Genomic DNA, 114603 nt, shown 5'->3' on the forward strand with positions numbered 1-114603 from the left:
TTCTTAACGTTGCCTAGACTTTTTTAAAAGTGTCCTTTACAAAGGGGACAGTTTACAATCGGATGGTCTTTTTGTAAAAAAGCAAGGTGGTTTTTGATAGCAGAAACAACTGTTTCATCATCGATACTTTTGTTGTTTTTCAACGCCTCTGCCATAGACGTCATGAAAGCAGTCGCTTCGGCAGCTTTTTCATTCATGGAAGCCACGTCCAGATTCTCTGTATCTAATCGAAAATCGTAGGCTTTCTGCAAATGCTCATTTTGTTGAGAGAATACCTGCTTCCATTCTTCTTCGTTCAATCCATTAAACATGTTCTCAGTGGACATATTTCCTTCCTTCCTTTCGTGTCGAATCGTTTCTTCTAAAGTAAGCAAGATACGCTCCAATCGAAGCTGGCGTGCCTTTAACATCGCTTGTTGCTCACATAAACAACGAAGTCTGTCTGGTTCGTGATCAAGTGCAGCTTTAATGCTGTCCAACGAAAAATCCAGCTCACGATAAAACAAGATTTGTTGTAACCGCTTGAGTTCATTTTCACCATAATATCTGTAACCATTTTCTGTAACGATTTCGGGCATGAGCAAGCCAATCTTTTGATAATGGTACAGTGTCTTGATTGTGGTACCAGACAGTTTGGCTACCTCATTAACGGTATACAACATGGCGATTCACCTCCTGAAATTGAGTTTGCAGTCTGACCTTAGGTTGGAGTCAAGCGAAAAGAAAGAAAAGAGGAGTATGGCGGAAATCAAACGAATGTAAGCATGTGATCCATATATTGGATGGGGGGATTCGCATGACGAGGTTATTTCAGTTGGATTCTGAAGATGACATCGAGAAGGTAGTGGCCCAGTTACAGGAAATCGCACAAAAGGCGATGCACGAATACGACTTGGATGGGGAACAGATTCGTTTCAACCAACTGTCCGACACTTGCACGTTTGTGATAGAAACAGAGAAGGATGGTACCTATTTACTCCGTATTCACGGAAACAAGAACAGAAATGAAATTGATTCCGAGCTTGCGTGGCTCAGCTATTTGCATGAAAAAATAGAGGTAGCGATTCCAACGGGAATAGCGTGCCGCAATGGTTCCAAGACAGTGGGCATTGAACTTGCGAATGGTGACTGTGTCTTCGTATCCGTCATGCGTTGGGTCGAAGGGGAGCATGTAGATGATGAACTAACGGAAGACCAAGTTTACAAAGAAGGCGTCCTGTTAGCAAAGCTTCATACAGTATCCCAGGATTTCCAATTGACCCCTGTATTTGCGCGTCCGACCTGGGGAGAGGATAGCTTCAAAGAGTCCATGACTCGTTTGACGGAGCATTACCAACGGTTTCTGACAGAAGAAGAATTCGAGCTATATCAATTGGCGGCGGATAAAATACTCACTTGTCTTGACAAATTGGACAAGAGTAGCAGCCACTATGGAATCATTCACGGTGATCTGCACCAAGGTAACATCGTTTTTTACAATGGAGATCCTCGTCCGATTGACTTTGGAAGATGTGGGTTTGGTTACTATCTTTATGATATCGCCCATACCATATTGGGTTTATATCCTGCTCAAAGAGAGCTAGTCCTAAAAGGCTACGAGAGTTTGCGAAAACTAGAAGGGGACTGGCTATCCAAACTAGAGAGCTTCACGGTGATGGTCATGATTGAAAATTATAGTCATCATGCTCCTGACCCCAGGGAAACTGAAGGGCTAAAAGACGAACAGCCCTATGCAATACCTATGATCAAAAACTACTTGAACGGCAATCCATTTCTTTTTCATTCGAAGGCAGAGAAATAGTGGCAAAATGGTTGAGCTCAGCAAAAAGCCGCCGATTAAACGGCGGCCGGTTCCATTATCTAACGGATTCAGCAAGAATACGAGTGATCTGATCGCTGTCCTGCTCTCTGTACACAAAATCATGATAATGCGGGTGGTGAATGCTTATCCAGCCATGTTCGATAGCCTTTTTGTAGTAATGCTTTGCACGGTCCTCTTCACCATTCAGATAGAACAAGCAAGCAGCATTCCAATACAAGGCCGGATCCCCACCCCAATCCCAGCCTTGATCAAGTGCTTGGGCATAACTCCATGCGGCGCGGACGTAGTCTTTTTCCACGCCATATTTCAGGTCGCCACGCATATAGTGGTTGCCGTTGACAAGGAAATTGTTTAAAGGAAGGTTCCAACCGAACAGAACCGGGAAATCCGCGAGCAGCTCGAAACCGAGAGACAAGGCTGTTCGCTGCGAACCTATATTATTTGACCAGGACTGCCATCCCACTCTTTTGATTCCGCGTTGTTTAGCGAGTGAGAGAGCACCCAATGCTGTCTTTCGAGCCCATCCGTTCCCCCGATAGTCTTCATCGGTTTCTATACCCAATTCACATTCGTCTTCTACTACCCAATCCGTCATACACCAACTAATAATGGTAGGCCCCTCATCGGTATCTTGAATCGCGGCACAACCGAAGCCTTTGTTTTCATAGGCTGCTATGGATGGCCAGTTCTCTGCTATTTCATCGATAACAGCTTCAAGACCTACCAATTCTTTACGCTTCAAAAAGCTGCTGTCTATCGGGACAATCTGGTCGTCAGCAGGAGGGGAAAGATCCTGTAAATGGTGAGTAAAGATCATTCGTCCGCTTCTCATGGGAAATATATCTTTCATCACGTTATCGAGAATGTCATTCCACTTCTCATCCGTAGGATAAAACAGGACATAGTCAAGCTGTTCATCAGCAGCAAGCTGCGGTAAAATCTCCTCTTTGAGCAATGCATTCACTTCTTCAAAAAAGAAGGGATTATTAACACTGCCTCCTAGAAAAATACCTTGGGGGCTTGTCAACAAGGCTGATCTCGCGTCATTTGACAGGAATACTCTACCAGGAATAACACCCGTAATGACCCCTTTGATAGATACATGATGCTTCAACGCTTCGAACAGAGTGGTTGCGCTATGGAAGCAATCGGTTGTGAGTTCCGTTCCTTGAACCATCTTTTGAGCAAACATTTCGTTCATTTCCTCCCATAGCATATGAGAGAAGGGATGAAATTATCGTTTGGAACCTCTCATATGCGTTTCCATTTGTTTTTGCGAATCCAAAACATCATCACTCCTTTACCTGTAGTAGGGCGCGAATCTCTGGGGTGTTTGGTGCCTGATGCCCCCGATGTTCATTATGGGTGATTATCCAAATATTACAAGAGGAAAATTCACATCTGTTTTTTACGATTTACATAGAGAATTAATTTACATAACTTTATTATGGTAAACAAAATGGTAAACACTTTCGATTATCCTTCCTGACGCAAATGACAAGCGAGCTGTAATTTCAGCAAGTCCTCCGGATTTCGCAAATCGATGTGAAGGAGTTCCTCGACTTTACGCAAGCGCTGATACAACGTATTGACGTGAATGTGCAGCTCTTTGGCGGTCAATTGAGGAGATTGGCTACATTTCATATAGGCGATGATCGTCTGTTCCCATTCCTGATATTTTTCCGGGTCTTGCCAGAAAGGGGCAAAGACATCTTGGATGAACGCATCAATATCGGCCTGACTTTGGTTCAGCATGAGGCGATTGACACCAAGGTCTTTGTAATGCAACACACCGTAACGGCTGCGGTTTGTCAAGTAGTGAGCAGCTTTCTTGGCTTCTTCGTAGCTTTTGCTGATTTGTTCAATCCCGCTTGCCATACTTCCCACGCCAATCGATAACGATGCTTCTTTTCCAAGTCCCCACTCATAAGACGCCTGCTGCAGCCTCTCCCGGATGTCCTTGCCATCTCGGGAGATGAGGAGGGTGACATGGTTATGGAATCCGTAGACAAACATCTGCGTTTTACTGAACTCCCATTTCCAGCGGGTAATGAGCCGGTGAATGTTTGCTTCTAGCAAAGCCAGATCATGGCACTGCGTCAGATGGGCATAAACCACGTAGTATGTTGCTTGCGGCTGTAACCCCATCGAACGGGCGCGATCAAACAGTTCATTGCCTTTGCTTGCGATCAGCTCTTGAAAAAGATCGTGTGCTCGCTTGTACAGCACGGAGCTGATCGATTGTTTTTTCACCAAATCCAGTATGAGCACAGCATTCCCTTGCTCGACCGTCATACGTGCGAGATCAGATAGGCCACGTTCGTCTAAGGGAATCATGAGACATCCGAGAAAGATGCTCCCATTGATTAGTGGATACAAACAGAACAGTTGATCGGCACCAGAAGAGGGAGAGAACAGGTTGACAGAAACAGGCTGTCTTCTTTTGTTCACTAATGTATACAGTTCATCCCAGCTAAAAAATAAAGCACTCTTTTCAGGATACATTTTTTGCTCAAGCCAATCGGCGAAATAGATGGAATAGCCTGTCATTTTGCTGAGGGCTTTTACAATTGTTTCTGCCCCTTTATTTTGCAAGGACAACTGCTTGATGGATTCATGGATATGGTTGCGCTGTATCAAATCATCGTGCTTGGCTTGCAGTTCGGCGCTAATGGCAGCCATATGCTCATACGCTTGCTTGACTTCTGCATAGAGCTCAGCATTTTGCAGGGCGATGGAAGTTTGGTCTGCGAAGCCTTGGAGGAGGTCGAGGTCATACTCCGTAAACACATTTTCTTGATGAAACTGGTGCAGGACGAGTACGCCGATACGCTTTTCTTCACGTGATATCGGAACGCATAGCAACCCATTCAAGTCTCGCAATGTTTTTGCGTGGTTCAGGGAGTGAAAGTTGTCAGCGGAGATGTCCTTCATCGCGTGGGTTGTTTCTTGGCTAGTTTTGTACAAGCGTGGGATTCCCTCCTCAAACACTTTGCCAGCGATGGATTCGCCAACACACATTTTGAGATCCTTGAACACTGTATCATGAAAACCGACAGTCGCTTTCGGAATCAAACGGTCGATAGAGGGATCATACAAGTGCAAGAGACCTGCGTCAGCAGCCGGGATAACAGCCAGTGCATTACCTATGATGCCACGGACAATTTGGTGAACGTCGAGGGTAGCAGATATCGAACGAATCCCTTCAAAAAGCTTCTTACTTTCCTCGGCTTTTGCAGTCATTTTTTCTTCTGCCAACAACAGGCGAATCCCGAACCACAATAGTTCCCATTGGTCAGAGGTAAGGATGACTGGTTGCTTTGTTTTATGCACGAGGCAAATAACGGCTTGTCCTTCCTTTTCGTAGAAAAAACGGTATATCTGTTGTGTAGGAAGGGACTCATATGTATAACGTAGGTGGCTAGTATCGTTGTCGCAGAGTGGTACTGTCATAGGGGGAATATTCGTGGCAGCGTTTCATGAAAGAAGAGAAAATAAGCCGAAAATGTCGATCACGAGAAAATTGGAACCAGATTGAAAAGGGATGATCGCCAAGCCATTTGTGCAGCTTTTCAAGTAGGAGCGAAAATGAATTCATCTACGTGTCCTCCATGTAGAGAAATACACATTAGTAGTTGGAAATAAGTGTCTGTATATACATTGTATTCATAATTTTTGCTATATACAATACTTCTATAAGATGCGGAAGGTGGGAGACGATTTGACAGCAACCTACAATAACTACATCGCGGGAGCTTGGGTGACGAGCCATACTGGACAGGTTTTCCCCAGCACGAACCCTGCCAATACGAATGAGGTTCTCGGTTATTTTCAAAAATCGGACGGGCTGGATGCGCGTTCTGCCATTGAAGCTGCTGCCAATGCTTTTGGTGAATGGTCGCAAAAATCGGCTCCCATACGTGGAGAATTCTTGTTCTCCCTCATTCACTTATTGGAAAAACACAAAGAAGATCTCGCAGAAACGATCACTCGTGAAGTAGGAAAAACATTGCGGGAAGCGAGAGGCGAGGTCGCCAAGACAATCACCTCTATGAAGCAGTTGACTGGGGAAGCCACTCGCTTGACAGGTCAAACCGTGCCTTCCTTTGATGAACGGGTAATTGGTTACACAGTGCGAGAGCCAATCGGGGTCTTCGCGATTATTGCCCCATGGAATTTCCCGTTGGGGATTGGCTTGTGGAAGATCGTCCCAGCCATCCTAGCAGGCAATACAGTTGTGTTCAAGCCAGCGAGCAACACCTCCTTGATTAGCGTAAAGCTGGTAGAACTCCTGATCGAGAGCGGCGTTCCGAGTGGTGTCGTGAATTTGGTAACAGGACCGGGTGCGGTTATCGGTGATGAATTGGCAAATCATCCACTGGTCAAAGGGATTTCATTTACGGGTTCTTCTGAAGTTGGACTTGCCTTGGGGAGAGCAGTTGGAGCCCGAGGAGGCAAGATTCAGGCGGAGATGGGTGGGAAAAATCCGGCGATCATTCTCGCGGACGCCGATATTGACCTCGCTATCGATTCCATCGTACTGAGTGGATTCTTCGATAATGGGCAACGTTGTACGGGGACCAGTCGCGTATTGGTTGTTCCCGAAGTAGCTGAAAAAGTAAAAGCAAAATTGATCGAGCGAGCGAAGAGCTTGAAAATCGGGAATGGTTTCGATCCAGACAATCATAACGGTCCAGTAGTGGACGAGCATCAGCTCAATTTGTATCTTCATTATGTACAAAAGGGGATTGAAAAAGGTGGCGTACTGGAATGTGGGGGTAAGCGCCTTGTAGAAGGTGATCTCGCCCAGGGCTACTTCGTCGCGCCGACGGTATTTACCGGCATTACGCAGGAGATGACGATTGCCAACGAAGAAATTTTTGGCCCTGTGATCGCTGTGATCGATGTGGATTCATTCGAACATGCCATGCAAGTGGCTAACCAGGTGGAATTTGGGTTGTCCTCCACAATTTTTACGAACGATTTGCAAAAAGCTTTCCAATTTGTCAAAGGCATTCAGTCAGGTGTCACACATGTCAATATGCCGTCGACTCATTTTGAATCTCAGTTTCCGTTTGGTGGCAAAAAGATATCTGGATTGGGTCCGAGAGAGCAAGGGGAGTCAGCACTCGATTTTTATGTCGAGACCAAAACGGTATATATTCGACCATAAGTATAGGGAAAGCAGGAGGAGCGAAGATGGAAGCGATTGGTGTGATCGGCATTGGTGCAATGGGTAAAGGGATGGTCTGCAATCTATTGCAAAAAGGCTACCACGTGTATGCCTATGATCCAAGTCCAGCAGCAAAAGCCTGGGCGAAGGAAAAAGGAGCAATAGTCGTCGAGTCTCCACAGGCAGTGGGTAGCGTAGCACGTGTCGTTTTCACTTCGCTTCCAGGTCCTGCGATTGTTGAGGAAGTCATGCTGGGTGCGGACGGACTTTTCTTATCATTAGGGGCGGGCAGTTTCGTATTTGATACGAGTACGATCGATCCTGCTACAGCAAAACGTCTGAATCAGCACGGCGTAGAAAAAGGGATCTACTACTACGATTGTCCGGTGAGTGGAGGACCTGCGGGTTCTGCGGCCGGAACGTTGACCATTATGGTCGGCGGTGATGAGGCTAAGCTTCCAGATATCATGGACTATCTCAGAGCAATTGGAAAGGAAATCTTTTATCTGGGGGAGTCCGGCTCTGCACAAGTGGCGAAGCTTTGTCACAACTCTGTCGTTGCCGTCATCACAGCAGCGTTGGGCGAGGCGTTCAGTGTCGGGGCAAAAGCAGGTATCGATCCACACAAGTTGGCAGCCGTCATGGACAAAGGCTCTGCCCACAATCGTGTGCTCTCCGTTTTTGGGCCTAACATCTTGTACGGCACGTATGAAAATACGGTCTTTTCTTTGAATCATATGCACAAAGATTTGCAGCTCTATGCGCAAACCGCACGTGAACAGCAAGTGCCTGTTCTCGTTGGGGGAACGGTTGCGCAAATGTATGAGGCAGCGAAAGCACAAGGCAAGGGTAGCTGGGATTCGAGTGCGGTTTGTACCGTGACGGAGGAGCTGGCTCATACAACAATTGCGAGATAAGCGTAAGTTTGAAAGAGAAAGTAGACTACAGCCACTATTGCTTGTAGTCTACTTTTTTCGTAGGCGGGTACCATCAGCTATATCTCCTAGGAAAAAGTGATTCTGCGTATACAAACAAAAAAGATGGTGTAATAGAATTGTTACGTTTATTTTTAATTCCTAAGGAAAATCATATTTTATTTTCGGGACAGTTTTGTTATCGTTTATCTGATGACTTTCAAACAGGGAGTTCTGGTATTATACTAGCTTTAGAGGGGATATTGAAAGATAACCCATTATATTGGCTTCCATTAATAAATATCGATGATTTTTATAAAAATACAAAATATAGCCACGATGTAGGATGTGTAAATGCCGCCCCAACTACAATAAAGCAATGAGGCGTAGAGTAGTGGTGGGCTTTGTTCCATAATTGTATAAGGGTACCAAATGGACAGTGCTACCTTATGGTTGGTTGCTGTCGTTTTTTATTTGCGGAGAGAAAAAGGTTGTTTAGATCCTGCATCATGTCCAATGTGCAGAAAGGAGAGATACGACTTGCAAGAACTAACCTCAACAGAACTGATCCAATACCTGCAAGAAAAGGAGTGGCTCGCACTTTTTGTCTATACACCGATGTGTGGGACCTGCAAGCTCGCAGCACGTATGCTCGGCATCATGCAAGAAACATTACCTACCGTTCAGCTGTACCAGATCAACATTAATACGGCGCCTGCATTGGCAGAACAATGGCAAGTGACCAGCGTTCCCGCCTTACTTATTTTTCACAGAAATGAATTGTTGGAACGCCATTATGCCATCCAGTCCGTTGGATTTTTATACGATGTACTGAAACCCTTGGCCTAGACATACACCTATTTCCTTCGCCATGAATATGACAGAGAGAGAAGAAATGCGAAGGAGGAGGCGTATGCAAATCCACGTGGTGGAAGAAGGACAAACCTTAGCAAGCATCGCCGAGACGTACGGAACGACGCCGGAAGCGATCAACAAGGCGAATGAATTGCCAGATCCCAATAAACTGGCAACCGGACAGGCGATGGTGATCCCGATTGTAGGAAGCTATTATTGGGTTAGACAAGGAGATACGTTGTATACCATCGGTCAGCGTCACCAGATCAGCGCGGCAGAGCTTGCTCGCGTCAATGGGATTTCTCCCTATAAACCGTTACAAATCGGGCAAAAGCTATATATCCCGCCTCGCCCCAGACGAGCGGCAGATTTCAATGCATATGTGGAACCGCGCAGGACTGTCCCACCAGCGCTGGAAGCAGATGTTCGGACGGCTGCCCCTCATCTTACGTATTTGGCACCGTTCAGCTTTCGTATCAAACGGGATGGAACCCTCGAACGACCTACACTGAACAATTTTCCGGCGATCGCAAAAGAAAACCAGGTCCTACTTATGATGGTCGTTACCAATCTGGAAAAAGGTCAGTTCAGTACAGAACTGGGCGCACTCATCCTGAATGATCAAGAGCTCCAGAACAAATTGTTGGATAATATTCTCGCGACCGCCCGTGAGCTGGGAATGGGGGATATCCATTTTGATCTGGAAGCATTGCCCACAACAGGTGCAGAAGCGTACGCGAACTTCTTGCGAAAAGCAAGGGACCGTATACATGCAGCGGGGTTGATGATGTCTGTAGCGCTCGCACCGAAGACGAGTGCCGAGCAAGCGGGCAAATGGTATTCCGCCCATGATTACAAGGCGATAGGAGCGCTTGCCGATTTTGTCGTGATCATGACATATGAATGGGGTTATAGTGGTGGACCTCCCATGGCGGTTTCTCCGATTGGACCGGTGCGGCGTGTCTTGCAGTACGCCATTACCGAAATACCCGCCGAGAAAATTTTGATGGGCCAAAATCTGTACGGATACGACTGGACCTTACCGTACGAGCGAGGAACGACAGCGAAAGCTCTGAGTCCACAAGCGGCCATTGCTTTGGCTGCTCAGCATAATGCAGTGATCCGGTATGACTATCGCGCGCAGGCTCCGTTTTTTACGTACACGGATGATCAAGGTAAGCAACATCAGGTGTGGTTTGAAGATGCGCGGTCGATCCAAGCCAAGTTCAATTTGGTTAAACAGCTTGGTTTGAGAGGCGTCAGCTACTGGAAACTCGGTTTGCCATTTCCGCAAAATTGGCTGTTGATCGAGGAGAACTTTCGCGTCCGCAAGCGTGCATAGTCATCTGGCGTACATTCCATCACGGGTTGTACGCCTTTTTTTTGAATGAAAAATCATGGTATGATGAAGATGACACAGTAAGGAAAAGGGGAGAAATCATGGGAGAGTGCAAATTGGATCACAGCCATGAGGACGTACTCAAAAAACTGGCAGAACAAGCTCCACATCTGTCGGCGTTGCGTGTGAGTCAATTCAAAAATCAGTTGAATGGCGAACTCAGCCAAGAGCGTCTAAATGAGCTGTTTCATTTATTGAAAAAGTATGACTTGGCAAGCCCAGAGGAGCGCCGAGAGCGCGAAAAACAAATGGATCACTTGTTTGGCTAAGCTTTCTACATACGTTTTTTGTTTTGCCCCCACGTGGGAGAATCAGGCTGGAACCATGGTTCCATGCAGCGAGGAGTAACGATGGACGACAGACTCTATTATCAGGATGCCTATACGAGAACGTTTTCTGCCCAAGTGACGAAGGCTGGTCTCGAGCAAGACGGGACACCTTACGTGGTACTAAACCAAACGGCTTTTTACCCTACTGGAGGTGGACAGCCTTCCGATCTGGGCGTATTGGAAGGGATTCGTGTGGTAGATGTGGAAGAGGTAGAAGGCGAAATTCGCCATAGACTGGAAGCTCCCTTGTCCGAAATCATAGGGGAAGTAACGGGTCACATCGATTGGGACCGCCGCTTCGATCACATGCAACAGCATGCTGGCCAGCACATTTTATCTGCGTCCTTCCTGGAAGTCGTGCAAGCCGAGACCGTTGCCTTTCACTTGGGCAAAGAGCGTGTCACCATTGATGTACGACTGGATGAGTTGACAACAGATGTATGGGAGAACGTAGAGAAGCGAGCGAACCAGATTGTTCTGGAAAACCACCCCATCATTGCGCGGTTCGTTGATGACGAGGAATTGGCAACGCTTCCTTTGAAAAAACAGCCGACCGTTACTGAAAATATTCGTGTCGTGATGATACCTGAGTTTGATTACAACCCATGCGGAGGAACACATCCAGCGCGTACGGGCGAAGTCGGGATGATCAAGATCTTGGGCTGGGAGCGACATCGCGGAAACATTCGTCTGGAATTCATCTGTGGCTGGCGAGCTTTGCGGGACTACAACCAAAAGCAAGCTGTCGTTCGTGATACGGCGAAGCTGCTCGCTACCAATGAAGGTGAACTGATCGCACAGACGGAACGCCTCCTTGCAGAACGTGACATCTTGAAGGCAAAATTGGCAGAAGTGGATAAGCAGCTGTTAGAAGTGGAAGTCAATCAACAACTATCTGCTGCTAGCCAACTCGGTCATTCTCGCCTCATTATGCATACCTTCACGGACAAAACCATTCAACAGCTTCAGCAGTTCGCACAGCTGGCTACTGCTCTGGCGCCAGATTCGATTTGCCTTTTAGCTGCTACTACCGAAGACAAAATGCAAATCGTGTTTGCTCGTGGGCAAGAAGTCAACGTAGCCATCAATCAAGTGTTGAAAGAAACCTTGCCGATCATTGAAGGAAAAGGCGGAGGAAATCCTGCTATGGCACAAGGTGGCGGTCAGTCAGTAGTGGATGCGGAAGAAGTATTGCTGCATGCTCGCAAACTGCTGGAAGCCTCACTCATGTAAATACATTTGATTGAATAAAAGGAGGAATCCGCGATGAGCTGGAATCCGGGAGATATCGTTCGCGTTGCGCAGCGAACTGGTGAATATATTGCAGAAATATTGGAAATCCACGATTCGAAGCTGCTGGTAAAAGTGTTGGCCGTTACCAAATATCCGACGCAAGGCGATTTGCATTCTTCCTACGAAGTAGATGTGCCGCTGTTTCACCAGCGTCCAGCACTCTCTTACTTGGAAAAATTCATGACACCTGCCCAAGGGGTCATTCGCTATAATGGTGCGATTCCAGACTACAAGGAATCTGTGCGTCAGGCGATGGAGAGAGAAATGGAAAAGCTTGCGAAAATGGCAGCTTGGGCAGAGCGCTGTCTCGTTGAGCTGGAAAAGATGCACAAGGAAGCCTTTACAAACACAAAATAGAGTGGTACTGTAGTACTCGAATGTACGACAATTGCATAGCTTTACTACCAAACGGGAGCCAAGCAACGTTGGCTGAGATTGTAACGAGTGTGTTACTGACCGTTGAACCTGACCTGGGTCATGCCAGCGGAGGAAGAGGTATTTGGAATCGGTATCACGTGTCGCATCCGAGCGGAACTATGCTTGTTTGCGTGCATGCATGATAAGATCTCACTCAACCATCCGAGGCGGATGGTTTTTTTATGCCATCCGTCCGGGGAGATGGGATGGGTATACGGCTTCTTCTGTTTGTCTGAATCGACTCAGGCAGGCGGGAGAAGCCGTTTTTTTCCAGTAGAAGGAGGTAATCAATGATTGTTCAGCTGAATGGGAAAAAAGTAGAGTTGGCGGAAGAGATCACGACAGTGCGAGCCTTGCTTGCTTCTTATTCCCTGCAAGAGAAGATTGTCGTCGTAGAGAGCAATGGTGAAATTATTGATCGCTCAGCGTACGAACAAACACCGATTGCAGACGGAGATCGGATAGAAATCGTTCATTTTGTCGGAGGAGGATGATCATGATGGATACATTGAAAATTGGATCTTACGAGTTTCGCTCCCGCTTGCTTCTCGGGACAGGTAAATTCGCTGATTTGGATACACAAGGGAAAGCAGTAGAGGTGTCGGAAGCAGAAATTTTGACATTTGCGATTCGTCGCTTGAATTTGGAAAATCCGCAAGAACCGAACTTTTTGGAACAGCTCGATTTGAAAAAATTCACCCTGCTACCTAATACAGCAGGTGCCTTTACAGCAGAAGAAGCAGTGCGCATTGCCCGTTTGGCTAAAGCATCTGGACTGTGTGACATGATCAAGGTCGAAGTCATTGGAGACCCGAAAACCCTTCTCCCTGACCCGATTGGTACGCTCGAGGCTTCGAAAATCTTGGTGGAAGAAGGCTTTATCGTACTGACCTACACCAATGACGACCCGATTCTTGCTAGACGTTTGCAAGAAGTTGGCGTACATGCGGTCATGCCAGGTGCGTCACCAATTGGTTCCGGACAAGGGATTGTCAACGAAAATAACCTCCGCTTTATCATAGAGGATGCGAAAGTTCCGATTATCGTGGATGCAGGAATTGGCTCGCCAGCAGACTGCGCGAAAGCGATGGAGCTGGGTGCTGACGGTGTCTTGTTGAATACAGCAGTCGCCCTCGCTGACAATCCTGTCCTGATGGCAGAAGCGATGAAGCTCGGTGTGGAAGCAGGTCGCAAAGGCTTCCTGGCAGGTCGTATCGCGAAAAAGCGTTACGCGTCCGCAAGCAGCCCGACTGAAGGGATGATTGAGTAGCGTGGATCGACTGACAGAAGCGGTAGAATCGATTGCCAGCCGCAAAGAAGAGCTGTTTGCATTACTGGCAGAGCTCGTTTCTCATCCAACTGTGAGTCCTCCCGCGCGAAACAGCGATGCCGCACAAGGAGTAATCGCCAACAGACTGCAAGCGATGGGATTCGAGGTCGATCGTTGGCCGGTATATCCAGGAGACGATAATATCGTCGGTCGATTATCAGGGAGTGTCTCTAGCGAGGCAAACAGCTTGATTGTCAACGGGCATATCGATGTGGCTGAAGTCGGAGATGATGCGGGGTGGACCTATCCGCCGTTTGCTTTGACACATGGCAAGGATGGGCGCCTGTACGGCCGTGGTGTTGCGGATATGAAAGGTGGGCTGGCAGCGAGCTTGTTTGCGATCCAAATGCTGCGCGAACACGGAATAGAGCTCCAAGGCGATCTGCTCTTTCAATCCGTCATCGGAGAAGAAGCGGGTGAAGCAGGGACATTGGTCGCTATCGAGCGTGGCCATCAGGCTGACTACGCTGTTGTAGTGGATACGAGCAATCTCCAAATGCAAGGACAGGGCGGGGTCATCACAGGTTGGATCACGATTGAGAGTCCGACGACGCTGCATGACGGAATGCGCGCCCAGACCATTCATGCAGGCGGACGCGTTCGAGGAGCTTCTGCCATTGAAAAAATGACGAAGGTGATCACCGCACTACAGGAGCTGGAGCGGGATTGGGCTGTCATGAAGTCCTATCCCGGCTTTCCGGCAGGCAGCAATACGATCAATCCCGCAGTCATCGAGGGTGGTCGTCACGCAGCGTTCATCGCAGACCGTTGCGCACTATGGATTACCGTTCATTTTTATCCGAATGAATCCTACGAAGAGATCATCCGAGAGATCGAGGATCACGTCGGACGTGCTGCAGCAGCTGATCTTTGGCTGAGAGATAATCCTCCAACATTCCGGTGGGGCGGACGTTCGATGATTGAGGAGCGCGGTGAGATCTTCCCTTCACTGGAGTTGGATACGAAACATCCGGGTTTGTCAACGCTGCAATCCGCATATGAAAGTCACATGCATCAAGCACCTATCGTTAATATGTCGCCTACGGTGACGGATGCAGGCTGGTTTGCACATGCAGGCATTCCGGCTGTACTTTTCGGTCCTGGTGAGCTCACGTATGCCCATGCCGTAGATGAATTCATTGATCCTGACCAGCTCGTTCATTTTGCCCAGATCATGGCCCGTTTCATTGCCACCTGGTGCAATACCCCAAAGGAAGCGAAGGAGTGAGTAGCGCATGACAACCTTTACTGATCGTTTGAGAAAAAGTGTAGCCCCGATCTGGGAGCGTGTTCATCAACATCCTTTCGTCACTGGACTTGGAGATGGCAGTCTGCCCGTTGGTGCATTCAAATATTACATGAAACAAGACTACATCTATCTGATTGATTACGCGAAAATGTTCGCGATTGCGAGTGTGAAGGCGTACGATCTGGAAACAAGCTCTCGCTTCGCGGCTTTGCAAGAATCGACGCTGAACACAGAGATGGAGCTGCATCGTCAGTATGCCGAGCGCTTTGGCATCTCTCGCGCGGAGCTGGAAGCGACAGAGCCTTCGTTTGTTATGCTGGGATACACCAGCTACATGCTTCGTGTCGCTCATCAAGGGTCACTGGCAGAATTGGTGAGTGCACTACTGCCGTGCACGTGGAGCTACTGGGAAATCGGCAAGCGCTTGGCACAAGTAGAAGGCGCGCTGGATCACGAGCTGTACGGTGAATGGGTACGCATGTACAGCTCCGATGAGTTTGGGCAGCTGGCGATCTGGCTGATGGATATCATGAACCAATTGGCAGAAGGAAAGAGCGAGAAAGAACTGGCCAAGCTGGAAGAGTATTTTGTCAATACCTCCAAAATGGAGTACATGTTCTGGGACATGTCCTACAGAGAGGAAATGTGGCCGTGGGAGAACAACTAGCTTTCGCCGACGTCAGCTTTTCGTATGGCGACAAGCAGATTCTCGATCATTTTGATCTGCGTGTGGAAAAAGGGGAGTTCGTCAGCTTGATCGGTCCGAGCGGGATCGGGAAAAGCACCCTGTTTCAGCTCATCGCAGGTCTTCTTGAGCCAGGGCAAGGTGAAATCAGACTAGGCAGTGAAGCAGTTGCAAATCGTTTGGGGCAGGTCGGCTATATGCCCCAACGCGATCTGCTCATGCCATGGCGTACGATTGCCGAAAATGCAGCTTTGCCGCTGGAAATCAAAGGTATGACGAAAAAAGAAGCGCATGAGCGCGTCAGACAGCAATTGCCAAGGTATGGGCTTCAGGATTGGGCTGACAGCTATCCAGCTCAGCTTTCCGGTGGGATGCGTCAGCGGGTTTCCTTTTTGCGCGCGTTGTTTTCTGGGGCTGACATGATGCTGTTGGATGAGCCGTTTAGTGCATTGGATGGAATTACGAAAATGGACATGCAAGAGTGGCTGATGGAAAAGTGGCAGGAAACAGGCAGTACGATGCTGATGATTACACATGATATCGACGAAGCCATTTTACTTGCAGATCGTATTATCGTGCTTTCAGGTAGTCCGATCACCAAGCCGATCGAATTAACCGTTCCGGTGAGCAGACCGCGAACGGCGAGCAGTCGCAACCAAGCCGGATTTTTGGCATTGCGTGAACAAATTTGGGAACTGCTTCGACAGGAGCGCCAAGCAGCAATGAAGCAGTTGAGGAGAGAAGCATGATGGGGAGAGGCATCTGGTTTGGCATCTCCATCGCCATTTTTCTCCTGGTGTGGGAAGCTGGCTGTCGCTTCCTCGGAGTACCGCCATTTATTTTACCGCCGCCTAGCGCTGTGGTCGTATCGTTATGGGATTTACGTGCCTCTCTAGTAGGTGTCCATCTTTGGGCGACGTTACAGGAAGTGTTACTGGGGCTATCGATCTCGATTGTGTTTGGAATCTCTCTTGCATTTGTGATGATTCGCAGTCGGATTGTGGAGCGCTTGGTCTATCCGTATATCGTCATCTCCCAAACGATCCCAATTATTGCATTATCACCCGTATTTATTTTGTGGTTCGGGTATGATTTATCTGGAAAAATCGCGGTTACGATTCTGTTTACTTTCTTTCCGATCGTCGTCAACACGTATGATGGACTTCGCTCGACGGACAAGGAAATGCTCCAGCTGTTAAAAACGATGGGGGCAACAAACGGACAAATTTTCACCAAGCTGCAACTCCCGTCGAGTTTACCCCATTTCTTCAGTGGTCTCAAAGTGGCAGCTACCTACAGTGTGGCTGGGGCGACGATTGGGGAATGGCTGGGAGCGAGCGAGGGTCTCGGGTACTTTGGCAGACGGGCATCAGGGAATTTTCAGGCTCCTGCGTTGTTTGCCTCGGTCCTGTTGCTCTCGATTCTCGGTATGCTGCTGTTTTGGCTGGCTGGACGAGTCGAACGTCATTTTTCCCCGCATATGAAAATCAAAGGAGAACAACAATGAAACCTTTCAACAAATGGACGAAAGCATTCATGGCACTCACATTAGCAACAGGTCTTGCTGCTTGCGGCAATCAGGCGAGCACTGATGCTGGCCAGACACCAGCCCCTGCTGATAAAGGAGCGGAGCCGACTGAGCTTACGATTGCGCTCGATTGGTATCCGAATGCTGTCCATTCCTTCTTATATGTCGCAGAGGAGCAAGGCTATTTCAAAGACGAGAACCTCAAGGTGACCATGCAAATGCCTTCAGATAGCAATGATCCATTGAAGATGGCGGCTGCGGGTAAAGTAGATTTGGCAATCAGCTATCAACATCAGCTAATTCAGGCTCGTTCCGAAGGTGTTCCGGTTGTATCAGTAGGCGCTCTCGTCCGTCATCCGCTGAACGTGATCATGACACGTCAAGATAGCGGACTCGATACTCCGCAAAAGCTGGCTAGCAAAAATATTGGTTATCCTTCGATTCCGATTAACGAGTCGATCGTCCGCCAAGTCATCAAGCATGCAGGTGCAGACGATTCAGGCTTGGTCTTTACCGATATCGGATTCGATATTGTTCCAGCGTTGACTGCCAAAAAGGTTGATGCAGTAGTTGGCGGCTACATCAATCACGAGCTGCCGATTTTGGAGAAGCACGGTGTTTCTGTGAATGTTTTCAAGCCTTCTGAATTTGGTGTACCGGACTACTATGAGCTCGTATTGGCGACCAGCGACGATACATTAGGCAAAAAACAGCAAGCGATGGAAGGCTTCCTTCGTGCGATTGGCAAGGGACAAGACTATGTGAAGAACAACAAAGAAAAAGCACTTGACCTGTTGTTGAGCAAACAAGCGAGCGAATTCCCGCTGGAAGAAGACATTGAGACCAAGAGCTTGGATATTCTGATTCCGTTGATGGATGCGGGAGAAAAGCCTTTTGGATACCAGACGACCGAATCTTGGGAAACACTGATTGATTGGATGAAAAAAGAGAAGTTGATTACGACTGACGTCAAAGCAGAAGAGATCATGCGCGATCTCGTGAAGTAATTGACGCAGAAGTAGTCAAAAAGCACCTCCTTTGCACGCTCTTGAGAGTTTACTCTCCATTAGCGAGACAGAGGAGGTGCTTTTCCGATTAGGAGGAAAGGGGAAAACAAAGTTCTGCTGTCATCCCTTTTCCTGTATCGCTTGTTAACAACAGGCGTCCATGATGAGCGGCAGCAATACGTGTAACCATGGGCAAACCGAGACCATGACCATTGTGTGAGGGAGATTTTCTTTTGGATGAATAAGGCAATTCCACCAAGTCAGGCAGCATGCTTTGCTCGATGCCTTTTCCATTGTCAGTGATAATCAGGAGAGCATCGCGCTGGTTGGGTGACAGGGTCGTTTGCACGTGGATGTGACAGCCTGATGGGTTATGCACGATACTGTTTTGAACCAGATTCGTGATGGCGCGGACCAGAAGTTTTTCATCGCCCATCACAAAGCAATGCTCAGTCGTGACATCTAGCTCGATGGTAAAGGTCTCTGCCAAATCGTTGTTCAAAAAGTCAGTGACAATTTGCCGAGCAAGTGTCGATAGCCGAATCGGTTTGGTATGAATGGGCTGCATTTCGTATTCCAGCATGGAAACGAGATTCAAGTCGCTGACCAGAGACCGGAGCTTTTCCCCTTGCTTTCGAATAATGCTTGCTTTTTGCTGCTGTTCGTATGGCACCGCGTCGCTCTCTTCCCATTCACTGGCGTACCCGAGCACCATCGATAATGGCGTGCGTATGTCGTGGGAGATTCCAGCGATCCAGTTCGAGCGTGCTTCGTCTCTTGCTTTTAGCAAAGCGTTCTTTTCTTGTAGGAGCGACGATGCATGGTTGATGCTTCTGGCAATCCCGCTGAACATTCCTTTTGCCTCGACATGTGTATGCTGATCTTCTGACAGAGCGTGAATCCCGCTAATCAGAGGGCGAATTGCTCGAATGAGTCGAGAGCCGATGAATAGCGAGAGAAGAGCGGCGAGTAGAATATTTCCGAAAAGCAAAGCCAGTAATCGATACGGCAAATCGCTTATCCAACTGATTGGGAAATGAAACTGGTACTTGGCGAGACTGTCCTTCGGGTAGCCCACGACGACCAGCCCCATCTCATGCCCCCAAACAAAAACAGGATAGTCCTGTAAGTAATTTCGCGAGAACTGCGCCACTTCTGCCAGAGAATAGGCGCGGGGCAATTGGTCCGGTATGGCGTAGTCCCATATGACCTTCCCATCGTTCGTAATCAGCATGGCCCAAGCCTGACTCTTTTGTAACCATTCCTGTGCATTTGGTTCCAATGTATACCTGTTGGAATCGTTCTTGTGGATACCTTCTGCGACAGTTTGTGTGACGTGAACGGGAGAAGATCTTTCGTTCATGCCTTTGAAAACAAATGTACCAAGAATGATGTAATTGACGATGAGCAAAAAGACGGCGATCAGGATAGAAGCACCTGTATAACGACGTAAAATTCGTGCGGCTCCATCCATCTACAACTCTTCCTTTACGAGTAATTTGTATCCGAGTCCTCTTACTGTCAGTAAATATTCAGGAGTGGACGGACAAGGCTCGATTTTTTCGCGAATGCGCCGCATATGAACCATCAGCGTGTTTTCATACCCGTAGTAATCATCACCCCATACGGATTGGCAAAGGGCATCGCTCGTGACGATTCGTCCCCGATTTTCATAGAGTTTTCGCAAGAGCGCGTGTTCCTTGGCGGTCAAAGCGTATTCGTGGTGATCTCTCATCACGATTGCCGCCTCCAAATCATCGTACTGTCACCAAGCTGGAAAACGGACAGACGATCGATTTGGGGAGGAGCGTAAACGCGTCGTAAAATGACCAGGAGACGAAGAACCAGCTCGCGCGGTAAAAATGGCTTCACAATATAGTCGTCAGCCCCCAGGCCAAGTCCGAGCAACCGATCTTCATCTTCCCCTCTCGCTGAAAGAAAAATGACAGGGATTTGCGAGAAACGACGGATCGAAGTCAACAGTCCAAATCCATCTCCATCAGGCAGCATGACATCCAGGATCGCGACATCAGGCTTGTCCGAAGCGCAAATCACTAACGCCTCTTTACAACTACCCGCATGAAAAATACGAGAGAATCCTTCCTTACGCAAAAATCCATCGATCATATTTCTGATTTCAAGCTCATCTTCCACGATGAGCACTTTTTTCTGTTTCCATTCTTCCATATTGAATCACCCGTATTCATTATACTCGCTCGAATTGTGTGTTCTACCCACTCAGAGTCAATTTAAGGTTGTCGTAAGGTTCCTGTCAGCTTATCGACGGGTTGGGACTCTATGATTTCGTAGGAGAGACCAACAGATAGGAGCGAGAAAAGATGAATACAGTGATTCAAACGGAACACCTTTCAAAACGCTATGGAGGGGTCTATTCTGTCCATCGGGTGAATCTTGCGGTAGGAGAAGGGGAGGTCTATGGCTTCCTCGGTCCAAATGGTGCAGGAAAATCGACGACACTTAAAATGCTGCTAGGATTAGTCAAGCCGAGTGAAGGGAGTGTATCCGTATTCGGGAAGGATTTTAGCAGGAACCGAATTGAGATTTTGAGTCAGACGGGTTCCTTGATCGAGGCTCCTTCCTATTACGGTCATCTTACCGGCCTGGAAAATATGCGCGTCATGCAGCGCCTGCGAGATGTCCCGGACAAACATGTAGAGAAAGCCTTGCAAATCGTCCGTTTGGAAAAACAAAAGAACAAAAAGGTGGATCAGTATTCTCTCGGGATGAAGCAGCGATTGGGAATTGCCATGGCGTTGCTGCATTTTCCAAAGCTCGTCATCCTCGATGAACCGACAAACGGTCTGGACCCTGCGGGAATCGGTGAAATTAGAGAATTGATTCAATCGTTGCCACAGCAGTATGGAATGACCGTCTTGCTCTCCAGCCATCTGCTTTCGGAAATCGAACAAGTGGCCTCGTCCATCGGCATTATTCACGGGGGGAAACTGCTGTTTCAAGGGAGTATGGAGCAGTTGCAACGGAATAGTCAGCCTAGTGTGTGGATGAAAACGCAGGACAATGAAAAAGCGAGAAGAGTTCTTATAGATATGGAGCTTTCTCCAAGCCTCCAAGATGGCTTCCTTGTCATGGAAGGCATGGGGGATAGAGAGGTAGCGCAGACAAACCGGGCGCTGATTATGGCGGGCATTGATGTTTATCGCATTGAGGAGCATAAAAAAAGCTTGGAGAGTATTTTCCTCTCCCTTACAGGCAAGGAGGGGAGCTTGTAATGAGGACGCTTTGGCTAGAGTTTTATAAAATTCGACATAAGCATTTGTTTCTTATGCTCGCCATTCTTTTGAGTATCGAAATGGCATGGGGGTTTATGGCTGTCAGTATCTCCATGACTAAAAATCCAGATGCCGCGTCGTGGAGCGCTATACTGGTCACGATTACAGCCATGAACGGATTGTTTTTGCCGATCGGTTCGGCTGTCATTGTTTCACGGATTTGTGATATGGAACACAAAGGGCGTACATGGAAGCTGCTGATGGCTACCTCCGTCAGTCGAAAAGCGGTTTATGCGGCAAAATTCGTCTCTGCGGCTGTTTTGATGGGGGGTGCCGTTATTCTACAGGCATTGTCGATCGTGGCATTTGGCATTGGCTTTGGTTTAGCAGAGCCAGTTCCGATTGGCCTATTACTCTGCTTTGTAGCAGGGACAATGCTGACGAATCTCGTGGTGATTGCTCTGCAACAATGGATCTCTCTCGCCATCAAAAATCAGGCATTTAGCCTATGTCTCGGGATGATCGGGGGGTTCATTGGGATGACAGCGAGCTTGTTTCCGCCACAAGTCGGACGCCTTTTCATCTGGTCGTACTATGTAGATTTTTCGCCCGTTACGTATCAGTACGTGAACGAAACCATGCTGTTTACTACACGTGAAATCGGCGCTCATTTGCCGATCATCGTCGTACTCATGGGCATCTCATTCTACCTTGCTGGGAGCATTCACGTATCCCGGCAAGACGTATAGGGAGGACTTTTTATGCTACTCAGATGTTTGGGAGCAGAGTGGGTAAAACTGCGTTGTTCTCGTATATGGCTCGTTTTGCTTGTGCTTCCTGTTTTCAGTACGCTGATCGGCTTCGGCAACTACTGGATGAACCAAGCGATCCTGCAAAATGGCTGGTATAGCCTGTGGACGCAGGTGAGCTTGTTCTACGGAGAATTTTTCTTGCCCATTCTCATCGCGATCTGCTGTTCGTTTGTGTGCAGACTGGAGCATGTAAACCGTAACTGGAACGTGATACTGACAGCACCGGTAGCTATCCCAACGATTTTTTTCGCGAAGTTGGTGGTGGTTGGCGTTCTCCTTTTTGTTGTGCAGCTTTTCTTCCTCGTGCTGTATATTTGCGCGGGTTTCATCGCCGGACTACACGCACATTTTTCGTTTCCTCCGGAAGTGTTCGGATGGATCATGCGAGGCTGGTTGGCCTCGTTCACCATCATCGCCTTCCAACTATGGCTTTCCACGCGGATACAGAGCTTTGCTGTACCTGTCGGCATTAGTGTTTGCTCTGTTTTTGTAGGACTGGGCTTGTATGTGTCTGGGCTCGGGATGTTTTTTCCTCTGTCGATTTTAACGATTGGCATGGGCGTGCTCAGTCAAGAGAGTTTATCGCTAGGAGAGCTGGGAACGTTTGCAGTCATGTGTATACTGTTTGTGACGAGTGGCTGTGCGCTGGGGATTCGCCATCTTACGAGAACAGGTCTTTAACAGTTTTCGCCACATTAACGGTTTCCCTTTCCTGTCAAACAACCTTATAATAGGAGGTGAATGCTTGAATGAGGAGAAGTTTCCATGGACGACAAACAAATAAACAAGACGAATAGCAAATGGGTGATCTGGGGTTTTATTCTCAGCGTACTCGCTTGTGCTGTGTCTATGGTGATTTTCATCTACGTGATGCGCAACTAACAGCACATAATGGGAACCTCAAAAAACCGCTCGTTTACAAGAGCGGTTTTTTGCTGTGGCGTTAGCGAGCTATCGCTGTTATTTTTCGGACGACTTCTTCTTGTGACAGCTGATTCAACTCCGTAAAGCCAAGATTGGACAGGGCAATCGTTTTTCCTTGATAGATCGGATAAACGCCTTGCCAGAGGCCAGCTATACTGTACAGCTGCGGTCCGCTCACTTTTCGCAAAAACAATAAATAATTCCCTTCCGCCAGCGGCCCAGGATATTGCAGGTTGAGCGGACTAGAGGCATCAGGGAGCGGCTCTACGCCAGTGCTAATTACAGTCAATAGTCTGGATGCCGAGCCTTTTATGGCCCTATTTACCTGTACTTTTTGTGTGTAGTTCACGATCTTGCCTTGGGGAATGGTGCGTCCTGTTGGATACGCTCGATGGGCACTGTCTACCCTCACGATGACGATCAAGTCTGATCTTTTTACAAGCTCCGTCAGAGAAGGATACGGTGAGGGATCTACTTGTACACGTCCAATATCGATTTGGGCATGGACGGGGAATGAAAAGACGCAGAGAAGTGACAGACAGAACAGCAATCGATAGAACATGAAACCATTTCCTCCAAACAAAAGAAGTCTTGAAGGTAGTATAAACAGAATGGGGATCGTTCATGCCTGTAGACTTTTAGTATAATGGTAATATTCCGAATAGATAGAATACGTGTTATCATGATGGCGTACTGTGATTTGTTGGCTGAAATCGCCCAGACTATGACAAGGAGGTTATCATGAATCATTTGTTTGCTTTTCGACGTGTCGGTACGTGGTTTTTCGTGTTGGCTCTCTTGTTGCAGGTAGCAGCTTCGCCTGCACTAGCCAAGGAAGAGGTCGCTTCTTCTAGTCCTCTGGCACTCAGCATAGAAAAATTCCTCGCCGATTTGAAAAACGATGAGAATAGCAAGGGGATGTACGCTGGAATCGCGGTCTACGATCTAACCGACAAAAAGTACGTATATAAACACAATGCCGAACGTAATTTTATCCCGGCTTCCAACATGAAGCTGTTTACGACCATTGCGGGTCTGGATAAACTGGGGCCGGATTATCAATGGAAGACCGAGGTGTTTGTTTCGGGAGAGGTAAATAACGGAGGCGTTTTGCAAGGAGATTTGATTTTAAAAGGCTATGGGGACCCTAGCCTGACCCCAGACGATTTGCAACAAATGGCAAAAGCTATCAAGGATTTGGGGATGAAACGAATCAATGGAAACCTGCTTCTCGATGACAGCTATTTCGATGAGACCAGATTGGGCACGAGCTGGATGTGGGATGACGAACCGTATGGGTACAGCGCTCAGGTCAGTGGATTAGCCGTAAACAAAAACTTTACGACCTTAACCGCAACCCCTGGTAAAACGGTGAACGATGCCCCCATCCTGACCATGAATCCGGCTACGACATACATAACAGTCACAAACCAGTTGAAGACGACAGAGGGCAAGGAGAGCAACGTGCTCGTCGAGCGTCCGCGCGGAAAAAATGAAATCATCGTATCCGGTACGATTGGGATGCAAGCAGCTCCCTATGAGGAAGATGTTACGATGGAAGACCCGGCTTTTTATGTGGGCGATCTGTGGAAGGATCAGTTGCTGAAACAAGGGATTGCCTTACATCCGAAGATAGAAGTGAAAAAAACCGTGCTGCAACGCGGAGTGCCGCTCTATACCCACTTGTCTAAACCGTTGGATGAGATCACGGTGGAGCTCAACAAGGATAGTGACAACTTCTATGCGGAAATGCTTGTAAAGACGCTGGGGGTTACCCAGAAAAGCGAGGGTAGCTTTGACGCAGGCAGTGAAGCGGTAGCGGACGTGATGAAGCGCGCTGGCATTGAGTCAGGATTTCGCCAGGTAGATGGCTCGGGGTTATCGAGATTTAATATGATCACTCCTGAACAAATGATCGAAGCCCTCATCTTTTTACAGGAGCAAGAATATCGAACGGAGCTAGAAAAATCACTCCCAATCGCAGGAGTGGACGGCACCTTGAAAAACCGCATGAAAGGAACCAGTGCGGAAAAGAATTTGTTTGCGAAGACAGGTTCGTTAAGTGGAGTTAACACGATGTCTGGCTATGTCACGGCAAAAAATGGTCATAAGCTGGCCTTTTCGATTCTGATCAACGGCATCTATAAATCGAAGTATGCGAGGGACCTACAGGATCAAATCGGCATTTTGTTAACAACCTATCCGGATATCGCAGCACCGGAAGGATTCCGCCCTCCAGAGAAAAAGACGTACGAACTTTCTGCTTTGATCGATCCTATCCTCGATACGCCGGAAGCAGCAGGTGTAACGGCAGGCATCATGATCAAATCATTGGATGCAACAGGTGATCCCGTCTTATACGAGAGGGATGCGGACACACTGCTTACCCCTGCTTCGAATCTGAAGTTGTTGACAACTGCCACAGCGTTGAATCAGCTTGGTTCGGATTACGTATTCAAAACAGAGCTGTATGGAGACGCACCGATCCCCTCTCCGGGAGTACAAAAAGGCAATCTGTATGTGAAAGGATACGGTGACCCTACTTTGCACACAGAGAATGCGTTGCAGGTACAGGAAGGTGTGTCGATTGAAAAAATAGCAGGGTGGCTCAAGCAACAAGGAATCACGCGTATCAACGGGAATCTCGTGATGGATGAAAGCTACTTTGACCAACAACGGCTTGGCCTCGGCTGGGCATGGGATGACGAGAGCTATTATTACAACCCGACCATTGGGGCTCTAGCATTGAACCGTGGGACGGTTATGATCGAATTCAAGCCTGCTAACGATGCTGGTGAACCAGTGGATATCAACGTGCTCCCCAAAACAGCGTATGTGCAAGTGATCAATGAAGCCAAGACCGTACAAAAAGGGGAAGAAAATACGTTTGCTATTCTGCGTGGCCGTGGCACAAATACCATCAGGCTGTCAGGGAACCTCCCACTAGATCACGAAGGCGATTACGAGCGCGTACCTGTAGAAGAGCCAGCCAAGTACGTGGGGACCGTGCTGAAGGAAACGTTGGAACAGCATGGAATTACGTTTGCTCCGAAAAGCGAAGTGTTGATCCAGCCAGTTCCTTCAGCAGCGGTGAAATGGACACAATTTGAGTCGCTGCCGTTGAAGGATATCGTTCAGTACCTCAACAAGCGCAGTGACAATTACTACGCCGAAATGCTCCTCAAGACACTCGGAGCTGTAAAGAAAGGGAAAGGGAGCGCAGTGGCTGGGGCAGAGGTCGTCATGGAAACCGTATCTTCGCTCGGCGGGAGTACCACCTTCGACATGATGGATGGATCAGGATTAACGCGCTACAATCTTATTTCTGCTCGGCAGATCGCATCTGTACTTGAGGGAATGAACAAGGAATCATCATTTACCACTTATGATGAATCTTTACCCATAGCTGGAATGGATGGAACGCTGAAAAACCGCTTGAAGGACACACCCGCGGCTAATAATCTTCATGCGAAAACAGGTTCGATGACGGGTGTAAATACACTGTCGGGCTATATCACAACCAAAGCCGGGGAAAAGCTCATCGTTTCGATTATGTTTAATGGCTATGTCGAGGATGAAGAGCTATTCACCAAGATGCAGGACCAGATCATTACGATACTGGCCAGTTATGAATAAGAATCAAGCAAAAAAGGAGCCCCACTATCGGGAGCTCCTTTTTTGCGTTGATCGTCAATTGAACTGGGTCAATGCCTGTAGCGGTCATTCAGCGGGTGACATATCTATATTCAGATTAGGAAGCAGGCGAAGTACAGAACAGCGGTGAAGGAGGGGAAAAAGAGAAGATGCACCCTGCACTCTTTCATTGGAAGCGTTTGGAGCAAGTCGTAACAGAAGTGCTAGTACAGGCAGGTGCCAGACGTGAGCATGCAAGGTTTGTCGCAGAATCTCTCGTCCATGCTGATTTGCGCGGCATCGAGTCCCATGGTTTGGCGAGGTTGCCGATTTATATCCAACGAATCGAAGCAGGCCTGATTGAATTGAACGATGTACCAGTGATATGGAAACAGGAGGGAGCAACCGCACTTGTAGACGGCAAAAACCAGTTGGGGGCGGTAGTAGGGGTGGCGGCTTTGGAAGAAGCGATCAAGTTGTCAGGCCAAATGGGAATAGGGGTAGTTGGTGTTCGTCATTCCAACCACTTTGGCTCCTGTTCGTACTATGCAGAACGAGCGATCGCAGAAGGAAGGATTCTTCTTGTCCTTTCCAATGCCCCCGAAGCAATGGCACCTACAGGAGGGATGCGCCCTTTTTTCGGAACAAACCCAATTGCTGTGGGAATACCAGCAGGGGAAGAGCCATCCTTTTTGTTAGATATGGCTACGAGTGTCGCTGCCAGGGGAAAAATCGCCTTAGCCGTTAAAAAAGGGGAAACGATTCCTGCCGATTGGGCCATCGATCCCACTGGAAAGGAAACAACTGATCCCGCACAAGCCTTGCTAGGCTCACTTTTGCCGATCGGGGGAGCAAAGGGTTATGGATTGGCGATGTTCATCGATATCTTATGTGGGCTGCTAACGGGTGCAGCAACGGGACCACACGTAAAAAGCCTGTATGACAATTGGAACGATCCACAAAACGTTGGACATCTATTTTTGATGGTGGACATTGAGAGATTTATGCCACTGACCGATTTTTGTGCCAGTATGGATGCATACATTCGTGAGGTGAAAAGCGTACCTACGAAGGAAGGGGTATCCGAAATTTTCATTCCTGGGGAGATCGAGAGCCGAAAAAAGCAAGAACGTTTGGAAAACGGTATTCCTTTCGAAGCGAATCTGACGAAAGAACTAAGCCAATTATGCCGCACCTATGGAGTCGATTTGCAAGCTGCGTATCATGTCCCCTAACCAGATTTCCTATCGCGGGAGGTTTCATGGACAATACATCGCACATAGACTAATGTCATGGGTTTGGAAAGGAGTGAACCGCCTATGCAACGACACATGTGCAAAGGAAAAATTCACAGGGCGACAGTTACGCAGGCCGAACTGGATTACGTGGGGAGTATCACAATTGACGTTGCTCTCATGGATGCGGCAGATATCAAGCCTTATGAAATCGTGCAAGTAACCAGTTTGCGTAATGCCACGCGCTGGAAAACATACGTGTTACCGGGGGCATCGGGTAGCGGAGTCATCTGTCTGAACGGTCCACCTGCCCACCTCTTCTCGCCAGGAGATCTAGTCATCATTTTGAGTATGGGCATGTACGATGAAACCGAGATCGAACAGCTCGTTCCCAAGGTCGTGTTTGTGGATGAACAGAATCGTATCACGAAAATAGAGGAGCATCATCTGATAAAGAATGGAGAGACATTGCCATAAAACCGCCAAACGTAGGAAAATGGGGCAAGCATAAGCACATGGTCAAAGACGAACTGTTGCAGGAGTATTTGCCCAAAACCCGCGTGTACTCTCCTGAAGAGCTATGGGAGTATGCAGAGGAGTTTACACACGTGATGCTGAAGCCTTCGGGAGGCGGCGGTGGGGCAGGAATTATTCAAGTAACGGCCCGAGGAGAAGAGAAGTTTTTGGTCCATAGTGGGAGTCGTCAGCGTCTCGTAGAGGGGAAAGAGGCCACGATCCGATACGTGGAATCGCTGTTTCGGCCAAAAACATACCTACTCCAGCCACGTATCCCGCTCGGTAGAATCAACGGCAAGCCTTTTGATGTGCGAGTCATGATCCAGCGTAGGAGCAACAAGGAGCCATGGCTCATAACAGGGTGGTGTGCTAAGCTTGCAGGTCCGGGCTATGTTGTGACAAATGTAGCTCGCAGCCGTGGAAAAGTTTTACCCGTCGGCACGGCAATCAAGCTGTCGAATATAGAAGCAGGTCCGCATCTCTTGCGTGATATCCGCATGGTAGCTACGGCGGTAGCTAATCGATTGGGAAGAGCCTATCCGACACTCCGGGAGATCGGTTTAGACTTAGGGATTGATATGGATGGCAAACCATGGATTATTGAAGCCAACTTCCGCCCCTCTCTTTCTCTCTTTCAAAAGCTAGAGGATCAGTCCTTTTACAAACGAATTGTCTCCATGAGAAAACGATAAGAGGAAAACCACTTGTCGATGTTCAAACACTAAGATATGGCAGGTGGTTTCCTTTGTTTTTCTACTCTCAATTATTGCGGGAAAAATGATAATGATCTTGCAATTACAACTATGGCGTTGCTACTAGCGAAGGAACGCAAAAGTTGATAGAATGCCTCTCAATAAGGTGGGAGGTAATATATACATCAATGATAACCTTGTCTAAGAAAGAAATGTTGCTGGTCAGTTTTATGCTGTTTTCGATGTTTTTTGGTGCAGGAAACCTTATTTTTCCACCCTATCTGGGTCAAGAGGCTGGTTCCTATGTTTGGCTGTCGATTGCAGGCTTTGTATTATCGGCTGTCGGTCTTCCCATCCTTGGGGTAATTGCCATCGCAAAAGCAGGGAGCTTTTACCAATTAGCGAGTCGTGTTCATCCAAGCTTTGCTCTTATTTTTCCTATTTTGATTTATGTGTCGATTGGACCCGCACTTGCTATCCCGCGTGCAGGCAGTCTCGCGTACGAGATGGGAATGGCGCCGTTTTTGCCGGCACAAGCCGCTGATTCCACCTGGAGTCTTTTCTTCTATACGGTCGTATTTTTTGGCATTGTCTTTTGGTTTAGTCTGACACCTTCCAAATTGATTGATCGCTTTGGGAAAATACTGACTCCTGCATTGTTGACCATGATTGCATTGATCTACATTAAGAGCTTATTCACACCACTGGGTCCAACGGGGGTACCAGCAGGAAAATATGCCACCAATCCAGTTGTGCAAGGTTTTCTGGACGGGTATTTAACAATGGATGCTTTGGCTGCACTTGTATTTGGTATCGTAATCGCCAATACACTGCGGAGCAAGGGAATCGAAGACAAAAAGCAACTGTCTGCGAATATGATCAAAGCAGGTCTCGGAGCAGGTATGTTGCTGACATTCATCTATGTCATTTTGGGATTGCTCGGTTCATCCGGTGCCTCTTTAGGTAGGCCGGAGAATGGCGGACTGCTCCTGACAGCTATCATGAGGCAGCTATTTGGGACAAGCGGTACGCTGATTCTTGGTGTCATCTTTACCGTCGCTTGCCTTTGTGTATCGATTGGACTCGTAACTTCTTGCAGCCAATACTTTCATGGACGATTCAAAGGTTTGTCCTACAGAGGATGGGCAGTGATTCTCTGTGTCCTGAGCATGGGAGTCGCAAACTTGGGATTATCGGAGATTTTAAGTGTATCTGTCCCGATTTTGGGCGCAATTTATCCAATTGCTATCGTGCTCATTTTGTTGGCGTTGCTAGAGCGCTGGATACCTGCGCATTCGTCTGTGTATATGACGACTGTCGCAGTTGTGACGGTTTTTGGTGTCGTGGATTTGATGAATCTTACGTTTTTTAATCAGAGCTGGAATGATATCTTGGGTGTTCTTCCTTTTTATAAGGAAGGCGCCGGGTGGATCATGCCCGCAATATTTGCTGGTTTTGTCGGTGTTTTGCTCGATTTTCGGAATAAGACAAACCGCACAGGAACAGGAACAAAGACTTCCCCATCAGAATAAGGCAGCACGTAAGAGAGCTTCGTTTTCGCGAAGCTCTTTTGTTGTAGAAGAAGAATTTTGTTACTTTTTTTGAGGTTCATTCGTATTAAAAGTGTTAAAGCCTAAGGAGCAGTTGAGGAGGTTCATTGACGTGAAAGTTGCACCTGTTGCGGAAGGTGAGCGAATTCGGCAGCTAGACGGGATTAGAGGCTTTGCCCTCTTGGGGATCTTGCTGGTGAATATGCCGTCATTTTTGTATCCCATCATGTTCTTACCAGATGCAGGGATGGTCAATACCCATTCAGAAATGGATGGTTGGATACGGCTCTTGTTTAACATGTTTGTACAGACGAAGTTTTACACCATCTTCTCGTTTTTGTTTGGGGTAGGCTTTTTTCTGTTTATGCATCGTGCCGAGAGCAAACAGCTGCCTTATCAGAGTCTGTTTACTCGCAGAATATTGGTTCTGCTGATTGTGGGGATGGCACATCTTGTTTTCCTCTGGTATGGAGACATTCTTCATACGTACGCCCTAGCTGGTTTTCTTCTGTTGTTGTTTTATCACAGGCAAGAAAAGACGATCAAAAGATGGGCGTGGACGCTCTTGATCGGTATGCAGGCATTGTCTGCTCTGATGCTGACCGTTCCTGAGGACCTCGTTCCTATGCCAGATCAATCACCGCTCATACAAAAAGCAATCGATGCTTATAGCAATGGGTCGATCATCGAGTGGTTGCAATTCCGGGTTGCTAACGAAATTCCGGTTGTTCTCTCCCTTGAGTTTATTGTTATCCTTTCTGTTCTGCCGCTCTTTTTATTCGGATTTCTGGCAGCCAAGCGGGGAGTATTTGAGAGGACGGAAGAATTTATTCCGGCCATTCGCCGCGTATGGTGGATTGCGCTGGGCTTGAGTACTGTGCTTGTACCGATGATTCCGCTTATTCAATTCGGCATTGTTACATTTCCAGCCTCGATCTCGATTGCCGTTCAGACATTTGTTACCTGGAGCGGTCTTTCCCTGAGCGCTTTTTACATTACTTCACTTTTGCTTCTGTATCGGAAAGAGAGAGCCAAGCGCATGCTGAAGCATTTGGAACCGGTAGGCAGAATGGCGTTAAGCAACTACTTGAGCCAAACCATCATCGTTGTATTGATTGTGCGTGTTGGACATTTGTACGGAACGCCTGGGTTGGCTCTCGGATTGGTGTTTAGCTTGGTGATTTTCACTGCGCAAATCTTCGTTAGTCGCTGGTGGCTCGCCAACTATCAGTTTGGTCCTGCAGAATGGCTTTGGCGCTGTTTGACATACGGCAAATTTGTACCAATGAAACGAAAAGGAGGATCTCATGCGATTTGACACTATCATGACAATGGCTGTCGTGCTTGTGCTGACGTCCTGTTATTTTTATTTGTGGAAAAGGCTTCGCTCGAAAACGTCCAGTTAATCTGGGCGTTTTTTCTACCTTCCACGGTCAGGGAAAGTGAAGGATAAAAGTGGCATGATTGGGGCAAAATTTTCCTATCTCACATACCTAGTCACAAGCAGCAGCGCTCTGACAGTAGGAAGGAGAAAGAGGATGGCTGGCAATTGGATTTCGTTTTTGATCGGCTCCTTTGTAGGATCGATAGCTGCACTCATCGTGGTGGGACTGCTTTTGATCTGTCTTTTTCGACCTCTTACCCAGTGGGTGCTCGCCAAGTTCATGAAGCGCCTCATGTCAGACCGCTATCCGGAAAATATTTTTGAGATGGTCTCCGCAATGACTAAAGTCAGTCCGCGCTACGTCCTGGAGAACAGCTTGCGAGCAGCTACTGGACAAGCCATCGAACGTCCTTTCGGAAGTCCACGCAAGTTCTTGAACTTCGATAGCTTGATATTTTCTCCTGCACAGCTGGCCAAGATGCCTTCGAGTGAGGATACAGAAGTGGATATGCATATCACGATTGGACCCATGGCAAAAAAGCCGTTAATCTTGGACATTCCGATCATGGCAGGGGCAATGGGATACGGTATCGGTGTAAGTGAGGATGTGAAAATCGCGATTGCAAAAGGAACGGCCGCCGTGGGGACTTTGACGAATACGGGTGAAGGTCCCTTACTGCCGGAAGAAAGGAAATTCGCCAAACATCTGATACTCCAATACAACTCGGGAAAATGGGCAAAGGAGCCAGGAATTTTGCGACAGGCGGACGCCATCGAAATCCATTTTGGGCAAGGGGCGACTGCAGCTGCCGCGAGCTTTATCCCCGCTGAATATATCCAGGGAAGGGCTGCTGAAATCATGGGGGTTCAGGATGAAGAAATCATCGTCATTCCCTCGCGGCATCCTGAAGTATCGAAGCCGGAGGATCTTAAGAAGCTCGTAGACAAGTTGCGCACCATAACAGGCGGCGTTCCGATTGGTGTCAAAATTTGTGCCAGTGCCATTCTTGAAAAAGACCTGGAGATTGTAATCCAGGCCGGTGTAGATTTTATCAGTATTGATGGCGGACAAGCGGGGACAAAAGGTGGACCTCCCATCCTGGAGGATGATTTCGGTTTGCCTACCATTTATGCGCTGACCCGGGCCGTGCGTTATTTGAAGAAAAAAGGTGTGAAAGAACGAATTACCTTATTGTCTGGGGGCGGATATAATACCCCGGGTGAGTGCTTGAAAGCTATTGCTTTGGGAGCAGACGGCATATTTATGGGGACGGCTGTTTTGTGGGCGATGACTCATGATCAGGTGACAAAAGCATTACCGTGGGAACCACCAACAGAGCTGACCACCTATCCAGGGAGCTTGAAAAACAAATTTGACCCCGATTCAGCCACGAAATACTTGGCTAATTTTTTTCTTTCGTTTGTGGATGAGATGGAAATTGCCATCCTTGCGCTGGGGAAAACGTCTCTTCGTGAAGTTACGGCTGCGGATCTCGTCTCACTCGATGAGATGACGAGCAAGGTGACAAAAGTACCCCTTGCCTATCAATCATCCTCTTCCAGTTAAACAGCTTGATCGATGTATGAATGGGAGGGATTCGTATCGAACAGAGGATCATCCAAATCAAGTCGGCTGCAGAGTATAACGGATGGACTATGACGCAGACGTGGGAGCATCTTCTTTTTTTACATTGGGCGATTTCCCCAGCGGCTATCAAAGCGCTCATTCCAGCAGGACTTGAGCTCGATACATACGATGGCAAGGCATGGATCAGTATTATCCCGTTTTTGCTGAGTGGAGTGCGTTTGCGGCGGATGCCATCCGTACCATTCACGACGACTTTCCCTGAAATCAATGTCCGGACGTATGTGAAGGCGAAAGGGAAGACGGGCGTGTATTTTCTATCGTTGGATACGTCGAATCCGCTAGTAATCAAGATTGCGAAATTTTGGTACCGGCTGCCTTATTATCGGGCCCAAATGGCTTTTCATCACCAAGGGGATCGGATCGATTTTACCTCTCGACGTCTATCTGGTCTACCTCACTCTCCCTGGTTCGAAGGCAGCTACCAGCCTCTCGCTGACAGATTTTTCGCCAAAGAAGGAACGCTGATATATTGGCTGACGGAGCGATACACGCTCTTTTGCAGGTGTAACAGAACGAAGCAAATGATGTATGCGGATGTGGTGCACGAACCGTGGCAGCTACAGGAGACAGCCTTTCATATTCGTGAAAACGCGATGACCGAAAACCTGTCAATCCCACTCACGGATTCTCCGCATCTAGCCTTGTATTCACGTGGAGTACAAAGTCTTATTTGGCCGATTCGACGTCTAGTGGATCTATCTTCGGATCAAGGTGGGAAGTAGTGACTGATACCCGTCCATAGGGGTATCAGTCTTTTGGATTTGAGGCTTGCCAGACTGACTTTTGGTCGGTAAGATGGGAGGTAGCACTTTTTTCAGAAAAAGGAAGGATCTGGTATTTGATTATGGCTCGAAAAGAACGAATTGGTGAGTTGGATCTAATCCGGGCCTTTGCATTCTTGGCTGTGGTCTATCAGCATGTCATTGGTGTGTACATCCGTGAGCCGGGACTGACAGAGCAGGTGTCGATCTTCTACGGAATGTTGTTTCATTTGCTAAAATTCGCGGTACCTGCATTTATTTTCATCACGGGCCTTGTTTTGTTTTACAACTACTCCGAAAAAGTGAACTATATTTCCTTCACGAGTAAACGGATAACGGAGATTTTGGTTCCGTATGGAATATGGTCAGTGGTCTATCTTTTCTTGATGGAGAAGCCTTTGGGTGAGGGAGCAGCGTTCGTTTGGAATGTAAGCAAAATGTTCCTGACAGGGACGTCCTCGTATCATCTGTGGTTCGTCGTGATGATTTTTCAGTTCTATCTTTTGTATCCGTTTTGGCAAAGAGTATTTGAACTTTTCCGCAGATTCGTGACAAGCCGCTTCCGTCTCGTTGTTGCTCTTGGTGTCTCCGGATTGGTTTATGGGGGTCTCATGTGGTTTTCAGCGCGGTACATCCCGGCGCACGGTTTCCGTTTCGATATGAATTGGCTTGATACCTATTTCATCAAATACCGCGATCGAAATGCGTTTTATTATTTCTATTACTTTTTATTCGGTGGCTTGGTCGCCTTCACGTTGCCCGCATTTCGCGCACTCCTGAAAAGATACTGGCAATGGATCATCGTTTCGGTGGGTGTCCTGTACGCAGTCATTGGCTATGAACTTTTCCGTGATTCAGGGCAAGGCCAGATCAATTTAAACGTAGCGACATCCTTGAAACCGTCGATGTTCCTCTATACGATGGCTTGTTTATTGGCTGTGTATTCTCTCTGCCTATGGATGAGCAAAAAGCAGTCCAAATGGACACATTGGTTTGGTCTCCTTGGGAAATATTCGTACGGAGCTTATTTGATTCATGCGCTGATCTTGACGTACTTGATGAAGATTTTGCGCGAGCTTCAGCTTTTTCACACGGGCGTGTGGGGAAGTATGGTAGCATTCGTCTTGTGCTCCATTCTTTCTTTTGTCATATCATATGGGCTGGGAAAACTGCCGTTTGGTTCCTGGCTGGTGGGGGCAGCAGAGAAAAAGACGAAAAAGATCCCATCATCTCAAAAAGAATGGCAAAACGCAGGATAGTCACGAGCAGTTTGGCCAGATGTAGAGAATTGTAGGAGGTTGAAGGGAGAAGCGAGTCGACATGCTGTTAGCTTACTTTCAGTTAGCCTTGGCTATGGCCTTGGTCGGAAGCAATATCTCCATCGGTAAAGAAATTGTCTCCCATGTTCCTGTGTTTTTGTTTTCGGAGCTGCGCTTTTTGCTCGCGATCGTCATCCTATTGCCGCTACTGGCTATGCGTGGGGAATGGAAAACGTCTTGGAGCCGAGAGGAAGGCAAGGTATTATTCTGGCAGTCGTTTTTCGGCGTGTTTCTGTTTAGCATTTGCATGCTGTACGGCGTTCAATGGACGACCGCTACTGCAGCCGGTATCATTACGAGTACGGTACCTGCTTGCATCGCTTTGTTTTCGTTCTGGATTCTCAAGGAAAAATTACACGGCAATAGCTTAGTGGCGATCGGTCTTTCAGTGGGAGGCATCAGCTTCATTACGTTCACTGGAGGCGGTGGGGAGCAAAACTGGATAAGTATGCTGGGCAATCTGCTCGTATTTTTTGCGGTCGTCAGCGAAGCGCTCTTTACGATTTTCGCCAAAAGACTTTCTGGGAAAATTACGCCTTTCCAAATGACAGCTGCGATTAATGTCATCAGCTTTGTCTTGTTTCTTCCCTTTGCGATCTGGGAAAGCTTGCGGTTTGATTGGAGTGCCATACCTGTAAATGTGTGGTGGCTTCTTGTGTACTATGCGTTTACGGCCAGCGTCTTATCTTTCTTTCTCTGGTACAAAGGAGTGGAGAAGGTGGAGGCTTCCAAAGCTGGCTTGTTCACCGGAATGATGCCGATAAGTGCTGCTCTCGTGGCTGTCTTTTCCTTGAACGAAGCATTTACTTGGATGCATGGAATGGGGATGATCCTCGTGCTCGCCTCCATTTTTATCAGTACACAGCAGCCACGTCGTAGACGTTCGTCGATTGAAAGCTAATAGAAATAGCATGATGGAAAGGTCTCGGAAACCCTCGCATTTATACTTCTAGGGTATCCGGGTCTTTTTTTGAAAGAAAACGAAAAACGCCCTGACACGAGGTCAAGGCGCTTTTGCAATAGGGGTTGTTCCATTTATTTGGTTACTGCATTCTCCAAATCTTTCACACCACTGTAGACCAATTCGAACAAGTCAGCAATGTTTTCTTCTTCAATGCAAGAGAAGGCAATGCGCAGATCGGTTTGACCGAGAGCGATCGTACCGACGCCATACTGTTCCAGCAAGTGCTGGCGCAATGTTTCCGCTTCGACAGTTTTTAGTTTGAGGCACATGAAGTAGCCGGAATTGAATGGATAGTAGGTCCACACGTCATTGTATTTTTCGCTGTCGAGCACTTCCTTGACGCGGTTGGCACGGCCTTTCATGATATCGAATTTCTCCTGCTTTTGTGCTTTGTACTCTGGAGCAGTGATTGCGTGCAGTACGAACGTTTGGGAAGGATGCGATCCGCTGGAAAGAGTCGCGCGGATGATTCCCATTGTCTTCTGCTCCAAAGCGCTGAGCAAGTCGCTGGATGGAGATGCATACGTAATGAAGCCAACACGGAAGCCCCATACGTAATCTTCTTTGGTAGCCCCATCAACTTTTACAGGCAGAATGCGCGGGTGAACATCGCACAGGTTAGCGAAGAGAGACTCGTGCATCGAGTCCTCGAAGAACAAGCCGAAGTATGCGTCATCTGTCACCGCGACAATGTTGATTCCAGCCTCTGCACCTTCTTTGAGTGCAGCGACGATTTGTTTTCCTTCCTCTGGACCCGGTGTATAGCCAGTTGGGTTATTCGGGAAGTTGAGTACGACGATGGCTTTGCCTTTGTCTTTTTGTGCGAGAATGGCATCACGCAAAGCAGTAGCATTAAATTTCATCTCGTCGTTATACAATGGGTAGTAGACCATTTCCGCACCACGGCGGATCGAAAAGGTGAGCTCGTAGTTTTCCCAGTTTTTGTCCGGGATGATGACACTGTCGCCACTATCAGCGAACAAGTCAGATACGATGCTCAGACCATGCGTCAATGCGTTTGTAACGATTGGGTTACTAAACGTATGGTTAGCCAGTGAAGGCTGTTCCTCGATCATTTTTTTACGCCATGCTGCACGCAGCTCAGGCTTTCCTGCTGGGGGAGCATATTCGTAAATGTCTTTTGGCTGGTAAGCTGACAGGTTATCCTGGATGACCTTAAGGTGCATCGGTTGACCGTTTTCCAGTGCAATCCCGATAGTGGCGTTGTACTTTTTCGCTTTTGCTTTCGCTTCTGCCGACTGGCTGAGAATTCCTTCTTTTGGGAAGTAAATCAGTTTCGCGATGTCAGACAGCATTTCATACACGTGCGGGTTTTCCCGCTGGATGGTTTGGTTCAGCGTTGATGCCAATGAATGCATGATAGCCTCCCTCTTCATTTGAAAACATCTATGTTTACCAATAAAGATAGCGTATCTACATGCATTTGTCACCCTTGCCCGGCGGGATATTTCAGATTTTGCGAGGTTCCTTTTGACAGCGAGGAGCGGATTTGCTACCTTGAAATCGAAAACTGAGTAATGCGGGAGGGAGAAGAAAATGGCTGAACGCAGGATCGTTCGCCTGGGGGACTCTATCTTGCGTGAAACTTCAAAAAGAGTACCGTCCATTACTCCACAGGTTGAAAAGATTTTGGATGATATGGCCCAAACGATTTACGCTGCGAAAGGTCGAGCAGGCTTGTCCGCGATCCAGATTGGCATCCCGAAGCGTTTGGTTGTGATGGATTGTGGTAGCGGTTTGATTGAACTGATCAATCCGGTATGGATAGAGAAATCAGGTGAGCAGGTAGGGCAGGAGGCTTGCCTTTCGATACCGGGTGTGTTTGGAATCGTTCATCGGGCGAATTATGTCAAAGTTCAGACGTTGAACCGCCAAGGAGAAACAAAGACAATCGAAGCCGAAGATTTCCTGGCTCGGTGCATTCAGCACGAGATGGATCATTTGGAAGGAATTTTGTTTATTGATCATACGGAAGAGCTCTACTCAGCAAAAACAGGAAAGAAACTGAATCGCAACGATTTGCATCGGATACAGGCTAAAAGTAGAAAAAAACGGCGGAAATAAATGGAGCATAAACAGCAAGGAGATTGACTTATGAAGCGTTGGAATATTATGTTAACAGGATTTGGAACAGTTGGACAGCAAGTAGCCAGACTGCTAGAGCAGCGACGGAACCGATACCGCGAGCTTTATCAAGCGGATGTCAGACTAGTGGGAGTCGTTCGTTCGGCTTCCGGTCTTTATGATGAGAACGGAATCGATTCAGGAAAATGGGCAGACTATGCTCATACAAAACAAGCAAGGAACCCATCGTGGAACGCGTTGGAATTTATCAAATCGGTTCAAGCGGATGTGCTCATCGAGGCTGGTCCATCTGAAAAAGAGGGAGGACCCGGTCTTACTTTTATTCGTTATGCATTGGAAAATGCTATACATGCAATCGCGATTTCAAAAGGCGCGCTTGTAGTCGATTATTCTGGCTTAGCCACTCTAGCCAAAAAACATGGCGTCGCGTTGAAAGTGAGTGGAGCAACAGCAGCAGCTCTGCCGACGATCGATCTATTGCAGTATAACTTGGCAGGCTGTGAAGTGAAACGAGTCGAAGGCATTTTTACGGGAACGACTAACTTCGTGCTCACAAAAATGATGGAGGAGGGGCTCACCTGTGGGGAGGCTGTCGAGCTCGCTCAGAAGATGGGGATTGCCGAACCGGATCCTTCTTACGATATCGATGGTTGGGATACAGCTTCGAAGCTCACGATCTTGGCAAACGCCGCTTTTGGCGCGCAAGTAAATCTGACCGATATCGCACGTGCAAGTATTCGCGAAATAACTTCGTTACAAATCGAGAGCTGGAAAAAGCATACGAAGATTCCCAAGCTGATCGGACGGATCCAAAAGGAAGCGAATGGCACGCTTTCTGTGGCAGTCGAGCTGTGTGCGGTGGATCTTACCCATCCATTTGCATCTGTATCAGGTACAACAAAAGCCATACGGGTAGAAACAGATGTCATGGGGGATTTATTAGTCGTTGGAGGAAAATCAGATCCTGTCGCGGCAGCAGCGGCTGCCTTAAAAGACCTTGAACATATCATTAGCAGATAGGCGAATTTGCATGTGCTTCCAATGTTCCTTAGGAATGAGCCGTTTACAACCGCGTGCATACTAGGGGTGCACCACAAAAAACGGCGAGGGGGCCATACGGATGAACCAATCGTCTGATGTCAATGCCGAGCTGCAGCAAGTATCTGCTTACCCAACCAAACAAAAAATGCATCAGAAGGACGTTGCTTTGGTAGATGAGCAGGATAGCGGCTGTTGTACCCCCAAAAAGCAGGCATCTGAAGCACAGCAAGAATAACGCCTACACGAAAAAGCCGGGTCTCAATTAAGAGACACCGGCTTTTCGTTTCGTGCCATGCGTTTTATCCGATAAATTCTTGTACCCAGTAGCCATTTGTGACGCCTACACCAATTTTTGTGAACGCTGGGTTCATAATGTTTTCGCGGTGGCCTTCACTGTTCATCCATTGTTGCATAACTTCTTGTGGACTTTGTTGACCCATGGCGATATTCTCACCTGCAGTCGAGTACTGAATGCCATACTGCTTCATCATGTCAAATGGGGAACCGTAAGTTGGGCTGTTGTGGTCAAAATAGTTGTTAGCAGACATATCTTGTGCTTTTGCCAACGCTACTTTGGACAAAGCTGCGTCCATTTGAACAGGCTTGAGACCTGCTTTGGCACGTTCTTGGTTCACCAAATCCGCGACTTGTTTCGCAAAATCACTAGTTTTTCCTTGTTCCACTTGAGTTGCTGGAGCGGCAGGCTGAGTGACGGTTTTGCTAGGTTGCGCTGGTGCAGTTTGAACTGGTGCTGGTTGAACTGGTGTTTGCTGTACTGGAGCTTGTTGTACAGGTGCTGGTTGAAAAGATCCTGGTTGAAGTGGGCATGGTTTTACAGGTGTAGCTTGCCCTTGTTGCATTGGCTGTACTGCTTGTGGCTGACCAGGGACAAAGCCTTGCTTTTGGAAAAAATTATAGAATTGTTGTGCATTTGGTGCTTTTTGGAATTGTCCCATATTTTGACCCACATTGAATTGGAATTGTCCGTTCTTCAATGGGCAGTTAGATGCTGCGGAAGCAGAAGAAGCAAAGCCTGTCAAAGCCAAGCCCAGACCAAGAGTCATCGCGATTGTAACAGAACCAAAACGTTTCATAAAACAAATCTCTCCTTTTTTTTGCCTACGAGGTTAGTTGTCGGATTCGGGTTGAGGAAACAACCCTACGCCAATTCGGCGATTCACCCCATGTGGAATTGCTCATCCACAAAAAAGTCCCCCGCACTTCCTTTTCAGAAAGTCTCGGCTTATTTCGTTTGGCATGAACAACGATATCAGACAATCCCAATCGAAATAAAGGAGTAATATATGGTAAAAAGCTAGAATCGTTGATAAATTAGGCTCATTTCGCTTCGTTTGATTGTTCCTTCCATGCGGTTAAGCCGCCTTCCAATGCATTTGCTTGAAAACCATGCTCACGAAGAAGAGCGGCAGCTTTTTGAGCTTTGTTACCTGTTGTACATACGGTAACAATCTGCACATTTTTCGCAAGTTTTTCGGTTTCTTCATCGAACGGCTTGTCCTGTTCTTTCATTAGAATATAGGGAACGTTTCGGGTCGATGCATTTTCGTGAACGAGGCTGCCGGTGGTAAATTTCTCGACGTCGCGTACGTCCAATAATAGTACAGGCACTTTCTTTTCAAGCATTTCTGATAATTGAATGGTTGTCAAAGTTTGATTTTGCAAATGAAATCCCTCCCACTGCTATTGTAACAGAGTATCGCCTTCCCAGTATAAGGGTGAACGGTTGCTTTTGTTGGACAACCATGGTAGAATGAGATTGCTACTTGAAAAATTGATACCTAATCATTCATCGAGGTGTTTGTATGCTGATGGATAACATTTTTGAATCCCCGATTCACACTGGCGCGGTCATCGGAGCCGCAAGGATGGAAGAGAGGAAGGGCTTTCATTGTTTTAGGTTTTCAAAAGGTTTAGTTTTTAATTTTGCAGTTCCGTCCTATGACATTCGCATATTTACTAAGTAGGTACAATTCACATATCATGAAGGCGTATCATAGCACATGATCTGGTATTCCTTCATGATATGTGAGCTTTATTTGCTTCGGTAAATATGACTAGCATATTCAAATTGAATTTTTGGAGGTTTTTTTAAATGCAAACGAACGGAACAGTAAAATGGTTTAACGCAGAAAAAGGTTTCGGTTTCATTCAAGTAGAAGGCGGAGACGATGTATTCGTTCACTTCAGCGCAATCCAAGGTGACGGTTTCAAAACTTTGGACGAAGGTCAAAAAGTTCAATTCAACATCGTTCAAGGCAACCGTGGCCCACAAGCTGAGAACGTAGTAAAACTGTAAGTCTCCTTTTAAAAGAAACTGTCCTTTCGAGGGCAGTTTTTTTGTCGTGGACGTAGAAGTAAAAAGGCGTTGGGATAGTCTCGAACGCCTTTTCCTGCATGCGAATAGATTAAAAAAGGAACTATGGCGTCTCACCATAATTCCTCATTTTCTTCCTGCAAAATAGTTAAATACAAGTTTCGATTTCGACAGTTTGTAATTGACTGTCAAGAACTGAAAGACCGACCACTTGACCGCCGCCGATAGAAGTACGGCCATAGGTGGTGAGAAGGACATTTCTGTTGTTTTCTGCTACGGTAAGGCGGACTTCATAGTGGAAAGAAGCGGGGACCAGCGCATTGAAAGCAGTCCGAGTATTCGCAGGGATAAATTGCGTGATGTCAAGCAAGGTGCTAACTGGATTCGTTTGCGTAACTGCGTTACCCCAGTTCAATACTTGCACACGTACTTCAACCTCTTCTGTGTTCAGATTTACCAGGTCGAGGTGAGCGGTGAGAGCAACAGCGAGGTTGTTTTGCAAAATACCAGTCGTTCTCACAGTATTTCTTTTTGGGCGTCTGTGACTTCTTTTTTCCGAAACACCTTGATCGTCGTCGTATTCGATTTCAGACATCCATGTTCACTCCATTCTTGTGTAATCTAGTGGGACAATAATACGATATTGTTTCTTGGCTTGATTTGTAACGGCGAACGTAAGGGGACGAGTAACTATTTTTGATAGAGGATGGTGGAGGTTTTGGGAGAAACGCCTGTATGCAACAACTAGACTATACAGCTCGATTTGATTGGGGATACGAAGGGGTGGAACAGGTCGGGGCAGCATCGGATATGATCGTCATTATCGATGTGCTCTCCTTCAGCACGTGTGTCGATATCGTAACGGGACGTGGAGGTATCGTCTATCCTTGTCAGGTAAAGGATGAGTCAGCTGTAGCATTCGCGAAACAAAAAGCAGCGTTGCTCGCTGGAAAACGCGGAGAACCAATTTCCCTTTCACCCGCCTGTCTGAAAACGGTTCCGATGGGAAGTAGAATGGTGTTACCCTCGCCAAACGGATCGACCTGTACCGTGTTGGCAAAGAAAACAGGTGCGAAGGTAATCGCTGCATGCTTACGAAATGCGCCATCTGTCGCCAAATACATACAGCAGCAGAAAGGAACCGTAACGGTCATCGCTTGCGGTGAACGGTGGGGAAATGGAGCATTGCGACCCGCTATGGAGGATATGATTGCGGCAGGTGCGCTGCTTCACGAATTGGAGGGGTATCGATTGTCACCAGAGGCCGAAATGGCGGTGGCAGCATTCCGATCCGCCCAAGTTTATCTTCTCGCTTACTTGCAGAAATGTGCAACTGGCCAAGAGCTGATCAGCAGGGGGTACCCGGAAGATGTCGCACTTGCAGCGGAGTGGAATCAGAGTAGCACGGTTCCAGTGCTTAACGATGATTTTGCTTACGAAGCTATTTAGTCTTTTCGCATAAAGAATCCCTCATTCGGTAACCATGGTTATGAACCACACATGAGAAAAACTGGACAGGGAGGATTCATATGGATGACAACAGCAAGTCCATCAACCAGTCAGAAGAAAATATCCTGACGAATCGCCAAGGCCATCCGATTACAGACAACCAGAACCTGCGGACCGTTGGAAATCGCGGGCCAACCGTCCTGGAGAATTACGACTTTCTGGAAAAAATCACACATTTTGATCGGGAGAAAACACCTGAGCGTGTCGTGCATAGCCGAGGAGCAGGAGCGCACGGCTATTTTGAAGCGTATGGAACCGCTGGTGATGAACCGATTTCTACGTACACAAGAGCAAAGCTGTTTTCGGAGCGGGGGAAAAAAACGCCTGTGTTTGTACGGTTTTCTACGGTCATTCATGGCACACATTCTCCCGAAACATTGCGTGATCCACGTGGGTTTGCGGTGAAGTTTTATACAGAGGACGGGAACTGGGATCTGGTTGGCAATAACCTCAAAGTTTTTTTCATTCGGGATGCGATGAAGTTTCCTGATCTTGTACATGCGTTCAAGCCTGATCCTGTCACAAACATTCAAGACGTGGAACGGATCTTTGACTTTATCTCGAACACGCCTGAGGCCATGCATATGATCACGTTTTTGTTCTCCCCGTGGGGAATACCAGCGAACTATCGGCAAATGCAAGGCTCTGGCGTAAACACGTACAAGTGGGTAAACCACGAAGGAAAAGCGGTCCTGGTCAAATACCATTGGCAGCCTTTAACGCAAGGAATTAAAAATTTGACACAAAAACAGGCGGAAGAGATTCAAGGGAAAAACTTTAATCATGCCACACAGGACTTGTACGAAGCGATTGAGCGAGGAGAATATCCGGAGTGGGAAATGTGCGTCCAGATCATGAGTGATGACGATCACCCAGAGCTCGATTTTGATCCGCTTGATCCAACGAAAATATGGCCCGAAGATAAATTTCCGTTTCTCCCTGTAGGCAAAATGGTACTGGACAAAAACCCGGATAACTATTTTGCTGAGGTCGAGCAAGCAGCATTTGGGACAGGTGTTTTAGTGGATGGGCTTGATTTTTCCGATGACAAGCTACTGCAAGGAAGGACCTTCTCCTACTCCGACACGCAGCGTTATCGGGTTGGTGCCAACTATTTGCAGCTTCCGGTCAACGCTCCCAAAAAGCATGTCGCTACCAACCAGGAAGGCGGTCAAATGCTGTACCATGTAGATCGAACGCAGCGACATATTAACTATGAGCCATCGACGATTGGCGGATTGCAGGAAGCCAAGCAAGCCGCTCCTGATCATCAGCCAGAAGTGGAAGGGAAGGTCGTTCGTCAAAAAATTGATCGCACCAACGATTTCAAACAGGCGGGAGAACGTTATCGCCTGATGGAAGACTGGGAAAGAGAAGACCTCATTGCCAATCTGACAGATGCACTCCTCTCCTGTGATCCTCGCATTCAAGAGAAAATGCTCGGTTACTTCTCGCAATGTGACCAAGAGTACGGCCAGCGTTTGAAAGCTGGAGTCGCAGAGGGCAATGGCGGAAATAGCGAAGAGATGGGCGGACCGATGGGCGCAACGAATCCCGGAGCGGCTGTCAAAGAAGCCGAAGAGAAATCCCGTCCGTCCAAGCCTTACTGATGAGCCGAGCGAACAACAAGACTGAATGAATAGTGGAGCTTTGCCGAATCCATGGTAAAGCTCTTTTTTGTATCCGGTTGCAATTTGACTTAACAATCAGTAGGCTAAAGCGTATGGGATCGATTTGCCAAAGGAGACGTCATTCATGTCAAAAGATAATAAAACACATCAACATATTGTAGAAGCAGCCTATCAATTATTCGCGGAGCATGGGATTGAGAAGACGAGCCTGACGATGATTGCTACAGAAGTAGGGATCACGAAGCCGGCGATCTACTATCACTTTGCATCAAAGGACGCACTTCTCGATTATTTATTTGATCAACTGTTTGGAAACTATACATTCTCTCATTTTTTCACGGTTACGGACTTTACAGCTGACAATTTCGCGGAACTCCTTATCGAAACTGGGTTGAAGCTATTGCCGAGCGAGGAAGAGGATTATGCCTTTTTACGTGTCTTCAATCAATTTCTGCTGTCTGTCAGTCAAAAAGAGAAGTACCGTGACAAGCTGCGTATGATGCAAGAAGATTTTTTGCAGGGCTTTACCTCCTTATTGGAACGAGGGATAGCGTTAGGTGTCGTCAGTCCTGACCGAGTCGTAGCAAAGGCTCATATTCTAGCACTCGTCGTTGATAATATCAGTAATTACATGCTGATGGGGATTGAGTTAGATCAGAGGGATATCTGGACTGAAACAGTGAGAAGCGTACTAAAGTAATCGAAAAAAACAGTAACGCAATTCGAGTTGCCAGCGTCTTACAATTGTTTACATTAGACGATGGTGAGGAGATTCATGATGGTACGAAGAGAGAAATGGGTAGCACTATTGAGCTATACCGCGGTACTCTCCCTATTGACGACGGGTGGGGTCGTTGCTGCATCCCCTGCGAAGGCAGTTTCCCAAAAAGTAGAAGCATCGCCTGGCACGACGGGCAATCCCGAGATGAAGCTTCAGGCCTGCAGCCAAGATGACACGAAAGCGGATGCTTCGGACATCACGATGAAGCCATGGAAACCATTGGAGAATAAGCCGGTACTGGAAGGGATTACTGCGATTGCAACAGGCATCATTTTTGATGAAGCAGGCTATGGGTGGAGGCCAGGTATTTCGTTTGCCTTTACAGGGGATGGGCAAGTGTGGAAATGGGGCTATCAATCTGACAAGAAGTATGAACCGCACAAGCTAGCCGGGATCAAAGATGCCAAGCAAGTCACGACGGATTATGTCCTCACGGGCGCCGGTGATGTATGGAAGATCGATGAGAAGAAAGCACCAGAAAAACTGGTCGGTCTGGATAAAATCAAGAACATTCAGCAGCTCGACCTTCATGAAGGTGTCCTCTTTTTACTGAAAGAAGATGGTACCCTACTGAAATGGGAAAAAGGAGCGAAAGCAGCCGAAAAGGTGACGAAGCTCTCGAATATCCGTGACATGTATAGTTCAGCGTTTTCCTTGTTTGCAATAGATGACCAAGGGAAGCTTCTTTATCTCGATGGCAAAATTGGTGAGCTGAACACAGAAAATCTGCAAGTAATGGATATCCCGGGGAAAGTTAAACAGGTAGCCGTCGATTACACGGATCGCGCCTTGATCCAAACAGAAAAGGGCGAAGTGTATAGTTACAATTCAAAAGAAAATGAAAAAGTAGTGCGTGCCGCTCATGCAGATGGTGCCACGCGGATGGCAGTTGGCGGAGAAGGATTATACTTGGTGGTAAAAGCGGACGGAACTGTCTGGGGCTGGGGACATAATACACTTGGAATGCTCGGTGCGAATCTGGAAAATGAGCTCGAGGAGCCTGTCAAAGTAGCAGGTCTTTCTGATATTACAGACGTACAGGCGGGTACCGACCATGTGATTGCTCTCGATAAAAAAGGAAACGTCTATTCATTTGGCAGCAATATGACAGGACAGCTGGGACGAATCCCTGTTACGTTTGACAAATGGACAGAATTGGGCGAATTACGTGATGTAAAACAGGCAGTAACTGAGCTGGATCGACCGTACTTCGTTCGTAAGGATGGTTCTGTATGGAGTTTTGGCGCGGATCGAGTGCCACATGAAGTGAAAGGACCTACGAAAGTAAAAACATTGGATAGCATCATGGATTCTCCGGTTACCTTGAATGAGAACGGACAAATCCAGTTGTGGACCAGTGAATTTAGCAGCTGTGAAACATTGGTGTTGCCTTCTCGCATCAAGGATTTCGTTGGTGGAGAAGAGCATCTCTTATTGCGTACGGAAGATGACCAATTCCTGACTGTGGAATTTAGTTATGATTCCGCCGAACGCGGAGGGGTGTATGTCATCACGAACTTGCGCCCACAAAAAGTGGAAACCCTCAAGATCGATTCAAAATTGGCAGCGGATGTGACAAAGCTTTATGCCAATCTTTATACGTTTTTTGCTGTGACGAAAAATGGTCAGGTATTGTACGCAGAACGGAAGAATGATGAGCCGTTCACTTCATTTGCGCAGATAGCTGGTTTGGAAGGAATTCGTGAGCTTGCACCTGAGTATTTTGTCCGTTATACAAAGGATATCGCATCAGTATGGGCGATCAATGATGCAGGCAAGGTTCAGGAAATTCAGGTTCTTCCTGAGAGCGAAGGAAATGACGTAGGAGCTATCAAAGTGAAGCTGGAACCCAAAACGGAAGAAGACATTGCCATGATGAGCGGACGTTTGCGGATTACCAAGGATGGGCAAATCTTCGAACACGAATGGGAACCGCTTAAAAAGCAAAAAGTGGCTGCCCCCGTTAGACTGATTTCCTCTTCGTATGACTATGCGATTGAAGGACCAGGCTCGCATTATCATGTACTGGTCACCGATGATGATAAGATCGTATTGATTGGCGATAATCCATACGGAAAAGGTGAGCTTCAACCAGATATGGTCAGACAATAAAAGACTGAAAGAACATTTAGAGTCTGTACATAAAGCGTGCAGACTCTTTCCTTTTCCCCGAGAGGTAGTATTCATCATCGCCATGGATAAACATGGGAGGTTAATGTAGAATTATGTCGAATGAATATTTATGAATAAGCATGAGCCTATAAGTACGTTGGTTCTATGGAAAGGGAGAATCTATGTAAATGCAGAAGTCATCAAATTCGTCCAAGGAAAACAGCGCTGCATGCTGCCAACCGTCGATTTCGCCGGCAGACGATTCTGCACGGATATTAATAGAAGGAAACACCGAAGTTATCGCACAAATGAACATGATTAACTTGACGGAAGAGGATTTGCAATTAATCGCAGCGTTTCGTCCTGTCATTGAGACTGAAATTGAGCAGATTACTTCTTCTTTTTATGAATCGATTCTCCATGTGGACTCTTTGAAACAAATCGTGATGGAGCACACAACCGCTGAACGTTTACGTCAAACCTTAATGAATCATTTAATCGAGATGTTTGACGGCCGGATCGATCCTGCCTTCATTGAAAAACGATTGAAGATTGCGATGGTTCATCAAAAAATCGGGCTTCCTTCCAAGTGGTACATAGGTTCTTTTCAAAACCTGTTAGGCACACTCATGCGAATGATAGATGATCGGAAAGAAGTTTATCCTGACTCGAAAAAACTGGCTCAAGCCATTACGAAGCTACTTAGCTTTGAGCAGCAATTGGTCCTGGAGGCGTACGAAGACCAGATACGTATGCTGGAGCATCGCGCCAAATCGGTGATGGAATATCAGGCGTTTCACGACGATTTAACCGGCTTGCCGAACAGAAGGAAGCTCCATCAAGCCTTGCATGAGGCGATTGTTAGCAATAGAGAACAGGATACGCGATTTGCTGTGCTGGTACTAGACATCGATCGTTTTAAAATGATCAATGACTCTCTGGGTCATATGTATGGGGATCATTTTTTGCAAGAAGTGAGTGATCGGATCAAAAAAAGCGCGGAAGGATTCGAGGTGACGATTGCTCGTGTGGGTGGTGATGAATTCACACTGATCTGCCAAAATGTTGAAGATGATCACGAGTTTTCGACGTTGGCTGATCGAGTAGTTAAGGAAATCGAGATCCCCTATCGCTTGCAAGGAAAAGATTATTACGTCTCGGCGAGTATTGGCGTAGCCGTGTATCCCGATCACGGATGCAGTGAAGAGCAATTGCTCAAAAATGCTGATGCTGCCATGTACCAAGTGAAGAAAAACGGAAAAAACGGATTTCAGCTTTTTACCAATGAGCTGGATGACCATTTCTGAACAGTAGATGGAATCATTTTGTAATTATTGATACAATGATGAGAGTCCCTTCGGGGGCTATTTTTTTAAGGAGGGTTTTTCCGATGAAGAACATTACGTTCATCAAACATGTCTATGAAAAGCAACTGGGGGGTGAAATCTACTATGAACCCTAGTATTTTGAATGGCACGAGAAATCATCTGATCAACCAGCTTGTCTTTTTTGACGAGCAGTATTCACTCTTTTACGATCAATATGTACGGAACTATGGAAAAGAAAAGCAAGCCATTGATGAAATTGTCGAGCGATACAAGCAAACACTTGAAAGTCTTTTGGTAAAAGAAGACAGTGCACTCTTTCAATCGCTTAAAGCAATTACTTTATTAGGCAGTAGCGTAAAAGTGCTATTTGAAGAAGATCAATTTGAGGAGTCATTTACTGTGGTTTATCCCACAGACATTGACCCGGATAACAACAGAATTTCATTCTTATCGCCCATCGGCAGGCAACTGCTGCTAGCGGCTCCACACGATTCTGTTGTGCTGGAAAGTCCGGTTGGCAGGCAACAGGTGCAGGTTCGGGAGATAAGCTTTACATATATGGGGGGGTTCTCGTCACCTTAGGAATCTACCCATCGCATCGCTCATATGAGAAGACACTAACACGATGTTAGTGTCTTTTTTGTCCATTCTAGTAAAAATAATCAATGCTTATCCGATTGCTATTCCTCGTAATTAAACTGCCACTCGATACCAAATCGATCGACGACACTTCCATAGCATTTGCTCCAAAACGTCTCTTGTAATGCCCTCCAGGTCTTTATTGACGATGGCCAGACTGAAGTTTGTTCCTTCGACATAAGGCATGCTAGGGAATGCATCAGAAAACATAACAGAGCTTCCGTCAATCACAAGTCGTGTGTGCATAATGAGATTTTTGGCTTCTTCAGGCATGATGTAGTTTGGATCGGGCGGTGTATCGCCATATCTATTAAATTGTGGTGGTTCTGTATGAAACACTTTTGCATAGAATTCGACTGCTTCCTGATACAAGAGCAAATATACTTCGAGGATCATGGAAAAATAGGTCCCAAGACGCTAGCAATTTGTTGGTGTCTTTCACTATTTATTCAGGTAAAATTTAGTCGAACGATATTTTCTGAAAAATAGAGTGAAAAGAAGGGATTTCATGATTGTTTTTGGGATGATGATTTGCATTTGGTTGTTATCACTTTGGTTGCAACCGATCCTACAACCTTATGTGGAGGCTTTTCTGCTCTATTTTTATGAGGACAGATTTGAAGCGTACATTCCTTATGAAATGACTGCCTTACATTATGTGGTAAATGCCATGACACTTGGTTTCATCCTTGGATTGCCACTTGAAATCAAATTCAGAAGAGCAAAATCTAAATCACTTAAGAAGCTCAAGTTTTTTGATAACTTAGAGGCTAAAAAAATTCTGTTTATTCTCTCTGTTGCGCGTGCTCAGCATGGTTATGTGACAGCAGCAGACATCGCATCCCAATCCGATCTAACGATTCTTAAAGCCCAAAATATATTAGAAAAGCTTCAAAAAGAGGGGGTCGCTGACTTAAGTGTGGCGGAGACAGGTGACATCCTGTACTATTTCGTTGGCTTGCATGAAATGGAGGAATGAGAGGCGATGGGACCAAGAGAATAAAAGCAAAGGATTGAGGATTGAATGCCTATAATCGTCTTCATTTTAGTAATAGGAGCAATTTTTTATCTCTTTTTTCAGGCAAGTTATTTTATTGTGGATGGACTCTATCAAATCTTAGACAACACTATCTTTTTAGCAATCTTTATGACTCTCATTACCATTGGCTATTTGGTCTTTTACTTTGAAGGGAAAAGGCTTGTTAGGAAGCAGATACAACGAACACATCAAGCAGTTGCAATGACGGTTGCTAACCGTAATCATGGGATCGTTTCTGCTGCTTCGTTTGCTCTGGAATCGGAGTTAACGCTATGGCAATGTGAGCAAGTATTGAAGGATTTGGAAGGACGAAAGGTTCTGCGCACGTCATCCGAGCCTGGCAGGATGGCCGTTTATCAGTTGGACGATCATGTTTACGGACACATGCCTTATGAAAGTGACGACCATGAGGACCTGGATGATGAGGAAACGAGCGAGCTGGAACAGACCCAGCGAAAACGCAAAAAAAGAATCTTACAAGTCGTATTGGGAGGAGTCATTGGCACATTGATTGCCATCTCCGAAGAACAGATTTTCTTGAACATGAGAGAGTATATCTCGGCTGCAATAGTTGCACTTACCTTTCTCGTTTTAATCGGACATTACCTCCTGTCATCCCTTCAAAAAGAGGATAAACGACATTCGGAACACGATGTTTTAACGTATGTCATGGATAACGAAGGGGAACTCAATCCGAAAGAGATTCCTTATTATACGCATGAAAGCTATCAATCAATGGAGCCCATGATCGATAACTGGCACAAAAGTAACTACTGCTCGATTACGTATCAAGAAGATGGTGGAATCATCTATCACTTTCCGAATTATACGGATGAGTCGGAAGTAAACGAATATGACGAAGAGTATGATCCGATCCCTGCATGGATCGATAAAAGGTCGAGATTTCTGCTGTTTTGCTGTTTGGCATTTGTCTTCAGCTATGTAGGCGGCTATGCCCTTGTACATTGGAACAGCCTTATCTTTATTCTCGCTTGTACCATCATAGGGGGGATCTACGGTCATTTTGCCTTCACAAAAAAACCGGAGCTAGAGAGAATGGAGCGAATTGCACTGCAAGTAGCTACGAAGAATGGCGGTGCTGTAGCTGTTTACGAGTTGGCTTACAATGCCAGAATCACCATGGATGAAGCTGCGACGTTATTAGAAAAATGGGAGCAAACGAACATTGCGAGAAAAGTGTATGCGGAGGAAGGCGTGCCGATTTACATGGTGGGTGGTATGGTTTCCCAAGAGCAAAGACAAAGGTCGGAGCATGTTTGAATACACTCCCATAATCTGCACATACTACCATGAAACAATCAATCACAACCAGAGGTGAACAGCATTGGCACGTTCGAATTCCTTGGTATCTGGACAAGCTCGCGCAGCACTTGATCAATTAAAGTACGAGATCGCTGCTGAATTCGGAGTCGAGTTGGGCGCAGATACGTCGGCACGCCAAAATGGCTCTGTCGGCGGAGAAATGACGAAGCGCTTGGTACAATATGCGGAACAACAAATGTTTCGTCTGTAATCCCTCCTTGTGAGGGATTTTTCTTTCGCTTACATTTGACCGAAATATCGCGTATAGTTAGGGGAGAGCGACGAGACAGTCGCAAGGACCGAAGAACAGCAATAGGGGGATTTTTGGCTTGAATAGCGACAATTTGCATAACTGTTTGTTTTTCACTTCCAATCGTTTATCCCGTGTGATTACGAAAATGGCGGAGGAATCCTTCCAGCGTTATGGATTTTCTCCTACTCATGCGTATCTCATGTTGGCTGTAAACGAAAAGGAGAAAGTGACCCCGACCCAATTGGCGCAAATTCTTCATATGACACCATCAACGATTACTCGTTTTGTCGATAAGCTTGTTGGAAAAGGCTTTCTGGAGCGAGAAGTAGAGGGGAAAAACATCTTCGTTTTGCCTACGAAAAAGGGGCGCGAAGCTCAAGCTAACATAGAAGAAGCCATTACAGATATGTACAAAAACTATGTGGCATTGCTTGGAGAAGCTCAGGCAAAATCAGTTACACAGATGATTCACGAGACAGTCGAAATGCTGGAAAAGAACGAGTCGGAGTCCTGATTCCAGCATTTGTAAGGAACGGGAGAGTTGACAGTGTCCTGTCTTTCTGTTAATTTGTATGTACAAACAAATAAAATGGAGGATATCCATGAAAACTCTCGTTATCGCAGTACACCCTAGCATGTCTCAATCTCGTATCAATAAAGCATGGAAGCAAAGAATGCAAAAAGAAGAAAGCGTAACAGTTCACGATTTATACGCTGCCTATCCAGATTTCCAGATCGATGTTGAACAAGAGCAAAAGCTGATGCAGGAGCACGATCGTATCGTCTTTCAATTTCCGCTTTACTGGTACAGCACACCAGCACTTTTGAAACAGTGGCAGGATGCTGTGTTGACGTATGGTTGGGCTTACGGATCTGAAGGAGACAAGCTGCATGGAAAAGAGCTTCTCCTCGCAATTTCTACAGGCGGACCTGAGGAAGCTTATCAACGTGAAGGATACAACTACTATTCCATCAGCGAACTGATCAAACCGCTGCATGCGATGGCGAATTTAACGGGAATGAAATTCTTGAAACCGTTCTTGTTCCAAGGGGTATTGGGAGTTTCGGATGAGCAAATTCAGCACAGTGCAGAAGAATATGTGGCTCATGCACTGAACGCTTCCATAGAGTCGGTAGAAAAATAGTCAGACACGAGAGACGATGAGAAAGCTTTCATCGTCTTTTTTGTGTGGCTTGAAGTGGTTCTGGGTGCCCTAGCAAAAAACCTTGACCAATAGGTACCCCAAGTGCCAAAGCGACAGATAAGTCCTCCGGCTCCTCGATTCCTTCCAGTACAAGCTGCGTTTGATCTTGGCAGTATTGGACGAAAAGCGAGACGAGTTTTTGCTTATTCGGCATGGAGGACAATTGCTTGCCGAAGTACCTATCGAGCTTAACGATATCTGGTTCATACTCCACGATCTTTTTTAATGACGCGGCACCCGAGCCGACATCATCTAATGCGATCTGGAATCCATGCTGACGTAGCTCACGTATTTTTTGCCCCAACAGTCTTATCTCCCACATCTTGTCTTCTTCATTAGCCTCGTTGATTTCCAAGACAATTCGACTGTTCCACGATCCAAACAAGCTTTCGGTAATAAACGATGGGAAAGCAGGGTTCAATAACGTAGAAGGAAACACATTGATGAACAAGAGCGGGACATGATCGTGAAAAGTCACCCTCGTAAAGTATGATTCAATTGCTGTTTTCATCGATAACGTATCCAATTCATATAAGTGTCCTTCTGACCGAGCCTTTCGAAAAAGAAAGTCTGGCGAGTGGTGTGTGGAGGAGCGAAGAAGTGCTTCGTACCCGAAAAATTGTCCTGTCGTCAGATGCACCAGGGGCTGGAAAACAGGATATGGCGGTTCCTTTGCCAATACGACGTTCATGGAATCATATTCCTTCCTGCACCAAATATTTGACATGAAGAAAAATTGTTTCCTTTAGGAAAGATAAGTTGTCGATATTTTACAATATAGCGGTGTTGTTTGCAATGCAAGCTTCATACGTAATTAAATTTTGCATCAAGGAAACAAATTTGGATATGTACAAAATATTTTTCATCTTGTAAACTAGGCTTGTAACCGACAATCAAGATTGGAGGAAATAGGAAATGGAAGCCTTTACGTTACCGGAACTGTCATATTGCTATGATGAGCTGGAACCTTACCTGGATGCGAGAACGATGGAAATTCATCACGGAAAGCATCATGCAACGTATGTGGCCAACTTAAACAAGGCCCTAGAAAACTACTCGCAGTTCAGGAATGCTTCGGTCGAAGAATTAATCAGTAACTTGGAGGATATCCCGGAAGACATTCGCATGGCAGTTCGAAATCATGGAGGCGGACATTATGGACATAGCTTGTATTGGTCAATCATGAGTCCGACTGGCGGCGGGAAACCAACAGGGGATATTGCGAAAGGAATCGACAAGTATTTCGGAAGTTTTGAGGAAATGAAGGATCAATTGACAAAAGCAGCTGTCAGTCGTTTCGGATCAGGATGGGGATGGCTCGTCGTCAACGGAGACAAGTTGGAAGTGACGAGCACACCCAATCAGGATACTCCTTTTATGGAGAAGAAAACGCCTATATTGGTCGTAGATGTGTGGGAGCATGCTTATTATTTGCAGTACCAAAATAAACGCCCTGATTTTGTCTCGTCGTGGTGGAATGTGGTCAACTGGGAGGAAGTCAATCGTTTGTATAACGAAGCAATCCGCTAAGGCAGGTCCATCCATGAACAGACACGCGGTCTATTTTCAAGAACAGGAAAAACGTCGAGAAATTTTGGTGTTGCTAAAAAAGCGCCGTTTGGTCAATGTCCAGGAGCTGTCTAAGCATCTTGGCATAACCAAAGTCGCTGTGCGTAAGCATTTAGATGTTTTGCATAGAGAACGGTATATCGAATCTCGAATCATTCGCCAACGAACAGGCAGACCAGCCTATGTGTATCATCTAACGAATACGGCTGAACAATTATTTCCGCGTCACTACAGCGATTTAGCTACAGAGATGGTGGCGGGCATTCAGGATTTGTATGGGGAAGCTTTCGTCGATCAATTATTTGAGAAGCGAATGGCGAGGATGCTGCAAACCTATCGAGAGGTCATGAGAGGGCAAGGATTTGACCAGCGAGTGAAAACGTTGGCGAGCATACAGAAGGATGAAGGATACATGCCTCACTTGGAAAAAATCAGAGATGGTTTGTATACGCTTGAAGAAGCAAATTGTCCTCTCCTACAAGTAGCGATTCGCTATCGCCAAGCATGTCAATGCGAGCTCTCCTTGTTTGAGTCGCTAGTAGATGCGCATGTAGAACGTACTTCGTGTATGACGGAAGGACAAGTGAAATGCCGTTACCTGATAAAAGAAAAGCTCAGCATTGAAGAATCGTAGTGAGCAAGACATCCGTTACAAGGGCGGATGTCTTTTTGTTGTACGCAAGGGTTTGATCGCTTGGTGATTCATAATTTTGGCAAGGCGGGGTAACTATAGGAGAGAATGCAGCGGATTTGATGATGCATGGACAGGGAGAATTAGTCATGAGACATACGTTTACACGTGTTGGCAAAAGACTACGCATGAAAGATTGGGAGTGCTCGTCAAATGACGCTGTAGTCAGCACAGACCTACTGATGAATTTGAAAAGGTTACAAGCGTCGTTCTGTCATGCTCCTGATATCATTACGAATAAATTCATGATCAATCAGACGAATACTTCTGCTCTCCTTGTTTACTTGGAAGGGATGGTCGACAAGGCCATGATCAATAACAATATCCTCAAACCGCTGCTCTTTGAATCCATTGCGTTTTCGGATATCTCAAGATTGGAGCTGACTGTTGGATCGAGAAAGGCTGTTCAATCATGGAGAGAAGTGGAACAAGCCATTCTTAACGGCTATAGTGTGTTATTCGTGGAAGGGGAACATTCTTGTTTGCTCCTGGGGACACAAGGCTGGCCAGAGCGTAGCGTCGATGAGCCTGTAACAGAGTCTGTTGTTAAGGGGTCACGACAGAGCTTTGTGGAATCATTGGGGCAAAACATTTCGATGGTTCGCCGCTACATTCCAGATCGCGCATTAATCATAAGAGAAACACAAGCTGGCCGAAGGAGTAAGACCAATATCGCCTTGCTCTATCTGGGAGATATTATGAATGACGACATTTTGGAAGAATTAGAGGAGAGAATCGCTCGGATCGATATTGATGCGATTCTCAACATAGGTGAGTTGGAGGAGTTGATTGAGAGCAATCCTTACACCCCATTTCCGCAGTTTTTAACAACGGAACGGCCGGATTCTGTAGCCTCTCATATCCTGCAAGGGCGTATCGCTATCATCGTCGATCATTCTCCTTGGGCTCTGATTGGACCGATTACATTGGCTTCATTTTTTCAAAGCACGGATGATTATAGCAATCGCTGGATCATTTCTTCCTTTATCAGGCTGTTGCGGTTTGTCAGCTTTTTTATCTCTGTGCTTCTACCTGCTCTTTATATCGCTGCTCTGACCTTCCATTATGAAATCATTCCACTCGACCTCATTTTATCGGTTGGCGAGTCTCGAGAGCGTGTGCCCATCCCGCCATTTTTAGAGGCCATTATTATGGAAATTACGCTGGAAATGTTGCGAGAGGCTGGTTTGCGTCTGCCCTCCAAGATCGGTCAAACAGTGGGGATTGTTGGGGGTATTGTGATTGGACAAGCAGCTGTATCCGCTGGGATTGTTAGCAATATCATGGTGATTGTCGTTGCTGCCACAGGGATTGCGTCATTCATCATGCCCAATCCCGATTTGGCAGCGGCAGTGAGAATTCTGCGTTTTCCGATGATGATTGTCGCTTACTTGTTCGGGATTGTCGGGATTGTCATTGGTTTGATGGTCTTGGTCATTCATCTTATCTCGCTAGAATCACTGGGGACACCATATGGTAGCCCGTTTGCTCCGATTCATTTTGAGGGATGGCGAGATAGTTTCATTCGCTTACCGATCTGGAGCCTCATCAAACGTCCGCAGTCCAATCTACCAAAGCAAGCGATTCGGCAAAGAAAACAAACTTCCAGTGGCGATGATAGATGAAGATCAATCGACTCAATGACATTACGTTGTTCCAATACATTTTCTTTATTTCGCAGGTTCAGATTGGCGTTGGAATTATTACGCTTCCTTCAGACTTGGCTGAGATAGCAAGTACAGATGGATGGATTTCTATCATACTGGGGTGGATAGTGGCAAACGTCGTCAGCTTATTGATTATCCATGTCATGAAACGTCATCCGAATGAAACGATTTACGATCTGCTCAAGCGCTATTTTGGTAAATGGTTGGGCGGATTCGGATCTCTACTCTTCGCTTTGTACAGCTTGTTTATTTTTTCCATTACGCTTTTTTCTGCTATTCACCTTATGCAGACGTGGGTTTTGCCACAAACAGCCAACTATTTTTTGATGATCCTCTTTTTCATCCCTATTTACATGCTTGCACGATATGGTATCAGGATGCTTGCACGTTATACCGAAATTGTTCAGATTGGGATGATTTTGATACTTCCTCTTTTCTTTGTTTCGATGAAGAACGGGCACTTTATTCATTTGCTCCCCGTGTTAAAGGAGGGATGGCTTCCTATTCTGAAGGGGACGAAAACGACTGTCTTGTCCTTTCTCGGATTCGAGCTTGCTTTCGTGCTCTATCCGTTTTTGCAGAAAAAACAACAGGCTGGCAAAGGCATTGTCATTGCGAATACGATTACTTTGTTCGTATACCTTCTGGTGACCATTGCGTGCTTTGTTGAATTTAACCCATATCAGGTGAGTACGTATATTTGGCCAACTCTTGAGCTGTTTGAAACGATTGAATTCCCATTTGTGGAGAGGATTGAGGTCATTATTGCCGCCTTTAACTTGTTTTTGATTTCATCGAGCGGTATTTCCTACTACTTTGTGTCAATCGTCGGCTTCAGCCAGATGATTCCCTACACGAATCATCGGCAGGTTCTTCAGGTCTTGACTGGAGGCTTTATCATTTTGTCTTTTGTCTATAATCCTACCTTTCATCAGGTGAGTACCATGCTAAAGTGGGGAGGACATATCGGACTGGTGTTTTCTTATTTGTTTCCGTTCTGTTTGTGGCTGTATGTAAGGACGATTGGGGAGCTTCAAATGAGGATGAACAAATGAAAAGAAGGTTCGTTTCAATTCTTCTCTCGATCATGTTGGTGACGTCAGGGTGTTTAGGACAAAATCGGCTCGACGAGTTAACGCTAGTACTAACTCTCGGGATCGATGTCAAAAAGAACGGGGAGCTGGAAATTTACTCCGCTGTACCCGTCTTTCAGCGAGAGGCCAAGAAAAAGATGGAGCTATTGCATGTTCATGCGTCTTCTTTTCGAGAGGGACGGGACCGGTTGAATAATGAAGCGAATGGACTTACAGAAACAGGCAAGGTTCAAAACATCGTGATCGCGAAGCGGGTTTTGCAGGAAAAAGGCTTGTTTGACTTGATGGATGTACTTTATCGCGACCCCAAAAGCTCTCTTAATGCGGATCTAATCATGGTGGATGATCCGATTGAACGAGTAATAAATGTAGATGTGAAGGATAAGCCGCGGTTTCCTGTCTACTTGCGTGAATTGATTCGGGCAGGACACACGAGTGAAGCCTGTGTTTATACGACGGCTCGTAACGTCTATGACCAGTTTTACGAAAAGGGTATCACGCCTTATTTGACGCAGGTAAAGCTGAGCGAAAACAAATTACAAATCGCAGGCACAGCCCTCATTGATAAGCGGGGGTATTACGTGGACACCCTCAGTCCCGAGGAAAGTATTCAACTACTTATTTTGCAACAAGATACGAAGCACCCCATTTACATGACCGCCAAACTCACAGATCCAAATTTCCAAAAAAAGGACGAAGAAAGTAAAAGTATTAGCTACTCGGTCGATTATACCCACTACAAATACAAAACGTCGGCTAAAGACGGGCGATTCCATTTTGACCTGCATTTTACGTACTTGATCGTGCTGACGGAAGTTTTGGTGAAGGTCAATCCAATCAAGGACAAATCAGCAATGGAGCGCGCGATAGCTGCTGTGATGAAACAAAAAATGGAAGGTGTCATTGCCAAGCTCCAGAAAAAACAAGTCGATCCGATTGGGTTGGGCAAATATGCTCGTGCCTATGCCTATGACGAATGGAAGAAAGTGGAGGACGACTGGGGAAGGGCGTTTTCCAAAGCGAAGGTAACGATACATCCAGAGGTCAAGATTATAAGTGTCGGAGCGTTAAAAAAGTAAAGGACAACGGCTTTCTTGGGTTTTTCGGGAGAGAGTTGTTCTTTTTTGTCAGGGGAAGACAAATTGTTTAGCGAAAGGGCAAGTGTCTATACAACCTGACGGGCGATCACGTATGGATAAAGAGAGGAGTGTTTTGATGGAAAGGAGTGAGGACATGCTGAACGACAAAAAAAATCCTAAGAATAGAAAGCCAATTCTTAACCAGCGAGGCTCCTTGAAAAAGTCGAGTGCATCACTCCCGCTCCTCTTTGTCGCAACGAAGGAACAGATGCAGCCTCAGGAAGGTACCATGAAAAAGCAGAAAATGTATCGCTCCAAGAAACCTAAGGTCAAACGAAACCATGCGTCTCGACCTCTGGTCAATCATACAGCTACTGAACAAGCCACATCGCAGTCCACTGCTCCCACCTCCATGGAAGCCAAGGATCTTACGCAAGAAAACAACAGAACTCAGCAAGAACTGATTCAAGCAAAAGTAGTCTACGTGGAAAAAACGGGTCAATCGTTCATGCAGGTTGCTTTCCTAGAAGAAATTTGGGACGTAGAGTGGGTCCATACCTTACGCGTGCCCTGGAAGCTAGATTGGAAAGAGATGGAATGCCAAAGTAAGATTGATGTCCAGCACGTTCGGCACGATGATAGCAAAAAGATTGTCTGGCTGTCAGGTGAGTTGGAAATCAAGGGTTTGGGGTTCACAGTCCACTCGCAAAAAGTAGAGCATGAAACGATTCGCATTCCTTTTACCTCCACAGTATTGCGACCTTCCATGCCCAAAGAAAATGTAGGAGCAAGTGCCATTCTCCTTACAGCACCAGCTTGTCCGACGAACAGATGGGTAGAAACGGGGGACTGGCAAATCAACATCACGGCAAATCCGCTCACCCATTCACAATCAGGATGGAAGGAGTTCAGCGGCTTGGCAACCATTAGCGGCCGTGTATGGTGGTATCGGAAGCAGCTGGTTCCTGTTCCGCCCCCATACATAACGAAGAAGGTAAACAGTCTATTCTAGAAAAAAGGGCAGATAACGCTTGGCATTAGCCAAATCCATGTTGAATCTAGTCCATATAATATAAAGAGAGTAGGTGGCTGATAAAGGAGAGAGTAAAAATGGGTATTCATGGCGATGGCTGTAAATGTGGCCAAACTGAAATTACGCAAAATAGCTGCAGGGTGGAAAACGCCCGTATGTTTGGAATGGCTTCAACCGAAACCACTTTTCCTAAAACGATTAAAGTACCTGTAACGTTGGCAGAAACCGCTGCTGTCGTATGTGTGGAGGCTAATGTCCATTTGGAGAAGCCTGCGCTTGAGATCGTTCGGGTATTAAAGAGTGTCATTCTAGAGCAATGTGAGCTGGTTCCCACATTCAACCCGTTGTCTGCAAAGTTGTTCGTCAGCGGTTTTATTCGCAAACATATCGAGTACACCACAGTCGATCAAGCAACGGGAACGGCTGTATGCGGTGATGTACGACATACAACGGCGCTGATACCGTTCGATTTCTGTACGGATCTGACCTTTCCGGCTACAGGACCGACTTTGCAACTGGCACCAGATTTCGAGTCGCACGGCGAATATTTGAATAAATCTGGTCATGCGGCAAAGATTAACGTAGGTTTGTTTGGCAACCGAAAAGTTTACAATGAGAGACCGTTTTGTGAGTTGTTATTCACGGAATTCACCGAATTAGACATCGGTTTGGAAAGTAAGCGTTGCAAAGACACAACCAAAACATTCTCGACCGTCCGTGAAAAAATCGTCTTGCGTATTGGTCTGAAGGTTTTGCAAGATCAACAAGTTCCTTTTCCAACAACACCACCACCAAAACCGACATTTCCGCCACATTGTCCCCCTAAGAAAAAATGGTAGTACACAACAACATTGAACCTATGAGACTATCCAGAAGCGATACTTGCCCTGGATTGTCTCTTTTTTTATGGAAAGGAAGGGTGACTTCTATTCTCGGTTTGTATTATTCCGAAAATTAAAAACAAAGACTTTCGCCGTGCACATTTAATTATATAATTACATTAAAACCAAATCTTACCAGGAGGGATTTCATGAAAAAAATCTCATTTTTTCTTCTTCTTATCTTATTTTTCACTTCTATCTTTATAACTCCAAATCTTACCTATGCCAAACAATTGCCTATATCTCAAAACAATATAACAAAATTGGTTATTCATTCTTCCATCAACAAACTTACGATTCGAGGCACTTCTAATGCTAGATCTATAGATGCTAATTTAACAACTATAAATAATCCTGAAAATATAGACTTTAACTTAACTCAAGATAAGGGTATCGCATATTTATCAATAAATCGAAAGGTTGAAAATAAAGAAATAATAGAATTAGTAATTACTTTGCCACCTAATTTACCTATCGAAATTTTTGAAAAAAAAAGCATCCTTGAATTATATGATCTTTCTGGAGAAATATCTATTACTGATAATGAAGAAGACATTTATATTGAAAACACAAGTAATTTATCAATAAAAGACAAATCAGGGAATATAAAAGTCAATAATAGTAATCTTTTGGATGCTCCAAGCTCAAATCAAACATTAGATATAGGGGATGGCTCTGGTAGTATTGATTTAAGAAATATCAATAGTTCCATAAAAATAGTAGATAGATCCGGCGATGTTCATGTTAACGGAGTCCATGGTAATGTTGATATTACAAATGATGCCGGTAATATAACTGTTAAAAATGTTAAACAAAAAGTCTTAATTGATGATGGATCCGGTGATATACATGTAGAAAAAGTTGGGAACTTAATTCTTAAAGAAACTGGATCTGGAAACATAACCTATGATAAAGAACTACCTATCCCTTCCGCCTCCCTTAGACTTAGTTCAATAAGTAATAAGTATGAGGGCATTTATATACAAAAAGACGGTGGTGAAATAACTCCATTTCATTCACCATCACCAATTGATATAGAGCCAAATTCAAACATAGTCATTTCTATTTCAAACTATAAAAATGTAACGTTTGATAATTTTCATTTTGATACAGACTCAAGTTCGCTTATCCCTAGTTTAATAAGAAATATAGGGGAAGGCGCCTCAGTTACTATAAATATTGATAATAGCGCCAATGTAGAACTTTTAAACACTCTTATTGTAGGAGAAAAAAACTACGATGAAAATGATAATATTCTTGAAGATACATCAACTATAGAGCCAGCTTTCATTAAAGACTTAATAATTGGAACGATTGCTTCTAAAAGTAGAGTAAACGTAAATATCAACAATTCAGCAAATGTTACTTTAGCTAATAATGACTCTACATTACATATTGGTGGTGGAAGTTTGATTGAAAGTGTTATTAACGTACTTTCTGATTCAGGTTCCACAACTATTAACTCCGGAGAGATCAATGTGAATATTACGAATAGCGCTAACATTAAATCGAAATCAGGTGAAAATGAGGGAATACTTCGAATATATAAAGGGCAATTAATTAATGAAATCATAGATGGTAGAGTGATTTCGAATAGTGAAATAAATCTCAATGTTGAAAACTCTAGTAACGTATCATCAAAATCAATTAAAATTACGGATGGTGAATTAATCGATGAATTAATTGACTCTGAAGACATCAAATCTAGTGCAATTGAAGTGAAATTTGTTGATACTGGAAACGTTAATGCACTGACTAAGGTAGTAGTAGAAGATGGTGAGCTTATTGATGAAATGCTTGATATGGAAAATATTTATACTTCGAGTATAAATGTTAATTTATTAAGGTCTTCAAATGTTACTAGTCCCATATTATCTGTTTATGAAGGTGAGTTAATTGATGAAACCTTAGATGGAGAGGGATATTATTCTTCGAATATTCAAATAGATTTTAATGATTCTTCAAATTTTTATGGAAAACAGTTGTTTATTGAAGAAGGTGAATTAGTTGACGAGGTAATCGATAGTGAAATTTCTAATGCTTCTACAATAAAAATAAATCTGAACAATACTAGTAATATAGATTGTGAAGAATTAAAAATTATCGAAGGTGAACTAATTGATGAAGCTGTGGATATTGAGGATGATTTTACCAATACAGTTATGAATCTTACCATGACCTCATCGGCTAAAGTTTCAGGAAATAAACTTGAAATTATTGGTGGTGAATTAGTTGATGAGATAGTAGATGCAGCTAATGGAATACGAAGTAGCGTTAATGTTTCTATAAATGATACAGGAAATTTCGACAAAAAGGGGTCTCAACTAAGCGAGGTTCTCATGACAGATGGTGAATTAATGGATGAAATTTTAGATATAAGTGAATCTATTTCTATATCAAGTGGAAATGTAAATATTAAATCAACGGGAAATGTCACTTCTGATAAAGTTATCCTTACAGACAGCCAATTAATGGATGAAATAGTTGACGGACCTTATATCGGGGGAAGTGCACTTCATATAAATGCTACCAATTCAGCTAACGCAAAAACACCTTCGTTAACCCTGCTAGGTGATAGTATTTTACTCCCTCCTATTGATATTGACACGATAGAACGATCAAACATTATTTATCATGTAAAAAATTCTGGCGTTCACATATAAGCTTTTTCTTATAGAGCCCCATTAATCATAAGTGATTGAGGCTACCTAATTAGGTAGCTGAAACTTGCCAAGACAATCATCGACAACCATGTGGTCTGAAAATCCTGATTGTGTAAAGTCGCGTAGCCCATAGCCTCGACCATCTCTGCAAGAGATGCTGTCCAATTTTCAGCTAACGTAACGGTAACAAAGAAATGTTGTGAACTTATGACGATCCTTTGCGCTTATTGTGATCATCCATCCATCTACAAATAGTGGGATATAATGACGAGAAGAAGTGAGTAAAAAGGGAAGTGAAATGATGGCCGATACCATTTTGTTAGTGGACTCGATGTTTGCCGCGAATTACGGATGAAAAGTAGCGTTGGCATCATTATGGTAACGGCTAAATCAGAAGAGATAGACAAGATCATCGGTCTTGAAATGGGAGCGGATGATTATCTTATCAAGCCTTTTTCATTGAGAGAATTAGTAGCTCGTATTCGATCGGTTTTACCGTACCGATGATGCGCGAACAAGAGAGTGGAGGGACAGGCTTAGGTCTTGCGATAGCCAAACAATTAATCCTCTCCCATCAAGGTCAATCGAAGTGGAAAGCAATCAATATCAAGGGACTCGGTTTATTATTCAATTGCCTTATTGATTCAAGCACAGCGACAAACAAAATCCGTTTCGGGGCATTAACTCTCCGTTCTTAGGTAGTAGCGGTCACGCATTTCTTTTACGATTTTGATTAAAAAGCGTGCACTTTGGAAGGAGAAGGATGTGCGATGTTTCGAATCCGTTTTAGTATGTTTTTAAGTGTATTTGTTGCGATGGTGGGGTTGATGATTATTGCCCCCGTAATGCCGCCGCTTATCCGTGAATTAGGCCTCAGTGAAATTCACTCTGGCCTCATTATTTCACTCGGTTCTATTGCAATGGCGGTGATGGCACCTGTCTGGGGGCGGTTAAGCGATCTCAAAGGAAGGAAAGCGGTCATTGTCATTGGTTTCCTTGGAATGTTTGTGAGTTATGTCTTGTTCACAGCGACAATGTACGCAGGATTATCGCAGGTAATAAGTGGCTGGCTTCTCGTTATATTGCTCATTGTGGCACGCGGATTGATCGGTATGTTTATCCCGGCGGTTCCATCTGCAGCGCAGGCGTATATAGCGGATATCACGAGCGAAAATGGTAGAGCGGCAGGAATGGCCTTAATCGGTGCAGCCAATGGGATGGGGCTTGTTCTTGGTCCAGCGATTGCTGCAGCCTTTGCGCTGATTGGTCTGATTTGGCCATTATACATCGGTGCACTGTTGCCGCTTGTCGCTTTAGGCATCGTGTGCTTCTTGATTCCAGCTCAAAAACCCATTATTCACGAGAAACCTCCCAAAGTGAATCCTTTTCAAAAAGGTCTCCCCTTATATTTGTTTGCCGGTTTGGCAACGATGCTCAGCATTATCACCTTACAAGTCGTTGGAGGATTTTATTTTCAGGATCAGTTGTCTTTGACAACAAAGGAAACCGCCAGAATGTTATCCGTAGGCCTTATGATTTCTGGCGTAGCGATGATTGTTACACAAGGACTGCAAATGAAAAATCCAAAATGGCAACCAAGATCGCTCATTCTTTTTGGGGCGGTGCTACTAATAATCAGCTTGGCTCTCTTCCTTTTCTCCATCAATGTGATCGTCTATTACGTGGCATTTTTCTTGTTTGGTGTTGGAGCTGGGCTTATGATGCCAGGGTTTATGGCAGGGGCTTCCGTTGCAGTTGCTCGTGAACAGCAAGGAGGCGTTGCGGGACTTGTGGCATCGGTCCAAGGAATTTCCGCTGTCATCGCACCGATTCTCAGCACAAGCCTTTACCAGCTGAATAAGTATCTGCCTTTTGCCGTAGTAGCATTATTTGTGATGCTGATGGGAGCGACATTGCTTTTCGTCAAAAGCAGGTCAAAAATCAACGAAAATACAATCATAGATTCGTAATCAAAAACGATAAGGATACCCTCACATTTTGGCATATAATTGGGATAGCATTTTTATAAGAGGAGGTCCTTTGCTGCGTGAAAATAAGCGAATTATCCCAATTAACCAATGTCAGTACCCGATCGATCCGCCATTATGAAGAAAAGGGCTTGCTACAGGCAGAACGACTGGATGAACGAACAGATTGAGGCACTCCAGGAATGGAAGAAAACCTTGGAGAGGCAAATCTCAATTACCCGTGGAAAAAAGTGCTAGTTTATGGTCACGGTTACGAGCTAGTTCATGGTCACGGCCCCGAAGCGATCAGCTGCTTCGGGGCCGTATTTTTACAAGGAATGCAAGTGTTGCCCGATACCGCCATCCACAGTTAACCTCGCACCAGTGGTAAAGGTAGCGTCAAAGGCGAGGAAAAGCACCGCTTTTGCCACTTCTTCTGATGAACCATGACGTTTCATTGGTGTAACCTTATCGCCAAGCTCCTGGAAGGTAGCGCGTTCTGCATCCGTGAAACCGGCGACTCCCATGGAAGGCGTATCAATGAAGCCGGGACTCACGACATTGACGCGAATACCCTTGTCTAGCAGCTCCACCACAAACACGGAGGCCAAGGAACGCAATGCCGCTTTGGATGCACTGTATACGCTCATGCCGGGGTAGCCGCCTTCATCTGCTACGGAAGATGTAAAAACGATCGAACCTCCTTCATGAATAAGCGGCGCCAAGCATTGGACGGTAAAAAATGCCCCTTTCGTATTTACCTCAAAAATCCGATCGTAGGTCTCCTCAGTGACTTCCAAAAACGGTTCCAGAATGGAAGTGCCTGCATTCACATGGAGAAAATCGATCTTGCCAAAATGCTTTTCCACATAGTCTCCGAATGCTTGCACATCCTTCATGCTCGATACATCAGACACCACAACATGTGCCCGTTCGCCCAGATCACGTTTTGCTTCTTCGACATTCTTCGGATTGCGGCCAGAGACGATGACCTCGGCGCCGCCTGCCAGCAATGCTTTTGCCACGGCCAAGCCCATACCATGTGTACTCCAGTTACGACTGCTTTTTTCCCTGTATAGTTGCTCATTTTTGTTCCTCCTTGAAATGTCCCATCCACAATTGGGCTGAAGTCGAATGGCTTGGTTATTTCTGGTATAATGAGTGGGCGTTGCGGCTTGGATTCAAATTTGAAATGGAAGTGGCTGTCGTGTTCATGATCAACCTGGAGGATTATCCTCACAACAAAGAGAGTCTTCTTCGACTACTTGAAAAATCAAGAACAAGTAAACTTACCCATGAAGAAATGGCAAAATGGTGTTGGCTGTTTTGGTCTAGATGGCGCTCAGATGAAGAAGATTTATTTGCGAAAACAGACGAGGAGACAATCGATACAGCAATTGAGATCGGAGAATGTTGGGTGGACAGACCTCAGAACGGAAACCAAATCATCATTTTCGATGAGGAACAAATAAAAAAATGGATAAGTCAATTACAAGAGGATCGAGATAAAGATAAATAGTTTTGGGGGAGAAATCTTGGGTACTCAGCTTACAGTGAATTTCTTATCCTCCTATGTCCACCATCATAAGTACTATCTGGAGGCTTGGCGGGCAAAAGGACTCTCATGGAATTGGGGAGCAGCACTTTTTGGCGTAGCGTGGTTTGCCTATCGGAAGATGTATGGATGGGCGACCGTTATTTATTTGGTGAACCTCTTTGTGGGTTTTGCCTTGGGGGCAATGGCACTCGATGATGCTACCTTTAATGAAGTGTACATACTCTTCGCATTATTTCAACGTGCGCTATTTGGACTAACCGGCAATTTTTTATACTATGTTTCGGCTGTTCGGAAAATAAAAAAAGCGCACAGTAAAAACGCCATGCTTGATATAGAAGATACACGAAAGCTTGGTGGCGTTAGTGTTCGCGGCGTAGTTGTGGTTGTGTTGGTCAATATTGGCTTTAGTCTGCTAGATGTACTACTCACATCTTGAAGAGAATTTTCTCACATGGGAGGGGGATATCATGGGAGTAGCTTATAAGCTGCATTGTGGATGTTGCTCATACAAGCTGATTGTATACGTGGGCGTTGGGTTCAGATATGGTTATTTGAGCGAAATCGAAGAATGGTTCGAAGATCAAGCTGGCAAGGAGCGCATCCGAGAATTTATGAAGGACGATCGTACGAAGTATAACTGCTTCCATGGTCTATATGTTTGCGAAAAATGCAAATACCTGCTAAATGCCCACTATTTGCACTTGCAGTCGGACACTGATTCGTATATACAAAGCTATGATTGTCCACGATGTTCAGAGAAAATGCCATCTATACCGATTGACAAGGAGCTAGATCACGGGTATTCGCCGACTTGTCCCGAATGCGGGGAGGAAAAGTTGTCCGTGGAAGGTTTTTTGGATTGGGATTAGAGGGAGCATCATTTGATTTGTTTGGGGCAGCCATTTGCTGCGATGAACCGAATATCTAAATCGTAAAGGTGGATGCAAATGAAAAGTTGGCCAAAGACTTTCCTACAACCTGAAGTACTAAAACAGCGCATGCTCGTCTTGAGTGCTCTGGATATTCTAATGAGCCAAGAGGAATGGCTGCGCAGATATCAGTTCGATCCAGAGTGGGATGAAAACACAACATTCGCGAGCATTAACAACGGAGCAGGCGACGATCTTTACATTCTATTCACCCCCGAGGGTGTCATTGTAAAAGGATTCGATCATGAATCGGAAATGAGTCCTCATGCTAGGGAAGAATACGAGGTTTGGCCAGGCATCTATGAGCAAGTCCCTCCCGCTTTGCTTCATCTACTGGATGACGAAGCGTTGACCAAAGAGGACGTTACGTTTTGCTTATGGCGAGAATCTACTGATCACGTGTGGAAAACGGGAGACGTACATAATCCGCAAGGGCTGGATGATGGATCAGATTTTTTGCTTGGGATGATTTATGATATTCCAGAAGACTATGTAGAGTCGGCAGAGGCTTACTACGAGGTGAAGGTTTCGCCTGATGTAGTTGGTTTCGCGTTTTCAAATGCTGCCATTACCAAAGAGATGATTACGGAGCTGAATCCGGACGTTGATCTGGAAATCGCGATCAAGGAGCTTCAAGCAATCGGATTTACAGTTACGTAAATTCGCCATGACTCATAAAAATACAAGGGAAAGAAGATGACGATATGCCAAAAGGTATGTATTCTCAAGGAGTTGCCGTCCTGCTGTCAACGGCGGTTCCGATTCACAAAATAGCAGACAGGCTCAAGGATCAATTCGAAATTGCGAATATCATAGAAACGTTCGACCAATGGGTGTTCAGCGGCCCTAGCTTGCTTATTCCGTACCGTCCAGAAGTAAACGGATATATTCAGGTCGATGTCGTCGATAAGCCTTGGCCAGATAGTATGGGAGATCCGGCAGAAGATACGATGCTATTTGGAGCTTGGTCGATGGGCTTTTTCGGACCGTTTACGTTCTCAAATAGCCTGGAGCGGGCAACTCAGCAGTCGTGGGGGTTTCCAGAAGGGCAGCAAGCCGCATCCGAGCACGGAGCGTTTATCCGTATTCGTTCTTCTTTCGTATTGGGAGAGTCGGACGATCAGGCTCCAGTACTGCCTGAGGATTATGAATCGCTCTCGGAGTTGATGACTGTCACCGCCATCGCCGAGTCGCTGTTGAAAATGCCAGAAGCACTCTGCTTTTTTAATCCAAATGGAGAGTGCCTCGCGTCTGCCGAGCTGATACAAGAGATGAATCAACGATATGAGCAAATCCAGCTTCTTCCGCTGGAGCTATGGTCCAATGTCCGGTTGTTCAATCTTCCAGAGGGATGGCTCTTGATGGATACCGTCGGCATGCAGCAGTTGGATGTGATCGATCATGAGGCGGTATTTAATGGGGATGCCTACGATCCGAATGAGGTCGCGAGTTTCCTGCGTAATATATCGAACTATGTATACGAGAATGGTCCTGTTATCAATGACGGCGATACTACCGATGGGCCGGGGGATGAAATTTGGAAGTGTGTCTTGTTGGAGGAAGGGTTGGCAAGCCCTCCGCGTGATGTGCTTCGCTGGTATCCGTTGGATGGAAGGGAAAAGCCTGCGGGATTGGAATAACTGCATTATCACTTGGGAGACCAAGGGAATTTTGATAGGAAAAGCACGACCATACCTCCTGTTAAGCAGGGTATTGTCGTGCTTTTATTCGTTAGATTGAGTATTTTAGAGAAGCCAGGCTCACTGTACCTACTTATTTGATAATCTCCTCATAGATCAGCTTGCCGTCATGCGTATACACGCCAATCTTTTTGGTCCCCGAGATGGTGTACTCGATGGCGACTGTCTCATTCGTAGGGCTAATCAGCAATTGATGTGGAAAGTTGAAGCTTTGATTGTTAGCTGTGTTCGCAATGATCTGGGAATCAGTATGGAACAATTGTCCCGTCTGCTTGAGTTCTTTCATTTGTTCTGGCTTATTTAGCACATATTGTTGAGGGGAGACGACTTTATCTGCATAATTTTGCCTTCCTTGCTGATAAAATGCGTTTGGCCGTTTATTTTCACACAATGCCAGCCTTCACCATATCCGAAATATTCATCAAAAAATGGCTTGCTCAGTATTTTTCCATGAATATTTCTCATGCCCATCTTGTAGTATTCGTCCCCTTTTGCGTCTTTTACCATTTCACCATAGGGCAAGAAATACGGATCAAACGTTTTCGTAGTCGGCTCGGCTAAGTAGAATGGATGATCCGAGTCCGGAAACTTCTTGGTAATTTTCCCTGTTTTGGCATTGTACAGATACGGCAGGTTTCCCGGATAGTCCGTACCCGTAAACCATTCCCCATTTATCTGCTTGAAAGCAACATCGCAACAGGTACCCATCAGTGAAACGTTGCCCTGCTTATCGTAGACCAAATATTCCACATGCTTAAAAAAGCTGCCATTATAAAAATAACCGTACCCATTTCGGAGCGGGTACACTTCACTTTTATAAACGAGGTACTTGCTTTTTATTACTTTTCCAGACGGTGAAACCAATGACATGGTGTAAGCCTTTGGAGGTGAATCGTGCTTGTAAAGTGGTTGCTTCGTGAAAAGAAAGAATGGCTCTGTCAAATGAGACGGGATTTGCAGGTTTTGATACACCACTGGTAATTGCGGTTCTCTTGATGGGTCTTGCTGCTCTTCGGCCTTGATTGGCGAAGTAGAGACGAACGTAAGGAACAGAGCGAGCATGGTTTTTAACAGGGTAGAAAATTTCATGATAGGAGTTCCTTTCTAGTACGTTGATGAGGTTAGTCTTACAATATGACGGTTCAATCGTGACAAATGATACCATTTGTTGCAAACAAATGAAAGAGTTCCAAAAGAGAAAGCTCTGGCGGGTACAAATCAACAAAACGAAAGCGAGCGGGTGGGAATAATTGGAGATATGATCAAAGAAGCGAGTCGCAAGTGAAAAGGAGGGATGATGAGCAGTGGGAAAAACAAACCAACATTGACAGGGTAGCGGTCAGCCAATGGATAAAAAGTAATCAATTGATCATTTATAGTAAAAAGCCGACTGCTTCACGGCGGAGAGTCGGCCTTTAAGTATAGGTACATATGTGAATGACTGTTGAGAAACGCAATTGGTATTTTTCCGAACCATATATTAATATAAATTAAAATTGTTCGTAAAAATTGAATACTTAACTCACTTTGTTAAAAAATTCTCGGGGGTAATACTTTTGGTTATCGCAAACAGCTCCCCTAAACACGAACATTATGTGATGTTGATCTTGATTTGAAGAGTGGCCGTCCGTTTTTAAAATCTATGCCGAGGAATAGTCCCTGGAACCGAAATCCGACAAAGTGTAGACAACCCCAAATACCCAAACAACGGATACAAAAACATGAGCAGCTGACTATACCCAATCAGGCACAATACGAAAGAAGTAGAGAATAAATACAAGTAAAGCCGCGATTCCGGAACGTCCAATAATTCACGCAGCTGCTGACCAATCCCGAACACGTTGGAAATCAGTGTGGTAAATATCTCGGAATAGAGCACGAAAACAAAGAACAGCTGGAGCCACTCGTTCCATTGATCGGTTACAAAAAGAATTGGGATATTCATGAGACGGACATCGTCCCAGTTGGCCAACATGGCAGTATGGACGACGAGGAGCATGAATCCAAGCACGACCCCTCCAATGACGGCCGCCCGAAGCAAAACGACCTTGTCGCGGATCGCATAGCCGATTGGGATAAGTACGGATTGGGCCATGGCCAGATTAAAGGACACGTATAAGACTGTTTTCCATAAGAAGGAGTAATCGGATGGGGGTGAGAGAGGCATGGGAGATTCTGCGGTGCCATCCAGCAAAATGAGCAAAGCGAACAATAACATGGAAGGAACGACAATCGCATTCACGACGAGTAGTTGCTCCAACCCTTTTCGTAGAAGCAACAGCGCGAACAACACCGTGGCTGTGGTCCCGATCAAATACGGAATGTCAAACTGCTCCTCCAAGACCGAACCCGCTCCTGCCAACATGACAGTCGTTACACCAAAAAGGGTGAGAAAGACCAAAATATTCATCGCACGACCAATCATCGGTCCAAACAGTTTTTGATTAAAGGATTCATAGGAGGGTGTGCGCAATTGATGAGCGATTAGCATCATCTTGTAGCCCAGCCAAACAAAAAGAGAAGTGGCGAGCAGGATGCCGATTGTTCCGGCATGGCCGTAGGCGGTGAAAAACGCGAGAATTTCTTGACCGCTCGCAAACCCTGCGCCTACGACGGTTCCAATGTACGTTGCTGCGACCTGGATACTTTTTCCCCACAACTTCATACTGTTTTTTTCCTTTCCCATCTAAATAGATGCTAGTACAAGTGTATGAGTTTCGGAGAAAAACAGAATGAGAAAACTTGTCTATCTCACACCCAATCATGGAAAAAAGCGAATGGCACATGACCATTCACTTTTGCGTATAGAAACCAACATTTTATAGAAGAAACATGGCTACGATTGTCGTCACCAAAAGTCCGATCGCCACGGGATACAGATTTCGTCTCGCCAGTTCAAAAGGGTCTACGCCACAAATTGCCGCAGCAGGAATCAATGCCCAAGGAATGATCGTTCCACCACCGACCCAGATGGCGGCAATTTGTCCTAGCGCGGTTAACGTAGCCGCACCGGCACCTAAAGCAGTTGCGAACAGCTGAGCCAAAGATCCAGCTAGCGTAATCCCTGAAAAGCCTGAGCCATCCAGCCCTGTAATGACCCCCACTGCGGATACAGTGAGAGCAGCTACTTCCTTGTTAATGGGAATCGTCTGTGCAAGCGCCACGCCGAGGTCATTCACGATTCCATGTGAACCCTGCGGCAGGACCTCCCCAAACACCTTGATAAACCCACTGTCTCCCATATAAAAGAAAGCAGCAATCGGAATGACTGGCCCAAATACTTTAAAACCAAACTGAAAGCCTTGGATGAGATGTGTTGTTACTTGCTCAAGACCACTTTGCTTGTGCGCGATCATCGTAGCGATGATGAGAATGAGCAAGGCGGTTCCGCCTACAAGCGCCGTTGCATCGCCTCCGCGTAAATCTAAAGCAAACATAGCCACGACATCGAGGATAAATAATACCGGCACAAGTCCAGCCAACGTACGACGCACGCTATGTGACAAAGGGACTCGTGCGGAAGTGAAAACATCATTGGGTACGACTGTTTCTTTGGGAGACGTAAGCACACCAAGCTTCATGTCTTTTTTCAAATACCAGAATGCGATTGCAGTTGTCACGACGCCCATAATGATAACGAGAGGGACACTGGCCGTAATCACGTCCGACACTGGAATTCCTGCAGCTTTGGCCGTTAAAGTAGGAGCCCCTTGAATAATATAATCGCCGGACAGTGCAATCCCGTGTCCGAATAAGTTCATCGAAACGGCGACACCCATCGCCGGCAGGCCAGCGCGCAATGCCACGGGCAACATGACAGCACCGATGAGTGCTACAGCTGGAGAAGGCCAGAAAAACCAGGAAATGACCATCATGACGATCCCGATAACCCAATAAGCCAATGTAGGATTTCGAACCAAATGGGTCATCGGTCGAATCATCGTTTCATTTACGCCTGTATCGGTCAAAACATGACTCATAGCAACGATGATACAGATCACTAAAATCGTCGGCAAAAGCTCGGTAATCGCGTAGATGAAGCTGCCGAATATTCCGCCGACGGCTGTTGTCACAGACCCTGTCGCGACGAAACCGAGGATCGCTATGCCTACGATACTGATCAGACTCGTATCTTTTCGCAAAACCATGAAGAGAATAATGCCGATCACGAACAAGACATACACACCATGTATCCACAAAAGCTCGATTCCCATGTCGCACCCTCCTTTTTCGTTACTCCGATGAAAGTACCTTGATGTCACAACATATGCGAAAAATAGGCCATGGGTGAACGCACATCCTAGAGCCAACAAGTGTATCAAGTGAGAAACTGGCATTTTTGTCTATGATATGCCACTATTAATGAATGACGAATATTTGGGTTCCAAGCAAGAGAGGGGGATCGGCACATCGACGTCCTTAACCAGTCCGTCGTGCAGCCAACTACGATGAATTCGACTACACCCATCCAACGTAAAATGGACCAGGCAATTGAGCTTTTAGAGCGCCGTTTCCTGGAAAGAAGTGAATTGATTCGCCTTTTAATGCTTGGCATCATGAGTGGGGAGAATGCTTTGTTAATCGGTCCGCCGGGAACAGCCAAGTCTCAACTAGCACGGTCTGTCTCTCAGCTTTTTGGATCGGAACATTGGTTTGAGTATTTGCTTACCCGTTTTACAACGCCCGATGAGATATTTGGTCCAGTCTCCCTTCAACAATTGAAATTGGATCAATACGTACGAAAAACAGCAGGCTATTTGCCCAACGCTCAGTTTGCGTTTTTGGACGAAATTTTCAAAGCGAACAGCGCGATTCTGAATGCGTTGCTTTCTATATTGAATGAACGAATTTATTCCAATGGCAGAGAAAAAGAGGAGGTTCCGTTGCAGTTTTTAATCGCTGCATCGAACGAACTTCCCGATGACGATGATCAATTGACCGCCCTGTATGACCGTTTCTTGTTCCGGTATGAGGTTCACTATTTGAAGCATGCTGCAAGCTATGAGCGCATGTTTTCATTGCCAACGACGCCTCTGCCCGTTGTGTTCTCCCTGTATGACGTGAAGGATATTCAAGCAGCAGCGAAGCAAGTGGCCATTCCAGAAACCATCATTTATTTCTTGTACCGTCTAAAACAAGACCTGGAAGCAAAAGAGTATGTGCTCTCTGACCGTCGCTGGAGCAAAATCGCGCATGTATGGCGTACTTCTGCCGCTTTGCACGGACGTGAGCAGGTGACAATCTGGGACACGGTTTTCACTCCGCATATGCTGTGGAATGTTCCTGAGGACTTGACGGTCATGCAAGAAGCGTTTGAACAACAATTTACGGAAATGCTGAAGAATGATATGGAGAACGAATTGCCACTCCAACGCTTCGGACAAATTGCAGATAAATGGAAGGAAAAAGAATCGGAGCTGCATGCGTTCCAGTTTAAAAAGGAAGTCGGCGCAAAGCTGGGCAAGGAAGCGATGGAGCGCAATGTCCGGTTGTTGGAGGAAAGTCGCGATGAGGTGGAAGAGACAGCGAGAGACTTGCGTAATCGTCTCATTCAGTGGGAGAAGCGGGAGCACGATCTGCATGCCTATGTCCTGGAAAAAAACCGCTTGATTCCCCATGTAGAAAAATACGCGGTCAAATATTCGTACCTGCGAATTGAAGGCGAACGGATTTTGCAGCAGCTACAGCGCACGTATCGGACGATTTTTGACAAGGAAATCCCCGGGGCGGATTATGATTTTACGTTGTAGGGGGTAGTTCGTATGATCATTCGCGCTAGTGGTGTTGATCGCTATGTATTTGAAACGTACCTCGCCGCTTCGCGCACTGCTCAGGAATGGGTTCATGAGGCGCGGGCACGAGCAGCATGGTTTGATTTGGAACTCTTGGCCGATTTTTTCCTCGTCTTTTATTTGGAAAAGCCGGAGATCGATCTGACGCAAGAATCTACTCCTTTTCATCATTGGATGATTCGTACGCTCATGAAGCAGTATTTTACACGCATGATTCATCCTCGTACAGTCGGGCAGGAAAGTGCGTCGTTCAAAACTGCAATTAAGGCCCTGCTGTGGCTGACAGAGACGTTTTCCGAGGAAGTGACGCAGCGGGAGAAGGATCAACGGCCCTCTCCGCTCTTAACTGGCTTAAAAGACCAGAAAGGCCAGGAAGGAAGTCAACAAGCTCAGCTTTCCGAGCTACTGACAGATAAACAAAAGGCTAAACTTGAGTTAGTTGGTTATACGCTTCAACAGGGGAAGCGGGTAGTGGAAGACAAGCAAGAGGCGATGGACACCAAACCGTTGGTGCGGGCAGAGGTATTGTCTTTGCAAAATCGCATTACTGAGCTGCAAGAAGAAATGAAAGTCCAGTTCACGAAACGAACCAAGCTTCTGGAAAAGGTGAAAAAACTGGAGAGTGACCTCGCTCAGAAGGAAAAGCAGCTAGATCGATTGCAAAAGCAAGAAAAGGAAGCGATCGCCGCTTTTGAAAAAGAGCTGGGACAATGGCTGGAGCAATCGTTAAAGGCGACGCTATCCGCTGAAGAACTCGATACACTTTTTATCGAAGAGATATTTACGGCCAGTCAGCGTTTTGCCAACCGAAGCTGGGGGCATGAGCTAGGCAAGCTGCGCAGACAAAGCTTTGAGCAGTATTTGAAATGGATTGAGAAATTGAAGCGCCATCCTGACCTGGTCGCTTTTCTGAATGAGGTAGGCAGGCAAGTCCATCGCTTCCGTGTGAAGCGCAAAGAAATTCGCTCCAGACATTTTCCTGAGGAATACTATGATTTGCGGCAATCGGGCGATATTGCACATATGCTACCTGGTGAAGCAGTGCTTCTCGCTGATCCGGACTTCGAGAACTACTTCATGCTAAAGTGGTTGGAGCAAAAGCTCATGACCTACGATACCACGGGATGGGTAGAAGAACCGCCAAAAGGTCCGGTGATCTGCATGCTGGACACATCCCATTCGATGCGCGGTAGTAAACTGCGGCTTGCGCAAATCTTCCTCATGACGTTTGCCGCCCTGTCGATGCTGGAAAAGCGTGATTTCATCCTCCTCTTGTTCGGGGCAAAAGGCGAGATTAAAGAGCAACCGCTCTATCACAAAAAGCCTGATTGGCCTGCCTTTTATGGCTTGGCGCAAATGGCGTTTGGCGGTGGGACTCACTTCGACGCCCCGATGAAGCGAGCTATCGAGTTGGTGGAAAAGGAACAAGCGTGGCGTGGAGCAGATTTTGTCATGGTAACAGATGGAATTGGGGGGATTTCTCCTTATGTCCAAGAAAAACTCATCTCTTTGGGCCAGCAGAAACAAGTACGTTTGCACAGCTTGATTGTGGGTTCTGCGAGACAGCATCTCGTACAAGCGTATGATTTGCTGGGCGTTTCTCACCGCGTCAAATTTGCGACAAGCTGGGAAGCGGATGGGGAAGAGAATTCAGGACTGCTCCTGGATGTATTTCAAACAGCCAAATAAGTGATTCGACGTCACTTCCAAATCTCGTCTCCTCTCGTGGGACGGGATTTTTTTGTGAAGCTTAAGAAAAAATTTAACTCTTACCCACTTTTTTCTTTAATAGTTTCGCTTATGCTGAGCGTAGCTAGGCAAGGAAAATGGCAAAAGGAGGACACCATGAAGGAACTGATCAAGCTGGCCAAGCTTATACGGGGGGCCAATGTCTTGTTTTCAAATATTGCACAAAAAGAGCTAGAGACAAATGAAATCAACTGGCAACAAGTATTGATTCTCGAAACTCTTGGAAATGGGCCAAAAACAATGGGGGACATTAGCAAGGCTGTTGATTTGTCAAACAGCACAACTTCAGGCTTAATTAGTAGGCTGGAGGAGGAAAATTTGGTACGAAGATTCCGAGACCAAACGGATCGCCGAATCGTGTGGGTTTCACTGACGGAGCGATTATGCAGTGCATAAAGGAATCGGCTGAAAAAAGTGGATAAGACCGCTTCTTCTCAGCCGATGTTCATGACCCCAATTAATTAGCCGACTCTCGCTGCCATCGTACGACCGAATTCAAGCTCGTCGAATTTGCTCTGAACGACTTGACGATCGTATTCCCACACGGCATCCTCCAGCGTATATTCCACCGGAACATCCCGGATAATCGTAGCCAACTTTCTACTCAAGTACACCTGATCGCGATTCTCTTCCAGTTTGCTGCGCATTTTAGGCGTACAATTTGTCAGATTTACATATAGGTTGTCCAGATCACCATGCTCGGTAATCAGTTTTGTCGCTGTTTTCTCGCCGATACCTGGGCAGCCTGGAATACAATCGGATGCATCTCCCATTAAAGCTTTGACGTCAACGACCTGTTCAGGTGAAATTCCCCGCAATGCCAAGAGGCTCGCTGGATTATAATGCTCGTGTTTGCCACCATTTTTCAGGATTTTTACACTAACTTTCTCAGATATGAGCTGCAAGCTATCGTAATCACCCGTTGCAATGATGACCTCGTGTCCTTCTTCGGAAAGACGTGTGGAGAGCGTACCCAATACATCATCGCCTTCATAGCCTGGGCAACCCAAGTTCGGAACTGAGAACGCATCCGTTACTTCTTTGACCAAATCGAATTGTGGAATGAGCTCATCCGGTGCCGCTTGGCGATTTGATTTATAGCCGTCATACCATTGACTGCGCACCAAAGACTCGCGGGAAGCGACATCCCAGCCCACTACAAGATGAGTAGGGCGCGTCAACTCTGCGTAATCGAGCATCATTTTTGTAAATCCATAAACCGCATTTGTGTACACACCTGTTGAAGTCTGGCGATAGGCTCCACCCCAAGCAGAACCATAAAAGGCGCGAAATAAAAAGCTCATGCCATCGATGAGCAGTACTTTTCCTGAATTACTCACAAAACCTTGCCCCTCTCACTACCAAACTATACGCACCATTATAGCATAAAGGAGCGGGACAACCTTGTCAGATTTTACAACTGAAATATCGTAAGAAAACGTGCATGTACTTTGATTACGGTGGGATGATAGTACCACAAGAGGTCAACACCACCTCTTGAAATCAACTTCCGGTCTCAAAGCGAGAAGCAAAACGCTGACGGTTCAAACCCGTCCCGGGAGAAAAAACGCGTCGGGAGGAATCAATCATGGCTAACAACCAAGGTGGAACCAACAATCTGGTAGTTCCTCAAGCGAACCAAGCTTTGGATCAACTGAAGTATGAGATTGCATCTGAATTCGGTGTAAATCTCGGACCAGACACTACTTCTCGCCAAAACGGTTCTGTAGGTGGCGAAATTACCAAGCGTCTGGTGAGCTTTGCTGAGCAACAAATGGCAGGCCGCCAAGTTTAACGTACTGACAAGTTAATAGCTGGATGAAGAGAGGTCCCTTTTTAGGGGCCTTTCTATGTTTACCATGAAAAGCCCTTTTTCTTTCCTGTGTGGTGCAAACACACAAGCACATTCGCGGACTAGTCATATGGTGTAACGAACAGTTAACTATCCTCGTTTGTCCAGTGGAAAGGAGCGACGTCCGGCTATGAAGAAAAAAGAAGTAAAGGAACTTTTAAAAAAGCATCCCGAATTTGAAGCGTGGGTTCTCGAAGATTCCATGCGGATTAGAGCGGTCAAAAGTAATCCCGGTATGGCGGAAGAATTGTTTAAAAGATGGAACGACCGAAAAAAAGGGTTGCTTGATTTTGAAGGCATCTCGCAAAAAACCAAACGTGCGAGCGAAATGCTTACAGGCGTGCAATCCATCATGGAAATGATGTCGGATTATTCGAAGAAACAGTAAGATTACATTTTGGAATGATTGGAGAAGGCTAGCTCATTAGCCTTCTTTTTCTTTTTCCTTTCAGGGAGTGTTTTGTTATACTAGAAAATGGGAGGGAGCATGTCTATGTTCAAATCAATGGTTAGTCTCATGTTGGTCACAGCATTGACGCTCGTCTCTGGGACAAGCATATTCAGCCAGACAGCAGAAGGGGTTTACGCCCAAACAACGAAAGAACAGCCAGCGATCAGCGTAACACCAGCCAAAACATATCCTGGGGACGTTATTTTTGTACGCAGTAAAGAGCCACAAACCGTAACGGTATTCTCTCAGAGCTATACTTTGAAAAAGACACAGGATGAGTATGCCCGGTTTATCCCGATTCCTTTTAACACAAAAGCAGGGACCTATAAAGTCACCTCTGCTGACAAAAAACTTTCCGTATCTGTGACAATCGCACCGAAAACATTTGAAGTAGACAAGCTCACGGTAAGTAAACAGCTCAACAAAATGCGACAGGATACCAATCGAATCAATGCCGATCAAAAAAAGATTAATGCAGCCAGATCAAATTCGAGAGCGATTCCGTATTTCTCGGAGCCGTTTAAACAGCCAGCAGTCGGAAAATTAACGACTCCATTCGGCTACCAACGCGTAGTAAATGGTGTACCAGCCAACCGGCACTCGGCGATCGACATCGCGAACAAAACAGGAACGCCAATTGGGGCGAGTAACCATGGGAAAGTGGTTCTGGCCGACTCTTTATACTTAACAGGCAATACGATCATCATCGATCACGGGTTAAATATTTTTTCCATATATGCTCACTTGTCCAAGCTAGATGTCAAGACAGGGCAAGAAGTGAAACAGGGACAGGTGATTGGACAAATGGGTAGCACCGGTTTTTCTACAGGTCCTCACCTTCATTACGGCATGTTAGTGGGTAATACGTATGTAAATCCGCAGCCGTTTTTTGATGCATCACCTTTCCTCTGGAAGTAATTGGAGGTGTCTTCATGAGAGTCACAAATGTGCCAAGCAAAGTGCTCAACAACATGGTTCATTTCTTGGCGCCGTATGAACAGGCAGTTGAAGAGCTAAAGTTAAAACTAAAAGGAATTAAATACGGCTTTCAAAAAAGCGGCCGTTATTCTCCTATTGAATTTGTTGTCGGACGAGTAAAAAAAGTCGACAGTTTAGTAAAGAAGGCGAATGAAAAAGGAATCGACTTTTTGGGAGAGCATTGGCAAAGTGACGTCTCCAAGGAAGTCCAGGATATCGCGGGCCTTCGAGTCGTATGCCGCTATGTAGACGACGTGCGCGAGGTGCAGCAGTTGTTGCAGGAGCGGGAGGATATCGTTATTCACGATGTCAAAGACTACATCGCAGCTCCAAAGGATTCCGGCTACAGAAGTATTCACATGATCGTTTCTTATACGGTCTACCACGGCAGCGAAAAGAAAACACTCTTTTGTGAGATCCAAATCCGTACATTGGGCATGAACTTCTGGGCGACGAATGAACACGAACTGCGCTACAAGTATGCGGGCAACATTCCGAAAGATGTGTTGGAGCAGCTTCATGAAGCGTCCGTGATCACACATCAGCTCGACGTGTTGATGAACAATTTGCGTCAAGAAATTCTCACACCGGCAGAAGTTGATACGACATTGGAAGAAAAATTGGAAGAAATATTTTCCTTGTATGTCAAGCAAGATTTGGATTCTGCCGCAGCTTTGTACAGAGAACATGTCAGTGGCTTCGAAGAGGCATTTGCGGACAATCCTAAGTTTAAAATGATTCACGATTTGTTGGGGATTCGATTGAAATAACGTCTTTTGTTGTCTACAGACCAAATGTAACCTGAAAAAACGCGACAAAGTAGGAAAGGATATAGACTAACATGCGCTTTTTGCTAACGAACCTACTCGTTGTGGTGATGGTTTTGTTCAATCTCGGCATGCCTTCCGCTTTTGCCGAGGAGTCATCAAGCCTGGAGCCTAACACTCTCACTGGACAATCAGCCATTCTGATTGATGCTACAACGGGACAAGTCTTGTTTGAAAAGAACCCTCATGAGAAGCTGTACCCTGCTAGTATTACAAAAATCGCAACAGGTATTTACGCGATAGAAAAAGGGAATCTGGATGACACCGTCACTGTCTCCAAAAAAGCACGCCGTGAAGAAGGTACACGTGTTTATTTGGAAGAGGGAGAACGGATTTCTCTACGCAATTTGTTGTACGGACTGCTCATGAATTCAGGTAACGACGCTGGTACAGCGATAGCTGAGCATATGAGCCAGACAACAGAGCGTTTTGCAGTGGATTTGAACGCCTATTTGAAAGAAAAAGTAGGTGTCACCGAAACGAATTTTACCAATCCGCACGGACTGCATGATCCGAATCATTACACGACTGTTGCTGACATGGCCAAAATTTCGCAGTACGCGATAAAAAACCCCGTTTTCAGGGAAATTGTCGGTACAAAGCGGCTGCCTTGGCATGGACAAACGTGGGAAACAGTATTGGTGAATCACAACAAGCTCCTGCGTGATTACGAAGGTGCGACGGGAATCAAGAACGGTTTTACAGATCAGGCGATGCATACGCTGGTAGGCTCCGCCAAGCGTGGGGAAATGGAGCTCATCGCTGTCACGATGAAGGCCTCTACAAGTGCAAATGCATACAAAGATGTGAAAAAGCTACTGGACTTTGGTTTTCAAGGATTTGAGACCAAGCCAATCGCCAAAAAAGGAGATTCTTTTTCAGAAGTAGCTGTTCCTGGCAACAACTCGGTCGTGACTTTTACTGCCAAAGAGGACTTATATGCGACGGTTCCCAAAGGTGTGGAGCCATTGGTAGAGCTAAAAGCAGATGGGAACCTGTCTGTTAAGGCTGGCAATCTAGCCGTCTCTTATCCGTTGCTTCGTCATGACCCGCCTGCTCCAGCTCCTGCTACTGTATTTGGGGATTTAGAAAATGGCGACACACATCCACTGGCTCGCTATAGTGTATTGATCGTCTGGCTAGGGATGAACCTTTTCTTCATCGTGTTTACGTTTTCCCGTGTACAGAGGAATAAACGAATTCGCGAGCGTAGTCTTCAACGGCGGTTCTATTAATAAGGAAAATGAGAGTCAAAACAGGACGTAGCAATATGCACGTCCTGTTTTTTTGTGAATGGGCGTGGTAAATCCTCGTGTTGCAAGTAGGTCATCTTCTTGTTGTGTTGTGAGGGGTAGATGCCGTGTCCAATCGTCGAAAACGAGCGTACATTAGAGTAATCATTTATCCACTGGTGAGGGGGAGTGAGATGGACAACCAAATTAATGATCGCCCTGCCGTGTCCGTCATCATCCCAATAAGTGACAACGCCAGGAATGTGAAAAAACTACTCTCTGTTGTCAAAAGAATAGATCCGCAAACAGAAGTAATCGTCGTGTGCAACGGAGTGAGCTCCCATGAAGCTATCTTGTTCAATGTATGGGGAGCACAAGTCATTTCAACCGGTTTGGAAGTAGACAGCCATGAGGCAAGGGCAATCGGGTCTGCTCAAGCGAGGGGAGACGTTGTCCTTTTTATCGACGAACGCCTCGCGATGCCTCTTTTATACTTGAAGAAATATGTCACGCTAGTCAAGGAGGGATCGGATGTCATTATCACGACATGCTCGGGTCGCTCGCTATCAAGAAGAGGAAAGCGTTCACCAAGAAGTGCCTATTGCTTGTTGAACCATCTTCTTGGTCAAAAAAGAATGGGCTCCGCTTCCTTTGAAAATATTCCATTTGCCTTGAGCCGAAATGCTCTGGAGGCAATTGGTTCCGGGGCTTTATGCAATCCAGCGGTTGCTATGGTTCAAGCGTCAGTCTTGGGGCTCAAAATGACGACAATCGCCCCGTTTGCCGCGGAAAAACAACCAACAGGCACTCGTGATATCGTGCGAAAAGACTTCCGTACGATTTATCGGGAGCATGCGAAGGCAATCCAATTACTGACGGGTGGAACGAAGCTGCGACACGCAGATCAGGATGGACAACGACACCGCGACTTGGTGCATTCATCAGACGTTCTGCATTTGCGCTCGGTCTTTCAGTTGGAATCGCGCGTAAAGGAGGGCGGTGGATGGAATGGCAAACGCAAAGCGAAATATGCGAGATCCCACAAAAAAACGCAGAGAAGAGCACATTAATGGCAAAGAAAAATGCCAAAATTTAAGCCGGTTAAGTGTCATCCTCTCCGTTCACCACGAGCGGACGATCAAAAAAGTACTCAAACAAATTGAGAAGCTCCGGCCCATGGAAATCGTACTCGTTGTGGATGGCTGTCCGGATCAATCGGTGAAAAAGATACTCACGCATTCCTCTTGTCCACTCACAGCGTTTGTATATCCGTTTCCTTTAGGGGATGATGTATGGAGAGCAATTGGTGCCAAGGAGGCCACAGGAGATGTGTGGTTGTTTCTCGATGCGGATCACGTTGTAGCTGCGAATGACATGCAGTCCTTTGTCAGAACGTGTTATCGGGGAGCAGATATCGCCTTGAGAAGGTGCATAGCGCCACTTCGACAACCATCAATGGAACCGGATACCGTTTTAGTAGCGAAGACATTTCTCAATACCTTGGTTTCACAGCATGAACTCGGAACTTCCTCGATGTACGATTTACCTTTTGCCATAACGCGACAAGCTGCCTCTATTATCGGCGTTCAACATTTGGTCGTACCTGCCGTTGCGCACGCCATTGCCCTGCACAATCAATTGCGAGTCGTGCCATCTCCTTACATTGCATCAGCAACGCTTACGAGAAAAAGAGCGCCACAAAGAAAGAATAAACCGAGCATTAACCAGACGATCCTGGGAGATCACTTGGAAGCAATAGATTACGTGATGTCCCTCAAATGAATGAAACCGTTGTCGAGGCGATGCCATCTGTCGGTATCGCTTATTCGTTTTTTCAAAAGTCTCGCGCAAACGCGCAATCAAACGCGCTGGAATCATTTGATCTCTTGACTTTGCATTGTTCGGTTTTTGTAGTACGATAGGCAAGTAGGTCATTTTTTCTTGATAAAGGAGCAAACAGATTATGAGTATTCATATTGGAGCACAGCTAGGTCAAATTGCTGAAACCATCCTGCTGCCGGGCGATCCGCTACGGGCCAAATACATTGCTGAAACTTTCCTCGAAGGAGCAGAGTGCTACAACAACGTGCGTGGCATGCTCGGCTTCACAGGTACATACAAGGGTAAACGCGTTTCTGTACAAGGAACGGGCATGGGAGTTCCTTCTATCTCGATCTACGTCAATGAACTCATGCAATCTTATGGCGTTCAAAACCTGATCCGCGTAGGCACATGCGGCGCGATCCAGGAAGACATCAAAGTACGTGACGTGATTATTGGTATGGCTGCATCCTCCGATTCACAAACGAATCGTCTCCTGCTTAATCAGGTTGATTTTGCTCCTACTGCTAACTTTGATTTGCTGTACAAAGCGTATCAAGCAGCGACAGAGCGCAATTTGTCTGTTAAAGTGGGTAATATCTTTACGAGCGACAGCTTCTATCGCGAGAACTTAGATTTGTACAAAAAATTGGCATCCTATCAAGTGCTTGCTATTGAAATGGAATCTTCCGCGCTGTACACTTTGGCTGCAAAATACAAGCGCAACGCATTGTCTATCCTCACGGTAAGTGATCACATCCTGACCGGTGAAGAAACTTCCGCTGACGAGCGCCAATCAACCTTCAATGAAATGATTGAAGTGGCGCTGGAAGCAGCTCTGATCAAGTAAATTAGCGTGCAGACGACATCCCACTGGCAAACTATCGTCAGTGGGATTTTATGTAGAGGATAGAAAAAGGGGATGGAATCATGAAACATAATTACCCTGCCTTTTTTGAAACGGCATTTGACGAAGGGTATACGCAAGAGCAGGATAGCTATTTATATCGGTTTTTCCGCCAAGATATGGGCAAGCTTCAGGTGAAAACAGGAAAAATCGTGGCGAATGATCCGTTTGTCATGTTTGAGACAGAACCGTTTGAGGAAGTTTTTCCAAAGGGGAGCTTCTCCGTACAGCTCGCTATCGCGCAAGTTCAATCTCTGTCAAAGGACGAGCAAACGGATGAAGCTCTGGAGCCAGATGAACGGGTAGCATTGGCACGGATTGCCTTCTCAGACAAACCAGTCGTGTCTTGGAAAATGGCAGTTTGGGCGGAGTCAGATGTGTCACAGCTTGGCGAAGGTGAATTTTTTGGCTATGGTGTGGATGCGGGTACAGGCTCGTTCATGGATGCAGAAGCTTGCGCGCTTTTGGAACGAGAAATGGAGAAGGACGAGATGTTTTATGAGACGTTGACGAAGAAAATGGACCAAACGTATAAACACACGCGTAGTTGGGGTCTGATAGATTTAGCGGAAGGCTGTAATGTCGCTATGTTTTCAACAGGATGGGGAGATGGCAGCTATGCGAGCTATATCGGTTACGATGCCGAGGGACAAATCGCACGCTTGGTAACAGATTTTTACTTGTTGAATTGGATGGGAACGGCTGAAGAATAGAAGTTGGGGTAAACGGGGAAGGAAGAGAGAAGAAAAGCTTATAGACGCCAAAGTAGAGTGCCTCCAGTGGCACTCTTTTTATTGGTTATTTTTTCTTATTTCGTTCGAGGTATTGCGCCAGGTTATTCAAGGTATTTTCGTACGATCTTTTTTTCGGTGTAGAGCTGATCGTTTTGGATTTTGGGATTACTTTGGTCATTTGGGGACCTCCGGGCGTTTTTAGTTATAGTGATCTTAATTATAATATATATGAATTTACAATAAATGTAAATATTTATCTTTAATGAAAATAAAATTTTTTATTATAGATGAAATTTTGGTGCTGTTATGTCGTTTATGTAGATAGATGATAAATGTCTTAGTAGCCTTATTAGATGACCAGCGGTTTGGTTGCAGCTGTTAAATGTCTTATTGTGAAGCTGATAAACATACTGGAAAAGCTCGTTATTACTAATTCGTTTTTTATGAGAGCAAGTTTCGGTAAAACATGTATGTCATATGGCACCGATAGATGGGAAAAAGCTATTTATTTTGCATCATCGTTTAATTAGATCCATATACGAATGAGTTTGTGACACGTAGCTTGTAAACAGGTGAGTACCCCTTCCAGAAATTATGTATTTCGTTTTGAGTCCGATAATATATATTATGTAAACTTATAAAAAGAGCAGAAATCGGCTAGGTGTAAATGTAATGAAATTTATGTTGTCTGGCGACACAAACATACTAACTAATGAGGTCTGATTTTTGCGTTAATTTGCGTTAAGCAGTATGTTTGTATCGTAATTAAGATAACGCAAACATACTGCTATAGCATTCAAGATTATTGTATGAATAAACTATGCATAGACCTAAAAATATCGAATGATAAAAAGAAGTTTTCCTTCTTTAGAAGGCTGTATTTAAGAATAGACCACTTTATAACATGTTACTCTTCTTTTGTACGTTCATTTTGATTTCAGTTCATGAAATAGCATTTTCATGTAATAAAAGCAAAGTAAGAAAAAGACTCATCTTGATTTCCCCATATTTTAATCCGTTTTTTTATTTGGCCTTTTGTTTTTCTAAAGGTATCAAACCGTTCTAACAAGAATTCTCTCTTTTTCGGGAACATTTTTGACACTCTGATTCCTATTAACCTGGTAATTCTTCCGTCTGGATAATCTTCTATATCCCCTGCTTTTAAAGATGCCCCACAATAGGCTTATGGGGCACAGATAATTGTTATATTTTAGAGTAATTTATAAGCGAAGCTTAAAGCTCTCTTTAGAATTTTCATCTCAACTGTCTCCGGTAGCTTTCTTCCCCGAGGAGCTCTTTGTGTCCATTAATAATCTTCCCTGTCATCCGGCAAATGCGATTCTGTTACGGGCTCAAATATTCTCATGTATTGCTTAGGTGTTAAACCGATCTGTTTTTTGAAATAATTAGAAAAGTGACTTTGGTCGTTAAAACCAGCGACTGTTTTGTATATGGCAAGGATCTGATCTGTTTTAGCTGATTCCTCCATACTAATCATTAGAGAAAGGCCTTGGGATTGTGCTACTTTCGCCATTTCCATCAAGTTTTGATAGGCAAGCTCAGGATCAATCGATAATCCAATATGAGATAAATCAAAAGAAATCCGAGCACTTAATCCACGTTCTCCACATTCTTTCATCAAAGCTATAATTTCAACTTTGGCCTGAAAGCAGTTCTCTTTGTTTATTGTGTTTTCTCCTATGAATTCCAGAGAAATACGGTATCCCTTCTGTATTAATTGATTACCAACCGATACCCCATCTTTGTAAGATGTTGCTCAAATAGGCTTATGCTCCCGCTCATCAGTGTGTTTACACAACTGATACAACGTTCCTTCCGCTTCTGTCTCGTATCACGCATCCTTGCCCTTAGCTAATCGCACATATCATCCCATGCGGGAGCGTTCTTCCGCCGGCCAATCAGCATAATTCGTTTTTGCACTTGAAACTTACGTAACGTAACGGATTATGATATGGATACCGATAAAACCTAGCGCGAAAAACGTACACTAAGCTTAAAAATGAGAGGGAGTTGAAGAGAATGACGAAACAAACACGAATTGGTAAAACAGATTTAGTTGTCAATCCAATCGGACTTGGAACAAGCGCTGTAGGTGGGCACAATATTTATCCTAATTTAAATGAAGAAGTAGGAAAAGATTTGGTGCGGGCTGCGATCAACCATGGAGTTAATTTTTTAGATACCGCGTTTTTTTATGGAACAGGACGTTCAGAGGAGCTAGTAGGTGAAGTGATAAAAGAAGCAGGAAAGCGTCATGAACTCATCCTTGCAACAAAAGGCGGCCTTACACTTGTCGGCAATGATGTTGCCATGGATAATTCGCCTGCTTTTTTAAAACAAGCCGTTGAAGATAGTTTGAAAAGGCTACAAACAGATTACATAGATTTATTTTATATTCATGCTCCAGATCGGGATACACCAAAAGATGAGGCGGTTGGAGTCTTAAAACAGCTAAAGGACGAAGGTAAAATTAGAGCAATTGGCGTTTCTAACTTCTCACTTGAACAATTGAAAGAAGCAAATAAGGACGGATATGTCGATGTATTACAGGGGAACTACAATCTGCTGCAGCGTGAAGCGGAACAAGAATTCTTTCCATTTACGACAGAGAATAATATCTCGTTTATTCCATACTTTCCATTAGCATCAGGCTTGCTGGCCGGTAAATACAATAAGGATATGACATTCAATGATCTACGGAAAGATATGCCTCACTTCCATGGTGATAAATTTATAAAAAATCTAGAAAAGGTAGAGCAGCTCCGTAAAATTGCAAATGAAAAAAATGCCGAAGTTGCTCATGTAGTCCTTGCTTGGTATTTAACACATGATTCAATTGGTGTTGTCATTCCTGGAGCAAAAAGAACAGAGCAAGTGCTGGATAATTTAAAAACATTAGACCTCCACCTGACAGAAGAAGAAATCAACGAAATTGATCGTATTTTTAAATAGGTTTACCGTTACTTGTGATATGGTTCTCCTCTCTTCACTTATTGGCAAACCATTATACGTACTTTTTCCATCGTCTTCCGTGAACCAGAAGACGATGTTTTTTAAACAAATAGATTGATTCAATATTCGTTTTATTTTGTTTCATTTGAAATAACCAAGAGTTTATCCTATCGCAGCACGCCTTGTTAGAATCTGATGCGAAGAACCTGTAAAAGACCTTAGCTCACCGTTGTTTATGCGGGCGCCAAGGTTTTACATTTTGTTACTCCTTAGGCATTTTGTTAAAGAATGCTACCTCATCGACTGCCAGCCTCACTGTCGGATGACCGGGCTTCGCCGCCTTGCCGATGGTGATCAGCATAATCGGAACGTAGCGTTCTGATATGCAGAAAGCTTCCATGAACTTTTGTTCGTCGTAACCAGCCATCGCTACCGTGTCGTAGCCTTTAGCGCGGGCGACAAGCATGAAGTGTTACTAAGGAGATGTTTCTATCCCCTCCCTCCTCCTTTCTGTCGTTTCATTAATAACTCATCCTCAACAGAGTCACTTTGCTTGAAGCAGGGCTACAGCTTAGGTAAAATACGTTTCAGATTCGTAAATCTTAACAATACGTCCGTTACAAGCAAGACAACGAAACCAAAGATCATAGCTGTATAATCCGTCAGTTCATGTAAACCCAAGAGCAGTACGCTCCAGCCAAAGATTACCCATTGAATAATATAGATCCCAGTGACATGACTGCTCCAGAAATAGATTGGATGTAACAGCTTCTGAAATCCGGCTTTATTTAACTTCGTAACAAAATAATCAGCTAGAACCATCCATAAAAAGATAAAACTCATCATTAGCAAATGAATAGCCAGTCCACTTCGGTTGTAATCACCTATTGGAAATAGCGGAAACAATGCAGCACCGGCTATCCCTAAAATCAGACTGCCTATCAAAAATTGTTTCTTGATCTGCTCCTCCAATTTCTGCGTTTGAAGGTGTTTACTTACATACATGCCTAAAAGGAAGTATACTCCCCATGGAAATATTGGGAATTGAGTATTGGCGCCAGCCCCCCAAAGCGGGTCTAAAATATACCAATCGCTTTTCAATCCCCACAAGTAGGGTGAGATCAGTAGTATGCCCACGATGAATGCCGGCAGAATGAATACATGATCTGCAAGCTTTTTAAAAGCGGAGAAAAAGATCAGTGACAATCCTGCTAATTGGAAAATATCTACCATGAACAATAGTGACACTGCTTCCCCAGAATTACCGGTCAATGAAAAAGGAATGGTAAATCGAAGTAGATTTAAAACATAACCAAAAGCGAATATTTTACAGCCACGTATCATATTTTCTGCTACGCTTTTCTTGGAGCGTACTGCGAAAATCCCCATAATAAATATGAATACAGGCGCAGCAGGTGCGGTACCTAATAAAACAATCAGATTGCCCAACAGGGTGTCGCCCCCGCCTGATGTTCTTTCATGCATGATCATACTATGCTGCATAATCATAAAAAACACAGCCAATCCTCTGGCAAAATCCAGGTAAAAAATGCGTTTTGAATCTCCTTGAGCCAGATTTTTCTCCATAATATCTACCTCCGCAGGATATGTATTCATTTTGACATGTTGCTTCGACTGTTTAGATAGAAGTCTAATCGTTAGGTCTGACCTAATGTCAATAAAGATTTTTATTGGAGATCGAAAGGAAAAAGGAATGGGACGCGGGCTACATCTCAATTCCCCTGTCCATTTCCTACACAACTTGTATAGCGTTACATGTTCAAAAAAACCGATGGCATGCATCGGAATATTAAACAATTTGGCAAAACTGAATTGTGTTACGATCATTTGTAATTATCACGGAGGTGGAATATATGAATGATTTGCTTTCTCGTTTGTCACAGGTAATCAATGTGGTACTACAGCAACTTAAGGCCTTGCCTGAAACGTCATTATCGACTCGTCCCGCTCCAATCTGCTGTCAATAATCTATTCCGATTCATCCATTTACAGATAGAGGAAGAGCCTTTTTCAGTTCAAAAATATGATCAGGACCGTTGGGTGCGATTGCAAAATTACCAACATGCATCGACTGAGGAGATTGTCCAGTCTTGGATTTATTTGAACAAGTCAATCATTCGAGTTATTTCTACCACTCCTGAAGAGAAATACTCCTGTATGTGTAAACTACCGAATGGCGATACCGTAACGTTTCAATGGCTCGTTAGCGATTATCTATCCCATATGGAGCATCATTTGCGACAAATCCCTGTCAATTCAATTTGAGATGAGCTGGATACATTCTCAGGCATATCATCGGCGGCATGATACTTGTACCACCCACCTATATAAGCAAAGCCAGGTGGTGTAACAGAAAGAGGAGCCGCATCCGCAGCTCCTTTTTTGGACCACCCGGCGGTCCCTGAGATTATGATATCCATTTCAGGCCGATCGCGGAGCTGGCTGTGAACGCTGCGACCAGAAGCAACCAAGATCCCCAACCGCTGCGCATCGCAACATGTTTGATCGCAATAATCCCAAGCACTTTATCTCCAAAATGAAATTAACCCTCCTAGTTTTGTTTACTTCAATCACTCAACATTGACAGGTCAAGCTGGCTTATTCGCTCTGGATCGGAGATCAGATTGACTTCGGTAATCTTTCCGTGACTCATCGTAAATTTGAGTACATAGAGCAATCTTCCTTGAGGAGCCACAATGATTCCTACTGTTCCGTTCACCAAGGCTAGTTGGGCTGCTTTCTGTGCACGTCCAGATACTTGGTTTGCCAGTGCGACCGGTCCTCGCGTTACTCGAGAAGATCCCGTTTGACGGTCGTCACGAAGGATAACGTCCGGATCGAGCGCTGATACAAGAGCATCGAAATCGCCTGCGTGAGCTGCAGCAAGAAAAGCTTGAACAACGTCGCGTTGATGGGTAATGTCGACTTCCGTTGCTTTTCCCCCGCGAACCCGGTGACGTGCCCTGCTTGCAAGTTGCCTTGTCGCGGCTTCCGACTTTCCTACAATCGGAGCAATTTCATTAAAAGGCATGGCGAAAATATCGTGCAACACGAACGTGATGCGTTCCGCAGGTTTCAAATTACCGAGCACGACTAATAGTGCAACACCGATAGAATCAGCTAATAACGCCTCTTGTTCGGGGTCGATTATATTTTCTTGGCTGTTGAAAGAATATGGCAAGTGAGCTTCTAGCGATTCTTCGCGCCTAGTTTTACGCGATCGTAACATATCGAGACATATCCTTGAAACAACGGTGGTCAACCATCCTCCTATGTTCTCAATGCCTCTTGCATCCGCACGACTAAGACGGAACCAAGACTCCTGTACCGCGTCCTCCGCCTCGCTCAATGATCCTAGCATTCGATAAGCGACTGCCTGAAGGTTCGACCGTTGCGCTTCGAATGTATTTGCCAACCAATCCTGTTCGTTCATCATTCAAACTCCCTCGTACCAAAATAATAAACCCCTATAAGTACTGACGAAAGAAATTTGAACAATGTGACATGAAATGCTTCAAGAAATATTGCGATCATCGTTCTTGTTTTCTCAATGCAACCGATCATCATACATAAGCTGGATTTGAATACCGAACGGGTCTTCCATAATTCCATATGCTTTGCTAAACACATTGCTGGATAAAGGTACAATGACCCTTACTCTCTCGTCCGTAATCAAGCTCTTGTAAAAATGCTCAATTTCCTCTAAGTCCGCACTTTGAATACACAAGGAGAAGTTATTTCCAGCTGCATATTTTTCATTGACATCCATTTTATTTTCCGCCAGCATTACCTTGGTTTTTCCGATGGATAAAACGGAGTGGGAAATATAATGCTTATTTTCGTCTGTAAGCTGCACAGAGCTGTCGCGCTTTGCCATGTCTTCGTAGGTAACAAGCAGCAATTCCTCTGCGTTAAAATGCTTTTTGTAAAAATCAATAGCCTCTTTCGCTCTTCCATTCATGGATAAGAAAATCGCTACTTCCAGTGTTGTACTCATGGGATTCGTCTCCTTTTACGTCATTTTGTCGGGCAACTTGATAGCTACCTTGAGTTTAGAATAATATATAAAGGTATCAATTAATGACACCTTTATAAGGACGTTACGATGAACAAATCAGAACGATTAAATGACATGATCCGGTATCTAAACGGCCGGGAATTTTTTAATTTGAATGACCTGATGGTGAAATATAAGATTTCAAAAAGTACGGCTCTGCGGGACATTGATTCATTAGAACAATTGGGTATGCCTATTTTTGCGGAACATGGCAGACATGGGCGGTACGGGATCTTAAAAAACCGGTTGTTATCCCCTATTACGTTTACAATGGATGAAGTGTACGCGCTGTACTTTGCCATGTTGACGTTGGAATCGTATCAATCCACACCATTTCATTTAAGCGTGAATCGACTAAATGAAAAGTTTGAAAGCTGTCTTTCTCAAAAGCAAATCGAGCAAATTCGCAAAATGAAAAAAGTGCTGCAATTTGAAATGTGCACGCATCGTCATGCCAGCCGATTTTTGGATCTAATCTTAAAGAGCATTCTGAACGAGAGTAGCTGCACGATTCAGTATTCCAAAACTCATGAGGAAAAAAAACACCGTGTTCAATTCTTTAAAATTTCCGCCAGGTTTGGTCAATGGTATGCTGCCGGGATGGACCTCCACGCGAATCAATATAGAGTCTTCAGATGCGATCGAATAACCGCTATAGCGGAAGAAAACATGAAATCCCCATTTTCTGTGGATGAACTCATTAGCCGTGCCTTAGAAATTTATCGTTCCAAGACTAGTATTGACTTTGAAGTAGAAATTTTAGAACAAGCGAAGGATATTTTTTATAAAGAACACTATCCTTCGATGAAAATCGAAAATGGTAATCGAACGGTCATTTCAGGGTTTTATAATTCGGGAGAAGAGACGTTCATAGCTGACTATTTTATGAGGTATGGCAATCATGTTATATCAGTGAAGCCAGAATCGTTAAAACAGCTGATCAAGGAAAGAGTAGAGCAGCTCTTACAACACTATCGAATGTTATAAAACGAGGAGGTACGCATCTTCTCGACAAATGATTGTCTGTGGAATGAAAAATGTCCTTTCCTCCTTGTTTCTTCTGAAGCGTTAGTGACTTGTTATGGAATCCGCTATCTACATGAGCTAAGGGAAGCCGATCGAGCAGCTTCCCTTAGCTCATGGATGTCTTCAATTAGAAAATTTCCGCTACTTGACGCGCTTCTTGGAGCGCCTTTTCCTTGAACTCCGCCGCTCGATTAGGGAACTCTTGCATCCCTTCAACAAAGATGCCTTGAAAATTCGTTATACCTACAAAGTCCATAATGGCTTTCATGTGACGGTGCCCCATTTCACAATCTTCGTAGTTCCCCCCTGAGCCAGGCGACATGATACTTCCAGATGCTTGAATATGAACTGCTTTTTTATCGCCAAGCAAACCGGTTCTACTGCCGTCAGAATTATATCTAATCGTCTTTCCTGGAAGGAGGATCGCGTCAAGATAGTTCTTCATAACTGTCGGATAGGAAAAATTCCAGATCGGCGAGACAAAAATATATTTGTCGGCAGCTATGAATTGCTCAAGAACTTGGAAAATACGTCCGAGTTTACTTTGCTCCGCAGGCGTTAATTGATCGAAAGAAACTCCCTGTCTAAGCTTGTCCCGTGCATCCAATACATCACCATCGTGTTGAGGGAGATCCAGTTTAAACAAATCGAGATGTACGACCTCGTCTTGCGGATGAGTGGAACGGTAAACTTGTAAAAATTCTCTCCCTACTACCATGGAATAGGAACGCTCATCATCACGCGGGTTAGCTGTAATATAAAGTACGGTTGCCATAAAAAGATAAACCTCCGTTTTCAATGGGCGGCGACTGCCGATTTATTTTTGTGCCAAAACGTCTGCGACTTGACGAGTAGACACGTTAATCCGGTTATAAAGGTTGGCTGTAGCGATTCCAGCAATAAGCGTAGCCAGCGCTGCTTCATCATAGTGACGGGCTGCTTCTTCGTATACTTCGTCCGGCACAGGCTGGGATTGTTCGTTAAGTCGAGTCATCGATTTTCTCGGCAGACGTAAATAAGGCTTTGCCCAACGCCTGCAAGGATTGGCCCACTTCGGACAAAATGATAACAGGATTTTTCATTCTGGATTGCATAGGAAACACTCCTTTGATTATATGAGAGAAGCACTTAATTCGACCTCTCACTATATTGACGTAACGAACGGAGCGAGTGTGACCGAATCAGATCTATGCCAATATATCTCGGCAAGCGTTGAGACTGAAAATATCATGGTAAACAGTTGTACCCGTCCTTCAGACTGATGAAAGATTCGTGAGCATCACTTCGTGAAGGCTAACGCTATGCCGGCTTATCACAAGCTTGATATTTTTCCTGGTCTCGCTTGGCAAAGGAAAAGTGGAGACCTCCTTATTTGGAAGCTCCACTTTATCCTTATAGCTTACAAACTTTATTAGCGTAAATTGGAAAAAGGCAGCCTTTAAAGCTGCCTGAGATAAAAGTAAAAACTCACTTAATTATGGGTGGCTGTATTCCATGTAACCAGTCTAAAATAAATGGGGTTTGATGAGGGTTTAGGTTACTTGGCATATCCTTTTTATGTATGAATTGAAGATCGTGTATCTTCTCGGCTTTTCGCCTTACTACCTATCTCGTTATCACCACAAACTCAATACTTCCGAGGCCTCCCCATTTGGCGCTTACGACATCTCCTTCCCGTAGCTGGTGGGAACCGGTAATGCCCCCGGACAAAATCAAATCTCCCTTATGCAGCTTGCGGCCTTCGCGAGCAAGCATGTTCGCCAGCATCGCGACCGAGTGGGCTGGATGACCGAGAACTGCCGCACCAGCGCCCAAGTCTTTGAGCTCGCCATTGATCGAAAGAGTAACACCTACCAAATCGAGTTCAAGTTCATCAGGCTTTCTCCACGTTGATCCGATAAACACACGGGAAGACGAAGCATTGTCGGCAATGACATCCGGCAAGGTAAACTGGAACTGCGCATATCTGCTGTCGATAATCTCCAGTGCGGGGACCACATAGTCAGTAGATGCCAGGACATGAGCCTCGGTGATGCCGGGTCCTTCCAAATCCTCTTTCAAAACAAAGGCGATTTCCGCTTCCACCTTGGGATGAATCAATTCATTGATCGGCAAAATGCCGTCTTCGATATTCATATAGTCAAAAATGTAGCCACGAATCGGTTCGTGCACATTCATCTGCTTCATTTTTGCCTGACTGGTCAACCCCATTTTAGCGGCAAAGATTCGATGTCCCTGCTCAAGCTTGAGGGAGACCAGCTCATTTTGAATACGATAACCATCTTCCACTGTCAGCTCAGGGTATTCAGCCGTCAGTTTCACGACCTCCTCCCTATTCAACTCCGCATCCACGAGCTTCTGAGCCAATCTTTTGTACAATAGTTCCGATTGCACGCTGATCACCTCCTATCTGATTTTGGAAGAGTTGTTCAGTTGGGCGATTTCCGCTGCGACATCTACGATCATGTCTTCTTGTCCCCCCACGGCCTTTCGTCTTCCCAGCTCGATCAAAATATCCCGGGAGTCAATGCCGAATTTCCTGGCTGCACGCTCGGCATGAAGCCGGAAGCTGGAATAGACACCCGCGTATCCGAGAACCAGAGCGTCTCGGGTAATTTCCTGTGGTACTTGAAGAATCGGGGCCACGATTTCCTCTGCGAGGTCCATCATTTTGTACAGATCGACGCCCGTCTGAATGCCCATTCGATCCAGTACAGCAAGGAGAACCTCGGTTTGTGTATTGCCCGCACCTGCACCCAAGCACCGAACACTGCCGTCAATCCAGGTGGCACCTTCTTGAATGGCGACGAGCGTATTGGCCATGGCTAAAGACAAATTGTTGTGTGCATGGAAGCCAACGGGAATATTCAGACCTTGCTTCAATGACCGGACTCGTTCCCTTGCTTGATCAGGTAGCAGAGCGCCAGCCGAATCGACAATGTACACGACATCGGCTCCATAGCTTTGCATGAGTCCTGCTTGCTCCGCCAGTTTTTCCGGCGCAGCCATATGCGACATCATCAAAAAGCCAACTGTCGTCAAGCCAAGCTCTTTCGCCCGATAAATATGCTGAGCGGAGACGTCCGCTTCGGTCGCATGTGTGGCGATTCGTGCCATTCCTACCCCTAGCCCAGCTGCCGTCTTCAAATCTTTGATCGTGCCGATTCCAGGCAGCAAGAGCACGCCCACTTTCGCTTGTTTACAAACGGAAACGGCAGCCTCGATCAGCTCCAGCTCATGGGTCCTAGACAGCCCATACTGCAGGGAAGATCCGGCCAATCCATCTCCATGGGAGACTTCAATATACGGGACGCTCGCTTCATCTAATGCACGCGCCACCTCGACGACTTGCTCTACAGTAAACTGGTGATTGATCGCATGGCTCCCATCTCGAAGCGCTACCTCGGTGATCACAATATCACGAATCATATGCGGTTCCTCCGTTCATTCGTGGCTATATACCCGTGCCGATGCGGACAGCATGCTTGGCATATTCCTCTGCTACCTTCACCGCTGTCGCCGTCATGATATCCAGATTGCCTGAATACGTAGGGAGGTAGTCACCCGCACCTTCCACTTCTAAAAAAACGGTGATTTTATTTTCATCAAAGATCGGTTCTGAGCGCAGGCGGTAACCAGGAACGTATGATTGAATATAGGAAACGGTCTGGTCGATAGCCTTCACGATCGCCTGTCGGTCCGCACCTTCCTCCACTATTGCATAGACCGTATCTCTCATCAGGATCGGCGGCTCTGCAGGATTCAGGATGATGATCGCCTTGCCCTTCTTCGCTCCACCGATCGCTTCGATACCATGTGCGGTCGTCTCCGTAAATTCGTCGATGTTGGAACGTGTGCCAGGACCCGCGCTTTTACTGGAAATAGTGGCCACGATCTCTGCGTAGCTGACCGGACTCACACTCTGTATCGCATGAACGATCGGAATAGTAGCCTGCCCGCCGCATGTGATCAGATTGATGTTCTTTTCATTCAAATACGCACCGAGATTCACAGATGGTACTACATAGGGTCCCACAGCAGCAGGCGTCAGATCGATGGCGAGCTTTCCTGCCTCCCTGAGCGCCTTGGAATGTCGAATATGTGCTTTGGCTGAAGTAGCGTCAAAGACGATATCTGCAAGATCCGCACCGCTTTCCAAAAACGGTTTTAATCCGCCGTCAAATACGTAGTAGCCATCTGCCTTTCCTCTACGTAGACCATCCGAATCAGGATCGATTCCAATCATGGACGTCAGTTCAAGAATTGGCGACCTTCCAAGCTTGATCATCAGGTCTGTTCCGATGTTCCCCGAGCCCAGTATTGCTACTTTTACTTTCTTCATGCATGCACTCCTTTCCTATTTTTCACCTGCCAAACCTGACTCCTACTGAACCAAGCCCAGCAATCCGTGTGTGAAATACATCGCCAGGCTTAGCTTCAACCGCTGCCGATAGCGCACCGGACAAGATGATTTCTCCTGCTTTGAGTGTAATCCCTAATTCGTACAGCTTGTTTGCTAACCACGCCACACAAGATGCGGGATTGCCTAATGCGGCGGCACCCACACCGGTATTAACCAGCTCCTGATTTTTATAAAACGCCATTCCTACCAGGGGAAGATCCAGATCTTGCGGTTTCACGGGATGTCCACCCAGCACATAGAAGCCCGAGGATGCATTGTCCGCAACGGTGTCTTCTAGTTTTATTTGCCAATTGGCTATACGGCTGTCCACGATTTCCAAGGCAGGCACTACATACTCCGTTGCCATCAAGACGTCAAAGATGGTTACATGTGGCCCTTCCAGATCGCGCTTCAGCAGGAAGGCAATTTCTGCTTCTACCTTTGGCTGAAGGACATGCTCGAAAGGCAGTTCCCCGTTGTTTTCCACGACCATGTCGTCCAATAGATGTCCATAGTCTGGCTGATCCACGCCAAGCAGTGTCTGCATGGCACGAGAAGTCAGGCCGATTTTCTTCCCTGTAATCCTCGCGCCATCTCTCACTTTTCGCTCAATCGTCTTCAATTGAACGTGATATGCCTCTATCTCGCTGATTTGTGGATCCAGTAAAGTGAGTGGCGCTACTCCCACCCCTTCACGACTCGCCGCCGCTAAATGATCGGCGAATCGCGTGATCTTTTCTATGTCCACACGGTTCCCTCCCTGTTTTGTTGTCCTTCTTACTATAATTTCATGGTGACTGTCTTGACTTCGGAGTAGAATTCGAAGCTGTGACGCCCGCCTTCGCGGCCAATCCCGCTGTCCTTGGCACCGCCAAACGGAGTTCGCAAGTCACGCACATACCAGCAATTGATCCATAAAAGACCTGACTTCACTCGATCAGCCACGCGATGCGCGCGCCGTAGGTCGTTGGTCCAAACTACTCCTGCCAAGCCGTAAGCCGAATCATTGGCGATCCGAATAGCGTCCTCTTCTGTACGGAATGGAATGATCACGATGACTGGACCGAAAATCTCTTCCTGCGCCACCCTCATTTTGTTGTCTACATCATAGAGGACGGTTGGCTCTAGGAAATTGCCGTCGCCCAGCCCGATGATCCGTTTTCCGCCGTAACCGAGCTTGGCACCTTCTTCCAGTCCGATCTGGATGTAGTGCTCCACCGTCTCCAAGTGACTGCGGGACACCAACGCTCCCATATCCGTCTCTGGCTCCAGAGGATTTCCCACCTTGATCCTTTGTACAGCCGCTACAAATTTGTCCAGGAACTGATCATATACACTTTCTTGCACTAACAAGCGCGATCCTGCCAGACAAATCTCGCCCTGGTTGCGGAATATCGCTTCAATCGACCCTTTTACTGCTTCATCAAGATCGGCATCTTCAAATACGATATTGGCTGATTTGCCTCCCAATTCGAGCGATACCGGAATCAGTTGCGTTGCGGCATTCTGCATGACGGTCTTGCCGGTGTTAGATTCTCCCACAAAAGAAATCCGGCGCACATGGGGATGCGTCGTCATCGCAGCGCCGACAGTCCCGCCCGGACCAGTGATGATGTTGAGCACGCCAGGGGGCAGACCTGCTTCATTAGCAATCTCGCCGAGCATCACCGCAGAGAGAGGCGTGTACGAGGCTGGCTTTACAACGACGGTATTTCCCGCCGCTAAAGCCGCCGATGCTTTCCAGGTCATCTGCATGAAGGGCAGATTCCATGGAATAATTAGACTCGTCACACCTGCCGGAGCATATTTGGCGTAGGACATAAAATGGCGCATTTCATAATGCTCATGGACCATGTATTTAGCCATTTCGGCAAAGAATCGCAAATTAGCCGCCGACCTCGGAATATCGAAGCCCCGGCTTTCTTTGATCGGTTTGCCGACATCGAGCGTCTCCACCAAAGCGAGTTCGTCCACATGTTCCATGACCAGATCAGCCATTTTGCAGAGAATCTTGGCGCGCTCATCTACAGACATCTCATTCCAAACGCCTGACTCAAACGTACGCTGTGCCACGTCGATCGCCCTTTTTACATCCTGCTCACTTGCATTGGCCACAGAAGCCAGCTTGAGATTAGTCGCTGGGTTGATCGTATCGAAGGTTTCACCGGAAACAGCGTCCACGTAATCTCCGTCTATGAATAGCTTGGCGTCTTTTCGTACCTGGTTTTCCTTGGCAGCCTGACTCATGGGAATCCTCCTAATTCTCGATTTCCAAGATCATCTCTACTTCTACGGCATTATTTAGCGGGAGCTGGGCCATCCCAACAGCGGACCGCCCGTGCCTGCCTTTCTCGCCGAATAGCTCCACCAACAAATCTGATGCCCCATTCATGACTTTCGGCTGATCTATGAAAGCTGGATCGCTGTTAACGAATCCGAGTATTTTGACCACTCGTTTGACTCTTCCCAGTTCCCCTAGCTCATGTTTAGCAACAGCCAGCAGATTGAGCATACACTGCCTGGCAGCCAGGTACCCTTCTTCTATCGTGACATCCAGTCCCAGCTTCCCTCGATATTCGTTTGTCCCTTGACCTGCCAGAAAGAGGAGATTGCCCGATTGGACACAACCGACATAATTACCGGCCGGCTGTCTCGGTTCGGGCAGGTCTAGGCCCATTGCCTGTAGGCGTTGTTCCGGCGTTTCAGTCTGATGTTTCACAGTCCGTTCATCTCCTTTATGTTCAGGAAGCGAAGCGCGTTTTCACCCAGCAACGCCCGTTTCTGTCCATCAGTCAGCTCCAACGTATGATCGATGACATCCCCGGGAGGTGTTTCACGAAGCAGGAAGGGATAATCCGATCCCATCATGATCCTATCTTCGCCAAAGCGCTTCATCATGTATTGAATGTTCAATGGGTCGTACGTCAAGGAATCAAAGTAGAATTGTTTCGCGTACACACTAGGCGGTTGATCGGTCAGACGCAGATGCGGCCATACCTTCCAGCCTTGGTCCAGCCTGGGTAAAATATAAGGAAAAGAACCGCCTCCATGGGCAAAGCAGATTTTCAGGCGCGGAAACTTCTCGATCACGCCTCCCAAGATAAGACTTGCTGCGGCAAGTGCTGTCTCGCTTGGCATCCCGACGGTGTACATCAGGTTGTGTCGCGGCATCCGTTCTCTGCCCAGCGTCTCCCATGGATGTACAAAAAGGGGCACATCCCATGTCTGACACATTTCAAAAAAAGGAATCAGTCCCGGGTCATCCAGATTGTTGCCATTTACGTTGGTACCGATTTCGATCCCTCTCAGGCCGAGCTCGTGCATGCAGCGATCCATTTCCCGAATGGCTACCTCGGTGTCTTGCAATGGAACGGTACCCAATCCGATGAAATGATTCGGATGTTGGTTAACCGTCTCTGTGATAAAATCGTTTTGAATCCGCGCCATCACTTCCGCTTCGACTGCCGGTGCCCAGTAAGAAAACGTGACCGGAATGGGTGACAACACCTGTATATCCACGCCTTCCCGCTGCATGTCATGAATCCGTTTTTGGGGATCCCACACCTGATCCGTCACTTCGCGAAATACTTTTCCCCCGACCATAATGTTTGCCCCACATGTGCAAGTGCGGTGCAGAACTGGCCAGCGCTCTCCATGAAAGCGTTCAGCCAGGTTGGGAAGAGCTTCTGGAATAATGTGGGTATGGAAGTCTACTCGCATTTCCACTCACTCGCTTCCGGAGACATGACGTGCCCGCATTTTTTGCATGTCCGTAGCTCCAGATTGCTGTTGAATCCTTCGATTGCCTCTTTTACCTGCACTTCTATGTTGGTCAATTGAATCCGTACGCGATGCATTTCGTGGTCGCAGTTTTCGCAGAACCAAGCAAAGTCCTCCAGTTCTCCCTCAGCTCTGTTGCGCTCAATCACGAGTCCGATCGTATCCGCGATCCGGTGTGGGGAATGCGGAACATTCGCGGGAAGAAGGAACATTTCGCCTTCTTTGACCGTAATGACCTCACGCTTCCCATCCTGATTCATGATCTCTACGAAGCAATCACCCTTGAGCTGATAGAAGACTTCCTCGGATGGATCAATGTGAAAATCCCGCCGCTTATTCGGCCCTCCCACTACCATGACCATTAGTTCTGCATCTTTCCAAATCACCTTATTATTCACAGGTGGCTTGAGTTGATCGATGTGATCCTCGATAAACCTCCACAAATGGATCGGTGCCAATGTACGCATGCTCTATTCCCTCCTTTGTTTTTTTTATTCCTAGCGATTAAGTGAGATCGTTTCTCCCGCTGGCTTCAATGCCTTTTGCATATGAACCAGCTCTCGTGCCAGTTCGTTGATTCTGCGCAAAACATCTTCGTCTGTAATTTCATTTTGTGAGTTGAAATGATCGGCGTGTACATATACCGATCCTGGTGCTACATAAGCGCGAAAGAAGCCCGCAATTGGTTTTAGCTGGTTTTCGATCACGAGGTAATGCTGATACGTTCCTCCATTTGCCACGAAGCCCATCACTTTATGTCGAAGAACCTGAGGCTGAATATGATCGAACAAATTTTTCAAAGCCCCTGTCATCGAGCCTTGGAAAATAGGCGTACCAAACAGATAAAAATCAGCGGAGGATACCTTGTCGATCACCTTTTTCGTATCATCCGTGTACGTCGCCGGATCTCGTCCATCACACAGAGACATCCGGTGCTCGCGCAGGTCGAGCAGCTCCACTTCGATTTCCGGTGCCGTTTTTTTCACTTCATCCAGGACGCTTTGCACGACGATGCTTGTTTTCGCCCCAATCACTGTGCCTGCTATGCCTAGTAGTTTCATGGTTTTCCCTTCCTTTCCGTCTGGACTTGTTTAAAGAACCTGCTCCGTCTGCGATGTCGATTTGGCAGCAAAAACGCTGAGCGCGTCATCCACCATCGTGCATGCATGAAACTTCTTATAATTATTGTAAAAAATCGCTAATTTGCGCACTGGATCACCGGTATAGTACCGCTCGTATTGCAGCAAACGCTGTCCGAAGGCTTCCCCGCACAGGTCCCAAGCGAGCTTAAACAGGCGAACGCGTTCTGTACCGGAGATACCGTCACGTCCCGCATAATACTTTTCCATGTCCCCTGCAAGCTCGGAATGCTCCATGTCACTGTCTGTCGGGGACATAAGCAATCCGCCTGCTCCAATAATTTGGATGACTTCAATCGCCCGCGGGTACAGCTTCGGAAGCAGCCCGCGAATAGTTTCGAGCTGTACGTAACCCGGCATGAGCTCGCCCGACGGCAAGGTCTCGTATTCCAGCTCAGCTGTCCTCAGGAGCGCTCTGACCGATTCCAGCGATTGCGCTAGCTCCCCGAGATTGTTTTGGACATTCGGATAGACGTCTACCCCGATGGAGTCTGCCAGCCGCATGGCAACTTCCGTGGCAAATTGGAGCTTCAACAGTCCTCTCACTCCTGTCTGATGCGCCGGCTGCTGCCCGATGCCTGTCTTTGGATAAAGCAGGTTGGCTGCTTCTACATTGTTGTACAGAAATAAGCGCTCCCAAGGCACGAGTACATCATTGAAGACGAGAACAGCATCCATTTCCTCGAAGCGCGATGCCAAAGGATGGTCATAGACGGAACGCTTTCCATCCTGCATGGGCTCTCTACAAATGATACGTAGGCCAGGGGTGTCAATTGGAATGGCAAATGCCAGGGCGTAACGCTCATCTCCTGGCTTGAACCCAGGGAACGAGTAAATGATGACTTCATCTGTAATCGGCGCCAGTGTTGCGAGCATTTTCGCTCCTTTGACAATCAGCCCTTCCGGCGTCTCCTCTACTGCCCCTAAATGGGTGTACACATCATTTTGTTCGTGCGAAGACTTGCTGCGGTCGTTTTGCGGATTGATAATCGCGTGCGTTAAAAACAGGTCCTGGTCGCGAACATACTTGTAATAATTTTTCGCGTTTTCCGCCCACTGCGGATTGTACTTTTCCAAGAAAGACGCATTGCTGTATAGGGACGTCAAGACGACATTGAGAAAATCCGGCGTTCTTCCCATCAAGCCAAAAGTTGCTTCCGCATAAGCTTCGTATACGGCTCGTTTCGCCTGCAATTCCTCTGAGGTCTTTGCAACGAGAAAGGCGTTGTTCACACGCTCGCCGGTCTCCTGACAAATATGGGTAATCTTCTCTTGGTACTTCTCGTCATGCTGCATGTCATACAGTTTGGCTATTTCATGAATCGGCTGTCGAAAAACAGCCTCCTCACATACATTTGTCACCTTTCTGCCTTGTAGCCAAATCTCCGGTTGCCGTGATTTCAAGCCCCGAATGTATTGGTCACCTGTACGGATCCCCACCACAATTCCTCCTTGTTTTTTTTGGTTGGTTGAGTCGTTTTTGTTCTTACATCGCATTATAATGTCTGCCTTTTCTGAAAAATGTAACCCACTTAACATCACGACTGAAAAATAAAAAATCGGCTCACCTGATTCACGGAAACGGAGGATATGTAAACGAATTAACATCAATTCTGTTTTTCTTTTGTATACACGTCATTTTCACGTTGAAATATTGGTAAGGAGCTTTTTATTTTCATATAATCAAAAGTAATGAGTTCAGAAAATTAAGACTTAAGCTTGGGTGGATGATTGGAAGAGGTAAGTTCATTGATGAGGAAAGGAGCGATGATGATGGTATCTCCTTTTGAAACAGATTTGAAATGGGAAACCCTTTTAGAATACGGCACCCGTCAATTTGTGAAAGGAAAAACAGCTATCTATAAGCAAGAGACGATGGGAGAAGGTTTTTATTATCTACATAAGGGATTAGTCAAGATTGTGACCTCTACCTTCAAGGGGAAAGATCGCCTGGTGAACATCGTAGTCCCTGGTCAAATCATGGGACTTCAAACCATGGATCAACAACCTCATTTCACCACGGCTATTGCTGTAAAGAATGCAGTCGTCTACCATTTCTCCTGTTCACAATTCCTCGAAATGCTGAAGGCACGCCCTGAACTCTTGTCTCTTTTCACCCAAACCATCCATCAAAAAATGCGGATTCTTTTAACCGCCATCAACATGAAGGCACTGACTTCAGAAGAGCAAATCGCTCGTCTCCTGCTCAACATTTGCGAAGACTTTAAAAACCACGAGGTTCCCCTCACTCAACAAGAGCTAGCTGAATGTGCTGGCCTCACCCGTATCACTGTCTACAAGATCCTGAAGGCATGGAAGGAACATGGCATCATTGAAATAAAAAACCGATCCTTTGTCGTCAAACGCCCAGATATGCTGAAGCCTCCACAACTCACAGCAACTCCCTTCCCTTTTATCGAGAAGCGCCGTAACATCCATTAAATGTGAAAGGTGGTCACAATGGCCTGTCTCCGCTATCAGTGGACGCCGTACCTCATGTATGGTACGAAGATCGAAATGGGAAAACATACAACGCTCTACCATCAAGGCGATGTGGGAACTGGATTTTATTATCTAGACAAAGGGAGCGTAAAGATCACTCTCTTATCTGAGAACGGGCATGAGCGGTCTATCGATTACATTCCCACAGGTGGGTTGTTCGGGGAGCACGGTGCCTATAACGGCTCATACCTGACATCAGCTATAACTACTTCTCCTTCTGTCATTTACTTTTTCTCCGACGAGGTCTTATCCCGTATTTGCCAAGACCACCCACAGTCGGCAGTGATCTTCACCAATTCACAAATCTATAAGCTCCGTCTCCTGGCTGAAATCATCGCATTCACTGACAGTCCCATTGAGCTTGCGATGGCTAATTATTTGCTCAAACTAATAGCTGTGCACGGAAATAATCATATTCCTATCGACCAGACGTCTTTTGCACGCTATATTGATACGTCTCGCATTACGGTGAACAAGACTTTGCAGAAATGGCGACAGCAAGGCTTGATTGAGCTATCTGAGCGTAGTTCCATTCGAGTTGTGGATGTAGAGGGATTGCGTGGGATTTATTCTCGCATCCAATATAAATAGGGCGAAGCCTGATCAGGCTCGCCCCTCTGCATTGAAAATAACCTTTAGTAATCTTGATACAGTATTGTTCGGTTCTGCTTAGAGCAGATGCATCTTGGCTTCTGCCTCGTCCCACGGCACCGAGTATCCAGCCCCCTTGGCGCAAAAGATCGAGGAGGATGTATAAACCGGATCTGCATCCTTTTCATAGCTTTTTCTTTCCATCACTTCCTCCGCGTTATGGCAGCGATCGTATCCGCCAAATACACAGCGGATGCTGCCTCGTCCATGCGTGAAAGAAGCGAATTCGGTGCTGTAATTCATGAATGTTGCAACGGGCACCCTTCCTGTAATCACCGCATGCGTATCCGACATCTGTGGTGGCTCGAACGAGCCTGAGGCGCGCTGAATATCCGAAAGTACTCTCCCCATCTCGTTCATTCCCACCTTTATTTTGACGTCATAATAGGGTTCTAACAGCATATTTTCCGCCTTCTCCAGCCCCTGCCGCAGTGCGCGGAAGGTGGCCTCACGAAAGTCGCCCCCATGCGTATGTTCGTTATGCGCACGGCCTCTTAGGAGCGTTATTTTCATGTCGGTGACCGGCATGCCTGTCAATAGCCCATGATGCTCCCGTTCGTAGAGATGAGACCGAACTAGATTCTGGTAGTTAAAACTTAGTTCATCAGGATGACATACGCTAGTGAAATGGATCCCGCTGCCTCGCTCTCCCGGTTCGAGCAGGAGATGCACTTCCGCGTAATGTCTGAGCGGCTCGAAGTGTCCATATCCCATCACAGCAGATTGTACCGTTTCTTTATACAAGATTTCTGGTTGTCCGAAAGAAACAACGAAACCGAAGCGTTCCTTCACAACCTGCTCCAGCACTTCTAATTGGATCAGACCCATGACGCGAATGTGAATCTCTTGCAAACTTTCTTCCCAAACCACATTCAGAGACGGGTCCTCCGCATTCAGAATGCGAAACGCACCAAGCACTTGCTGCACGTGAAGCGAACCGTCAAACTGTACTTTCGACTGTAGTGTCGGCTCCGTCTCATAAACAAACTTGTCAGAGTAGAGCCCCACCCCTTGTCCAGATTCGGCCTCGGACAAGCCGACGACCGCGAATAAATCCCCGGCAGCTACTTGTTCAACCGAGTGTGATTTCCTACCATTAAACAGTAAGATTTGTGTAATCTTCTCTTCGTATTGAACTCCCCCGCTCTCATAGCTAAGCAGCTCGCGTACCTTCAGCTTGCCGCTCAGCGCTTTGACGAACGTTAGTCGCAACCCGTTTTCTGCGTGTCGAATTTTATAAATTCGCCCCCCGAACGGAGTCGTCTCGTCATAAGACGCAGTCGTTAACAAGGACAGTTGATTCAGGAACTCTACAATGCCATCATCCTGTAATGCCGAGCCGCAGGCGCAGGGGAAAAGACTCCCATCTCGTATCATCTCCTGCAAGGCACCCAGCCAAAAAGCTTGATCTTCCCTTTCCTCTATAAACGCTTCTAGTAATGACTCGTTCCGCTCCGACATCATCTCCCGTAGCCCCTCACCGACGATACCGTTGGCGAAGTTGTCCTTGACGGAACAGACATCCCTAGTCAACTGACTGCGTAACTCCTCTTCCGTCCTGCTAACATCCGCGCCTATCCGATCTGTTTTATTGATGAAGAAAAATGTCGGTATCCGATGTTTGCGCAACAACTGCCAGACTGTCTCGGTATGACCCTGAACACCTTCTACCGCACTGACAATCACGATTGCGTAATCCATTACCCCGATCGCCCGCTCCATCTCAGAAGAAAAATCGACGTGTCCAGGCGTGTCGATCAAATAATAAACGTCGCCCTTATGGTGTATAACCGCCTGATCGGCGAACACGGTAATGCCTCTTTTCCTCTCGATATCGTGGCTGTCCAAAAAGGCATCTTGATGATCCACCCGGCCCCGTGACCGGATGCTGTTCGTATGGTATAGCAACTGTTCGGCGAAAGTAGTCTTGCCCGCATCCACATGGGCAAACAAGCCGATCGTTAAACGCTTCATGTAATCCCTCTTCCATAGCTACTCGACTGCCATTTCTTTTCTCATTAAAACATAAGAATGGAGAAGAAGAATAGCCTTGTCAGGTTGAACCATGCGTGCGTTTACCTCGATTACTTCAGAGCTTCGTCAAACACAGTTTCTATTTGATCAACTTCTTTCGACACCGCGAATAAAACAAACTGCCCTTTCGTCTTCAAAACATGCTTTTCGATGAGAAAATACTCCTCTGGGCGATAGTCTTTCAATTTGATTGTTTGTGCCTCGATCCGTTGTTGGAATTTCTCTTTTATATTTTCGGTGTCGCTCGCATCTTTGACTTTGATAACAGCCAGTTCATCCGCTTTCACATTAGATGAAGCCGTGTACAGGATAAAATCCTCCACTTTTCCTGCCTCGATCTGATACAACTTTTGCAGTTTCTCCAGATCCCCTTGCTTCATATTCTGAAAGCTTACCGTTTGTTGAATTTTTTCTCCCACTTCTACGGCCGAAAGATCTCCGGAAGTCTCGTCGCCACTGGAGCATCCGGCCAATATGCTCATTCCTATAGCAAGCATAAGCAGTACAGACAAAAATCGCTTCATTACATTCACTCCATAATGTTTAGAATAGAGGTGTCTTCAAAAAACGTTTTGACGTTGTAAAGGAATAGCATGTCATGAAACGGCCGATCTTGTATGAGCTTTGTTACGGATCCCTCATAATATCGAAGATCAATGACATCAATCTCTGCGAAGTGTTCGGCCAAAAAGGGAATCAGGCTATTAGCGTACGAATCTTTCACGATCAGCAGCTTCTTCCCGTCCGGATGGTCCGTTGTGATTCGCACCAGTGCATGGTTGCTGTCCAGGAATACTGCATACTTATCTTTTTTGGACAGATTGTCCATCTGGTACAAGGAATCCGTGGTACGGCCTTCGTCCACGTACTCCACCTTCTTTTTGCTTTCCTCTTTCGGCAGATAAAGATCGATACGATCAGGCTGCAGATGACGGAAGCCGCTCTTCGAATAGAGCGATCCGTAGAATGCATCTGTCACCTGCCGGATGTTGAACGCAGCTTCGTCTTTTGGAACAATTCCCATCTGCTTGCACAACACCCGATAAGCATAATAAGCGCCTTTGCTTGTCCAATGATGATCCGTTTTATAAAAAATGGCTTCTTCGCGTCCGGCATACAGCTCGGGATAGACATCAACGAAGCGAATATCAGGTGGAAGCGATTGCCGTACTCGATTCAGAGCAGCATGTTCGTCGCCAATTGGTGCGTAGGCGGGCAGTTTATCCTGAAGCAACGCGGCGGCGGTTGGTACCAGCATGATGTACTTGCGAAGGTCGGGCGTTGTCTGGTGAATCGAATGGATGGCCTGAACTCTGTCATTCACCTCGGCGTCCAGCGGCGATGAGAATTGTTGAATCAGGTACCCATCCTTGCCCAGATAAACACCGTTGCTGTCTTCTTTGCCCATAACACGATCCGCATCCGTTTTTAACCCGATCCAAACGTCCCGGAAAGCAAATTGATCGGTGATATAGGTCTCGTAATCAGATGTGAATTTCCCCGCGAATAGTGATCGCAGTGAAAAAGGTGGCCTGCTCTCGAGAACCCTGTTTTCCGATTCCGAGAATGCATGATCAGGGGTCAATATGTTCAAAACGGCCACCATGAGGATAAACAGCAAGAACAACAAGCCCGTCACGGCTCGCGTCCGTTTGTCATATCTGGTCAAGACCGCTCCTCCCCTCAAAAACGAAAATATAAGAATGGATTGTAATCCTCAAAGACCAAATAAGCTGATGACAAAACCAAACTTGTGATAAAAAGTGCCAAAGCAGCGATCATGCCTACCGATTTCCCTCGGGCTTTCATCTGCTCCAATCCTTTCCGGGGCAGTGGTGTCGCGCACAAGGCCAAGAGAACGAGCAATCCGCCATACGTCGTCAGGTCGTAGAGCGCCTGACGATCCGCCCATTCGTGCGCCCCGAAACCAAACATCGCACAGATGAACATCCACGCGGAAGGCAAATGTTCGAATTCAAAAAGAACCCACCCGACAACGACAATGAGTAGCGTGTAGAGATGTCCTGCCCAGCTCGGCCAACGCTTCAGCCACTTCAGCAAAAACAGCTTCTCAAACACAACGAAACAGCAGAAATATAAGCCCCATACGATAAAGTTCCAGCTCGCCCCATGCCATAGACCGGTTAAGAACCATACGATCAAGAGGTTACGGAACTGGTTGCCCAAGCCCATCCGGTTCCCGCCGAGCGGAATATAGACATACTCCCGGAACCAGGAACCGAGGGAAATATGCCATCTGCGCCAAAATTCTGTAACGCTTCGTGAAATATACGGATGCTTGAAGTTTTCTGGGAATTCGAAACCGAACATTTTGCCGAGACCGCGTGCCATATCCGAATACCCGCTAAAATCGAAATAAATTTGAAACGTAAACGCCAGGATGCCGAGCCACGCGGAGAGGACAGTCAAGTCCTCCATCGGCGTCGACTTCACGTTGGTCCATAGCAGTCCGATATTGTTGGCTAGCAGCACTTTTTTGGCCAATCCCCGGATGAACCATTCCGCCCCTTCTCCGAACCGCTCCAACGTCACTTTACGGTTGACCAGTTGCTCCGCGATATCTCCATATTTGACGATCGGACCTGCGACCAGTTGGGGAAACATCGTAACGTAAGTACCGAAAGCGACGAAATTTCGTTGTGCCGGCACTTTACGGAGGTATACATCCACTACATAAGACATCGTTTGGAACGTATAGAAGGAAATACCGACGGGCAGCGGCAGATCAGCCACTTGTATATGCAGACCGAATAGATCATTCACATTCGAAACGACAAACCCGGCATATTTGAAGAAACTGAGAATCGCCAGACTGCTGCAAATAGAGCCGAACAACACTGCTCTGGCGATTAGCTTGCGGTGACTGTACTTGTCGATCAAGAGCCCGTTGATATAATCAATTACGGTTGTAAAAATCATGATGATGATATATACCGGTTCGCCCCAAGCATAAAAGATGAGGCTTGCTACGAACAGAACAGCATTTTTCAGCTTATTAGGCGACACATAATAAACGAGCAGCACGGCGGGCAAAAATTGAAACAGGAAAATCAGACTGCTGAATACCAACTTTCGTTTCCTCCCGCGCCGTTATTTTGCGCTCTTCTGACGACCTAGCTCATCTTTTACGTAATCGAGCAGGATCGGGTAAAACTCGGCTTGGAAATGAATGCCGTCCGCATCGTACATGTCTCGATGAGCGGCCACGATTGCCGACACATCGATATATCCGACTTGTACCTTGCTTGCCAACTCCTTCAGTCCCTCATTGTAGTCGCCGATATTTCGATAACGGGGCTCCGCTTTTTCTGCCTCTGCGGTAACCGGGGTAACGGATAATATCGTGATGGACGCTTCTGGAAGCCCTACCTTGATGCGATCGATCAATTTGCCGTAATTCGACAACGAATATTCCTTGGGATTGTCAGTCGGCCATAAAATGTCGTCCGAACCCAGCTGGATAAAAATATGCTTGGGCTTTCGCTTGACTAATTCGTCCACATCATTTAGTGCGAATTCAGCCGTTTTCCCTGCACCGGCGAGCACGTTCTCCTGTTTCAACACATCATGGTAAGACAATCCCTCCGTAATTGAATCTCCGAAAAAAATGCTTCTTTGAAACTCTGATGCATATGAGGTTTGCTCCGGAGTGGAGGTGTCCACGGACTGCCTAGTAATCTCGGAAGCAGGTGTTTGTCCATTGTTGCCGCATGCCGCAACCGATAAGGCGACCATTGCGATCAGTGTAATACCCATCATTTTCTTTTGCACTTTCATCTTTCCCCTTTCTTATTGAACAAGGTATAGAGTAATCGTCGGAGATCAAGATCAGGTGCAGATCGTGTGCAGATTGGGTAGAAATGCAATAAAAAAAGTGCAGAACCGAGGTTCTACACTTTCTTTTTCTGTAATTCAAAATAGAACAAGACGCCTTCATCCGTATTCATTGCCCCATAGTACGCCCCATGCAGTTCTAGTATCTGCTTGGAGATCGCCAGACCCAATCCGGTTCCTCCGGTTGCACGGTTGCGGGAATGCTCGCCGCGGTAGAAACGATCCCATATCTTCTCCAATTGCTCGGCCGGAATATGGACGCCTTTATTTTCGATGCAAATCTTGACGGTATCCTCCCCTTCAACTGTCGAGATGACAATGTCCTCTTGCTCAGGGGTGTAGCGTATGGCGTTTGTCAGGAAATTTACGATCACCTGCTCGATTCGATGCTGATTGGCGACGACTTCGACTGGGGCTAAACGGTTGTGCAACTGCAACTGCTTGCCGGCGAGGTCCGGTGCCAACTTTATGCAAACTTGGTCTAGTACCACATCAATCCGGAACGAATCCATCTGCATTCTATACGTACCGGATTCATATTTTGCCAATTCCAGCATATCCGCAACTAGCAGGTTCATCTTCTTCACTTCATCTTCCATCGCAGCAAAATAGTAGTCCCGCTTCGGGCTGTCCGCCTTATCCTTCAAGATGTAAAGGCAGCTTTCCATGACGCTGAGCGGAGTTCTCAGCTCATGTGACACGTCAGCTATAAATTCTTTACGTGTTTGCTCCAGGCGCTTTTCTTTCTCGATATCCTGCTCCAGCCGGACAATATGGGCATGCAGCATATCCGAAAGTCGATTAATATTCCGTGACAGGCTTCCGATCTCATCCTCTGCCTTGGTCGGAATTTTTTCAGAGAAGTCCAGCTTGGCCATTTTTTGCGTCATGTCGTCCATGCGGAGCAAAGGAGCTGCTATTCTGCGGGAATAATAGAAGGAGGCAAGCAGTACGAGCAGCAAGGTACCCGCAATGATGTAGACGTAATAACTTCTCA

The 114603-nt window shown here is 46.1% G+C and carries 114 protein-coding genes, 4 pseudogenes and 2 riboswitches (1 of these 120 only partly in view); of the genes and pseudogenes, 76 read left to right on the top strand and 42 right to left on the bottom strand.

The genetic code is table 11. The features are described from left to right. Positions 1–23: 23 nt before the first annotated feature. Entirely contained in the window at positions 24–662 is a 639-nt protein-coding gene (locus tag ACQ5DJ_RS05265) for a MerR family transcriptional regulator (RefSeq protein ID WP_429841509.1), read from the bottom strand. Positions 663–796: 134 nt separating this feature from the next. On the opposite strand from ACQ5DJ_RS05265, the gene ACQ5DJ_RS05270 reads away from it, so the two are divergent. Beyond that, positions 797–1801: a phosphotransferase enzyme family protein gene (locus tag ACQ5DJ_RS05270; protein WP_429841510.1), complete on the top strand. Its 1005-nt coding sequence runs from the start codon at positions 797–799 to the stop codon at positions 1799–1801. Positions 1802–1856: 55 nt separating this feature from the next. On the opposite strand, the gene ACQ5DJ_RS05275 is transcribed toward ACQ5DJ_RS05270, so the two are convergent. Next, positions 1857–3014 (bottom strand): GNAT family N-acetyltransferase, encoded by a 1158-nt coding sequence (locus ACQ5DJ_RS05275; protein ID WP_429841511.1) that lies wholly within the window; start codon positions 3012–3014, stop codon positions 1857–1859. A 284-nt stretch (positions 3015–3298) separates the two neighbouring features. After that, positions 3299–5275 (bottom strand): helix-turn-helix domain-containing protein, encoded by a 1977-nt coding sequence (locus ACQ5DJ_RS05280; RefSeq protein ID WP_429841512.1) that lies wholly within the window; start codon positions 5273–5275, stop codon positions 3299–3301. Positions 5276–5522: 247 nt separating this feature from the next. Between ACQ5DJ_RS05280 and ACQ5DJ_RS05285 the strand changes: the two genes are divergently transcribed. The 15 genes from ACQ5DJ_RS05285 to ACQ5DJ_RS05355 all read left to right on the top strand — a co-directional run bounded on the left by ACQ5DJ_RS05285 (position 5523) and on the right by ACQ5DJ_RS05355 (position 18001). After that, positions 5523–6995, top strand: a complete 1473-nt coding sequence (locus ACQ5DJ_RS05285) for an aldehyde dehydrogenase family protein (RefSeq protein WP_429841513.1) — start codon at positions 5523–5525, stop codon at positions 6993–6995. Positions 6996–7021: 26 nt separating this feature from the next. Continuing rightward, positions 7022–7912 carry an NAD(P)-dependent oxidoreductase gene (locus ACQ5DJ_RS05290; protein WP_429841514.1) on the top strand — a complete coding sequence of 297 codons (891 nt, stop codon included), beginning with the start codon at positions 7022–7024 and terminating at the stop codon, positions 7910–7912. A 137-nt stretch (positions 7913–8049) separates the two neighbouring features. Next, the gene (locus tag ACQ5DJ_RS05295; protein WP_429841515.1) at positions 8050–8292 is read left to right on the top strand and encodes a hypothetical protein; all 243 of its coding nucleotides are present in this window, start codon (positions 8050–8052) and stop codon (positions 8290–8292) included. Between the two features lie 157 nt (positions 8293–8449). Continuing rightward, complete coding sequence (locus ACQ5DJ_RS05300) at positions 8450–8758, top strand: thioredoxin family protein (protein WP_429841516.1); 309 nt, start codon at positions 8450–8452, stop codon at positions 8756–8758. Between the two features lie 64 nt (positions 8759–8822). Next, complete coding sequence (locus ACQ5DJ_RS05305) at positions 8823–10106, top strand: LysM peptidoglycan-binding domain-containing protein (RefSeq protein ID WP_429841517.1); 1284 nt, start codon at positions 8823–8825, stop codon at positions 10104–10106. Between the two features lie 98 nt (positions 10107–10204). Beyond that, complete coding sequence (locus ACQ5DJ_RS05310; protein ID WP_429841518.1) at positions 10205–10432, top strand: hypothetical protein; 228 nt, start codon at positions 10205–10207, stop codon at positions 10430–10432. An 81-nt stretch (positions 10433–10513) separates the two neighbouring features. Further along, a complete protein-coding gene (locus ACQ5DJ_RS05315) occupies positions 10514–11725 on the top strand; it encodes an alanyl-tRNA editing protein (RefSeq protein WP_429841519.1) in 1212 nt (403 codons plus the stop codon). A gap of 33 nt (positions 11726–11758) precedes the next feature. Beyond that, complete coding sequence (locus ACQ5DJ_RS05320) at positions 11759–12142, top strand: kinase-associated lipoprotein B (protein WP_429841520.1); 384 nt, start codon at positions 11759–11761, stop codon at positions 12140–12142. Between the two features lie 41 nt (positions 12143–12183). Next, positions 12184–12294: riboswitch (TPP riboswitch) on the top strand. A gap of 198 nt (positions 12295–12492) precedes the next feature. After that, on the top strand, positions 12493–12696 hold the full coding sequence (thiS, locus tag ACQ5DJ_RS05325; RefSeq protein ID WP_429841521.1) for a sulfur carrier protein ThiS: 204 nt from the start codon (positions 12493–12495) through the stop codon (positions 12694–12696). Between the two features lie 2 nt (positions 12697–12698). Next, complete coding sequence (locus ACQ5DJ_RS05330) at positions 12699–13472, top strand: thiazole synthase (RefSeq protein ID WP_429841522.1); 774 nt, start codon at positions 12699–12701, stop codon at positions 13470–13472. After that, complete coding sequence (locus ACQ5DJ_RS05335; RefSeq protein WP_429841523.1) at positions 13465–14760, top strand: acetylornithine deacetylase; 1296 nt, start codon at positions 13465–13467, stop codon at positions 14758–14760. The genes ACQ5DJ_RS05330 and ACQ5DJ_RS05335 overlap by 8 nt, the downstream gene beginning before the upstream one ends. A 7-nt stretch (positions 14761–14767) precedes the next feature. After that, a complete protein-coding gene (gene tenA / locus ACQ5DJ_RS05340; RefSeq protein ID WP_429841524.1) occupies positions 14768–15448 on the top strand; it encodes a thiaminase II in 681 nt (226 codons plus the stop codon). Further along, positions 15433–16215 carry an ABC transporter ATP-binding protein gene (locus ACQ5DJ_RS05345; protein ID WP_429841525.1) on the top strand — a complete coding sequence of 261 codons (783 nt, stop codon included), beginning with the start codon at positions 15433–15435 and terminating at the stop codon, positions 16213–16215. The genes tenA and ACQ5DJ_RS05345 overlap by 16 nt, the downstream gene beginning before the upstream one ends. Beyond that, positions 16215–16973, top strand: coding sequence for an ABC transporter permease (locus tag ACQ5DJ_RS05350; RefSeq protein ID WP_429841664.1), 759 nt, complete (start codon positions 16215–16217; stop codon positions 16971–16973). Before ACQ5DJ_RS05345 ends, ACQ5DJ_RS05350 begins: the two co-directional genes overlap by 1 nt. Beyond that, entirely contained in the window at positions 16970–18001 is a 1032-nt protein-coding gene (locus ACQ5DJ_RS05355; RefSeq protein ID WP_429841526.1) for an ABC transporter substrate-binding protein, read from the top strand. Before ACQ5DJ_RS05350 ends, ACQ5DJ_RS05355 begins: the two co-directional genes overlap by 4 nt. 88 nt (positions 18002–18089) lie before the next feature. Here ACQ5DJ_RS05355 and ACQ5DJ_RS05360 read toward each other — a convergent pair whose 3' ends face one another. Further along, a complete protein-coding gene (locus tag ACQ5DJ_RS05360) occupies positions 18090–19475 on the bottom strand; it encodes a sensor histidine kinase (RefSeq protein ID WP_429841527.1) in 1386 nt (461 codons plus the stop codon). After that, positions 19476–20188: pseudogene (locus ACQ5DJ_RS05365) on the bottom strand (response regulator transcription factor). 152 nt (positions 20189–20340) lie between these two features. On the opposite strand from ACQ5DJ_RS05365, the gene ACQ5DJ_RS05370 reads away from it, so the two are divergent. Genes ACQ5DJ_RS05370 through ACQ5DJ_RS05380 form a run of 3 tightly spaced genes read left to right on the top strand, consistent with a single transcriptional unit; the run spans position 20341 to position 22745 of the window. Further along, positions 20341–21252 (top strand): ABC transporter ATP-binding protein, encoded by a 912-nt coding sequence (locus ACQ5DJ_RS05370; protein WP_429841528.1) that lies wholly within the window; start codon positions 20341–20343, stop codon positions 21250–21252. Further along, positions 21252–22001, top strand: a complete 750-nt coding sequence (locus ACQ5DJ_RS05375; RefSeq protein ID WP_429841529.1) for an ABC transporter permease — start codon at positions 21252–21254, stop codon at positions 21999–22001. Before ACQ5DJ_RS05370 ends, ACQ5DJ_RS05375 begins: the two co-directional genes overlap by 1 nt. Before the next feature lie 12 nt (positions 22002–22013). Beyond that, complete coding sequence (locus ACQ5DJ_RS05380; RefSeq protein ID WP_429841530.1) at positions 22014–22745, top strand: ABC transporter permease; 732 nt, start codon at positions 22014–22016, stop codon at positions 22743–22745. Positions 22746–23007: 262 nt separating this feature from the next. Here the strand turns inward: ACQ5DJ_RS05380 and ACQ5DJ_RS05385 are convergent, their stop codons facing one another. After that, on the bottom strand, positions 23008–23550 hold the full coding sequence (locus ACQ5DJ_RS05385; RefSeq protein ID WP_429841531.1) for a hypothetical protein: 543 nt from the start codon (positions 23548–23550) through the stop codon (positions 23008–23010). A gap of 179 nt (positions 23551–23729) precedes the next feature. Here ACQ5DJ_RS05385 and dacB point away from each other — a divergent pair, with 179 nt between their 5' ends. From dacB to ACQ5DJ_RS05435, 10 genes are all read left to right on the top strand, one after another. Beyond that, the gene (gene dacB / locus ACQ5DJ_RS05390; protein ID WP_429841532.1) at positions 23730–26624 is read left to right on the top strand and encodes a D-alanyl-D-alanine carboxypeptidase/D-alanyl-D-alanine endopeptidase; all 2895 of its coding nucleotides are present in this window, start codon (positions 23730–23732) and stop codon (positions 26622–26624) included. Between the two features lie 167 nt (positions 26625–26791). Beyond that, positions 26792–27856 carry an Ldh family oxidoreductase gene (locus ACQ5DJ_RS05395; RefSeq protein ID WP_429841533.1) on the top strand — a complete coding sequence of 355 codons (1065 nt, stop codon included), beginning with the start codon at positions 26792–26794 and terminating at the stop codon, positions 27854–27856. An 84-nt stretch (positions 27857–27940) separates the two neighbouring features. Continuing rightward, complete coding sequence (gene panD / locus ACQ5DJ_RS05400; RefSeq protein ID WP_429841534.1) at positions 27941–28333, top strand: aspartate 1-decarboxylase; 393 nt, start codon at positions 27941–27943, stop codon at positions 28331–28333. Further along, entirely contained in the window at positions 28330–29064 is a 735-nt protein-coding gene (locus ACQ5DJ_RS05405) for a YheC/YheD family protein (RefSeq protein ID WP_429841665.1), read from the top strand. The genes panD and ACQ5DJ_RS05405 overlap by 4 nt, the downstream gene beginning before the upstream one ends. A gap of 188 nt (positions 29065–29252) precedes the next feature. Next, entirely contained in the window at positions 29253–30596 is a 1344-nt protein-coding gene (gene brnQ / locus ACQ5DJ_RS05410; RefSeq protein ID WP_429841535.1) for a branched-chain amino acid transport system II carrier protein, read from the top strand. Positions 30597–30726: 130 nt separating this feature from the next. Then, complete coding sequence (locus ACQ5DJ_RS05415; protein WP_429841536.1) at positions 30727–31932, top strand: DUF418 domain-containing protein; 1206 nt, start codon at positions 30727–30729, stop codon at positions 31930–31932. A 220-nt stretch (positions 31933–32152) separates the two neighbouring features. Beyond that, positions 32153–33565, top strand: coding sequence for an FMN-binding glutamate synthase family protein (locus ACQ5DJ_RS05420; RefSeq protein WP_429841537.1), 1413 nt, complete (start codon positions 32153–32155; stop codon positions 33563–33565). 20 nt (positions 33566–33585) lie between these two features. After that, on the top strand, positions 33586–34368 hold the full coding sequence (locus tag ACQ5DJ_RS05425; protein WP_429841538.1) for a YqjF family protein: 783 nt from the start codon (positions 33586–33588) through the stop codon (positions 34366–34368). Positions 34369–34490: 122 nt separating this feature from the next. Then, positions 34491–35666, top strand: a complete 1176-nt coding sequence (locus ACQ5DJ_RS05430; protein ID WP_429841666.1) for an acyltransferase — start codon at positions 34491–34493, stop codon at positions 35664–35666. A gap of 61 nt (positions 35667–35727) precedes the next feature. Then, entirely contained in the window at positions 35728–36627 is a 900-nt protein-coding gene (locus ACQ5DJ_RS05435; RefSeq protein WP_429841539.1) for a DMT family transporter, read from the top strand. Between the two features lie 134 nt (positions 36628–36761). Here the strand turns inward: ACQ5DJ_RS05435 and ACQ5DJ_RS05440 are convergent, their stop codons facing one another. Next, positions 36762–38069, bottom strand: coding sequence for an aminotransferase class I/II-fold pyridoxal phosphate-dependent enzyme (locus tag ACQ5DJ_RS05440; protein ID WP_144615239.1), 1308 nt, complete (start codon positions 38067–38069; stop codon positions 36762–36764). A 178-nt stretch (positions 38070–38247) separates the two neighbouring features. Between ACQ5DJ_RS05440 and def the strand changes: the two genes are divergently transcribed. The 3 genes from def to ACQ5DJ_RS05455 all read left to right on the top strand — a co-directional run bounded on the left by def (position 38248) and on the right by ACQ5DJ_RS05455 (position 40072). Then, positions 38248–38775 (top strand): peptide deformylase, encoded by a 528-nt coding sequence (gene def / locus ACQ5DJ_RS05445; protein WP_429841540.1) that lies wholly within the window; start codon positions 38248–38250, stop codon positions 38773–38775. 30 nt (positions 38776–38805) lie between these two features. Beyond that, a complete protein-coding gene (locus tag ACQ5DJ_RS05450) occupies positions 38806–39816 on the top strand; it encodes a homoserine dehydrogenase (protein ID WP_429841541.1) in 1011 nt (336 codons plus the stop codon). 100 nt (positions 39817–39916) lie between these two features. Beyond that, a complete protein-coding gene (locus tag ACQ5DJ_RS05455) occupies positions 39917–40072 on the top strand; it encodes a hypothetical protein (RefSeq protein WP_429841542.1) in 156 nt (51 codons plus the stop codon). A 64-nt stretch (positions 40073–40136) separates the two neighbouring features. Here the strand turns inward: ACQ5DJ_RS05455 and ACQ5DJ_RS05460 are convergent, their stop codons facing one another. Both ACQ5DJ_RS05460 and ACQ5DJ_RS05465 read right to left on the bottom strand, forming a co-directional pair. Next, positions 40137–40931, bottom strand: coding sequence for a CAP domain-containing protein (locus ACQ5DJ_RS05460; RefSeq protein ID WP_429841543.1), 795 nt, complete (start codon positions 40929–40931; stop codon positions 40137–40139). Between the two features lie 7 nt (positions 40932–40938). Continuing rightward, positions 40939–41091, bottom strand: a riboswitch (cyclic di-AMP (ydaO/yuaA leader). Between the two features lie 84 nt (positions 41092–41175). After that, the gene (locus ACQ5DJ_RS05465) at positions 41176–41520 is read right to left on the bottom strand and encodes a rhodanese-like domain-containing protein (protein ID WP_429841544.1); all 345 of its coding nucleotides are present in this window, start codon (positions 41518–41520) and stop codon (positions 41176–41178) included. Between the two features lie 430 nt (positions 41521–41950). Between ACQ5DJ_RS05465 and ACQ5DJ_RS05470 the strand changes: the two genes are divergently transcribed. Then, positions 41951–42154 (top strand): cold-shock protein, encoded by a 204-nt coding sequence (locus ACQ5DJ_RS05470; RefSeq protein WP_007729289.1) that lies wholly within the window; start codon positions 41951–41953, stop codon positions 42152–42154. 166 nt (positions 42155–42320) lie between these two features. On the opposite strand, the gene ACQ5DJ_RS05475 is transcribed toward ACQ5DJ_RS05470, so the two are convergent. Beyond that, the gene (locus tag ACQ5DJ_RS05475; protein ID WP_429841545.1) at positions 42321–42767 is read right to left on the bottom strand and encodes a hypothetical protein; all 447 of its coding nucleotides are present in this window, start codon (positions 42765–42767) and stop codon (positions 42321–42323) included. 140 nt (positions 42768–42907) lie between these two features. On the opposite strand from ACQ5DJ_RS05475, the gene ACQ5DJ_RS05480 reads away from it, so the two are divergent. From ACQ5DJ_RS05480 to ACQ5DJ_RS05505, 6 genes are all read left to right on the top strand, one after another. Next, on the top strand, positions 42908–43621 hold the full coding sequence (locus ACQ5DJ_RS05480) for a 2-phosphosulfolactate phosphatase (RefSeq protein ID WP_429841546.1): 714 nt from the start codon (positions 42908–42910) through the stop codon (positions 43619–43621). 80 nt (positions 43622–43701) lie between these two features. Beyond that, positions 43702–45291 (top strand): catalase, encoded by a 1590-nt coding sequence (locus ACQ5DJ_RS05485; RefSeq protein WP_429841547.1) that lies wholly within the window; start codon positions 43702–43704, stop codon positions 45289–45291. A 145-nt stretch (positions 45292–45436) separates the two neighbouring features. Beyond that, positions 45437–46012: a TetR/AcrR family transcriptional regulator gene (locus tag ACQ5DJ_RS05490; RefSeq protein ID WP_429841548.1), complete on the top strand. Its 576-nt coding sequence runs from the start codon at positions 45437–45439 to the stop codon at positions 46010–46012. A gap of 75 nt (positions 46013–46087) precedes the next feature. After that, positions 46088–48205 (top strand): regulator, encoded by a 2118-nt coding sequence (locus ACQ5DJ_RS05495; protein WP_429841549.1) that lies wholly within the window; start codon positions 46088–46090, stop codon positions 48203–48205. A gap of 188 nt (positions 48206–48393) precedes the next feature. Next, on the top strand, positions 48394–49512 hold the full coding sequence (locus ACQ5DJ_RS05500; RefSeq protein WP_429841550.1) for a diguanylate cyclase domain-containing protein: 1119 nt from the start codon (positions 48394–48396) through the stop codon (positions 49510–49512). Between the two features lie 144 nt (positions 49513–49656). Continuing rightward, a complete protein-coding gene (locus ACQ5DJ_RS05505; protein ID WP_429841551.1) occupies positions 49657–50115 on the top strand; it encodes a GreA/GreB family elongation factor in 459 nt (152 codons plus the stop codon). Positions 50116–50213: 98 nt separating this feature from the next. On the opposite strand, the pseudogene ACQ5DJ_RS05510 reads toward ACQ5DJ_RS05505, so the two are convergent. Next, positions 50214–50568: pseudogene (locus tag ACQ5DJ_RS05510) on the bottom strand (VOC family protein). Positions 50569–50680: 112 nt separating this feature from the next. Here ACQ5DJ_RS05510 and ACQ5DJ_RS05515 point away from each other — a divergent pair. From ACQ5DJ_RS05515 to ACQ5DJ_RS05535, 5 genes are all read left to right on the top strand, one after another. Beyond that, the gene (locus ACQ5DJ_RS05515; RefSeq protein WP_429841552.1) at positions 50681–51151 is read left to right on the top strand and encodes a MarR family transcriptional regulator; all 471 of its coding nucleotides are present in this window, start codon (positions 50681–50683) and stop codon (positions 51149–51151) included. A 45-nt stretch (positions 51152–51196) separates the two neighbouring features. Next, the gene (locus tag ACQ5DJ_RS05520; RefSeq protein WP_429841553.1) at positions 51197–52492 is read left to right on the top strand and encodes a DNA primase; all 1296 of its coding nucleotides are present in this window, start codon (positions 51197–51199) and stop codon (positions 52490–52492) included. 64 nt (positions 52493–52556) lie between these two features. Then, positions 52557–52745, top strand: a complete 189-nt coding sequence (locus ACQ5DJ_RS05525) for an alpha/beta-type small acid-soluble spore protein (RefSeq protein ID WP_017248903.1) — start codon at positions 52557–52559, stop codon at positions 52743–52745. 118 nt (positions 52746–52863) lie between these two features. Further along, entirely contained in the window at positions 52864–53301 is a 438-nt protein-coding gene (locus ACQ5DJ_RS05530; RefSeq protein WP_390231684.1) for a MarR family winged helix-turn-helix transcriptional regulator, read from the top strand. Positions 53302–53389: 88 nt separating this feature from the next. Then, complete coding sequence (locus ACQ5DJ_RS05535; protein ID WP_429841554.1) at positions 53390–53932, top strand: NAD(P)H-dependent oxidoreductase; 543 nt, start codon at positions 53390–53392, stop codon at positions 53930–53932. A gap of 28 nt (positions 53933–53960) precedes the next feature. On the opposite strand, the gene ACQ5DJ_RS05540 is transcribed toward ACQ5DJ_RS05535, so the two are convergent. Continuing rightward, positions 53961–54683 (bottom strand): EAL domain-containing protein, encoded by a 723-nt coding sequence (locus ACQ5DJ_RS05540; RefSeq protein WP_429841555.1) that lies wholly within the window; start codon positions 54681–54683, stop codon positions 53961–53963. Between the two features lie 224 nt (positions 54684–54907). Between ACQ5DJ_RS05540 and ACQ5DJ_RS05545 the strand changes: the two genes are divergently transcribed. From ACQ5DJ_RS05545 to ACQ5DJ_RS05595, 11 genes and pseudogenes are all read left to right on the top strand, one after another. Further along, the gene (locus ACQ5DJ_RS05545) at positions 54908–55522 is read left to right on the top strand and encodes a superoxide dismutase (RefSeq protein ID WP_429841556.1); all 615 of its coding nucleotides are present in this window, start codon (positions 54908–54910) and stop codon (positions 55520–55522) included. Positions 55523–55535: 13 nt separating this feature from the next. Further along, positions 55536–56195 carry a helix-turn-helix transcriptional regulator gene (locus tag ACQ5DJ_RS05550; RefSeq protein WP_429841557.1) on the top strand — a complete coding sequence of 220 codons (660 nt, stop codon included), beginning with the start codon at positions 55536–55538 and terminating at the stop codon, positions 56193–56195. A gap of 146 nt (positions 56196–56341) precedes the next feature. After that, the gene (locus ACQ5DJ_RS05555; protein ID WP_429841558.1) at positions 56342–57877 is read left to right on the top strand and encodes a spore germination protein; all 1536 of its coding nucleotides are present in this window, start codon (positions 56342–56344) and stop codon (positions 57875–57877) included. Next, positions 57874–58974, top strand: coding sequence for a GerAB/ArcD/ProY family transporter (locus ACQ5DJ_RS05560; RefSeq protein ID WP_429841559.1), 1101 nt, complete (start codon positions 57874–57876; stop codon positions 58972–58974). The genes ACQ5DJ_RS05555 and ACQ5DJ_RS05560 overlap by 4 nt, the downstream gene beginning before the upstream one ends. Beyond that, positions 58971–60092 carry a Ger(x)C family spore germination protein gene (locus ACQ5DJ_RS05565; RefSeq protein ID WP_429841560.1) on the top strand — a complete coding sequence of 374 codons (1122 nt, stop codon included), beginning with the start codon at positions 58971–58973 and terminating at the stop codon, positions 60090–60092. Before ACQ5DJ_RS05560 ends, ACQ5DJ_RS05565 begins: the two co-directional genes overlap by 4 nt. 154 nt (positions 60093–60246) lie before the next feature. Next, complete coding sequence (locus tag ACQ5DJ_RS05570) at positions 60247–61104, top strand: hypothetical protein (protein ID WP_429841561.1); 858 nt, start codon at positions 60247–60249, stop codon at positions 61102–61104. A 98-nt stretch (positions 61105–61202) separates the two neighbouring features. Continuing rightward, entirely contained in the window at positions 61203–61964 is a 762-nt protein-coding gene (locus ACQ5DJ_RS05575; protein WP_429841562.1) for a CsxC family protein, read from the top strand. 191 nt (positions 61965–62155) lie between these two features. Next, positions 62156–64669, top strand: a complete 2514-nt coding sequence (locus ACQ5DJ_RS05580; RefSeq protein WP_429841563.1) for a hypothetical protein — start codon at positions 62156–62158, stop codon at positions 64667–64669. A gap of 318 nt (positions 64670–64987) precedes the next feature. After that, positions 64988–65164: pseudogene (locus ACQ5DJ_RS05585) on the top strand (response regulator); the annotation flags it as partial. 275 nt (positions 65165–65439) lie between these two features. Then, positions 65440–66639 carry an MFS transporter gene (locus ACQ5DJ_RS05590; protein WP_429841564.1) on the top strand — a complete coding sequence of 400 codons (1200 nt, stop codon included), beginning with the start codon at positions 65440–65442 and terminating at the stop codon, positions 66637–66639. Positions 66640–66716: 77 nt separating this feature from the next. Further along, entirely contained in the window at positions 66717–66827 is a 111-nt protein-coding gene (locus ACQ5DJ_RS05595; RefSeq protein ID WP_429841565.1) for a MerR family DNA-binding transcriptional regulator, read from the top strand. Between the two features lie 138 nt (positions 66828–66965). On the opposite strand, the gene ACQ5DJ_RS05600 is transcribed toward ACQ5DJ_RS05595, so the two are convergent. Then, the gene (locus ACQ5DJ_RS05600; RefSeq protein ID WP_429841566.1) at positions 66966–67673 is read right to left on the bottom strand and encodes an SDR family oxidoreductase; all 708 of its coding nucleotides are present in this window, start codon (positions 67671–67673) and stop codon (positions 66966–66968) included. Between the two features lie 176 nt (positions 67674–67849). Here ACQ5DJ_RS05600 and ACQ5DJ_RS05605 point away from each other — a divergent pair, with 176 nt between their 5' ends. From ACQ5DJ_RS05605 to ACQ5DJ_RS05625, 5 genes are all read left to right on the top strand, one after another. Then, entirely contained in the window at positions 67850–68155 is a 306-nt protein-coding gene (locus tag ACQ5DJ_RS05605) for a hypothetical protein (RefSeq protein ID WP_429841567.1), read from the top strand. 16 nt (positions 68156–68171) lie between these two features. Next, positions 68172–68630, top strand: coding sequence for a DUF2628 domain-containing protein (locus ACQ5DJ_RS05610; protein ID WP_429841568.1), 459 nt, complete (start codon positions 68172–68174; stop codon positions 68628–68630). Between the two features lie 31 nt (positions 68631–68661). Continuing rightward, positions 68662–69063 (top strand): hypothetical protein, encoded by a 402-nt coding sequence (locus ACQ5DJ_RS05615; protein WP_429841569.1) that lies wholly within the window; start codon positions 68662–68664, stop codon positions 69061–69063. Between the two features lie 78 nt (positions 69064–69141). Further along, positions 69142–69783: a hypothetical protein gene (locus ACQ5DJ_RS05620; RefSeq protein ID WP_429841570.1), complete on the top strand. Its 642-nt coding sequence runs from the start codon at positions 69142–69144 to the stop codon at positions 69781–69783. A 44-nt stretch (positions 69784–69827) separates the two neighbouring features. Then, positions 69828–70763: a DUF4261 domain-containing protein gene (locus tag ACQ5DJ_RS05625; protein WP_429841571.1), complete on the top strand. Its 936-nt coding sequence runs from the start codon at positions 69828–69830 to the stop codon at positions 70761–70763. A gap of 133 nt (positions 70764–70896) precedes the next feature. Here ACQ5DJ_RS05625 and ACQ5DJ_RS05630 read toward each other — a convergent pair whose 3' ends face one another. From ACQ5DJ_RS05630 to ACQ5DJ_RS05645, 4 genes are all read right to left on the bottom strand, one after another. Continuing rightward, positions 70897–71109: a hypothetical protein gene (locus ACQ5DJ_RS05630; RefSeq protein ID WP_429841572.1), complete on the bottom strand. Its 213-nt coding sequence runs from the start codon at positions 71107–71109 to the stop codon at positions 70897–70899. Positions 71110–71123: 14 nt separating this feature from the next. After that, positions 71124–71912 (bottom strand): hypothetical protein, encoded by a 789-nt coding sequence (locus ACQ5DJ_RS05635; RefSeq protein ID WP_429841573.1) that lies wholly within the window; start codon positions 71910–71912, stop codon positions 71124–71126. Positions 71913–72456: 544 nt separating this feature from the next. After that, a complete protein-coding gene (locus tag ACQ5DJ_RS05640) occupies positions 72457–73488 on the bottom strand; it encodes a YkvI family membrane protein (protein WP_429841574.1) in 1032 nt (343 codons plus the stop codon). A gap of 154 nt (positions 73489–73642) precedes the next feature. After that, entirely contained in the window at positions 73643–75037 is a 1395-nt protein-coding gene (locus ACQ5DJ_RS05645; protein WP_429841575.1) for a hypothetical protein, read from the bottom strand. A gap of 234 nt (positions 75038–75271) precedes the next feature. Between ACQ5DJ_RS05645 and ACQ5DJ_RS05650 the strand changes: the two genes are divergently transcribed. The 3 genes from ACQ5DJ_RS05650 to ACQ5DJ_RS05660 all read left to right on the top strand — a co-directional run bounded on the left by ACQ5DJ_RS05650 (position 75272) and on the right by ACQ5DJ_RS05660 (position 78760). Further along, positions 75272–76573 carry an AAA family ATPase gene (locus tag ACQ5DJ_RS05650; protein WP_429841576.1) on the top strand — a complete coding sequence of 434 codons (1302 nt, stop codon included), beginning with the start codon at positions 75272–75274 and terminating at the stop codon, positions 76571–76573. A 12-nt stretch (positions 76574–76585) separates the two neighbouring features. After that, a complete protein-coding gene (locus tag ACQ5DJ_RS05655) occupies positions 76586–78304 on the top strand; it encodes a hypothetical protein (RefSeq protein WP_429841577.1) in 1719 nt (572 codons plus the stop codon). A 156-nt stretch (positions 78305–78460) separates the two neighbouring features. Continuing rightward, complete coding sequence (locus ACQ5DJ_RS05660; RefSeq protein WP_429841578.1) at positions 78461–78760, top strand: MarR family winged helix-turn-helix transcriptional regulator; 300 nt, start codon at positions 78461–78463, stop codon at positions 78758–78760. 65 nt (positions 78761–78825) lie between these two features. Here the strand turns inward: ACQ5DJ_RS05660 and ACQ5DJ_RS05665 are convergent, their stop codons facing one another. Next, positions 78826–79704, bottom strand: a complete 879-nt coding sequence (locus ACQ5DJ_RS05665) for a 5'-3' exonuclease (protein WP_429841579.1) — start codon at positions 79702–79704, stop codon at positions 78826–78828. A gap of 248 nt (positions 79705–79952) precedes the next feature. On the opposite strand from ACQ5DJ_RS05665, the gene ACQ5DJ_RS05670 reads away from it, so the two are divergent. From ACQ5DJ_RS05670 to ACQ5DJ_RS05710, 9 genes are all read left to right on the top strand, one after another. Then, on the top strand, positions 79953–80159 hold the full coding sequence (locus ACQ5DJ_RS05670; RefSeq protein WP_007729231.1) for an alpha/beta-type small acid-soluble spore protein: 207 nt from the start codon (positions 79953–79955) through the stop codon (positions 80157–80159). Positions 80160–80346: 187 nt separating this feature from the next. Next, positions 80347–80604, top strand: coding sequence for a hypothetical protein (locus ACQ5DJ_RS05675; RefSeq protein ID WP_376900776.1), 258 nt, complete (start codon positions 80347–80349; stop codon positions 80602–80604). A gap of 105 nt (positions 80605–80709) precedes the next feature. Further along, positions 80710–81585: a M23 family metallopeptidase gene (locus ACQ5DJ_RS05680; protein ID WP_429841580.1), complete on the top strand. Its 876-nt coding sequence runs from the start codon at positions 80710–80712 to the stop codon at positions 81583–81585. 14 nt (positions 81586–81599) lie between these two features. Further along, positions 81600–82415, top strand: coding sequence for a GTP pyrophosphokinase (locus ACQ5DJ_RS05685; RefSeq protein ID WP_429841581.1), 816 nt, complete (start codon positions 81600–81602; stop codon positions 82413–82415). Positions 82416–82486: 71 nt separating this feature from the next. Next, positions 82487–83707: a D-alanyl-D-alanine carboxypeptidase family protein gene (locus tag ACQ5DJ_RS05690; RefSeq protein WP_429841582.1), complete on the top strand. Its 1221-nt coding sequence runs from the start codon at positions 82487–82489 to the stop codon at positions 83705–83707. Between the two features lie 191 nt (positions 83708–83898). Then, a complete protein-coding gene (locus tag ACQ5DJ_RS05695) occupies positions 83899–84774 on the top strand; it encodes a glycosyltransferase (RefSeq protein ID WP_429841583.1) in 876 nt (291 codons plus the stop codon). Further along, on the top strand, positions 84713–85486 hold the full coding sequence (locus ACQ5DJ_RS05700; RefSeq protein WP_429841584.1) for a glycosyltransferase family A protein: 774 nt from the start codon (positions 84713–84715) through the stop codon (positions 85484–85486). The genes ACQ5DJ_RS05695 and ACQ5DJ_RS05700 overlap by 62 nt, the downstream gene beginning before the upstream one ends. 181 nt (positions 85487–85667) lie before the next feature. Further along, complete coding sequence (gene deoD / locus ACQ5DJ_RS05705) at positions 85668–86375, top strand: purine-nucleoside phosphorylase (protein WP_429841585.1); 708 nt, start codon at positions 85668–85670, stop codon at positions 86373–86375. Between the two features lie 80 nt (positions 86376–86455). After that, complete coding sequence (locus ACQ5DJ_RS05710; RefSeq protein WP_429841586.1) at positions 86456–87145, top strand: DUF4241 domain-containing protein; 690 nt, start codon at positions 86456–86458, stop codon at positions 87143–87145. A 1327-nt stretch (positions 87146–88472) separates the two neighbouring features. Here the strand turns inward: ACQ5DJ_RS05710 and ACQ5DJ_RS05715 are convergent. After that, positions 88473–88901 (bottom strand): proline dehydrogenase family protein, encoded by a 429-nt coding sequence (locus ACQ5DJ_RS05715; RefSeq protein WP_429841667.1) that lies wholly within the window; start codon positions 88899–88901, stop codon positions 88473–88475. Between the two features lie 305 nt (positions 88902–89206). Between ACQ5DJ_RS05715 and ACQ5DJ_RS05720 the strand changes: the two genes are divergently transcribed. Beyond that, positions 89207–90139, top strand: a complete 933-nt coding sequence (locus tag ACQ5DJ_RS05720) for an aldo/keto reductase (RefSeq protein WP_429841587.1) — start codon at positions 89207–89209, stop codon at positions 90137–90139. A gap of 262 nt (positions 90140–90401) precedes the next feature. Here ACQ5DJ_RS05720 and ACQ5DJ_RS05725 read toward each other — a convergent pair. The 5 genes and pseudogenes from ACQ5DJ_RS05725 to ACQ5DJ_RS05745 form a co-directional block, all read right to left on the bottom strand. Next, positions 90402–90605 (bottom strand): annotated as a pseudogene (locus ACQ5DJ_RS05725) (nitroreductase family protein); the annotation flags it as partial. A 98-nt stretch (positions 90606–90703) separates the two neighbouring features. Next, positions 90704–91726: a heparan-alpha-glucosaminide N-acetyltransferase domain-containing protein gene (locus tag ACQ5DJ_RS05730; protein WP_429841588.1), complete on the bottom strand. Its 1023-nt coding sequence runs from the start codon at positions 91724–91726 to the stop codon at positions 90704–90706. 1000 nt (positions 91727–92726) lie between these two features. Beyond that, positions 92727–93521 (bottom strand): sigma-70 family RNA polymerase sigma factor, encoded by a 795-nt coding sequence (locus ACQ5DJ_RS05735; RefSeq protein ID WP_429841668.1) that lies wholly within the window; start codon positions 93519–93521, stop codon positions 92727–92729. Beyond that, on the bottom strand, positions 93463–93615 hold the full coding sequence (locus ACQ5DJ_RS05740) for a hypothetical protein (RefSeq protein ID WP_429841674.1): 153 nt from the start codon (positions 93613–93615) through the stop codon (positions 93463–93465). Before ACQ5DJ_RS05740 ends, ACQ5DJ_RS05735 begins: the two co-directional genes overlap by 59 nt. 92 nt (positions 93616–93707) lie before the next feature. Then, positions 93708–94157, bottom strand: coding sequence for a VOC family protein (locus ACQ5DJ_RS05745; protein WP_429841589.1), 450 nt, complete (start codon positions 94155–94157; stop codon positions 93708–93710). Positions 94158–94265: 108 nt separating this feature from the next. On the opposite strand from ACQ5DJ_RS05745, the gene ACQ5DJ_RS05750 reads away from it, so the two are divergent. Then, positions 94266–95204 carry a helix-turn-helix transcriptional regulator gene (locus tag ACQ5DJ_RS05750; protein ID WP_429841590.1) on the top strand — a complete coding sequence of 313 codons (939 nt, stop codon included), beginning with the start codon at positions 94266–94268 and terminating at the stop codon, positions 95202–95204. A 166-nt stretch (positions 95205–95370) separates the two neighbouring features. Here the strand turns inward: ACQ5DJ_RS05750 and ACQ5DJ_RS05755 are convergent, their stop codons facing one another. From ACQ5DJ_RS05755 to ACQ5DJ_RS05810, 12 genes are all read right to left on the bottom strand, one after another. Beyond that, entirely contained in the window at positions 95371–96018 is a 648-nt protein-coding gene (locus ACQ5DJ_RS05755) for an NAD(P)H-dependent oxidoreductase (protein ID WP_429841669.1), read from the bottom strand. Between the two features lie 42 nt (positions 96019–96060). After that, positions 96061–96237 (bottom strand): hypothetical protein, encoded by a 177-nt coding sequence (locus ACQ5DJ_RS05760; RefSeq protein WP_429841591.1) that lies wholly within the window; start codon positions 96235–96237, stop codon positions 96061–96063. A gap of 611 nt (positions 96238–96848) precedes the next feature. Next, on the bottom strand, positions 96849–97637 hold the full coding sequence (locus tag ACQ5DJ_RS05765) for a 2-keto-4-pentenoate hydratase (RefSeq protein ID WP_429841592.1): 789 nt from the start codon (positions 97635–97637) through the stop codon (positions 96849–96851). Between the two features lie 12 nt (positions 97638–97649). Beyond that, the gene (gene dmpG, locus ACQ5DJ_RS05770; protein ID WP_429841593.1) at positions 97650–98672 is read right to left on the bottom strand and encodes a 4-hydroxy-2-oxovalerate aldolase; all 1023 of its coding nucleotides are present in this window, start codon (positions 98670–98672) and stop codon (positions 97650–97652) included. A gap of 25 nt (positions 98673–98697) precedes the next feature. Beyond that, positions 98698–99585, bottom strand: a complete 888-nt coding sequence (locus ACQ5DJ_RS05775; protein WP_429841594.1) for an acetaldehyde dehydrogenase (acetylating) — start codon at positions 99583–99585, stop codon at positions 98698–98700. 22 nt (positions 99586–99607) lie between these two features. Further along, positions 99608–100393: a 2-keto-4-pentenoate hydratase gene (locus tag ACQ5DJ_RS05780; protein ID WP_429841595.1), complete on the bottom strand. Its 786-nt coding sequence runs from the start codon at positions 100391–100393 to the stop codon at positions 99608–99610. 32 nt (positions 100394–100425) lie between these two features. Continuing rightward, on the bottom strand, positions 100426–101892 hold the full coding sequence (locus ACQ5DJ_RS05785; protein ID WP_429841596.1) for an aldehyde dehydrogenase: 1467 nt from the start codon (positions 101890–101892) through the stop codon (positions 100426–100428). A gap of 10 nt (positions 101893–101902) precedes the next feature. Beyond that, a complete protein-coding gene (locus ACQ5DJ_RS05790; protein WP_429841597.1) occupies positions 101903–102364 on the bottom strand; it encodes a RidA family protein in 462 nt (153 codons plus the stop codon). Then, positions 102361–103365, bottom strand: coding sequence for an amidohydrolase family protein (locus ACQ5DJ_RS05795; protein ID WP_429841670.1), 1005 nt, complete (start codon positions 103363–103365; stop codon positions 102361–102363). The genes ACQ5DJ_RS05790 and ACQ5DJ_RS05795 overlap by 4 nt, the downstream gene beginning before the upstream one ends. Continuing rightward, entirely contained in the window at positions 103356–103892 is a 537-nt protein-coding gene (locus ACQ5DJ_RS05800) for a 3-hydroxyanthranilate 3,4-dioxygenase (protein ID WP_429841598.1), read from the bottom strand. Before ACQ5DJ_RS05800 ends, ACQ5DJ_RS05795 begins: the two co-directional genes overlap by 10 nt. A gap of 30 nt (positions 103893–103922) precedes the next feature. After that, complete coding sequence (locus ACQ5DJ_RS05805) at positions 103923–104486, bottom strand: NADPH-dependent FMN reductase (RefSeq protein ID WP_429841599.1); 564 nt, start codon at positions 104484–104486, stop codon at positions 103923–103925. A gap of 30 nt (positions 104487–104516) precedes the next feature. Beyond that, positions 104517–106004, bottom strand: a complete 1488-nt coding sequence (locus tag ACQ5DJ_RS05810) for a 4-hydroxyphenylacetate 3-hydroxylase family protein (RefSeq protein WP_429841600.1) — start codon at positions 106002–106004, stop codon at positions 104517–104519. Positions 106005–106337: 333 nt separating this feature from the next. Here ACQ5DJ_RS05810 and ACQ5DJ_RS05815 point away from each other — a divergent pair, with 333 nt between their 5' ends. Together ACQ5DJ_RS05815 and ACQ5DJ_RS05820 are read left to right on the top strand one after the other, a co-directional pair. Next, positions 106338–107006, top strand: a complete 669-nt coding sequence (locus ACQ5DJ_RS05815; protein WP_429841671.1) for a Crp/Fnr family transcriptional regulator — start codon at positions 106338–106340, stop codon at positions 107004–107006. A gap of 18 nt (positions 107007–107024) precedes the next feature. Continuing rightward, positions 107025–107657: a Crp/Fnr family transcriptional regulator gene (locus tag ACQ5DJ_RS05820; protein WP_429841601.1), complete on the top strand. Its 633-nt coding sequence runs from the start codon at positions 107025–107027 to the stop codon at positions 107655–107657. Positions 107658–107735: 78 nt separating this feature from the next. Here ACQ5DJ_RS05820 and ACQ5DJ_RS05825 read toward each other — a convergent pair whose 3' ends face one another. The 6 genes from ACQ5DJ_RS05825 to ACQ5DJ_RS05850 all read right to left on the bottom strand — a co-directional run. Beyond that, on the bottom strand, positions 107736–109691 hold the full coding sequence (locus ACQ5DJ_RS05825; RefSeq protein ID WP_429841602.1) for a GTP-binding protein: 1956 nt from the start codon (positions 109689–109691) through the stop codon (positions 107736–107738). A 110-nt stretch (positions 109692–109801) separates the two neighbouring features. Then, positions 109802–110275, bottom strand: a complete 474-nt coding sequence (locus ACQ5DJ_RS05830) for a DUF4358 domain-containing protein (RefSeq protein WP_429841603.1) — start codon at positions 110273–110275, stop codon at positions 109802–109804. Positions 110276–110280: 5 nt separating this feature from the next. Beyond that, positions 110281–111420: a DHHW family protein gene (locus ACQ5DJ_RS05835; protein WP_429841604.1), complete on the bottom strand. Its 1140-nt coding sequence runs from the start codon at positions 111418–111420 to the stop codon at positions 110281–110283. A gap of 14 nt (positions 111421–111434) precedes the next feature. Continuing rightward, entirely contained in the window at positions 111435–112841 is a 1407-nt protein-coding gene (locus ACQ5DJ_RS05840) for an MBOAT family O-acyltransferase (protein ID WP_429841605.1), read from the bottom strand. Between the two features lie 21 nt (positions 112842–112862). After that, positions 112863–113549, bottom strand: a complete 687-nt coding sequence (locus ACQ5DJ_RS05845; protein ID WP_429841606.1) for a GDSL-type esterase/lipase family protein — start codon at positions 113547–113549, stop codon at positions 112863–112865. Positions 113550–113662: 113 nt separating this feature from the next. Further along, positions 113663–114603 carry the 3' portion of a sensor histidine kinase gene (locus ACQ5DJ_RS05850; protein ID WP_429841607.1) on the bottom strand. The gene runs 883 nt beyond the window's last position, so the window shows 941 of its 1824 coding nt (coding positions 884–1824); the start codon falls outside the window, past its right edge; it ends in the stop codon at positions 113663–113665.

The organism is Brevibacillus sp. FIR094, assembly GCF_050477165.1.
In the GTDB taxonomy this organism is placed as follows: Bacteria; Bacillota; Bacilli; order Brevibacillales; family Brevibacillaceae; genus Brevibacillus.

What these genes read in the sequence shown, in the direction of transcription:
- ACQ5DJ_RS05265 (WP_429841509.1), bottom strand. Translation starts at nt 662, where the DNA reads ATGTTGTATACCGTTAATGAGGTAGCCAAACTGTCTGGTACCACAATC.
- ACQ5DJ_RS05270 (WP_429841510.1), top strand. Translation starts at nt 797, where the DNA reads ATGACGAGGTTATTTCAGTTGGATTCTGAAGATGACATCGAGAAGGTA.
- ACQ5DJ_RS05275 (WP_429841511.1), bottom strand. Translation starts at nt 3,014, where the DNA reads ATGTTTGCTCAAAAGATGGTTCAAGGAACGGAACTCACAACCGATTGC.
- ACQ5DJ_RS05280 (WP_429841512.1), bottom strand. Translation starts at nt 5,275, where the DNA reads ATGACAGTACCACTCTGCGACAACGATACTAGCCACCTACGTTATACA.
- ACQ5DJ_RS05285 (WP_429841513.1), top strand. Translation starts at nt 5,523, where the DNA reads ATGCGGAAGGTGGGAGACGATTTGACAGCAACCTACAATAACTACATC.
- ACQ5DJ_RS05290 (WP_429841514.1), top strand. Translation starts at nt 7,022, where the DNA reads ATGGAAGCGATTGGTGTGATCGGCATTGGTGCAATGGGTAAAGGGATG.
- ACQ5DJ_RS05305 (WP_429841517.1), top strand. Translation starts at nt 8,823, where the DNA reads ATGCAAATCCACGTGGTGGAAGAAGGACAAACCTTAGCAAGCATCGCC.
- ACQ5DJ_RS05310 (WP_429841518.1), top strand. Translation starts at nt 10,205, where the DNA reads ATGGGAGAGTGCAAATTGGATCACAGCCATGAGGACGTACTCAAAAAA.
- ACQ5DJ_RS05315 (WP_429841519.1), top strand. Translation starts at nt 10,514, where the DNA reads ATGGACGACAGACTCTATTATCAGGATGCCTATACGAGAACGTTTTCT.
- ACQ5DJ_RS05320 (WP_429841520.1), top strand. Translation starts at nt 11,759, where the DNA reads ATGAGCTGGAATCCGGGAGATATCGTTCGCGTTGCGCAGCGAACTGGT.
- thiS (WP_429841521.1), top strand. Translation starts at nt 12,493, where the DNA reads ATGATTGTTCAGCTGAATGGGAAAAAAGTAGAGTTGGCGGAAGAGATC.
- ACQ5DJ_RS05330 (WP_429841522.1), top strand. Translation starts at nt 12,699, where the DNA reads ATGATGGATACATTGAAAATTGGATCTTACGAGTTTCGCTCCCGCTTG.
- tenA (WP_429841524.1), top strand. Translation starts at nt 14,768, where the DNA reads ATGACAACCTTTACTGATCGTTTGAGAAAAAGTGTAGCCCCGATCTGG.
- ACQ5DJ_RS05350 (WP_429841664.1), top strand. Translation starts at nt 16,215, where the DNA reads ATGGGGAGAGGCATCTGGTTTGGCATCTCCATCGCCATTTTTCTCCTG.
- ACQ5DJ_RS05355 (WP_429841526.1), top strand. Translation starts at nt 16,970, where the DNA reads ATGAAACCTTTCAACAAATGGACGAAAGCATTCATGGCACTCACATTA.
- ACQ5DJ_RS05360 (WP_429841527.1), bottom strand. Translation starts at nt 19,475, where the DNA reads ATGGATGGAGCCGCACGAATTTTACGTCGTTATACAGGTGCTTCTATC.
- ACQ5DJ_RS05370 (WP_429841528.1), top strand. Translation starts at nt 20,341, where the DNA reads ATGAATACAGTGATTCAAACGGAACACCTTTCAAAACGCTATGGAGGG.
- ACQ5DJ_RS05375 (WP_429841529.1), top strand. Translation starts at nt 21,252, where the DNA reads ATGAGGACGCTTTGGCTAGAGTTTTATAAAATTCGACATAAGCATTTG.
- ACQ5DJ_RS05380 (WP_429841530.1), top strand. Translation starts at nt 22,014, where the DNA reads ATGCTACTCAGATGTTTGGGAGCAGAGTGGGTAAAACTGCGTTGTTCT.
- ACQ5DJ_RS05385 (WP_429841531.1), bottom strand. Translation starts at nt 23,550, where the DNA reads ATGTTCTATCGATTGCTGTTCTGTCTGTCACTTCTCTGCGTCTTTTCA.
- dacB (WP_429841532.1), top strand. Translation starts at nt 23,730, where the DNA reads ATGAATCATTTGTTTGCTTTTCGACGTGTCGGTACGTGGTTTTTCGTG.
- ACQ5DJ_RS05395 (WP_429841533.1), top strand. Translation starts at nt 26,792, where the DNA reads ATGCACCCTGCACTCTTTCATTGGAAGCGTTTGGAGCAAGTCGTAACA.
- panD (WP_429841534.1), top strand. Translation starts at nt 27,941, where the DNA reads ATGCAACGACACATGTGCAAAGGAAAAATTCACAGGGCGACAGTTACG.
- brnQ (WP_429841535.1), top strand. Translation starts at nt 29,253, where the DNA reads ATGATAACCTTGTCTAAGAAAGAAATGTTGCTGGTCAGTTTTATGCTG.
- ACQ5DJ_RS05420 (WP_429841537.1), top strand. Translation starts at nt 32,153, where the DNA reads ATGGCTGGCAATTGGATTTCGTTTTTGATCGGCTCCTTTGTAGGATCG.
- ACQ5DJ_RS05425 (WP_429841538.1), top strand. Translation starts at nt 33,586, where the DNA reads ATGGGAGGGATTCGTATCGAACAGAGGATCATCCAAATCAAGTCGGCT.
- ACQ5DJ_RS05430 (WP_429841666.1), top strand. Translation starts at nt 34,491, where the DNA reads ATGGCTCGAAAAGAACGAATTGGTGAGTTGGATCTAATCCGGGCCTTT.
- ACQ5DJ_RS05435 (WP_429841539.1), top strand. Translation starts at nt 35,728, where the DNA reads ATGCTGTTAGCTTACTTTCAGTTAGCCTTGGCTATGGCCTTGGTCGGA.
- ACQ5DJ_RS05440 (WP_144615239.1), bottom strand. Translation starts at nt 38,069, where the DNA reads ATGCATTCATTGGCATCAACGCTGAACCAAACCATCCAGCGGGAAAAC.
- def (WP_429841540.1), top strand. Translation starts at nt 38,248, where the DNA reads ATGGCTGAACGCAGGATCGTTCGCCTGGGGGACTCTATCTTGCGTGAA.
- ACQ5DJ_RS05450 (WP_429841541.1), top strand. Translation starts at nt 38,806, where the DNA reads ATGAAGCGTTGGAATATTATGTTAACAGGATTTGGAACAGTTGGACAG.
- ACQ5DJ_RS05455 (WP_429841542.1), top strand. Translation starts at nt 39,917, where the DNA reads ATGAACCAATCGTCTGATGTCAATGCCGAGCTGCAGCAAGTATCTGCT.
- ACQ5DJ_RS05460 (WP_429841543.1), bottom strand. Translation starts at nt 40,931, where the DNA reads ATGAAACGTTTTGGTTCTGTTACAATCGCGATGACTCTTGGTCTGGGC.
- ACQ5DJ_RS05470 (WP_007729289.1), top strand. Translation starts at nt 41,951, where the DNA reads ATGCAAACGAACGGAACAGTAAAATGGTTTAACGCAGAAAAAGGTTTC.
- ACQ5DJ_RS05475 (WP_429841545.1), bottom strand. Translation starts at nt 42,767, where the DNA reads ATGTCTGAAATCGAATACGACGACGATCAAGGTGTTTCGGAAAAAAGA.
- ACQ5DJ_RS05480 (WP_429841546.1), top strand. Translation starts at nt 42,908, where the DNA reads ATGCAACAACTAGACTATACAGCTCGATTTGATTGGGGATACGAAGGG.
- ACQ5DJ_RS05485 (WP_429841547.1), top strand. Translation starts at nt 43,702, where the DNA reads ATGGATGACAACAGCAAGTCCATCAACCAGTCAGAAGAAAATATCCTG.
- ACQ5DJ_RS05490 (WP_429841548.1), top strand. Translation starts at nt 45,437, where the DNA reads ATGTCAAAAGATAATAAAACACATCAACATATTGTAGAAGCAGCCTAT.
- ACQ5DJ_RS05495 (WP_429841549.1), top strand. Translation starts at nt 46,088, where the DNA reads ATGATGGTACGAAGAGAGAAATGGGTAGCACTATTGAGCTATACCGCG.
- ACQ5DJ_RS05500 (WP_429841550.1), top strand. Translation starts at nt 48,394, where the DNA reads ATGCAGAAGTCATCAAATTCGTCCAAGGAAAACAGCGCTGCATGCTGC.
- ACQ5DJ_RS05505 (WP_429841551.1), top strand. Translation starts at nt 49,657, where the DNA reads ATGAACCCTAGTATTTTGAATGGCACGAGAAATCATCTGATCAACCAG.
- ACQ5DJ_RS05515 (WP_429841552.1), top strand. Translation starts at nt 50,681, where the DNA reads ATGATTGTTTTTGGGATGATGATTTGCATTTGGTTGTTATCACTTTGG.
- ACQ5DJ_RS05520 (WP_429841553.1), top strand. Translation starts at nt 51,197, where the DNA reads ATGCCTATAATCGTCTTCATTTTAGTAATAGGAGCAATTTTTTATCTC.
- ACQ5DJ_RS05535 (WP_429841554.1), top strand. Translation starts at nt 53,390, where the DNA reads ATGAAAACTCTCGTTATCGCAGTACACCCTAGCATGTCTCAATCTCGT.
- ACQ5DJ_RS05540 (WP_429841555.1), bottom strand. Translation starts at nt 54,683, where the DNA reads ATGAACGTCGTATTGGCAAAGGAACCGCCATATCCTGTTTTCCAGCCC.
- ACQ5DJ_RS05545 (WP_429841556.1), top strand. Translation starts at nt 54,908, where the DNA reads ATGGAAGCCTTTACGTTACCGGAACTGTCATATTGCTATGATGAGCTG.
- ACQ5DJ_RS05550 (WP_429841557.1), top strand. Translation starts at nt 55,536, where the DNA reads ATGAACAGACACGCGGTCTATTTTCAAGAACAGGAAAAACGTCGAGAA.
- ACQ5DJ_RS05555 (WP_429841558.1), top strand. Translation starts at nt 56,342, where the DNA reads ATGAGACATACGTTTACACGTGTTGGCAAAAGACTACGCATGAAAGAT.
- ACQ5DJ_RS05560 (WP_429841559.1), top strand. Translation starts at nt 57,874, where the DNA reads ATGAAGATCAATCGACTCAATGACATTACGTTGTTCCAATACATTTTC.
- ACQ5DJ_RS05565 (WP_429841560.1), top strand. Translation starts at nt 58,971, where the DNA reads ATGAAAAGAAGGTTCGTTTCAATTCTTCTCTCGATCATGTTGGTGACG.
- ACQ5DJ_RS05570 (WP_429841561.1), top strand. Translation starts at nt 60,247, where the DNA reads ATGCTGAACGACAAAAAAAATCCTAAGAATAGAAAGCCAATTCTTAAC.
- ACQ5DJ_RS05575 (WP_429841562.1), top strand. Translation starts at nt 61,203, where the DNA reads ATGGGTATTCATGGCGATGGCTGTAAATGTGGCCAAACTGAAATTACG.
- ACQ5DJ_RS05580 (WP_429841563.1), top strand. Translation starts at nt 62,156, where the DNA reads ATGAAAAAAATCTCATTTTTTCTTCTTCTTATCTTATTTTTCACTTCT.
- ACQ5DJ_RS05590 (WP_429841564.1), top strand. Translation starts at nt 65,440, where the DNA reads ATGTTTCGAATCCGTTTTAGTATGTTTTTAAGTGTATTTGTTGCGATG.
- ACQ5DJ_RS05600 (WP_429841566.1), bottom strand. Translation starts at nt 67,673, where the DNA reads ATGGGCTTGGCCGTGGCAAAAGCATTGCTGGCAGGCGGCGCCGAGGTC.
- ACQ5DJ_RS05605 (WP_429841567.1), top strand. Translation starts at nt 67,850, where the DNA reads ATGATCAACCTGGAGGATTATCCTCACAACAAAGAGAGTCTTCTTCGA.
- ACQ5DJ_RS05615 (WP_429841569.1), top strand. Translation starts at nt 68,662, where the DNA reads ATGGGAGTAGCTTATAAGCTGCATTGTGGATGTTGCTCATACAAGCTG.
- ACQ5DJ_RS05620 (WP_429841570.1), top strand. Translation starts at nt 69,142, where the DNA reads ATGAAAAGTTGGCCAAAGACTTTCCTACAACCTGAAGTACTAAAACAG.
- ACQ5DJ_RS05625 (WP_429841571.1), top strand. Translation starts at nt 69,828, where the DNA reads ATGCCAAAAGGTATGTATTCTCAAGGAGTTGCCGTCCTGCTGTCAACG.
- ACQ5DJ_RS05630 (WP_429841572.1), bottom strand. Translation starts at nt 71,109, where the DNA reads ATGAAAGAACTCAAGCAGACGGGACAATTGTTCCATACTGATTCCCAG.
- ACQ5DJ_RS05635 (WP_429841573.1), bottom strand. Translation starts at nt 71,912, where the DNA reads ATGAAATTTTCTACCCTGTTAAAAACCATGCTCGCTCTGTTCCTTACG.
- ACQ5DJ_RS05640 (WP_429841574.1), bottom strand. Translation starts at nt 73,488, where the DNA reads ATGAAGTTGTGGGGAAAAAGTATCCAGGTCGCAGCAACGTACATTGGA.
- ACQ5DJ_RS05645 (WP_429841575.1), bottom strand. Translation starts at nt 75,037, where the DNA reads ATGGGAATCGAGCTTTTGTGGATACATGGTGTGTATGTCTTGTTCGTG.
- ACQ5DJ_RS05650 (WP_429841576.1), top strand. Translation starts at nt 75,272, where the DNA reads ATGAATTCGACTACACCCATCCAACGTAAAATGGACCAGGCAATTGAG.
- ACQ5DJ_RS05655 (WP_429841577.1), top strand. Translation starts at nt 76,586, where the DNA reads ATGATCATTCGCGCTAGTGGTGTTGATCGCTATGTATTTGAAACGTAC.
- ACQ5DJ_RS05660 (WP_429841578.1), top strand. Translation starts at nt 78,461, where the DNA reads ATGAAGGAACTGATCAAGCTGGCCAAGCTTATACGGGGGGCCAATGTC.
- ACQ5DJ_RS05670 (WP_007729231.1), top strand. Translation starts at nt 79,953, where the DNA reads ATGGCTAACAACCAAGGTGGAACCAACAATCTGGTAGTTCCTCAAGCG.
- ACQ5DJ_RS05675 (WP_376900776.1), top strand. Translation starts at nt 80,347, where the DNA reads ATGAAGAAAAAAGAAGTAAAGGAACTTTTAAAAAAGCATCCCGAATTT.
- ACQ5DJ_RS05680 (WP_429841580.1), top strand. Translation starts at nt 80,710, where the DNA reads ATGTTCAAATCAATGGTTAGTCTCATGTTGGTCACAGCATTGACGCTC.
- ACQ5DJ_RS05685 (WP_429841581.1), top strand. Translation starts at nt 81,600, where the DNA reads ATGAGAGTCACAAATGTGCCAAGCAAAGTGCTCAACAACATGGTTCAT.
- ACQ5DJ_RS05690 (WP_429841582.1), top strand. Translation starts at nt 82,487, where the DNA reads ATGCGCTTTTTGCTAACGAACCTACTCGTTGTGGTGATGGTTTTGTTC.
- ACQ5DJ_RS05695 (WP_429841583.1), top strand. Translation starts at nt 83,899, where the DNA reads ATGGACAACCAAATTAATGATCGCCCTGCCGTGTCCGTCATCATCCCA.
- ACQ5DJ_RS05700 (WP_429841584.1), top strand. Translation starts at nt 84,713, where the DNA reads ATGGCAAACGCAAAGCGAAATATGCGAGATCCCACAAAAAAACGCAGA.
- deoD (WP_429841585.1), top strand. Translation starts at nt 85,668, where the DNA reads ATGAGTATTCATATTGGAGCACAGCTAGGTCAAATTGCTGAAACCATC.
- ACQ5DJ_RS05710 (WP_429841586.1), top strand. Translation starts at nt 86,456, where the DNA reads ATGAAACATAATTACCCTGCCTTTTTTGAAACGGCATTTGACGAAGGG.
- ACQ5DJ_RS05720 (WP_429841587.1), top strand. Translation starts at nt 89,207, where the DNA reads ATGACGAAACAAACACGAATTGGTAAAACAGATTTAGTTGTCAATCCA.
- ACQ5DJ_RS05730 (WP_429841588.1), bottom strand. Translation starts at nt 91,726, where the DNA reads ATGGAGAAAAATCTGGCTCAAGGAGATTCAAAACGCATTTTTTACCTG.
- ACQ5DJ_RS05735 (WP_429841668.1), bottom strand. Translation starts at nt 93,521, where the DNA reads ATGCTAGGATCATTGAGCGAGGCGGAGGACGCGGTACAGGAGTCTTGG.
- ACQ5DJ_RS05745 (WP_429841589.1), bottom strand. Translation starts at nt 94,157, where the DNA reads ATGAGTACAACACTGGAAGTAGCGATTTTCTTATCCATGAATGGAAGA.
- ACQ5DJ_RS05750 (WP_429841590.1), top strand. Translation starts at nt 94,266, where the DNA reads ATGAACAAATCAGAACGATTAAATGACATGATCCGGTATCTAAACGGC.
- ACQ5DJ_RS05755 (WP_429841669.1), bottom strand. Translation starts at nt 96,018, where the DNA reads ATGGCAACCGTACTTTATATTACAGCTAACCCGCGTGATGATGAGCGT.
- ACQ5DJ_RS05760 (WP_429841591.1), bottom strand. Translation starts at nt 96,237, where the DNA reads ATGACTCGACTTAACGAACAATCCCAGCCTGTGCCGGACGAAGTATAC.
- dmpG (WP_429841593.1), bottom strand. Translation starts at nt 98,672, where the DNA reads ATGATTCGTGATATTGTGATCACCGAGGTAGCGCTTCGAGATGGGAGC.
- ACQ5DJ_RS05775 (WP_429841594.1), bottom strand. Translation starts at nt 99,585, where the DNA reads ATGAAGAAAGTAAAAGTAGCAATACTGGGCTCGGGGAACATCGGAACA.
- ACQ5DJ_RS05785 (WP_429841596.1), bottom strand. Translation starts at nt 101,892, where the DNA reads ATGAGTCAGGCTGCCAAGGAAAACCAGGTACGAAAAGACGCCAAGCTA.
- ACQ5DJ_RS05795 (WP_429841670.1), bottom strand. Translation starts at nt 103,365, where the DNA reads ATGCGAGTAGACTTCCATACCCACATTATTCCAGAAGCTCTTCCCAAC.
- ACQ5DJ_RS05800 (WP_429841598.1), bottom strand. Translation starts at nt 103,892, where the DNA reads ATGCGTACATTGGCACCGATCCATTTGTGGAGGTTTATCGAGGATCAC.
- ACQ5DJ_RS05805 (WP_429841599.1), bottom strand. Translation starts at nt 104,486, where the DNA reads ATGAAACTACTAGGCATAGCAGGCACAGTGATTGGGGCGAAAACAAGC.
- ACQ5DJ_RS05815 (WP_429841671.1), top strand. Translation starts at nt 106,338, where the DNA reads ATGGTATCTCCTTTTGAAACAGATTTGAAATGGGAAACCCTTTTAGAA.
- ACQ5DJ_RS05820 (WP_429841601.1), top strand. Translation starts at nt 107,025, where the DNA reads ATGGCCTGTCTCCGCTATCAGTGGACGCCGTACCTCATGTATGGTACG.
- ACQ5DJ_RS05825 (WP_429841602.1), bottom strand. Translation starts at nt 109,691, where the DNA reads ATGAAGCGTTTAACGATCGGCTTGTTTGCCCATGTGGATGCGGGCAAG.
- ACQ5DJ_RS05830 (WP_429841603.1), bottom strand. Translation starts at nt 110,275, where the DNA reads ATGAAGCGATTTTTGTCTGTACTGCTTATGCTTGCTATAGGAATGAGC.
- ACQ5DJ_RS05845 (WP_429841606.1), bottom strand. Translation starts at nt 113,549, where the DNA reads ATGAAAGTGCAAAAGAAAATGATGGGTATTACACTGATCGCAATGGTC.